The organism is Parahoeflea alexandrii (genome assembly GCF_027214025.1).
GTDB lineage: Bacteria > Pseudomonadota > Alphaproteobacteria > Rhizobiales > Rhizobiaceae > Hoeflea > Hoeflea alexandrii_A.
In genome coordinates this window covers 339,504-454,846 of record NZ_JAPWHB010000006.1, presented here as the reverse complement: position 1 = coordinate 454,846, position 115,343 = coordinate 339,504, and the positions used below count along the sequence as shown (strand labels likewise).

Below are 115,343 nucleotides of genomic sequence, written 5' to 3'. Positions count from 1 at the left end.
CGATCCCGCCAAAGATCGCGCCAACGATCGGCATGATGATATCATCGACCAGCGATGAAACGATAAGACCAAATGCACCGCCGATGATCACACCGACAGCAAGGTCCATGACATTGCCCTTGGCAATAAACGCCTTGAACTCATTCAACATATCTCTTTTCTCCGTTTGACGCGGCTGTCCCTCTAGTCAGAACCGCAAGGCCCGCGCGCCTTGTCTAATCGGTTTAGAGGTATCTAACACAATGACACGCGCAGAGAAGCTGTCTTTTCCGGTTACCCACGGCAGGATTCATCCCCACCTGCCCGACCAAAGGCTGCCTTGTCTGGCTGTACTTTGGCTTTATGCTGCATTCCGGAGGCGTGGGGAGGAGTGAGACCATGATGCCCGGCTGGCTGGTTTTCGGATCAGCCCTTTTTTATCTCTTGATGCTTTTTGCCATCGCCACCTATGGCGACCGGTCGGCGCGTCAGCGGCGGAAGCGCACAGCCGGGCGCCCGATCATCTATTCGCTCAGCCTCGCCATCTACTGCACGTCCTGGACCTATTTCGGCGGCGTCGGCCTTGCGGCATCGCGCGGGCTGGAATTCACCGCGATCTATATCGGCCCGATCCTGATGTTCACCCTGGGGATGCCGATCCTCAAGCGCATCGTCACCCTGGCCAAAACGGAAAAGCTCACTTCGATCGCCGACTTCATGGCGGCGCGCTACGGCAAGAGCCCGCTGGTGGCGGCACTGGTCGCCCTGATCGCGGTGATCGGCACGATCCCCTACATCGCGCTGCAGCTCAAGGCGGTCTCGTCATCAGTTGCCGTGATGGTGGATGTCGAGCAGCTGAACCGGGTGACGGAAACCTTCTTCCTGTCCGACATCTCGTTCTTCGTCACCCTTGTACTCGCCGCCTTCGCCGCAATTTTCGGCACGCGCCACACCGACGCGACCGAACACCAGGACGGCCTGATCCTGGCAATCGCGATGGAATCGCTGGTCAAGCTGCTGGCGTTCACGCTGATCGGGCTGTCGGTGGTGTTCGTGCTTTTCGACGGCCCCTGGGACCTGCTGCAGGCCGCCACCGCCAATGCCGAGGTGATGAGCGCGCTCACTTACGAAACCCCAATCCTGCGCTGGGCCTTGCTGATCGTGCTGTCGGCGTTCGCCATCATCCTGCTGCCGCGTCAGTTCCACGTGGCGGTGGTGGAGAACCGGACGCCAGGCGAGTTGCGGCTGGCCGGATGGCTGCTGCCGCTTTACCTCATCGCCATCAACATCTTCGTTCTACCGGTGGCCATCGCTGGCGTGCTGCAATTCGGCTCCGGCGGCGGCAGCGACCTTTTCGTGCTGGCGCTGCCGATGGCCAACGACATGCCGATGGTCACCCTTTTTACCTTTATCGGCGGTTTTTCGGCCGCGACCGCGATGGTGATCGTCGCGTCGGTGGCCGTGGCCATCATGGTCTCCAACGACATCATTGTTCCGGTGGTGCTCAGACGGCGCAACCGCCGTGGCCAGAGCGGCGATTTTTCCGGCCTGATCCTGATCATCCGGCGGACGGCGATCATCGGCATCCTGCTCTTGGGCTTTGCCTATTATCGCGCCGCGGACATCAACGCGGGACTGGCTTCCATCGGGCTTTTGTCGTTTGCGGCAATCGCGCAACTGGCGCCGGCCTTTTTCGGCGGCCTGTTCTGGCGGCAGGCCAATGCCCGCGGGGCGATTGCCGGGCTTTCGAGCGGAATTGCCATCTGGGGCTATATCCTGATGGTGCCGAGCCTCGGCGGGCCGGACAACAGCCATGTGGCGGCGGCGATCCTCGACTTCATCATCCCGGGGACAAACGGGTTTTCCGGACCGCACGCGGATCCGCTGTTCAATGCCGTGGTTCTCAGCCTGCTGGTCAACTGCCTGCTCTACGTGGTCGGTTCGCTGTCGCGGCGGCCCAAGTCGATCGAGCGAATCCAGTCGGCCATGTTCATTCCGGAGAGCCAGCGGCTGACGAACTCGGGGCGCAGCTGGAAAACCAAGGTGACGGTGGGCGATCTCAAGCAGACGATCATCCGCTATCTCGGCCAGGAACGGACGGAGCGGTCGTTCCATTCGCACGAGCGCGCCATCGGACGATGGATCAACGACCAGGATCCCGCCGATATGGGGCTGCTCCGGTTTGCCGAGCAATTGCTCGGCAGCGCTATCGGTTCGGCCTCGGCGCGGCTGGTGCTATCGCTGCTGTTCGAGCGCGCCGACGACATTCCCGGCGATACGGCGCGGCTGCTCGACGAAGCATCGGAAGCGCTGCAATACAACCGCGACCTGCTGCAGACGGCACTCGGGCAGATGAACCAGGGCATCACCGTTTTTGACAGTTCCAACCGGCTGACCGTCTGGAACAAGCGCTTCCGGTCGCTGCTGGAACTGCCCGAGCAGGTCGGCCAGGTCGGGTTTCCGCTTGAGAGCATCATCTCCATCCTGGTCGAGCGCGGAGACCTGAAGGCCGGAGAGGAACAGGAGGCGCTGGATCGCTTCCTGGTCATGGACAAGGCGTTCTCGCTGACCATCGGGCCCGAAAAGCGGATCATCGAAATCCGCTCGAACCCAATGCCCGACAGCGGCATCGTGACCACCTATGCCGACATCACCGAGCGGGTGGCCGCCGACATGGCGCTCAAGCAGGCTAACGAGACGCTTGAACAACGGGTCATGAAGCGGACCGCCGAACTGACCCGCGTGAACCGCGAACTGGAAAAGGCGCAGTTGACCGCCGAGGAAGCCAATATCGGCAAGACGCGGTTTCTCGCCGCGGCCGGCCACGACATTTTGCAGCCGCTCAACGCTGCGCGGCTTTATTCCTCGACGCTGGTCGAGCGACTCGGCAATTCGCCCGACCAGAAGCTGGTCCAGAACATCGACTCCTCGCTTGAATCGGTGGAAGCCATTCTCGGAGCGGTGCTCGACATCTCCCGGCTGGACACGGGCGCGATGAAGCCGCAGCTGGCGAGCTTCCCGCTCAACGACCTGCTGCAGCGGGTGGTGACCGACTTTGCGCCGGTGGCGCGCGAAAAGAACCTCCGCTTCACGGTGATGCCGACCAGTGTCCATGTGCGCTCGGATCCCAACCTGTTGCGCCGGCTGATCCAGAATCTCGTTTCCAACGCAATCAAATATACCCGCGAAGGCCGGGTCCTGGTCGGTGTCCGCCGCCGCGGCGACAAGGCGGTCATCCAGGTCATCGATACCGGGATCGGCATACCGACCACGAAATTCCGCACGGTCTTCCGGGAGTTCGCCCGGCTGGAAGAAGGCGCGCGGACAGCCTCCGGGCTGGGGCTCGGCCTGTCCATCGTCGATCGCATCGCCCGGGTTCTCAAGCATTCGGTCGACATTGCCTCGCAGTCGGGCAAGGGCACCGAGTTCCGCGTGGAACTGCCGATCGAGACGAACATCGCGCGGATCAAGGCACAGCCAAAGCGCACCGGCGCCGAAGCGGCCAACACCAACCTGAAAGGGCTACGGGTGCTGTGCATCGACAACGAACCCAAGATCCTGGAGGGCATGACGCTGCTCTTGAGCGGATGGGGCTGCACGGTGCTGGCGTCAGATTCGCTGCGCGAAAGCTTGAAGATCGCCGAAACGGAAGATGCGCCGGACGTGATTTTCGCAGATTTTCATCTCGATGACGGCAGCGGCATCGAAACCATCGTCGCGCTGCGCAAATTGTGGAAGATGGACATCCCCGCCCTGCTGGTCACAGCCGACCGCACGCCCGAAGTGCGCGGCATGGCCGAAGCCGAACGCATCGCGGTTCAGAACAAGCCGATCAAGCCTGCGGCGCTGCGGGCGTTTCTCAACCAGGTAACAGTCACCCGGCGAACCGCCGCGGAATAGAGCGGATCGCCTCAGTCGCCCTGGGTGAGGACCTCTGCGCCGATCTTGGAGAGCTGGATAACTGCCTGGGTGCGGCTGTCGACGCCGAGCTTCTGCAGCACGGCGGATACGTGCGCCTTGATCGTGGCTTCGGAGACGCCGAGCTCATAGGCAATCTGCTTGTTGAGCAGGCCTTCGGCCAGCATACCGAGCACGCGTCCCTGCTGCGGGGTCAAAGTCTGGATGCGGGCGATCAGGCCGGCGATTTCCTGATCGTGTTCCGAGCCGAGGTCGACGTCGGGTGGCGTCCAGATGCCGCCATCGAGCACCGTGCGCACGCCTTCGCGGATTTCATCGATGCTGGCGGATTTCGAGATGAAGCCCGATGCGCCCAGCTCCAGCGCCCGGCGCATGGTGGACACATCGTCGGTGGCCGAGACGACCACGACAGGCAGGCTTGAGAATTCGGCGCGAAAGGCAATCAGGCCGGATAGGCCGGAGACACCCGGCATGGTCAGGTCGAGAAGAATGAGATCGGCTTCGGGATGGTCACCGGCGGTCTTGCGGGCACTTTCAAGATCGCCGGCCTCCAGAATATCAATCGTGGCGCCCATGCCCTCCAGGGCTTGCCGCATGGCACCTCTAAACAATGGATGATCGTCCGCAATAATGAATGTCAATTGCGCCATGCACTCTCCCCCTCCTGATCGCGCTGCCGCGGCAGCCGAGCCCAAACCCGGCTTGCGGAATCCACTTTAGCGGCGCGCCAAGCCTTCGCGCAAGTGCATGGGCCGGATGGCGGCCAAAACCCCACCCGGCTTTCGAAGCGCTTGCGTGTCAGGTCCGGTCGGGTATCGGCTCGGGCGGGATTTTCGGAGTGTCGTCAAACTCCTTCTGCAATTCTTCAACCATGCCGAAGAAGCGGCGCATCATCTTTTCCATTGCACCGATGGCGCGGTCGAGTTCCGCCTCATCAGGAATCTGCGCGTCCGGATTAGGCGGCGCCAGCGCGTCGAGACGGGCCTCCAGGCTTTCCACGCGCGCCGACAACTCGGACAGCGTCTCCTCAAAGGCGCGGCGCTCGTCGGCGGCAAGCCTGCAGACGAGTTGACCGGCTTGTTGCGTGCAGATCGACATCTCGCCGGTTAAAGTATCCAGCCTGACAAAACCGCTTTCGGTCTTCTCCATGGTATAGCGGTTCACCGCCGGTTCCTGCGCCAGCGCCTGCACGGGGATCATAATAGCCACGGCGGACGCGGCAAGAATTGCAAAACGGGTCATGACGGCACACTCCTGTTTCTGTATGTGATGGCACGTAATAAAGACAAAATCGAGAATGGATCCTGGAAACACGTCCACCGCGAGGTGCGGCCAGGACCGGGATCGGGAAAGCGGGACGTTCAGGCATGCATGCGACAATCTACAAGATCACCCCGGAAGCGCTCTGGCGCACGGCCGAAACCGAGGGCCACTTCACCGGCGCGCCCATTGATCTGGCGGACGGGTTCATCCACTTCTCCACGCGCGACCAGGCCATTGAGACCGCACAGAAGCACTTCGGCGGGCAGGAAAACCTGCTGCTGGTGGCGGTCGATGCAAGTGCACTCGGCGAGAAGCTCATCTTCGAACCTTCGCGCGGCGGAGCGCTGTTTCCGCACCTTTATGCCGACATGCCGCTGTCGGCGGTCAAATGGGTCAAACCGCTGCCGCTCGGGTCTGACGGCGCACATGTGTTTCCGGACATGGAGTCGTGATGAGCCTGATTGACGGACTTGCCCGGAGCGCGCTGTTCACGCTCGATCCCGAAACCGCGCACGGACTTTCGGTCACGGCGCTCAAGAGCGGACTGGTGCCCGGCTGCCGCTCCGATCGCGATCCGCGGCTTGCGGTCACGGTCGCCGGACTGAGCTTCCCCAACCCGCTGGGCATGGCGGCGGGCTACGACAAGAACGCCGAGGTTCCCAACGAGCTCATTCGGCTCGGCTTCGGCTTTGCCGAGATCGGTACGTTGACCCCGAAGCCGCAGCAGGGCAATCCGAAGCCGCGGATCTTCCGGCTGATCCGGGACCACGCGGTGATCAACCGGCTGGGATTCAACAACCAGGGGCACGCCGCCGCCCATGCCCGGATTTCCGGCAATCGCAGGGAAGGACTCCTCGGCGTCAACATCGGCGCCAACAAGGACAGCGAAGACCGGGTCGGCGATTATGTCGCCGGGATTTCGCGCTTTGCCGATGTGGCGGACTATTTCACCGTCAATATCTCCTCGCCCAACACCCCGGGCCTGCGCAATCTGCAAACCCGCGAGGCGCTTTCCGATCTCCTGGGACGGGTGCTTGCCGAACGCGACCAGAAGAGCAAACGCATTCCGGTTTTCCTCAAGATCGCGCCGGATCTCACCGAACCGGATCTCGACGATATCGCAGCAGAATGTCTGGCGCACAGGCTTGACGGGGTGATCGTATCGAACACCACGCTTTCGCGCGCCGGGCTATCGGCGGACCCGAAGTCAGGCGAAGCCGGCGGGCTGTCGGGGCGGCCGGTGTTTGCTCGTTCGACCATCGTGCTGGCCAAGATGCGGCAGAAGCTCGGGGCCGACATGCCGCTGATCGGGGTTGGCGGCATCGACAGCGACGAAACGGCCGCAGAAAAGATGCGGGCCGGCGCCGATCTGGTGCAGCTCTACACCGGGTTCATTTATGGCGGCCCCCTGCTCCCGGGCCGGATCGTGCGCGGTCTCTCCCGCCTCTGCGACCGCGAGAACCTGGCACGGATTTCGGATCTGCGCGATACGAAAACCGCACACTACGCCGCCATGGCGATTCCTGAATAGGGTCAGGCCGCGCCGAAAGCCCTGTCGCGGCGGCGCGGCAGCAGCGCCAGCAAGGTGAAGCCGCGCAAACCCAGGAAGACGTTGAGCGAGATCCAGAGCCCGAGATTGCCCCAGGCCTGGGTCAGGACGATCGACAGCCCGATAAACAGGGCGAGAGAAAGCAGCATCATGTTGCGCATGTCGCGCGACCAGGTGGCGCCGATATAGACGCCGTCCATCTCGAAGGCGAGGACGCCGGACACGGCCGTCAGCGCCGCCCAGAACAGATAGGACCCGGCCTCGAACCGCACCGGTTCAAGCGTTGTCATCAGGCCGATAACCGCGTTTCCGAAGATCAGGAAAAATCCGGTCGTGAACCCGGCGAGAACAAATCCCCAGAGAACGGTCAGGCGGACGGCCCTGTCGAAGGCCGGACGATAGCGGGCGCCGATCGCGCGGCCTGAAAGCTGCTCCGCAGCGGTGGCAAAGCCGTCGAGGTAATAGCCCGCCACCATGAAAAAATTCATCAGAATGGCATTGGCGGCAAGGGTGGTTTCGCCAAAGCCTGTGCCAAGCCGGGTAAACCAGGCAAAGGCGGCGATGAGGGCGAAAGAGCGGATCATGATGTCGCCGTTGAGCGCCATCAGGCGCATCACTGACGGCCGGTCGATGATCTGGCTCCAGGATGGCCTGTGGGCGCGGTGGAACCTTTGACGAATGATCAGGAATCCAAGCGCGCAGCCGGTGATCTCGGCGATCACCGTGGCCAGCGCGACCCCCTCGAGGCCATAGTCGAGACCCAGCCCGAACCAGATCGACAGGATGATGTTGGTGCCGTTGATAACCGACTGCAGCAACAGCCCGGTCCCGCCCATGCCGCGGCCGAGCACATAACCAAGGATGGCGTAGTTCGCCAATGCCGCGGGCGCCGACAGCGCCCGGATCAGCAAGTAGGTCGAGGCAGCGGCGGCAACCTCGCCCTCGGCTCCCATGAAAGCCAGGCCCGCGGCCAGCAGCAATGGCGTTGCCGCAATGATCGCCCCGCCGGCCACCACCGAAATCATCAGCGAGCGCCAGAAGACGGCCTGCTCTTCCACCGGATCATCCCGGCCCATGGCCTGGGCGACGAGGCCGGTGGTCGCCGAACGCAGGAAATTGAACGTGGTGAAAACCAGATCGAAGAGGATCGCCGCGATAGCCAACCCGCCCAGAAGCGCCGCATCGCCCAGCCGGCCAACCACGGCGGTATCGACCAGCCCCAGAAGCGGCGTGGTGAGAAACGCCAGCGTCATCGGGATTGCGATTGAGAACACCATGCGGTTGGTGACCTCGAAGGCTCGGCCTTCCGGTGGCAGAACATCGGTTTTGAGCAGCAGATCGGTCAAGCGGTGCGGGTCCGGTGGGGAAAGCTGGCTCATTCCTCTTCGAGTTCGATGGCTCTGTAAAGGGGGATGACCATCAATGCTTTTGATGGATCCGGGGCCGGCCTGCCAGACCACCTTGCAAGGGCGTTCACCTTGCCGGCCGTCGTGGGTGTACGATTTTCGGACACGGTGCATTTATGTTTCTTAACACCCTTGGGTTTATAAACTTCGAAACACCGTATGACTGGAGGCATTCGCGTGGACTTTTCTTATATTTTATCGACAATCAACCCGGTTACGGGTTTTCTACTGGCACTTACTTTTTTTCTGATTTGGAAAAGCCACCCCGAAAGAAAATATATCCTGAACTGGTCTCTGGGATTTGCAGCCGGAAGCATTGGCTATGCGTTTGAGTTCTTTCACTTTTTCATAGCAAATTTCCGCTTTGCCAACGGTGTGAACTTCTTTCTTCCGATCAGCATGCTGTTGACAGCCAGAGGGCTTTGCCTGCGCTACACCGGCGGCTCCCCGGACAGGGCACTGCTGCTCACGGTCACATTTTGCGGCATGGTCGCCTCCTGGATGTCCTTTGGCGACCACAACGCGCTGATCCGGGGATTTGTCGTGAGCGGCGGGGTCGCCGTGGTGGTGGGGATCGCAATGAACGCCATCCTGCGCGCAACACAGCGGGACAAGATCGATCTTTCGATCCTGATCGTGCTGCTGCTGCTGGTGATATTGCTGCCTGTCCGTCCCCTGCTCTCATTCCTGATCGAAGGCGCGCCGCACATCGATGCAATCGAGGTCACCTCGTTCTGGGCCGTTTCGCTGAAAGTGGGCGGTCTGTTTGTCTGGATTGCCTTTGCGCTGCTGTTCCTGTTGCGCATTGCCTCGGATCTGTTGTCCGAACTCAACGCGCAATCGGTCACCGATTCGCTGAGTGGAATCCTGAACCGACGCGGTTTTTTCGACACCGCCGGATCTCTGGTCGGGGATGCAACACCAAACCTTCCGGTGTCGGTGTTTCTGATCGACATCGACCATTTCAAGAAGATCAACGATACCTATGGCCACCAGGTCGGCGATCAGGTGATCCGGAACGTTGCAAAGGCCCTGCACGTCAATGCGCCCGAAACCGCGGTCATCGGCCGGTTGGGCGGCGAGGAATTTGCAATCGTCCTTCCGAATGCCGACCGGCCGGCGGCCACGGCCTTCGCCGAGGCCTTGCGTATGAACCTCGAGCGCCAGCATCATGCAGGCGTCTCGGCCGATCATCCGGTTACCGTCAGCATCGGGGTGGCGCAGGGGACCGGCCATACACTGGACGAATTGCTGCATGACGCCGACATGGCCCTCTACAAGGCCAAGAGCAGCGGCCGGAACAAGGTTGCGGTCAATGGCGGCGAGGCTTTCAGGAACCAGTCGACGCGCCGACCCGGAAGGCTTGTCCGGGCTCTGCCGTAGAGGTGAATATCTGCGGCTATGGACGGCATGGGCGCCGCCGGGCATAAGGGACCGATGCCGTTCCTGCCAATTGTTCACGCCCCGGACTATGACGCCAGTTTTCCACCGGACCACCGGTTTCCGATGGGCAAATACACACGGCTGATGGAACTGATCCGCGAGAGCGAAACGGCATCGCGGGCGGTCTTCCATGCCCCCGCGCCGGCCTCCGCCGAATGGCTGGCGCTTGCGCACGAGCGCAGCTACGTGGACCAGGTGCTGGCGTGCAAGGTCCCGCTGCCGATCGAGCGCGAAATCGGGTTTCCGGTCAATGAACGGGTGAGCCTGCGCGCACGGCTCGCCACTGCCGGCACCGTGATGGCGGCGCGTCTTGCGCTGTCGGAGGGCATCGCCTGCAACACGGCCGGAGGAAGCCATCATGCGCGGCGGGCGCAAGGGGCCGGGTTCTGCACCTTCAACGATGTGGCGGTCGCTTCGCATCTGCTGCTTGCCGACGGCGAGGCGGGCCGGGTGCTGGTGATCGATCTCGATGTCCACCAGGGTGACGGTACGGCAGAAATCTGCGCCGGCGTGGACGCCATCCGAACCGTGTCGATGCACAATGAAAAGAACTATCCGGCGCGCAAGCAGACATCGTCAATCGATGTCGCGCTGCCGGACGGGGTGCGCGACGAGGCCTATCTCGAAACGCTCGATTGGCTGCTGCCGCGCAGCATCGATGGGTTCTCGCCTGATCTGGTCTTCTACAATGCCGGCGTCGACCCGCATGAGCACGACCGGCTCGGGCGATTGTCGTTGTCAGACCAAGGGCTCAAGGACCGCGACCGGCGGGTGTTCTCGTTTTACAGGCAGCGCGGCATTCCGGTGGCGTCGGTTCTGGGCGGCGGCTACAGCCGCGACGTCGATGCCGTCGCAAGGCGGCATCTTCTGACCTTCGAGGCTGCTTCCGAATTCGTCTGAAAGACAGACTTACTTGCGCAGGCTGAACAGCCGCATGATGATGAAGACCGGGATCACCACACCGGCACCGAGCACCAGGTAGCCGCCGAAGCGGCCGAGCGCGGCGAAGCCGGTTTCCCAGAGGTTCACCAGGAAATCGCGCACGATGTAGAGGATATCGACCGGATACCAGTTGAACGCGGCCATGATCACGCCGACAACAAAGGAAGCGACCAGCAGCTTGAGTGCGGTGCGGCCGGGCGTATCGCCCAGAAAGCGTGTCAGACCATTGCTCATGCCGGCAGTTCCCGTGTTTCGCAGACTTTCACATAAGCATGGTAGAGGCCGCGGGCAAGACCGTCATTCGATGCCGTCAATCATCCGCTCAAGCGTTTCCAGCCTGTCGGCCTCGCCCGGCGGCTTGTCCCAGCGCAGCCGGTTGATGCGCGGAAAGCGCATGGCGACGCCGGACTTGTGGCGGGACGAGCGGTTGATGCCCTCGAATGCAACCTCGAAAACCAGCCCCGTGTCGGGGCCAGCGCGCACCGATCGGACCGGACCGAAACGCTCGATGGTGTTGTTGCGGACATATTTGTCGATCTCGAGCAGTTCCTCGTCGGTGAACCCGAAATAGGCCTTGCCGACGGGGACGAGTTCGCCTGGCTCGCGCCAGACCCCGAAGGTGTAGTCGGAGTAGAAGCCCGAGCGCTTGCCGTGGCCGCGCTGCGCATACATCAGCACCGCATCGATCAGATAGGGATCGCGTTTCCACTTGAACCATTCACCCTTCGGCCTACCCGGCAGATAGGGCGCTGCCTTGCGCTTGATCATCACCCCCTCGATCACCGCGAGCGGCGGATCAGCGCGGCGTGCGGCAAGTTCATCCCAGCTGTCGAATGCCAGCATCTCGGAGCAATCGAAGCGTTCGGGGTTCAGTCCGGAGACGAAAGCTTCGAGCCGCAGTCGACGTTCGGCAAACGGCGCCGCGCGCAGATCCTCGGCTCCGTCCTGCAACAGGTCATAGGCGCGGAAGAAGGCCGGGTGATCGCGCAACTGCCTTGCCGTCACGGTCTTGCGGTTGAGCCGCTGCTGCAGGTCGGAGAAGCTGCCGGTCTCGATACCGCCGCCCGCCGGGCGGGCGACCAGCAACTCGCCATCGAGCGCGCCATCAAACGCGATGGCGTCTACAAGATCGGGGAATGCGGCGGAGATATCGTCGCCGGTGCGGGAATAGAGCCGGCTGATACCGCGTTCCGAGGTCGCCTGAACGCGGATGCCGTCCCATTTCCACTCGGCGGCGAAATCCGCCGGATCGAGTTTTTCGAAGTCCCTGGCATCGATGGCATGCGACAGCATCACCGGGCGGAACGGCGCGGCGCCGGCATTCACCGGCTTCGGCCCGGAGCCCTCGAGCCAGGAAAACAGATCGGCATAGGGCGGGGTCAGCCCGTGCCACAGCTCCTCGATCTCGTTGACCTCGACCTTGCCGAAGGCGGCCAAGGCCTGCTTGATCAGCCGGCTCGACAGCCCCATGCGGAAACCGCCGGTGACCAGCTTGAGCAGGGCATAGCGGCCCGGCGGATCGAGCCGGTCGAGCCAGGCCTCGACGAGGCCGGGACCCTCGCGGCGCGAGGAAGCCTGCAAGGTTTCGACCACTTCGGCCAGCCCCGGCGCATCATTGCGGCCCGAGATGGTTCCGGTTTTTTCCGGCCAGGCCAGCGCGATGGTCTCGGCCAGATCACCGACATAATCATAGGAATAACCGAATAGCTCGGCATCCATGCGCGACGAGATCAGTTCGCGCAATTGCGCCGGCTTGACCGCGGGGATGTCGAGATCGCGGGCGATGGCGGCAAGCGCGTAGCCGCGTTCGGGATCGGGGACGGTGCGGAAATAGTCCTGCAGCAGCGAAAGCTTGGCGTTGCGCGAAGGCGTGAACGCCAGCATGTCGAGAAGATCGGCGAAACGGTTCACGGCTCAATCCCCCTCGTCTTCGTAGCCGACCAGATGCAGGGGCCTCGCCGCAATGCCGTGCATGGTGCACCAGCGCACCAGCGCTTCCTCGCGGCCATGGGTGACCCAGACCTCGCCCGGCGATACGGCCTCGATGGTCTCGGCGAGTTCATCCCAATCCGCATGGTCGGAGATCACCAGCGGCAGTTCGACACCGCGCTGGCGGGCGCGGGCCCTGACCTGCATCCAGCCGGAGGCGAAGCTGACCAGAGGATCGGGGAAACGGCGGGCCCACTTGTCGCCGAAAGCCGAGGGTGGTCCAAGGATGATGGCGCCGGCGAAATCGCCCTTGGCGCCGGCATCGACCGTGGCCGGCCGCAGATCCCCCAGAGCTATGCCTTGGCTTTCGTAATAATCGCAGAGTTTCTGCAGGGCGCCGTGGATGTAGAGCGGCCGATGATAGCCGGCGTCGCGGATCAGGCGGATGACGCGTTGCGCCTTGCCCAGTGAATAGACGCCGACCAGATGCGCGCGGTCGGGGTTGCGGCTGACGGATCGCAAAAGGCGCTGGATCTCGTCCGCGGCGCCCGGATGCCGGAATACCGGCAGGGCGAAGGTCGCCTCGGTGATGAAGACATCGCAGGCAACGGGTTCAAACGTGGCGCAGGTGGGATCGGGTCTCGGCTTGTAGTCGCCCGAGGCGACGATGCGCATTCCATCCCTCTCGACAGCGATCTGGGCCGATCCCAGCACATGGCCGGCGGGATGAAATGTCACCGTCACGTCCCTGATGCGGATCGTCTCGCCGAGGCCGGCCGCCTGGGTGGCGCCTGCATGATCGGCGCCATAGCGGATCGCCATGATGTCGAGCGTCTCGGACGTGGCCAGCACATGGCCGTGACCTGCGCGGGCGTGGTCGGCATGGCCATGGGTGATCAGCGCCCGGTCGACGCCGCGCACCGGGTCGATGAAGAAATCGCCGGGCGGGCAATAGAGCCCTTCGCGGCGGGGAATGAGCAGGTCTTCGGGCTTCATCGACATCCCGCATAAGTAGGGCGACTTGAGCCCTTGCGAAAGAGCTTGCGTTTTTCATTGCCTGGCAGCATAGGCTGCGAAACAACTCCTGTTTGGTCCATACATGACATCCCACCAGCTTTCCTCGGGCGATCTGACTGCCGATCGCCGTGCCCACTATGCTCGTCAGTACGCCGAGGGCGGAGACATGAGCGCAGCCGTGGAGTTGCAGGTACAGGCGCTTGAACTGGCGCCGCACTGGGCCGCGGGCTGGCACCAGCTTGCGGGTTACCGCGAGAAGGCCGGGGATCTGACCGGAGCGGCCGACGCCTGGCGCCAGGTGTTGACCCTTTCGCCGACCGATATTTTCGGCGCGAGCCTGAAACTGTCGCTGACCGGCCAGGCGGAGATGCCACCGACACCGCCCACCGAGTATGTCGAAGCGCTGTTCGACGGCTATTCCGACCGCTTCGACACGGCGCTCGTGGAAGACCTCGGCTATCGGGTGCCCGAGCGGCTGGCGGCGATGCTCTGCGACGTCGCTGGCGAGGACAAGCAGTTTGCGCGGGTTATCGACTTGGGATGCGGCACCGGGCTTTTCGGCGAACGGATCCGCCGCATGACCTCCTGGCTGGAAGGCTATGACCTGTCACAGGGCATGCTGGCGAAGGCGGGCGAAAAGGGCGTGTATGACCGGCTCGGCCAGGCCGACATCCTGCACGGGATCACCAACGCCCGGCTGCCGGGTGCGGAACAGGCGGACCTGGTGGTTGCCGCCGATGTGCTGGCCTATTTCGGCGATCTGGACCCGGTGATGGCGGTTGCCTCCGGCCTTGCCACCGGCGGTGGGCTGATCGCGCTGTCGCTCGAAGCCGGACCCGAAGGCTGCGACTGGCTGCTTCAGCCGTCGCTGCGCTATTGCCACGGCGAGGCCTATCTGCGGCGACAACTGGAAAACCACGGTCTTCAGGTAATCAGCCTGTCCCGCGAACCGATCCGCCGGGATGGCGCCGACCTGATATCCGGCCTGCTGGTTGTCGCGCGCAAGCGGCCGGAGGCAATGACGGCAGAGAGGGTTGCCTCGGCTTCGGTGACGGACCCGATCGTTGCGGCCCTAAACTGACTCAGTCGGCGTCAAGGTTTCGCCAGCCAGGCTACAGCCGACGGGGCGAACGCGGCAATCCGCTCCGCCCCGTCGACGCTTCAACTCCTCAGGCTGCGGCGGCAGGCTGGTCGATTGGATGCTGCGTGCGGAAGCCGACAGCCAGCCTGTTCCAGGTGTTGATGGTTCCGATGGCAACGGTGATCCGGACGATCTCCTCGTCGGTAAAGTGCGCCTTGAGCGCCTTGAATTCGGCGTCCGGTATTCCGGTCAGCGATATATTCGTGACCGCGTCCACCCATCCCAGCAACGCGCGTTCCCTGGCGTCATAGACACCCGCTTCGCGCCAGACGCTCATCAGATTGATCCACTGCTCGCTCAGGCCGTCATGACGCGATTCCTTGACGTGCATGTCGACGCAGTAGGCGCAGCCGTTGATCTGCGACGCGCGCAGCTTGATGAGATGGATGTGGCGGCGTTCGAGTCCCGAGGACTGGACGTAGTTCTCCAGCTGCATGACGGCCTGGGCCGCATCGGGGGCGACTTTGTAGAAATCAAGTCGGGTGTGCATCGCAAGTCTCCTTTGATGTCGGCTGGTCTCAGCGAGCCGGTTTGCGTTGATGGTGTTCCAGAAAGGCGCAGCCCCTTGCAATGATGCCGCCATCGTCGGTTTCGACGAGGTCCGCTTTCAGAGCGGCGACCGTTACCCGCGCCAGTTCGGCGCGATAGGCTTTCTCGGCCTTGAGCATGGCCGCGTTGATGCCGCAGGGGGCCTTGAAATAGCGGGCAGGCAACGGATTGGGCCCGCGCTGCCGGATCTCGTTGCAACGGAATGCCGGCGCCGGGCCTTCCACCGCAAGCACGATGTCGAGAAGCGTGATGGCGCCGGGCTGGCGGCCGAGGCGGTATCCGCCCTTCGGGCCTGGCACGGTTGCAAGGATACCTGCCGCCGACAGCGCCTGGAGATGCTTGAGAAGATAGCTGGTGGAGACGCCATGGAATTCGGCCAGGCTCGACGCCGACAACACCGCTCCCGTTTCGAGACCGGCAAGCATGGTCACACTGTGTATCGCCTGCTCTACCCCGTCGCTGAGTTTCATTGCTCACCTCCAATTCGTGGATAGAATTTATCCATGATTCTCCGATGCGTCAATCCCGCTTCTCCTTTCGAGCCGCTTTGCATAGGATCAAGGCGTGAATCACACCGAGCACTCCGACCCCGGGACCCAAGGCTTGCAACTGCCCGAGCCCTTTGCCAGCTGGTTTTCAAGCCGGGGCTGGCAGCCGCGCGCGCATCAACTCGAGCTGCTGCGCGAAACCGCCGCCGGCAGGTCGATGCTGCTGATCGCGCCCACCGGCGCGGGCAAGACGCTGGCCGGGTTTCTTCCGAGCCTGACCGAGCTTGCTGCCCGCGGCAAACCCAAACCGGGCTCCGCCGGCTTCAGATCGCTGCACACACTCTACATTTCGCCGCTCAAGGCGCTGGCCGTGGATATCGAGCGCAACCTGGCGCGCCCGGTCGAGGAAATGGGCCTGCCGGTTCGGATCGAGACCCGGACCGGGGATACGCCGCAATCCAAGCGCGCCCGGCAGCGTACCGATCCACCGGATATCCTGCTGACCACGCCCGAGCAGGTGTCGCTGCTCATTGCCAATGCCCATGCCGAGAGGCTGTTTTCCGGCCTGCGCTATGTGATCTTCGACGAGTTGCACTCGCTGATCGCCTCCAAGCGCGGACATTTGCTCTCGCTGGCTCTCGCCCGGCTGCGAAAACTGGCGCCGGGCCTGCGCACCATCGGCCTGTCGGCGACGGTGGCGGATCCGGAGGAATTACAGCGCTGGCTGGTGCCGCAATCGCGACTGTCGGATGAACTCGCGGGACGGATCACGGTAGCCGGCGGCGCCAGCCCGATCATCACAATTCTCGAGAGCGAGGAGCGGATTCCCTGGTCCGGCCATTCGGCGCGCTACGCCATCCCCGACGTTTATCAGACCATCAAGGACCACCGCACCACGCTGATCTTCGTCAATACCCGCAGCCAGGCGGAACTGCTGTTCCAGGAGTTGTGGCGGATCAATGATGACAGTCTGCCGATCGCCCTGCATCACGGCTCGCTGGATGCGGCGCAGCGGCGGCGGGTGGAGGCGGCGATGGGGCGTAACGAGCTCAGAGCCGTTGTCGCCACCTCGACCCTGGACCTGGGGATCGACTGGGGCGACGTCGACCTGGTGGTGCATGTCGGGGCGCCCAAGGGCGCGAGCAGGCTGGCGCAACGGATCGGGCGGGCCAATCACCGCATGGACGAGCCGAGCCGGGCGATCCTGACGCCGGCCAACCGCTTCGAGGTGCTCGAGTGCCAGGCGGCGATCGACGCCAATTATGTCGGCGCGCAGGACACGCCGCCCGGCGGCGATGGCGGGCTCGACGTTCTGGCCCAGCATGTGCTCGGCATGGCGGCGGCAGGCCCGTTTGACGCGGATGAGCTCTATGCGGAGGTGTCCAGCGCCTCCCCCTATGCGTACCTCGATCGGGAAACCTTCGACAAGGTGATCGAATTCGTCGCCACCGGCGGCTATGCGCTGAAGAGCTACGAACGTTACGCGCGAATCCGCAAGCGCGCGGACGGGTTGTGGCGGATCTCCAATCCGCAGGTGGCGCAGCAATACCGGCTCAATATCGGCACCATCATCGAGGCGCCGATGCTCAACGTGCGGATGACCAGCCGCAAGAACGGCACACTGTCGGGCCGCGGCGGGCCGCCGCTGGGCAAGGTCGAGGAGTATTTCCTGGAGACGCTGGCGCCTGGCGACACCTTCCTGTTCTCGGGCAAGATCCTCAGGTTCGAGGGCATTCGCGAGAACGAATGCCTGGTCTCCAAGGCCTGGGACCAGGACCCGAAGGTGCCTGCCTATGCCGGCGGCAAGTTTCCGCTCTCGACCTATCTTGCCGACAGCGTCCGGGCGATGATCGCCGATCCGTCGACCTGGGGATCGCTGCCCGGCCAGGTCTCGGACTGGCTCAGGATGCAACAGCAGGTCTCGCAGCTTCCGGCGCGCGACAGCCTGCTGATCGAAACGTTTCCGCGGGCGGAACGCTTCTTCATGGTGCTCTATCCCTTCGAGGGACGGATCGCCCACCAGACACTGGGCATGTTGCTGACACGGCGGCTCGAACGGCTTGGCGCCCAGCCGCTCGGCTTTGTCGCCACCGATTATTCGCTAGCCGTCTGGGGCCTCGAGGACATGGGCGCGATGATCTCGGACGGCAGGCTCGGTCTCGCCGATCTGTTCGACGAGGACATGCTGGGCGACGATCTCGATGCCTGGCTGAACGAATCCTGGATGCTCAAGCGAACCTTCCGGGCCTGTGCCGTGATCTCCGGGCTGATCGAGCGGCGGCATCCCGGCAAGGAAAAATCCGGCCGCCAGGTCACGGTCTCCGCCGACCTGATCTATGACGTGCTCAGGAGCCACGAGCCCGACCATATCCTGCTGCGCGCGACCCGCGCCGATGCGGCACAGGGGCTTTTGGACATTCAGCGGCTCGGCGCTATGCTCAAGCGAATCAAGGGCCACATCAGGCACCGGCCGCTCGAGCACATCTCGCCGCTGGCGGTGCCGATCATGCTGGAAATCGGCCGCGAACCGGTTTCCGGCGAGGCCCATGAAAGCATATTGGCCGAGGCGGCGGACGACCTGCTTGCCGAGGCACAGAGCCAGACTTGAACGGAACAGGCATGCACGGCAGGGCAGCGGCGCTCAGAACAGACATTCCGGCCACGGGGCCGATGACGGTCGAGCTCAATGTCAACGGAACAGCCGTGGTTTGCGACCGCTCCGGCGTGCTCTGGCTGCCCGACAGCGCCACGCTCGTGGTCTCCGACCTGCACCTGGAAAAAGGCGCGGCTTTCGCCCGCCGCGGTATGCTGCTGCCCCCCTACGATACCGCCGCGACCCTGGCGCGGCTTGGTGCGGCGATCGCCGGCTATGCGCCGCGGCTGGTGATCAGTCTGGGCGACAGCTTCCATGACCGGAGCGGCTCGGCACATCTGCCGGAGGGTTACCGCGAGCAGTTGCGGGGCCTGCAGCGGGGCCGTGACTGGATCTGGATCGAAGGCAATCACGATCCGGACAGGCCCGAGGGGCTGGAGGGCAGCTTCTGCAGCGAACTGCATGTGGACACGCTTGTGTTCCGGCACGAGCCGAAATCCGGCGCGGCGGACGGGGAAATTGCAGGCCACCTGCATCCGGCGGCCCGCGTGGTCCGGCGTGGCAAGGGCGTGCGCCGTCCGTGTTTTGCCAGCGACGGGAAGCGACTGCTGATGCCGGCTTTCGGTTCGACCACCGGCGGGCTCGAATTGCGGCACCCGGCGATGCGCGGACTGTTCGACCGAAAGCAACTGGTGGCCCACCTGATCGGCAAGGACCGGCTCTATTCCGTCGCCTTCAACCGGATGAACGGCTGAGCCGTGTATTGCGCGCGCCCCGGAACACCATAAGATTGACGAGATGGCAATTCAGGCCATTAGCACCTAGGTAATCAACCGCACACGCCACACCATCGCTTACCGGTCCGGCAGCATTTACAGCCAGAATTCCTTTTCCGGTGGCGCTTGTAAAAAACGAGTAAATACGCTTACTGTATTATTTGGTGACGACGAACCGATCTTCAAACTCAAATTCTTGCAATATAAATTGATGCTCCATGCAGGAGAATCCATGCAAATACTCAACCTTTTCACTGTTTTTTCTTAGATTTTGGCAAATCGAATAGCAAGATTGAAAAAATGATATGCTTGTTCTAGTCGAGCGGTGTGAAGGCTCAGGAAAGATTGTGATCTCTCTTGGTGCTGGCGTCTTTATTCCAGTATCAGAGCGCATCAACATAGAACAGCTTGCCCTGTCGGCTCCAGCGCTTTAGGAAGGTCGCTTGGGGTGAGCACAAATGTGTACTCTTGTGGAGGGGGTTGTCTGCGATATTTTGTACTGCTAGAGCAGCGGCCCGATGAAGCGTATCGTCCACCAAATTTTTTAGTAATGCGGGATCTTTCATGCAGAAACTTGAGCTCTCACCGGACCTGTTCTTCTCTAACCTCCGTACAGTCAATCGCGATCTCTGCAAGGACGCCATGCTTGGCCTAGTTCATCGGTATGATCTGAGTGGCAAGAACGTGCTTTCGCTGGGCGCAGGCGAAGCTTTCGAAGAGTCTTGGTTTTATAATAGCGACTGCACCCTCACCTTGAACGACATCAACCTGTCATTCACTCCGGCGGTCTGCCAAGGGAGCGGATTGACGTTTTATCATGGTGATGCTGGGGCAGCATTGGTTGATATCCCTGACGGGCGATACGATCTGCTCTATGTTTCCAGCTTCCATCCGGATGAAATCAGGCGGGAGACAATCCAGGCTGATTTTGTAGCCCAACAAACCGAAGATCAGGCTGCACACTACGTCACATGGCCAGATGACGAATTACCATACTCCGAAACGTTAAACGATGCTCTGGCCAAAATTCGAGACGGAGGGTTGGTAATCTTTCAGCACTATAGAGGAGGAGTGTGCGTCGACACCAACCCGCATTACATCGACGAAATTGAAAAACAATTCCAAAGCGCCGGTGTCCAACTGCTTGAGGTCTACACATTCCGGCGCTCTACGCCGCACCTTCTGGTGGTTGGCTACAAAGGCGACGCTTCACACGCGTTGGAGTTCAGTAAATCATTGCAGGCCCGCCCCGAAATCAAGACGTTTCACGGCCGCTATGGCGACAAGGAAATATCAACAGACGTCGTGAAGGTCTTTGAACTTGCGAGCGAGCATATCAGACCGCGGAAAGTCTTTCCGCCCCCCCCTACAGCTCATGCAGAGCCACAACCTACTCCTCCAGCCGCGTCGGCAGGCATTGTCGAGCGGCTTCGCAGTCTTTTTCGCAGATAACTTAAAACACGCGCCTCGCACCGTGGCGATTCGGATGCATCGCCTATCCGGTCCATCCGACGGTCAATCCTTGCGGAAGATGACGCTGCCCAGCCATCCGGTCAGGGTGGCAAGAAGCACCGCAATAACACCGTAGGCGAGCGAATAGACATGGGCGAAGTTGTAGATGAACTGCTCCAGGCCGGTCTTGACCACCCGAAGCGGGATCACCTTTTCCATGACGAACTGGTTGTTCTTGTAAAGAACCGCACGGACCTTGTGCTGGCCGACCGGAATATTGGCCGGAAGCCGGACGGTGGCGCGGAACAGCGCCTTTGAGATGAACTGGACGCCGGTCGGATCGCGTTGGTACAGGCCGCTGGCCTGCTTGATGCGCCGCAAAGCCTCGCGAAACTCGGTCAGCCGGGAACCGTCGCCGACGCCGCCGGTGGGTACAAGCCGGATGTTGTCGATGCCGATATCGCGCGAGGCTAGCTCCATCAGATTGGCAATATCGGGCAGCGGCCGGGTGCTCGACATCGAATAGGATGCCGGAATCGGCTCAAAGCGGATCGAATGCCGGTTGATCCAGATCCCCGCGACGCGCTCCTTGCGCCGCACCGTCGAGGTTTTGCGCGGGCCTTCAAGGGCAACAACCACGTCATAGGCAAACGTGGCGAGGAGCAATTCGTCGGCACCGTCAATCGCACCGAAGACGGTGATGTCGGCGCCGGAGAAATCCGAGGTGATGGCGATCTCGTTGGTGGAAATTCCGATGTCGATCCGTTCGGAAAACTTGTCGTTGATCGTCACGGACGGGTCGGCGAGCTGAGCCGCGGCCGGGAGGCTCGCAAATACAGACACAACAAACAGCAGGACCACGCAGCGCATCAGAAGCCGAAACTCCCGCTGACCACGGAGTAGATTTCGTCGGGCGGCAACACCAAGTCGAACCCGAGACGGATGCCAACGCCAAGAACCAGCAACGCAAGGCCGGCGCGCAATTGTTCGCCACGCATCTTCTGGCCGACGCGGACACCATATTGCGCACCGATCACGCCGGCGATCATCAACAGCCATGCCAGGACGATATCGACCGAAAAGTTGGTCGCCGCCTGCACAACCGTCGTGAAGGCAGTGACGAAGATGATCTGGAACAGCGATGTTCCGATCACGACACTGGTCGGGATACGCAGCAGATAGATCATCGCCGGGACCATGATGAAGCCGCCGCCAACCCCCATCACCGAGGTGAGAACGCCAATGGCAAAGCCGAGCATGATGACCGGGATGACACTGAGATAGAGCTTGGAGCGCTTGAAGCGCATCTTGAACGGCAGTCGATGTACCCAGTTGTGCTGGCCGGGCTTGCGCAGCGACACCGGCTTGTTCTTGGCGGCGCGGCGAAGCGAAATGATGCTTTCCCAGAGCATAAGCCCGCCGACCGACCCGAGAAACACGACGTAGAGCAACGAGATGATCAGATCCAGTTGGCCAAGACGGCGCAGCATGGAGAATATCTGTATGCCGACCGTCGCGCCGGCCAAACCGCCGACCAGCAAAACAAGTCCGAGCTTGATATCAAGCGTGCCGCGCCGGAAATGTGCCAGGGCGCCAGAAACCGACGACGCGACAACCTGATTGGCGCCGGTGGCAACGGCGACGGCGGGTGGAATATTGTAGAAGATCAAGAGCGGCGTGATCAGGAAGCCACCGCCGACGCCAAACATGCCGGACAGGAAACCCACTGCCGCGCCCATCCCGAGGATGACGAAGATATTGACCGACAATTCTGCGATCGGCAGGTAAATGGTCACCTTGCGCCCCCGGGCGTCAATGACAGGAAAAAGAGTTGCGCCGGGGATAGTCCGACAGAACGGTTTTGCGCGTTTCGGCGATGCGAGTCAAATAGGTTGACGTCTTCCGGGCACGGTTTTGGCGGTGTGGGCAAGGTTTTCCGCGCCAACAGGGACATGGAGGCTCCACCTGTGCTGCCTGATGCACAACCGGGTGCGGTAAGATCTTGAATCGACGTATATTCGAAGCCGCTCAATTTCCCCGGCCAGGCGGACACGCACACGGTCGGTGCGGCCGCGAGAGCAGACATTTCACGGCAATTTCCGGTTGGCGGGGCGACCGCCCCGCGAACCGGTTCAGCCGTTGCGCGCGAGCAGTTCCCTGACCAGCTTGTCGTCGATTTCACCAGTCGGCTCCATGCCTATGGAAGCCTGGAACTGCTTGATCGCAGCAACTGTCTTCTTGCCCATCACGCCGTCGGGTGCGCCGGCATCAAATCCATTGTTGTTGAGAATGCCCTGGATGTTGCGGATCGCCTTGCTCATGTCGACCGACGCGGTTTCGGTGGATGCCCCCTGCCAGGATGCCGGCACTTCAACCTCGTTGGCATCCGGATCAATCGGCTGTGCCGTCCAGTTGGCGACCGAAGCGCGGGCCGCCTCGACCTGCTCGGGACGAAGCGCGTTGAACACCTCATCGCGCTTGACTGCGGCATCCTTATCGCCGTCATTGGCCGCGATGGCGAACCATTTGTAGGATTTTTCGAGGTCGCGCGGAACGCCGTCGCCGCGGGCATAGAGGATCGCGAGGTTGACCTGGCTGTCACGGACGCCGACTTCGGCGGCGCGGCCGAACCATTCGGCGGCGTTCTCGTAATCCGGCACGGCTCCGGCGGTGGCATAGAGCACTGCGAGATTGTGCATCGCGCTGGCGTTGCCCTGCTCGGCTGCGAGCTGGTACCATTTCTTGGCGGCATCGAGATCGCGCTCGAGGCCACTGCCCTTTTCATAGAAATTGGCAATCCGGTACTGGGACGGTGCGTGGCCGAGATCAGCAGCGCGCTGATACCAGGTCGCCGCCGACTTGAGATCGACCGGGACGCCGCGACCTTCGGTGAAGCGGGCGCCGATTTCGTAGAAAGCCAGCGGATTGCCGGCAGCCGCTGCGGCCTTGAGCGCGCCAGTCGCTGCATCCTGGGGCAGCGCATCCAGCGCGGCGGTCAGCACCTCATCGCTTGCCGGCGCCGCTTCCTCAAGAGGGGCTATTGCCGCCGTGGATTCCAGCGATGTCGCTTCCGGCGCCATTTCCGTCATCTGTGATTGCGGATCCGAGCCGGGTTCGATCACCCTCACCTCGGGCAACCGTGCTTCGACGACCGGTTGCTGATCCTGCGTTTCGGCCATCATGTCCGGACCATCGCCAGACATTGAGGTCTGCTCGACGGTATCGGCTGGCTCGACAATTGCCGGCTCGACAGCCGCGATTTCCTCATTGCCCCCGGAGATGAGGCCGGAAACCAGCGGGAAGGACATGATCGCCAGCAAGACCGCGCCGGCAGCCATCAGGAGCGGGCGGCGGCGCGACTTGAGCACCTCGAGCATTCCGCCACCACCGCTCTTGCGGCTCTTGCCGATGGTTTCCACTTCGGCGGCCGCGGCCATGGCGGCGCGGCGGGCGGAAGCGAGAAACTCGGATTTTTCCGAACCATTGTCAGCCGGGCTACCGCCGCGCTGGCGTTCGGCTGCCTGGGCTTCGCGGACCTTCTGCAGAATGCGGTTGATGTCCGGCGCGCCCGATCCGGGCTCGAGCGGCATATTGGCGGTCTCCGCATCCAGTTCCATCGATGGATCCAGCGGCGGAGAATCGTCTTCGGTAAACTGCGGCTCGGCCTGGGTCTTGGACTGGTCCTTGCCCGGCCTGATACGCGCTGCCAAACCCGAGAGGAAAGACTTTTCGCCGCCGCTGCTGGACTGCGAAAGCCCTTCGTCGTCGTGAGCTTCCGCCCCCTGGCTGTTCGCGTAGGCCGCGGCCAGTGCTGCGGCCTCGGAGGGAGAGCGCGCCGGTTGCGCCTTCGTCTCCACCTGGGGACGGCTCATTCCGGAACCTGTGTCCTCATGGTCTGCCGCCAGATGCATGACATCGTCAAGCGACTGAACCGAAGCCTGCGGCATCACAGCTTCGCCCGTGCCATGCGCACCAGTTGCGGCCTGGTGAAACGCCGGCGAGGGAGCGTCGAGACGTTCCAGGCGCCCGGCGATCTTCAGCATGGTTTCCTGGACGGCTTCGAACGCACGGGTGGTCCGGTCTTCCGTCTTCCGGCTCAGACCCTCCAGCGCCCTGAGATCGTCGGCAAGCGCCGTGATGACTTCCATATTGGCGAGGGATTGCGGCGACGGGGTGCTGCCCATCTGGCCGGAATAGGCCGACAACGCCGCTTCCGCAGCCTGACGGGCGGCTTCGACGACAAATTCGTCGCTGGTTGCCAGGTGTTCCTCGATGGAGGCCAGGCGCTCTTCGAAAGCCTCTGTTCCCGCACCCGCAGGCGCCGAGCTGATCAGGCGGGAAAGATTGGCGATCTGGTCTTCGAGGCCGCGCATCGCCTGGTCGCTCGGACCGGTACCGGCATTGCTCGACATGTCGAGCCGGTCGGCGATATCGGCCAGCCTGGCTTCCAGGTTCTCGATCCCGGGCATCATTGCCGGCACCTGATCCAGATAGGGCCGGTCCAGGCGGGCGGAGATTTCGGCGAGCTGGGCCTCAACGTTTTCGAGCCCGCTCACCGGCTGCATGGCGTTGCCGGCGGCGGAGACTTCCGCCTGCTGCAGCCTGTCCGCGATTTCGGCGAGCCGGGCGTCGAGCGTTTCGAGGCCGGGCAGCGGATCGATGCTGCGCGACACGGTCGCCTCGGCGCGGCCGATCAGCGCTTCCAGACGGCCGATGACAGCTTCCGGCACGGCGCCAACCTGCGGCGCCGGGATGGAAAGGCTTTCGATCTGATGGGCCAGATTGTCCAGCCGGGCGATCAGGGAGTCATCCACGCCGCGTGCGTCGAGGGCCTCGATCCTGCCGGTGATGTCGTTGAGATAGTCGGCCAGCTCGGGCATGCGGTCATCGCGGGCGCCGTGCTCGAGATAGGACTGGAGATTTTCGATCCGTGCATCCAGGCGGGCAATGGCTTCCTCGTCGGCCAGCTGGGCAACGCGCGCCGCAAGATGCTCGATGCGGCTGCCGATCTCGGTTTCGACGGCAGCAGGTTCGAGTTCGTCGATTTTCTGGGCGACGGAGGCCAGACGGGCCTCAAGCCGCTCGAACGGAGCATTGTTGACAGCGGCCGACGTCGGAGCCGGCAGGGCCGCGATGGCCCGGGTGATTTCATCAAGCCGTGCGCCGAGCAGATCGAACTGCTCCGGCAAATCCGGGCTGGCGGACACGGCCTGCCGTGTCATCGTCTCGATTGCCTGCGAAAGCTGGGCGATCTTGTCCTCGATTGCCTGCCCCTGACCGGATGCGGGCATGCCTGCCAGGAATTCGCGGATTTCGTCAACGCGATAGGCCAGGTTGACGAGTTCCTCGCGGAGCGCGGCCATGTCGAGGCCGGAGACCTGCTCCTCCATCGACTGCCAACGGGATTCAAGCGAGCGGACACTCTCTTCCCGGGCCAGCTGATCGACCATTTCGCGCATGGAATCGAGCTCGTGCCGGAGCGCGTCCGCGCCACCGTCCTGAGTGCCGAGCGCGTCGATGGAAGCCGAAATGCCTGCAAGATCCCGGCGCAGTTCCCTGGGCAGCGACTGATCGCGGGCTTCCTTGCGCAGCTCGCCCATCTCGCGGCGGAGCGCCGTCATCTCATTGATGAGCTGCTGGCTCAGATCGGGTCTTGGATCCTGACGCGCGGCGGAAAAAGGATCGGCGGCGGTCTTGCGGGCGGGCTGACGGGTTTGCGCATCGCGGCCTGTGGGCATCGCTGCGGCATGCGACGCTGCAGCAGCCTTGACCGACCCGCCGCGCTGCGCCTCTTCGAGAGCCCGCTGCCGGGCACGAATGTCATCAAGAAGGTCGCCGCCCAGACCGGAAGACTGCGGCTTTGGCGCGGGGACCTGCGGAGCCTTTGCCGGATACCTGCCGGCTGCTGCTGCAGTGTCGCCGCGGCCCATCATTGTTTCAATCCGCGCTTCCAGGCTCTCGATTGTGCGGTTGAGCGAATCCAGCGAGGATCCGCCTGCACCCGGCCTGCTTGAATGAGATCGCGATCCGTTCATTTTTATTTCCGCTTCGCGTTGTTGACCAGGGCCTGACGCCCCACCCCCGTCCGCAGCACATCCATATCGCTCTCCGGGCCGCAGGGAAAAATCCCGACACCGAAAAGCCAGACTTCAAACCGGTAACAACAAGATACAACGAATCCGGGCTTACTGCTCTTCGCGCCCACATTCTGCGAAACGTGGTAAACAACCCGTTAACCAAGGTTACTTTTCTTCTGTCCGGACGTGTGAAACCGCGGCGACTTGACGTGACGTAAGGTATAATGTCACACCGCGATCGAGCTTTCGGAAATAGGAAAAATGGCGGCTTTGGCCAACGATGAATGAGATGAGTGACAGCAGCGCGGACCATGACGAGGCGGTCTACAGAATTGGCGATCTGGCCGAAGAATTCGGCGTCACGTTGAGAACTTTACGGTTTTACGAGGACAAGGGCCTGCTCAAGCCGACACGGGTCGGCGTCACACGGCTTTTCTCAAAACGCGACCGGGCCCGTCTCAAGCTGATCCTTCTGGGCAAGCGGGTCGGGTTTTCGCTGACCGAGGTCAAGCGGATGATCGACCTGTATGATCCGCGCGGAAAGAATGTCACCCAGCTCAAGGTGGCCCTGTCAAAGGGCGAGGCGCAGATGCGGGTGCTCGAGGACCAGCGCGCCACCATCAACACCGCCATCGAAGAGCTTGAACGGACCATAGCGGTGGTCCGCGAGATGCTGGCCGAATCAGAATAGACGCAAGCCCGCCACCAACGCATTCACGATAACCCGCCCAAAAGGCGGGTTTTTTGTTGTCCATCGCGTCCGCCATCCCGGCTTGAGGCGCCACGACGCCCGTTCGAAGGTACTGCGAAGGGTCCATTTTGATTCACCCGGCCTCTTGTTTTTCTGATTTTCCGAGAGGCCGTCATCAAAAAATCACTAGTTTTTAATAGATATTGGGATCAGGATGCATACGCAGACCTGATTTGCTCCATTTTTGACGTTTACGCAAACGTCAAAATTTAGTAAGCAGCGGTACGGGGATCGCCGGGCTATCGTGCCCGAGGCGACGAAACTACAAGGGATGAGGATCCATGCCAGTCTTCAAGGCGCCGGTCGATGACACGCTTTTCATTCTCAATGATGTGCTCGGATACGAGCGCTACATGAATCTGCCTGGATTTGCGGATGCAAGCCCGGACATCGTCGAGGCCATCCTGCAGGAAGGCGCACGTATCTCCGAGGAAGTGCTGTTTCCGCTCAACCAGGTCGGCGACCAGGAAGGCTGCACCCGGCATGACGACGCAACCGTGTCGACGCCGAAGGGTTTCAAGCAGGCCTACAAGCAATATTGTGAAGGCGGCTGGCTCGGCCTTGCCGCGTCTCCCGAGTATGGCGGCCAGGGCCTGCCCTACGCGCTGCACACGGCCGTCTCCGAGTACATGATCTCGGCCAACCTTTCGCTGATGATGTATCCCGGCCTGACCCAGGGCGCGGTTGCCGCGATCCACGAACACGGCTCGGACGAGCAGAAGGCCAAATTCCTTCCCAAGATGATCGAAGGTATCTGGACCGGCACGATGAACCTGACCGAGCCGCATTGCGGCACCGATCTGGGACTGCTGCGCACCAAGGCAGTGCCGCAGGGTGACGGCAGCTACAAGATTTCCGGCCAGAAGATCTTCATCTCCGCCGGCGAACACGACATGTCCGACAACATCATCCACCTGGTTCTGGCCCGCATCGAGGGCGCGCCTGAAGGCGTGAAGGGCATCTCGCTGTTCATCGTGCCGAAGTTCATGGTTGGCGACGACGGCTCGCTGGGCGACCGCAACCCGGTCACCTGCGGCTCGCTTGAAGAGAAGATGGGCATCCACGGCAATGCCACCTGCGTGATGAACTACGACGAAGCCACCGGCTACCTGATCGGCACGGAGAACGCCGGCCTGAAGGCGATGTTCGTGATGATGAACGAGGCCCGCCTCGGCGTCGGACTGCAGGGCCAGGCAATGGGCGAGATCGCCTACCAGAACGCCGTTGCCTATGCGCGCGAGCGTCTGCAGGGCCGGTCGCTGTCGGGGCCGAAGGCGCCGGACAAGAAGGCCGACCCGATCATCGTGCATCCCGATGTGCGCCGGACGCTGATGACCATCCGCGCCTTCAACGAGGCCGGGCGCGCCTTCATGCTGTGGACCGCGCTCAAATCCGATGTCGCCCACAAGTCCGAAGTCGAAGCGGACGTCCAGCAAGCCGACGACCTGCTGACCCTGGTCACCCCGGTGGTCAAGGGCGTGCTCACCGACAAGGGCTTCGATCACGCGGTGATGGCGCAGCAGATGTTCGGCGGCCATGGCTACATCGAAGAATGGGGCATGAGCCAGTATGTCCGCGACGCCCGCATCGCCATGATCTACGAGGGCGCTAACGGCATCCAGGCGCTCGACCTCGTCGGCCGCAAGCTCGGCCAGAACGGTGGCCGCGCGGTGATGGCGTTCTTCAAGGAAGTCGGCGATTTCTGCGAGGAAAACCGCAGCAACGAAGAACTGGCGCTCTACACCAAGAGCCTGAAGAAGGGCCTCAACGACCTGCAGGCCTCGACCATGTGGCTGATGCAGAACGCGATGGCCAAGCCCGACAATGCCGGGGCGGCCTCGACCGACTACATGCACCTCTTCGGGCTGGTGGCGCTGGGTTACATGTGGGCGCTGATGGCCAAGGCGGCAGTCGAAAAGCGCGACAACGGCGCAGACGGCAAGGAAGAATTCCTCGCCTCCAAGCTGCTTGTCGGCAAGTTCTTCATGGAACGCATCATGCCGGAGACCTCGCTGCGCAAGACCCGCATCGAGACCGGCGCCGATACCATGATGGAATTGGCTGCGGAAGCTTTCTAGGCCGGGTCCGCCTGCTTGATTGAAACGGTGGCGGGCGCATAGCCGCCCGCCGGATTTTTCTGGGAGGAAGACATGGCGACATTGCCATCGGAAGTGCTTGGCGTACCCCGTCCGGACTGGATGGAAGACGACGTCGCCATGCTCGCGGACATGGCCAGCCGCTGGCTGGAAGCCGAAGTGGTTCCGCATTACGACCGCTATGAGAAACAGGAAATGGTCGACCGCAGCGCCTGGGAAGGCGCGGGCGCCGCCGGCCTGCTGTGTGCGGCGATCCCGGAAGAATACGGCGGTTCGGGCGGCACCTACGCCCATGAGGCGGCGATCATCGAAGCGCTCGGACGCACCGGCACCGACGGGTTCGGCATCGCGCTGCACAACGCCATCGTCGCCCCCTACATTCTGCATTTCGGCTCCGAGGAGCAGAAGCGGAAATGGCTGCCCAAGATGGCGTCGGGCGAGATGATCGGCGCCATCGCCATGACCGAACCCGGCGCAGGGTCTGACCTTCAGGGCATCAAGACCACGGCCAGGAAAAATGGCAATCACTACGTCATCAACGGCTCGAAGACCTTCATCACCAATGGCCAGCACGCCAACCTGATCATCGTCGTCTCCAAGACCGATCCGACCAAGGGCGCCAAGGGCATCTCGCTGATGGTGGTCGAGACCGACGAGGTCGAAGGCTTCCGCCGCGGCCGCAATCTCGACAAGGTCGGGCTCAAATCCAACGACACGTCGGAGCTGTTCTTCGACGATGTGCGGATCCCGACCGCCAACATGCTCGGCACCGAGGAAGGCCAGGGTTTTGCCCAGCTGATGACGGAACTGCCGCAGGAGCGGCTGCTGATCGCCAACCAGGCGATCTCGATGATCGAGCGGGCGCTGGCGATCACCATCGACTACGTCAAGGAACGCAAGGCCTTCGGCAAGGCCGTGATCGAGTTCCAGAACACCCAGTTCAAGCTGGCGGAGCTGAAATCCGAAGCCACCATGGCGCGCGTGTTCGTCAATCATTGCGTCGGCGAGCACCTGAAGGGCCAGCTCAGCTCGACCACCGCCTCGATGGCCAAGTACCTGACCACCGATCTGCAGTGCAAGGTGGCGGACGAATGCGTACAGCTGCATGGCGGCTACGGCTACATGAACGAATATCCGGTGGCGCGGATGTTCCGCGACGCGCGGGTGCAGCGGATCTATGGCGGCACCAACGAGATCATGAAACTGCTGATCGCAAGGAGCCTGTAAGCCAATGGCCGAATTCACACTTGATTGCTTTTTAGAGAGCGGCAACGCCTACAAGGCGGCGCTGATGCTCGAGCTTGCCGGCGCGGACTGGGCGCCCCGCCGTGTAGCCTTCTTTACCGGCCAGACACGCTCGCCGGAATTCCGGGCGCTCAACGTCATGGGCGAGGTTCCGGTCTTGACGCACCACAAGCCGGACGGCGATGTGGTGCTAAGCCAATCCGGAGCCATCCTCGACTACCTGTCGCGGGAGCTCGACCGCTTCGGGCCGGCAAATGAAGCTGAACGCCGGGAAATCCTGCGCTGGCTGCTGTGGGACAACCACAAGCTGACCAGCTATGTCGCGACCTACCGGTTCATGAGCCTGTTTCAGAAGAAGACCGACGATCCGGTGACGCAGTTCTTTCATGCCCGTGCCGTGGGCGCCTGGAAGGTGCTGGACCAGCATCTTGAGGGGCGCGATTTCATCGTTTCCGGCCATCCGACGATCGCGGACCTGTCGATCTGCGGCTACCTGTTCTGGCCCGACCAGATCGGCATGGACCTCAACGCCTATCCCAACATTGCTGCATGGCTGGACCGCATCGCCGCCCTGCCCGGCTACAAGCGACCCGAAGACCTGATGCCAAGCGGGATGGATCCCGCCACCGCAACCGCCTGACCCGAACACGAAAACCTGGAGATCACCGCAATGGTTGATGTATTTGTCTATGATCACGTCCGCACCCCGCGGGGCCGCGGCAAGAAGGACGGAAGCCTGCACGAAGTGCCTTCGGTGCGGCTCGCCTCGCACATGCTCGAGGCGCTGCGCGACCGCAACGGCCTGGACACCGCGAAGGTCGACGACATCATCATGGGCTGCGTCGACGCCATCGGCGAAGCCGGCGGCGATATCGCCCGGGCGGCGACCTTCGAAGCCGGCTACGCCACCGAGGCGCCCGGCATCCAGATCAACCGCTTCTGCGCATCCGGCCTCGACGCCATCAATCTCGCCTCCGGCAAGATCGCCTATGGCGCCGACGACATCGTCATCGCAGGCGGTGTGGAATCGATGTCGCGCATCGGCATCGGCGCCCAGGGCGGCGCCTGGTTCATGGATCCGTCGGTCAACATCCCGGCCTATTTCATGCCACAGGGCATTTCGGCCGACCTGATCGCCACCAAATACGGCTTCTCCCGCGACGACGTCGACGCCTATGCGGTAGAGAGCCAGAAGCGCGCGGCGAATGCCTGGGAGAAGGGCTATTTCAAGAAGTCCGTGGTTCCGGTCAAGGACATCAACGGCCTGACCATTCTCGATCGTGACGAGCACATGCGTCCGGGCACCGACATGCAGACGCTTGCAAGCCTCAACGCTTCCTTCGGCATGATGGCGGAGATGGGCGGTTTCGGCTCGGTCGCCATCCAGGCGCACCCGGAAATCGAGAGCATCAACCACATTCACCATGCCGGCAACTCGTCGGGCATCGTCGATGGCGCCGGGCTGGTGCTGCTCGGATCCAAAAAGGGCGGCAAGACCATGGGTCTCGAGCCGCGCGCACGGATCAAGGCCTTCGCCAATATCGGTTCCGATCCGGCGCTGATGCTGACCGGACCGGTTGATGTCACCGAGAAACTGCTCAAGCGCGCCAAGATGAAGATTTCGGACATTGATCTGTTCGAACTCAACGAGGCCTTCGCTTCTGTTGTCCTGCGCTTCCAGCAGGCCTTCGACATTCCGTCCGACAAGATCAACGTCAATGGCGGCGCGATTGCCATGGGTCATCCGCTCGGCGCCACCGGCGCAATGATCCTCGGCACCGTGCTTGACGAACTCGAGCGCCGTGATCTCAACACCGCCCTTGTCACGCTGTGCATCGGCGCGGGCATGGGCACCGCGACGATCATCGAACGCGTCTGATACCCGGAGAACAATCATGAGCAATGAAATTTACACAGTAGACGTCGACAGCGACGGCATCGCGCTCGTCACCTGGGACATGACCGACCGGTCGATGAACGTGTTCACGCAAGCAGCGCTCGAGCAACTCGATGCGCTGGTCGATCGCTTCGTCGCCGATGACGCGGTCAAGGGCGTGGTGTTCACCTCCGGCAAGTCGACCTTCTCGGGCGGCGCCGACCTGACGATGATGAAGACCCTGCTCGCCGGCATGGCGGAAGAAAAGCGCAACAACCCCGAAAAAGCCCAGCAGATGCTGTTCGATCAGGTCGGCCGCATGAGCCAGCTGTACCGCAAGATCGAAACCTGCGGCAAACCGTGGGTTTCGGCGATCAACGGCGTGTGCATGGGCGGCGCGTTTGAACTGTCGCTTGCCTGCCATGGGCGTGTCGCCGCGGACTCGCCGTCGGTCAAGATGGCGCTGCCGGAAGTCAAGGTCGGCATCTTCCCGGGCGCCGGCGGCACCCAGCGGGTTCCGCGCCTGACCAACGCCCAGGACGCGCTGCAGATGATGACCACCGGTCAGTCGCTGACGCCGGCAAAGGCCAAGGCGATGGGCCTGATTCATGAGGTTGTCGAACCCAAGAAACTGGTTTCTGCCGCCAAGGCGATGATCAAGAACGGCCTGTCGCCGGTTGCCCCGTGGGACGTCAAGGGCTTCAAGCTGCCCGGCGGCCAGGTCTGGTCGGCGCAGGGCGCACAGCTGTGGCCCGCGGCTTCTGCGATCCTGCGGCGCGAGACCCAGGACAACTACCCAGCCGCCAAGGCGATCCTGCAATGCGTGTTCGAAGGCCTGCAGGTTCCCATCGACACCGGCCTCAAGATCGAGCAGCGCTATTTCAGCCATATCCTGCAGACCCCTGAAGCCCAGTCGATGATCCGTTCGCTGTTCGTCTCGCTGCAGGAGATCAACAAGGGCGCGCGCCGTCCGGAAGGCATCAAGCCGACCAAGTTCCGCAAGATCGGCGTCGTCGGCGCCGGTTTCATGGGCGCGGGCATTGCCTATGTGACGGCCAAGGCCGGCATTCCGGTGGTGCTGATCGATCGCGACATGGAGGCTGCCGCCAAGGGCAAGTCCTACTCGGAAGACCTGGTCAAGAAGGGCGTCCAGAAGGGCAAGACAACCAAGGAAGAGGGCGAGAAGCTGCTATCGCTGATCAGCCTGTCGACCGATCACGCCGACCTGTCGGATGCGGATCTGGTCATCGAAGCCGTGTTCGAGGACCGTGATGTCAAGAAAGCGGTGACGGAATCGATCGAAGCACAGATCCGGCCGACCACGGTCTACGCGTCCAATACCTCGACGCTGCCGATCACCGGGCTTGCCAGGAACTCGAAGCGGCCGAAAAACTTCATCGGCATCCACTTCTTCTCGCCGGTCGACAAGATGATGCTGGTCGAGATCATTCTCGGCCGCAAGACCTCGGACAAGGCACTGGCCGTGGCGCTCGACTATGTCGCCGCGATCAAGAAGACGCCGATCGTGGTCAACGACACACGCGGCTTCTTCGTCAACCGCTGCGTGCTGCGCTACATGAACGAGAGCTACAACATGCTGGCCGAAGGCGTGCCGCCGGCGATGATCGAGAATGCGGCGAAAATGGCCGGCATGCCGGTCGGTCCGCTGTCGCTCAACGACGAGGTGGCCATCGACCTTTCGCTGAAAATCGTTCGCGCCACAATTGCCGACCTTGGGGAAAAGGCTGTCGATCCGCGTCATCTGGCGCTGGTCGAGCGGATGGTCGAAAAGGAAGGCCGGCTTGGCCGCAAGAACGGCAAGGGTTTCTACGACTACCCGGCAAAGCCCGCCAAGAAGCACCTCTGGCCCGAACTGAAGACGCTCTATCCGCAGCAGGACCCGGCCAAGGTCGATGTCAGGGAACTGCAGAACCGCTACCTGGCGGCAATCGCACTCGAAGCTGCACGCACGGTGGAAGAGGGCATTGTCACCGATCCGCGCGAGGCCGACATCGGCACCATCCTGGGCTTCGGGTTCGCGCCCTACACCGGCGGTGCGCTGAGTTACATCGACACCATGGGCGCGCAAGCCTTTGTCGACATGTGCAAGGTGCTGGCCCGCAAGTACGGCAAGCAGTTCCGCGCGCCGAAGCTGCTGGTGGAGATGGCCGAGAAGGGCGAAACCTTCTACGGCCGGTTCAATCCCTACCGTGAGGACAAGGCAGCCGCCTGAGACTTCCGCGTTTGCAGAGACATTCAAACGGGCCTTCGGGCCCGTTTTTTTGTTGTCAGGGCTTCGTGGCGACCAGCGTGTAGCACAGCGGCAGCTGCGCCTCGTTGCCGACATAGATGTCGTAAGCGGTCTCCCGGTTGGAATGGGGATACTCCCTGAGTTCCCCGATCCGCAATCCGGCCTTGACGCATCCGGTGACGATGTCGCCCATGGTGTGGAAATGCCACCAGGACGGCGGCGCTTTTGCGGTCTCCGAGCCGTCATAGACAATCTCGTCCTCGGTGATGAACGGTTCGGTCCGGAAATAGGAATATGTCAGCGAATGGGTGTCCTCGCCATGGGGCTCGAACATGTCGAGCACCGGGTGGGTTTCGTAAATGACCAGCCGTCCGCCGGGCGCCAGGAGCCAGGAGACAACCGCCAGGAAACGCGTCAGGTCCGGCATCCAGTTGAGCACGCCGATGGTGATCAGCGCCAGGTCGAACCGGCCTTCGAGTTCGCCGGGCAGCGCATAGGCATTGGCACAGACGAAGCGGGCCTTGCCGCCATGCGGCGAGACAGCGCGCAATTCCTCCGCCTGGGCGAGAAAGGCGTCGGACTGGTCGATACCGGTGGCCTGCACAGCACCCAGAGCCAGCATCGACAAGGTTTCCCGACCATTGTTGCAGCCGATCTGCACGGCGCGTGCACCGCTGACGCCATTTCCGGCGAGTACGCCAGTCACCGTAGGATCGAAAGTCGAGAACGCCGGATCGGCGAAGCCCGAGAGTTGCCGCCGCCACTCTTCGCTTTGCCGGTGACGATGCGCCGATGCATTCCAGGCAAGCCTGTTGGCCTGCGTTACCGTGTCTGTGTCCCGTGTCACCGGAAGAATTCCTTATCAAGCACCGGCTTCGAGACCAGTTATCAGGCCTTGCCCGGGCGGATGCAGCGCACGAGCAGGTTCGCCCCCTCTGATAGCTAGAAAATTAACTTCAGGAAAGCATGATGGAAGGCCAGGTTGCCAGGAGCGCGTTGCCGGAGCCCAGTGCTTTCGGCACCGCGGGCGGAAAAGGGAGGTCCACACGATGCCGGTCATCGACTACTATTTCTACTGCGCGTCGCCGTTCACCTATCTCGGTCACAACCTGATCTGCGAAGTCGCGGAAAAACACAAGGCCACGCTCAATTACAAGCCGGTCAACCTGTCGGCCTTGTGGGCTGTCTCCGGCGCGGTTCCTCCCGGCCAGCGGCCACCGGTTCGGCAAAGGCTGCGACTGATCGAGCTGCAGCGCCTTGCCGCCTGGCGCGGCCTGCCGATCAAGACCACGCCGCTGCATTGGCCGGTGGACGCCTCGCTTGCCGACAGGATCATCATTGCATTGGTGGAGACCGGCCACGATCCGCGCTATTTCATGGGCAAGGTGCTCTCCGGGGTCTGGGCCAATGACGACAACATTGCCGACGAAGGGGTGCTAACCTCCTACCTGTCACAGGTCGGGCTCGATGCGCGACCGGCAATCCTTGATGCCAAGAGCGACGAAATCGCCGCCATTCGCGAGCGCAATTCGCAGGATGCCATTGCAGCCGACGCCGTGGGGGTGCCCACCTATGTGCTCAATGGCGAGCCTTTCTGGGGGCAGGACCGGATCGAACTGCTGGATCAGGCGCTGACCACCGGCCGAAGCCCGATCCGGCCGCATTGAACAAGGTGGCAAGGCTGTTCGCACACAGCGAAAGAGTGAGGATATTTTTCCTAGTTGGCTTTACTTGACCGCAGCTGATCATGTAGAAAAGCCCTATTCGGGCCTTTGTTAATCAGCCCGGCCTATGTTCTGAACAGCGGGAACCTGGACCATGCTCTCGCATGAACGCATCTGGTCAGCGCTCGATGCGCTTGCCGAACGCCACGGTTTGACGGCCTCGGGACTTGCCCGGCGCGCCGGTCTGGATCCGACGGCTTTCAACAAATCGAAGCGATGCGGCACTGACGGCCGCGACCGCTGGCCCTCGACAGAATCTCTAGCCAAGGTGCTGGATGCCACCGGATCCTCGCTCGAGGAGTTCCTGAGCCTGGTGCGCGGCAGCCCGACACCGGGTGAAAGCAGCTTTCCCGAAGGCGCCTTTCCGCCGCAGGCAGGTTCGATTCCGCTACTTGGTTTCGCGCAGGCCGGCTCCGGCGGATTTTTTGATGATGGCGGCTTCCCCGCCGGGCAGGGCTGGGATGTGGTGGATTTCCCCGCCCAGCCGTCCGACAGGCCGGGGGTCTATGCGCTGGAGGTGCAAGGCGACAGCATGCTGCCGCTTTACCGGGATGGCGACATCCTGATCGTCGAACCCGGAGCCCAGATCCGCCGCGGGGACCGTGTGGTGGTCCGGTCCCGCGAAGGCGAAGTGATGGCCAAGGTGCTCAACCGGCAAACGCCGAAATCGGTCGAGCTGATTTCGCTCAACCCCGATCATCCGAACCGCAGTTTCGATGTCAGCGAAATCGACTGGATCGCCCGCATCATCTGGGCGAGCCAATAGGATGAGCCCGTTCATGGCGGCGGTGAGCCGCCAGGCGGCCCGTCCGGAGTTTTACGGCCCGACGGCTTGTGCGATGCCGCCAGCTTTCTTATCTATCGTGAAAATTCAGGAGAGAAACTGCCCATGACCGAACGTGTTACCACACATGATGCCTTGATCTATCTGATGGTCACCATGTCCGCCGTCGACAAGGCCATGAACGACGCTGAACTGGCGCGCATCGGTCGCTTGGTCACTTTCCTGCCGGTGTTCGACGGATTTGATCCGGAGCGGCTGATCGGCGTCACCCGCGCCGCGGCCGAACTGCTGAAGGGGCCGGAAGGGCTCGACATCATGCTCGAGGTGGTCCGTGACGCCGTCCCGCCGAAGCTCTACGATACGGCTTACGCCCTGGCGGTGGAGGTGGCGTCGGCCGACTACAACATCCAGCAGGAGGAAATCCGGCTCCTGCAGATGGTGCGCGACCGCTTGGGACTCGACAAGCTCACCTGTGCGGCGATCGAACGCGGGGCGATTGCCCGGTTCAGAAGCGCCTGATCCTTTCACCGCCATCCATTCTGTCGTGTGGTGCTGAAGGCCCGCGCCGACGTGTCGCAGGCTTTCACCGGATCGTGTTTCGCCAGCGGCCACCGGCTGTGGCATGAGAAAGCCCGACCACGAAACGGAGGCGCACAATGACGCTGTTCGGCCTGTCCGAGCCGGTGATCCGGCTTCTGGCATTTTCCACGATATTCATCGCGCTCGCAGCCATCGAACTGCTGGCGCCGCGGCTCGAGCGCGACGAGATGCGCGGGGCGCTGAAATCCCGGCGCTGGATGACCAATCTGGCAATGGTGGTGTTGTCATCCGTGGCACTGAGGATCGTTTTTCCACTGGCTGCGGTGGGCACCGCGTTGTGGGCGCAGGCGAACGGGTATGGGTTGTTCCCGCTGCTCGAGCTGCCGCTCTGGGTGGCCGGCATCCTCGCTTTCATCGTTCTGGATTTCGCGGTCTGGCTCGAGCACGTGGTCAGCCACAAATGGCAATGGCTGTGGCGCATTCACCGCATGCACCATGCCGATACCGGCTTCGATCTGACGACCGCGCTGAGGTTTCATCCGCTTGAAATCGTTCTGTCGATGTTCTGGAAGGCGGCCGTCATCATCGCGCTCGGTGCTCCGCCGGTGGCGGTTCTGGTCTTCGAGATCGTGCTCAACGGCGCCGCGATGTTCAACCACGCCAACATCAAGCTGCCCAAGGCCGCGGACGCCGTGCTGCGATTGCTCATCGTGACGCCTGACATGCACCGGATCCACCATTCCACCGATCCGCGCGAAACGGATTCGAACTACGGGTTCAACCTGGCGATCTGGGACAGGCTGTTTTCCACCTACACCGAAACCCCAAGGCGCGGCGACACCGGCATCGAGATCGGCCTGTCGGAGTGGCGCGACAGCCGCACCGCCGGTCTTGGCTGGGCACTGGTCCTGCCTTTCCGGTTCCCGCCGAAGGCGAAACCCCGGGCGACGCTGGATCAGTAAAGCCCGTTGGGGAACCAGCGCAAGTAGAGTTCGGTGAAGCGGCCATTGCGATTGAGCGCCGAGAGCGCATGGTCGAAGGCCTGCCGAAGCGGCGCGTCGCGCGGGCGCACCGCGATGGCCAGTCCTTCGCCAAGATGGACTTGCGAGAAATACGGGCCGCCAAAAAACCGGCAGCAGGCTTCCGCCGACTGGCTGGAAAGCCAGAACGACAATTGCAGCCCGTCACCGAACACGGCATCGACAGTACCGGCCTTGAGCGCCTCGAACATCCAGTCCTGCCTGGAGAAGGTGACGGGCCTGGTGCCGGAAAACCAATCGCGCATCATGGCTTCATGCGCTGTTCCGCCAAGGACGCCGACACGCAGCCCATCCAGTGCGCTGGCGCTGTCGCCCTCAGGGCCGGCGTCCTTTCTGACGGCAAAGCGTGCCGGCAGGGCCAGATAGGGGCGGGTGAAGCGGTACTTGTTGCGGCTTTCAGCGGTGATCGCTAGACCCGATATCAGCGCTTCGGCTTGCCCCTTGACCAACGCGCCCTCAAGCTCGCCCCATGGAAGCGCCTGGATCTGGCACCGCGGCAGCAGATCGAGTTCTTCGCAGATCGCCCGTGCAAGATCGATGTGAAACCCGGCAAGGTGACCGGTCTGATCAAGAAAGCTGAAAGGCGGGAAATCCACGGTGGTGACGAAGCGGATGCGGTTGTAGGCCATTAGGTCGGGAACCGGAATGCGTTCGCGCGGGTCCGTGTAATTTGGCACGAGAATATCATCGGCGCTCGCGACAGGCAGAGCGACAGTAAAAAAAACCACCAAGGCACACGTTATGCGCGATATACCCCGGAATATTAGGGGTGCATTCATGCGCGTTTCCACTACCATAGATTTAGTATCCTGCTGCAACCGCCCTGTGTGTATCAGAGTCATGGCTCCAAGCGAAAGCTCAGATCATCCACTTCCCGGCAGAACCGACCGGCAATTGGCCGATATCGATGGTGCGGGCAAGGGACAAACTCCGGGGATTCCGATCCGGGTGCATCCCAGAATACGGGAAGAAAGCTCCGAGGCGGGGTTCTTTCTCGGATGCGGGATAGGCAAGCCCCATATCAGAGCCGCGACACAGGCCGCCCGGGCCAATGCCACGACGATCGAGAAGGAGCTGATGGCGGAAGGCCTGATCGATCCCGAACTCTACTATCGCTGGCTGGCCCGCGAACTCGGCCTCGCCTATATCGCGGAGATTGATCCGGGCGAGGTGATCCGGCTACCATCCATGGATGTGCTGCTGCACCGTGACGGACCGCTCAGGCTTTCCCGTGCAGGCGGACAAATCACCGTCATCGTTCCCGAGGCGCGGCAGCTGGACGACTACCGGAGGCGGCTCAGCGACATGCCCGGGTTGCGTGACAGTCTCGCGGTGGCCTCCCCCGCCACTATCCGGAAGGCGGTCTGGCAGGCCGACGCCGCTGACCGGGTGCGCAGGATCACCTTTGAGCTCGACCAGGACTGGCGCGATGCGAGCGCGCGGCGGGTGATGACCGGTCCGCAGGGATTCCTGCTGGGGATGGTGGTGTACCTCTCCGCAACGGGCTTCATGCTGTGGCCCTTCGCAGCCTTCACGGTGCTGCATGTGGTTCTGACACTGTTCTTCTCCGGCGGCATCCTGCTGCGGCTGAGCGCTCTGGTGGCGTCCGGCTTCAAGCAGATGCACCCGCCCCCGGCGGACCAGAGCGGCGACACCGGGCTGCCGGTCTACACGGTACTGATCGCCCTGCACGACGAGGCCGCCATGGTGCCGGCGATTGTCTCGCGGATATCGGCGCTCAGCTGGCCCAAGAGCCTGCTCGACATCAAGTATGTCTGCGAGACCGACGACGAGGCGACCATTTCGGCCTTGCAGGCACAGAGTCTCGGACCTGAAAGCGAGATCGTCCGCACACCGGATTTCGGTCCGCAGACCAAGCCCAAGGCCCTGCAATATGCGCTTCAGGGCGCGCGCGGCTCGCTGGTTGCGGTCTATGATGCCGAGGACAAGCCGGCACCGGGACAACTGCGCGAAGCCTGGGCCGCCTTTCGCGACGGCGACGCCCGGCTTGGCTGCGTACAGGCACCGCTTGCAATCGCAAACCTGAGGACAAGTTGGATCTCGGGACTGTTCGCACTCGAATACAGCGGCCTGTTCCGTGTTCTCATTCCCTTTCTGGCGCGCAACCGCTTGCCGATCCCGCTCGGGGGCACGTCAAATCACTTCCGGCGGTCGGCGCTCGAGGCGGCGGGGGGATGGGATCCGCATAATGTGACCGAAGATGCGGATCTCGGCCTCAGGCTCTATGCCCACGGGTATCTCACAGGCACGCTGAAATGCGCCACGGTGGAGACGGCACCGGCCACACTTGACGTATGGACCCGGCAAAGAACCCGGTGGCTCAAGGGATGGGCCCAGACCTGGCTTGTGGCGATGCGCCGGCCCCTGCATACGGTTAAGGCGCTTGGACCGGGCGGATTTTCGGTCTTTCAGCTACTGATCGCGGGCATGCTGGTATCAGCCTTGGCGCATCCGCTGATGTTCATCTTCATCGCGGTGACCCTGACCTGGCTTGCCAGCAGTTCGGCAGCATCGGTCTCCGCTCTGCACAGCGCGCTGATGTGGATCGACCTGGCCAATATCGGCGGCAGCTACCTGACGTTCATCGCCATGGGATGGCGCGGGTTCACCGGTCATGAAAGGACCAGGCTGAAAACCTGGTGGGTCCTGCTGACGCCGGCCTACTGGCTGATGATGTCGTTTGCCGGGTGGCGGGCGTTGGGACAGCTGGTTTCCAACACGCATCTGTGGGAGAAAACTCCGCACCCGGCCGCTCCGGAATGGGTTCGGTTCGCCGAAGCAACAGGGGTCGTGGCCAATGCGAATTGCGTGGAGCGGGTGAAGGGAATCGAACCCTCGTCTTAAGCTTGGGAAGCTTCTGCTCTACCATTGAGCTACACCCGCTGATGCCCAACGATCCTTGGCGCTGTTCAGCGACGGTGTCAAGCCGCCCGGAGCCAGGAGTTGGCTTGACGGGGGGGCGGTGCGGCCTCATATCAATGGTCGTCATCCCAACCCACATGCGTTTCATGGACCAGCTGAAAAACCTCCTGTCTTCGCGGCGCTTCGAAAGCGTCATCACCGCCCTGATCGTCATCAATGCGATCACGCTCGGGCTCGAAACCGTTCCGGAAGCCGTGCAGCGTTTCGGCGGGCTGCTGATGCTGCTCGACCGGATTATTCTCGGCGTCTTCGTGCTGGAAGTGGCAGCGCGGCTTGTCGCCTGGCGGCTTGATTTCTTTCGCGATCCCTGGCGGATCTTCGATCTCGTGGTCGTCGGGGTGGCGCTTGTGCCGGCCACCGGCAGCCTGTCAGTGCTCAGGGCGCTTCGCATTCTCCGGGTGCTCAGGATCATCGGCATGGTGCCGTCGCTCAAGCGGGTTGTCGGCGGGCTGGTCAGCGCGCTTCCCGGCATGGGCTCGATCATGCTGCTCCTGACCCTGGTGTTCTACGTCTTCTCGGTGATGGCGACGAAGCTCTATGGCGAGACCTTTCCCGACTGGTTCGGCTCGATTCCGGCTTCGGCCTACTCGCTGTTCCAGGTGATGACGCTTGAAAGCTGGTCGATGGGCATCGTCCGTCCGGTGATGGAAGTCCACCCGATGGCCTGGGCGTTCTTCATTCCCTTCATCGCCTGCACAACCTTCACCGTGCTCAACCTGTTCATCGGCATCATCGTGTCGGCCATGCAGGAGGAACACGAAGCCGAAGCCACAGCGAACCGCGAGGCGATGGCATCAGACCAGAGCGCCATGCTGGAGGAACTCAAGGCAATCCGCCGGGACCTGGCCGAATTGCGCGCGGCACAGGCCGGCACTTCCCGGCCGTCATGACCGGGACGGCGGGCTTGCCGGAGGCCCGCTCTCAGGCGCGGAAATGCTTGGACAGTTTCAGGCCCTGGGCTTGGTAGTTCGATCCCATGCCCGTGCCGTAGAGCGCCGCTGGACGTTCCAGCATCCGCTCATAGATCAGACGGCCGACGATCTGGCCGTGCTCGAGAATGAACGGGACCTCGTGGCTGCGTACCTCGAGTACGGCACGGCTTCCGGCACCGCCGGCTTCGGTGTGGCCGAAACCGGGATCGAAGAAGCCGGCGTAGTGCACGCGGAACTCGCCCACCAGCGGATCGAACGGCGTCATCTCGGCGGCATAAAGCGGCGGCACGTGCACGGATTCGCGGCTGACGAGAATGTAGAACTCATCGGGGTCGAGGATCAGGTCGGCGGAGCCGCGATTGTACAGCGGCTCCCAGAAATCAAACACGTCCTGGGCGGCGCGCTTGTCGACGTCGACCACGGCGGTGTGGTGCTTGCCGCGATAGCCGATGAGCGCATCGTCCCCCTGCCCCATCAGATCGATCGACAGCGCGATGCCGCCGCCCGAGACATTCGGCGTTTCGGAGGCAACCAGCGTTTCGGTGCGGTGGAGGTCGGACAGTTCGTCCTCGCCGAGCACGGCATGGCCCTGGCGGAAGCGGATCTGCGACAGCCGCGATCCGGTGCGCGCGACGATCGGGAAGGTCCGCGGACTGACTTCGAGCCATAGCGGACCGCTGTAGCCGGCGGCGATCTTGTCGAACTCCTGGCCATGATCGGTCATCACCCGGGTGAAGATATCGAGCCGGCCGGTCGAGCTCTTGGGATTGGCCGAGGCGGAAATCTCCGGGGGAAGCTCCAGGCTTTCAAGCAGCGGGACGATGTAGACGCAGCCGGTCTCGAGCACCGCGCCCGCCGAAAGATCGATCTCGTGCATGCTGAGACGCGCGAGCTTGTCTTCGACACGAGCGGACGGTCCTGGCAGGAAGCTGGCGCGCACGCGGTAGGCCCTCGCGCCGAGCCTGAGGTCAAGGCTGGCTGGCTGGATCTGGTCCGCATCAAGAACGCGGCCGGAGGCAAGCTTTCCAGCCTCGAAGAGCGCCTGAATAGCGCGATCGGAGAGAATGCCTTCTGCCAAGTTCCACCTGCTCCAGATTGTCCGGCTTCTTGATGGCAAGGCAAAGCGATTGACGCAAGCGCAGGAACCCACTAAAAGCGACGTTATCCCGTGGTGATTTGGCCGACCGGCTTGCAGCCACGTTAAACAAGTCGCTAAAAAGGTCGGGTTGCAAAACCGGCTCGCGACTTCGCAAGCTGGTTTTTTTGTGTGTTGGACAAAGATCATGACAAGCAACCGACAATTCCGCCCTGCCACCCAACTCGTGCATGGCGGCACCAGCCGCTCAGGGTTCGGCGAAACATCCGAAGCAATCTTTCTGACGCAGGGCTTTGTCTATGACAGCGCCGAGGCGGCGGAGGCTCGTTTCAAGGGCGAAGACCCCGGTTTCGTCTACTCGCGCTACGCCAACCCGACCAACGACATGTTTGAAAAACGCATGTGCCTGATGGAGGGTGCAGAAGACGCCCGGGCAACGGCGTCGGGAATGGCGGCGATCTCGGCGGCGCTGCTGTGCCAGTTGAAGGCCGGGGACCATGTCGTTTCAGCACGCGCGCTGTTCGGCTCCTGCCGTTGGGTGGTGGAAACGCTGCTGCCCAGATACGGCATCGAATCCACGCTGGTCGACGGTCGTAAGCTCGCCAATTTCGAGGCGGCAATCCGGCCCAACACCAAGGTGTTCTTTCTCGAAAGCCCGACCAATCCGACGCTGGAAGTGGTGGACATCGCCGGCGTTGCGAAGCTCGCCAACCAGATCGGCGCGAAGCTGGTGGTCGACAATGTGTTTGCAACGCCGCTGATGCAGAAACCGCTCGAACTCGGCGCGCATGTGGTGGCCTACTCGGCGACCAAGCATATCGACGGCCAGGGCCGCTGCCTGGGCGGCGTGGTCCTGTCGGACAAGGACTGGATCGACGAACATCTGCACGACTACTTCCGCCACACCGGTCCGTCGCTGTCACCGTTCAACGCCTGGGCCTTGCTCAAGGGGCTCGAAACCCTGCCGCTGAGGGTGCGGCAGCAGACCGAAAACGCCGCACGGCTGGCCGACTTCCTGGCCGAGCATCCGGCTATCGCGCGGGTGATCTATCCCGGCCGTGCCGACCATCCGCAGGCCGATATCTGTGCGCGTCAGATGAAGGGCGGATCGACGCTCGTGGCACTCGAGCTCAAGGGCGGCAAACAGGCTGCGTTCGCGATGCAAAACAGGCTCGAAGTGGTCAAGCTGTCCAACAATCTCGGCGACGCCAAGAGCCTGATCACGCACCCGGCGACAACGACGCACAAGAACCTCTCGGAGGAAGCGCGCGCCGAGTTGGGCATCGGTCCTGGGATGCTGAGGCTGTCGGCGGGAATCGAGGATGTCGATGACCTGATCGAGGACTTCGATCGCGCTCTCTCAGGCCTCTGAGGACTCGTTGGGGAACTCGGCGCGCGCCTGCACGATCCGCGAGAGCGCCGTGTAGAGGCAGATTGCGGCAAACACCCAGGCGACCGGCGCGAACCATGCCGGCCAAAGGCAGAAGACGCCAAACACTATGTAGGTCTCGCTGGCTTCGGCGAGACCTGTGGTAAAGTAGATCGACTTGACGCCGCGGGCCTCAGTCCTGAGCCCGCGTTTTTCAGCGACGATGGCATAGGCAAGAAAACTCGCGCCATTGACGTAGAACGAGAAAATCAGCGCTGCCCCGGCCAGTGCGTTTGCAGCGGGATCGAGGGCAATAAAAGCCAGCGGAACGGCGCCGTAGAAGACGAAATCCAGCGTGATGTCGAGATAGCCGCCAAAATCGGTGCTCCGCGAGGCCCGCGCCACCGACCCGTCCAGCCCGTCACAGATCCGGCTGACGATGATCACCACGAGTGCGGCGATCATGTATCCCAGCGCGACCAGGCCTGCGGCAGCAAGTCCGACCAGGCAGGCAAAGACCGTCACGTGATCGGCTTTCACACCGCGCGCAGCCAGCCAAACTCCAACCTGGTCGAGACCCGGCTGAATCATCTTGCGTGCGGTTCCGTCGATCATGGTGCAGTCTCCCTGTACAGCCCAAGTGATAGCTTGGCCGTTCCCAACCGTCACGCCCCGCCGCTTCCGGCCTTCATCACAATCAAGTCAACACAAACCGCCATTCCGGGCGGTCGAGAAGCGCCGTAATGCTTGACGCAAGGACTTCACTGTAGAAAGAGTGTGGCAAGGAGTGGCTGATGTATCGTGCGCTTACACGCGAGATCGAAGTGACGGTGGAACCCTATTATCTCGAGGACCAATCGGACCCCGAGGACGGCCGCTATGTCTGGGGCTACCGGATCGTCATCGTCAATCACTCCGACCAGATTGTGCAGCTGCAAAGCCGTCACTGGAAGATCACCGACGAGAACGGCCTGATCGACGAAGTCCGCGGTCCGGGCGTCGTCGGCGAGCAGCCCGTGCTCGGTCCCGGCGACACCTACGAATACTCTTCGGGCTGTCCGCTGGACACGCCGTCGGGCGTGATGGTCGGCACCTACCAGATGCAATCAGCCGCCGGAGAGCTGTTCGATGTCGAGATCCCGGCCTTTTCGCTGGACCTGCCGGGCATGGCAAGAACACTGAATTGACCGCCTTTTCCGAATTCCGTCCGGTCATGCTGGTGACCGGCTTGCTGGTGGCAACGCTTGGCTTCGCCATGCTGTTGCCGGCGCTGGTCGATCTGGCGGCGGAAAATGACGACTGGATGATCTTTGCCAGTGCCGGCACGATGACGATGCTGGTCGGGCTGGGGTTGTTTGCCGCCAACAGAGGCATCCCGAAGGGATTGTCGACGCGGCAGGCGATGCTGATGACCGTGGTATCATGGATTGCGCTGGTGGCATTCGGCGCACTGCCGTTTCACTGGTCGGGGATCGTGCCGAGCTACACCGACGCCTTCTTTGAATCGATGTCCGGCCTGACCACCACCGGTGCCACGGTGATCACCGGGCTGGACACCGCGCCACCGGGACTGTTGTTCTGGCGCGGGTTGCTGCAATGGCTCGGCGGCCTTGGCATCATCGTCATGGCGATCGCGGTGCTGCCGATGCTGCAGATCGGCGGGATGCAGCTTTTCAAGGCCGAAGCTTTCGATACGGCCGAAAAAATCCTGCCGCGCGCCACGCAGATCTCGACCTCGATCACGCTGGTGTTCATCGCCATGACCGGGATCTGCGCCGTGGCCTACATGGCCGCCGGCATGACGGCGGATGACGCGGTGATCCATGCGATGACGACGGTTGCTACCGGAGGGTTTTCGACCAAGGATGCTTCCATTGGATATTTCAACAATCCCGGTGTCGAATGGATCGCGGTTGTCTTCATGTTTCTGGGGTCAATCCCCTTCCTGCTCTATGTGCAGATGTTGCAGGGACGTTTCCGGCCGATCCTTGCCGATGACCAGGTCAAGGCATTCGTGAGCTTTCTCGCCGTGGCTATTCTCGCCGGCTGGATGATGGCGCATTTCAGCGAGAACCATATCGGGCTCGAAGGCTTGCGGCATTCAGCCTTCAACGTGGTGTCCATCGTCACCGGCACCGGATATGCCTCGACCGACTACGGCCTGTGGGGACCGCACGCGGTGGCGTTCTTCTTCATCATCATGTTCGTCGGCGGTTGCGCCGGCTCTACTTCGTGCGGCATCAAGATCTTCCGCTTTCAGGTGCTGATAGAGGCTGTCAGGCAGCATGTCTCACAGGTGATGTATCCGAACGGCGTGTTTCGCGCCCACTTCAACGGCAAGCCGATCCAGGATCGCGTCATCGCCTCGGTGATGAGCTTCTTCTTCCTGTTCATGGCCTCGTTCGTTGTGCTGGCGATCCTGCTCAGGCTTTCCGGGCTTGATACTGTTACAGCCCTTTCGGGCGCAGGCACGGCGCTGTCGAATGTCGGTCCGGGCCTGGGCGATATCATCGGCCCATCGGGCAATTTCCAGTCGCTGAGCGACATCCAGAAATGGCTGCTGGCGGCCGGAATGCTGCTCGGGCGGCTGGAGCTGTTTACCGTTCTGGTGCTGTTCCTGCCGCGGTTCTGGCGGTCTTAATGCCAGCGTTCTTTCAAGGGCCTACAGCACCGCGCATCCGATTGGATGCGCGGTGCTGTAGGCCGCTTCACGCGCGCTGCGCGACCGGACGTCTGCCGTAGATGTAGGAGAAGGCGCGGGCAACATCATCGCCGATACCGACCAGCGCCGGCACCAGGAACAGAACCAGCAGCGTGGTCATCGCCAGACCAAACACGATGGTGATCGCCATCGGCAGCAGGAACTGGGCCTGCAAGCTGGTTTCGTAGAGCAATGGCAGCAGCCCGCCAATGGTGGTCAGCGAGGTCAGCAGCACGGCGCGCAGGCGATCGCGGCTGGCGCCGACCGCAGCCTCGGCAAGGCTGTCGCCTTCGGCGCGCCGCTCCTCCAGCCTGGCGACAAGGATGATGGAATCATTGACCAGGATGCCCGCCAGGCCAAGCAGGCCGATGAAGGACAGGATCGTGAGCTGGTAACCGAGCACCCAGTGACCGAAGATCGCGCCGACGACGCCGAACGGAATGATCAGAAGCACGGCGATCGGCCGCCAGTAGCTGGCGAACACCCAGGCGAGAATGATGTAGATGACGCTGAGCGCCACGGCGACGCCAAGCTGCAGGTCGGCGAACGCGTTTTCCTGTTCCTCGGAACGCCCGCCGAAGGAATAGCTCACGCCATGGCGGGCCGCGATCAGATCGAGACCGCCGCTGGTCGTCAGCTGTTCGACCACGGCGCCGGTGGTTGTCACCGCAGTATCGATGTCGCCGGTCACCGAGATCGTGCTCTTGCCGTCGCGGCGCTGGATGGCGGAGAAGCCCTGGCGTTCGGTCATGTCGACGACTTCCGACAAGGGGACGAAGGTGCCGCCGGGACTTCTCAGTTCGAAATCGCGCAGCGCCTGCGATCCGGGTGAGGCCGGTTTCTGGACCAGCCGCACGGTGACCTCGTCATCGCCACGGGGGAAACGGAAGGGTATGGATCCGTCGAAGGCATTGCGGATCTGCCGGCCCACATCCTCGATGGAAAAGCCGAGTGCCGCGCCATGCGGCGTCAGCTGCATGACCAGTTCGGGCTTGCCCCAGGGCAGATTGTCGTCCAGTCCGGTAATGCCGCTGACGCCGGACAGCAGCGCCACCACGTCGGCAGCCGCGGTCTTCAGCGCCGCTACCCGTTCTCCCTGCAGCCGGACCTCGATATCCCTGCCCGGGGGACCCCCGCGGGACTGGGCAACAGTGAAGCGAGTCACACCGGCAATGTCAGGCACGGCCTTGCGCCAGGCATTGACGATGTCGGGTGTGCGGACATCCCGTACCTCGGATGTGGTCAGCTGCACCCTGATGCGGGCCGTGGCGCTGCCGCTGCGGCTGGATGCGCCGAACGTGGTGAAAACCGCCTTGATCGAGGATGGTCCGCTGCCCGACAGGGCCCTGTCCGCGCGACGCAAGGCTTCCTCGTGGGCGGCGATTGCCTCAAGCGCCGTCTGTTCAGGCAGGCCGGCATTGAAAATGATGGTGCCCGAGATGTTCTCGGCTTCCGGCGAGGGGAAGAAAACGAACTCGACGCGCCCGGAGCGGGCCAGGCCGATGGCCAGCACCATGACCATGGCGACGGCGATGGACAGCGTCACATAGCGCCAGGTCCAGGCCAGTTGCACCAGGTGGGAAAAAGGACCGTCCCGGAACAGATCGAAACCGCGGTCGAATGCACGGCGGAACCGGCTCTCGCCCAGGTCCTCGATACGATCACCGGCGCGGCTTTTGCGCCGGCGCAGGACCAGCAAGCCCCATTCCATCAGCGTCGCCAGCGCCAGCGACACCCCGACCACGATGGCCATCCGGCCGGACTGCGGCAGGTCGGCAAAGCCGCGGGCGGCCGCGCGCAAGCTGCTATCGCCGGCGCCAAGCGCCAGATCAATGGCCAGACGTCCGGACAGGCCGGTCAGGAACACCATGAAGATCAACGCCACCAGGAACTGGCGCCACCAGGACCAGCCGGGCGCCTTGCGGCCGGAGAGCGAGTTGGCGAGGTGACCGGGCAGGATGAGGAAACATTCGAGCAGGCTTGCCACCAGAACCGCGATCACCACCATCGGCAGGACCGCCATCATCTGGCCGATGGTGTCGCCGATGAGCAGGATCGGCGCGAAGGCGGCAAGCGTCGTCGACATTGCCGCCATGACCGGCGTGAACATCATGCTGACGCCGTTCTCCGCCGCGGTCTGAGGGTCGTCTCCCATCTGCAGCCGGGTGGCGGTGTGTTCGCCGACCACAATGGCGTCGTCGACGATGATGCCGAGCATCATGATCAGCGAGAACAGCGACATCATGTTGATGGTCTGGCCGGAGATGTACATGAAACCGACGGTGGCGAGCATCGCTACCGGGATCCCAGCCGCCACCCAGAAGGCTATGCGGGCATTGAGGAACAGGAACAGGATGGCGACCACGACCACGAGCCCGCCGAGACCGTTCTTGACCAGGAGCCAGATGCGCGCCGAAAGCGCATCGGAGGCAACTTCATAGGTGGCGATCTGAACGCCGGGCGGAAGCCTGGGCGTGATCTCGTCGAGATAGGCGGACAGGATGGCGGCGGTCTTGAGCGTGTCGGCAGTCGGGGCGCGGCGCACATCGAGTTCGATGGCCGGCGATCCTCGTGCAAGACCGCGGGTGTCATCCGCATCGAACCCGTCGGTGATGCTGGCGATATCGCCAAGCAGCACCTTCTCGCCACTGGGGAAGGATCTCACTTCCACACCGGCCAGTTCCCGGGCGCCCTGGGCATCGGCCAGGGTGCGCAGCTGGCGGTCGACCGCACCCTCGACAGTGCCCGAAGGGAGATCACGGCTGTTGGCAGCAATCGCCGAAGAGACGTCGGAGATCTTCATGCCGAGGCGGCGAAGCTCGATCTCCGGAACCTCGACGCGGATCTCGGCGCTGCGCAGACCGGTGAAGTCGATCTTGTCGATACCGCGATCGATAAGATCGTCGCGGATACGCTTGGCCCAAGCGCGCTTGACCACCTCGTCGGCGCTGCCGAAGACGGCGAGCTTGGCGACGGTGTCGAAAAACACCGCCCTGGAGATTTTCGGCTCCTCTGCGTCCTCGGGCAGGTTGCCGACCGCCTTGACCGCGGTTTCGACATCGGTCATGGCCTGCGTCATGTCGGTGCCGTCCGCAAACTCAAGCCGCACGGTTGCGGAGCCTTCCGCCGCCGTCGATGTCATCCGGTCGACGCCGGAGATGTAGCGGACTTCAGGTTCGATCAGCGCCAGCACATTGGTTTCGACATCCTCGGCGCTGGCTCCCGACCAGGCCACGCCGATGGTGATGGTCGGGCGATCGATCGTGGGGAAGAACTGCGTGTTGATCCGGGCGATGGAGAAAGCGCCGAACAGGATCATCAGCACCATCAGCAGATTGGCCGCATTGGGGTGACGGATGAAGGTGCTGACCAGCCCGCGGCCTTCGAATGCCCCCCGTCCCTGCGCGTCGCTGCCGCTCATTCCCCGACATCCGGTGCTGTGGTGGCCTCCGACTGCGCGTCCACAGGCGGGGTTTCCCCTGACGGCTCACGCACACTCACACCTTCGGTGGCTTCGGTCAGCCGGGTGACGAGCACGATGTCGCCATCCTTCATATCGCCATCAAGAATGGCATCCTCGCCATCCCAGGCGATCAGGCGCACGTCACGGCGTTCGAGCTTGCCGTCAACCACCAGGAAGACGTGATCGGAATTGCGCACCGCAGTCTCGGGCAGACGGAAAGTCTGCGGCCAGATCCGGTCCGGCACAATGAGCGAAACGAAAGCGCCCGGCCGCAGCTGCACCGGATTGTCCGCTTCGCCGATGCGGGCGAAGACCTCGACGCCGCCGCGTTCCGCGGTAACGCGCGCACCGATGCGGTCGATCACGGCAGGCCAGGAATATTGCGTTCCGCCCACGCTCCAGTTCAGCTCCACCTCGCGGCCGACAAGCGGGTCGGCATCGGTCGCCATGCGGCCGTATTGTGCATTGGTCAGGGTGAACTTCACATCGAGGGCACTGTCGTCATAGATCGACGCCACCACTTCGTTGGCGTTCACCGAACGGCCGGTCTCGACGGTTTCGTCGGAAATGATGCCGTCAAAAGGGGCAATCAACGCGGTGTCTTCGAGCTTGCGCTGGGCTTCGCGGACCTTCCATTCAAGCCGCTCGGCATTGGCCTCCTGCTGACTGCGCTGCGCTTCGGCAATCAGGATGTTGTTGCGCCGCTGGCTCGAAGCCTGCTCCCGCTGCGACAGAACCAAGCGCCGCGCATCGACTTCCTTGTCCGTCAGCGCACCTGAGCCCGCAAGCGACAGCGCCCGCTCCAGATCGGCCCGGCCCAGCTCGAGCTGCGCGTCGGCAGCCTCGAGCTGTTCGCGTTCGGAGGCCAGCCGCGCATCGATCTCGGCAATGGCTGCACGGGTGGAGGCCAAATTGGCGCGGGCCTCGACCAGCGCGCCTTCGTAGGCAAAGGGGTCGACGCGCAACAGCACCGTGCCTTTGGCGACACGACGACCGGCAACCATGTCGGGATGGATCTCGACAACATCGCCACTCACCGCCGCGCGCAGGTCGACATTGCGGCCGGTGTCGACCTGGCCATAAAGCCGGATGTCGGGACGGCTGTCGGCGCGCTTGGCGGGCGTTGTCTCGACGGTGTAGACCAGCGGTGTAAACGGCCTTGGGGTTCGTTGCTTGCGGGAGTCCGCCAGGCGCTCCATCGCCACCCAGGCGCCGCCGAGGACCAGCGCCATCAGCGCAATCTGCACCAACGGGCGCAAAAAGCCGCGGCGCGCCGGCGCAGCTTCTGCACGCGCTGTTTCCGCCGGCAGGTCCAGCCGATTGTCTGCCTTGTCGAGCATCGCGTCACTCCGTTGCCGATCAACAGGTAACGTAATGGCGGTACATGGCAAATTAAAGTTTCGTCATGTTGCCGCGCGGCGGCTCTCAGCGCCGGATTTCGGCCGGATCAAAGCGATAGGACGTCGAGCAGAATTCGCACTGGACGGTGATCGCGCCGTCTTCGATGCTGTGCTCGAGCTCTTCTTCCGAAAAACCGGCCAGCACTTCGCCCAGCCGTTCGCGCGAGCAGCTGCACTTGTCGAACACCGGCACCGGCGGATAGATTTTCGCTCCGCGCTCATGAAACAGCCGGTAGAGAAGGCGTTCGGCGCCGACTTCGGGATCGGTCAGTTCGCCTGGATCCACCGTGGTGACCAGCGCCTTGGCTTCCGCCCAGCTGTCATCCTCGTTGTGCACCATCGCCTCGACGCCTTCCGGAAGATCGCCGCCCGGAAGATCGGGGCTGCGCATGCGGTCCGGCGCCTGCGGCAGGAACTGAACCACGATGCCGCCGGCCCGCCAGCTGTGGCGCGGCTTGCCTTCGTCGTCGCGGTCGATGAGTTCGGCAACCGCAAGGCGGACGACAGTCGGGATCTGTTCGGACTGGCGGAAATAGGTTTCGGCCATGGCTTCCAGGGACTCGCCCTTCATCTCGACGATGCCCTGATAGCGCTGCATGTAGGCGCCCTGATCGATGGTAAAGGCCAGCACGCCGTTGCCAAGCAATTCGGCGGGCTTGGTTGCGCCCGATGCCTCGGCCGCGGCCAGACGTTCCTCGTCAAAGCGGGCATAGGCGCGCAGGTTGCCGGGCGTGGAGAAATCCGCAACCAGCAGATCCACCGGCCCGTCCCCCTTGGTCTGGACGATCAGCTTGCCCTCGAACTTGAGCGAGGTGCCGAGCAGCACCGTCAGGGCGATGGCTTCGGCGAGCAGCCGCGCCACCGGTTCCGGGTAGGCGTGCCGTGAAAGGATTGCGTCGATCATCGGGCCTAGCTGCACGGCCCGGCCACGCACGTCGAGGCCATCCACCTCGAAAGGCAGAACGCGGTCGTCTCCGGCGAGGACAGGTTCGCCGTGGGTCTGGATGTCGGTTTCCATCATCTATTCCGATTGCTCATCACGCCAGATCCCGGCCTCGATCGATCGGGCCGGGTCCGGATTCACATTTCAAACGGCCCATATAGGTACTGACAGCGGCAATCGCCAGAGGCGTTACAAGACGCCCATGCACCAGCGCATCACAGCCTTCTGCGCGTGCAAGCGGTTTTCCGCCTCGTCAAACACCACCGATTGCGGGCCGTCCATCACGCCGTCGGTGACTTCCTCACCGCGGTGCGCCGGCAGGCAGTGCATGAAGAGAGCATCCGGATTGGCCTTCTGCATCAGCTTCTCATTGACCTGATAGGGCACGAAAATGTTGTGGCCACGGGCCTTGTGTTCCTGGTTCATCGACACCCAGGTGTCGGTGATCACGCAGTCGGCGCCCTTCACCGCACGGTCCGGGTCGGCGCTGATGTCGATTTCCGCACCCCGCTTGCGGGCCCACTCGACGAACCTGGCGTCCGGCTCCGAGCCTTCCGGCGTTGCAATCTGCATGCGGTAGCCGAACTGGGCCGCGCCTTCGATGAGCGAGTGAAGCACGTTGTTGCCATCACCGGTCCAGGCCAGCGTCCTGCCGTTGATCGGGCCGCGATGTTCCTCGAATGTCAGGATATCGGCCATGATCTGGCAGGGATGCGTGTCATCGGTGAGCGCGTTGATGACCGGCACCGTGGCGTGCTCGGCCAGTTCCAGCATGCGTGAATGATCCAGGGTCCGGATCATGATCATGTCGACATAACGCGACAGGACCTTTGCCGTGTCGGCAATGGTCTCGGCGCGGCCGAGCTGCATCTCGGTTCCCGACAGGAACAGGGTTTCGCCGCCAAGCTGGCGCATGCCGACATCGAAGGACACGCGGGTGCGGGTCGAAGGCTTCTCGAAAATCATCGCCAGCATCTTGCCGGCCAGAGGACGGTCTGTTGCGGTCACCGTCTTGGCGGATCGCGCGCCGTCAATCATGGCGCGCAAATCGGCTGCGCTGACGGCGGAAAGATCCAGGAAATGGCGTTCACCGGCGGATTTTGTCTGTGTCATGGAATCCAGTCCGTTTCAGTTGGCTGCACCGTTGCGGGACAGCATTTCGAGCGCGGCCTCTATTCTTGAGAGTGCGTCACGGGCTTCTTCGGCGGTCACGATCAGCGGCGGCAGCAGGCGCACGACATTGTCGCCTGCAGGCACACCGAGGATATGTTCGTTGCGCATGGCCAGCACCAGGTCGGTATTGGATTTTGCGCATTTGATGCCAAGCATGAGGCCGGAGCCGCGGACATCGGAAACCAGGTCGGGATAGCGATCCTTGAGCGAGGCCAGGCCCTGCCGCAGCACCAGGGCCACGTCATTGACGTGAGGCAGAAACCCCGGTTCCAGGATGACATCCAGCACCGCGTTGCCGACCGCCATGGCGAGCGGGTTGCCGCCATAGGTGGTGCCATGGGTGCCGGCCGTCATGCCGTCGGCCGCACTGGCCGTGGCAAGGCAGGCGCCGAACGGAAAGCCGCCGCCGATGCCCTTGGCCACCGCCATGATGTCCGGCTCGATGCCTGCCCACTCATGCGCAAACAGCTTGCCGGTCCGGCCCACACCGGACTGGACCTCGTCGAGGATCATCAGGATGCCCTCCGCGTCGCACAGTTCGCGCAGCGCACGCAGACTTTCATTCGACAGCGGGCGAATGCCGCCCTCGCCCTGCACGGGCTCGATCAGAATGGCGGCCGTCTCTTCGGTGATCGTCGCCTTGACGGCTTCGACGTCACCAAACGGCACCTGGTCGAAACCCTCGACCTTGGGGCCGAAGCCTTCGAGATATTTGGGCTGGCCGCCAGCGGCGATCGTCGCCAGGGTGCGTCCATGAAAGGCGCCTTCGAAGGTTATGATGCGGTAGCGTTCGGGCTGGCCGTTGACGAAAAAATGACGCCGCGCGGTCTTGATGGCGCATTCCAGCGCCTCGGCGCCGGAATTGGTGAAAAACACCTTGTCGGCGAAGGTCACCTCGGTGAGGCGCCTGGCCAGGCGCGACTGATCCGGGATCTCGTGCACGTTGGAGAGGTGCCACAGGCGGTCGGCCTGGGCCTTGAGCGCCTCGACCAGATGCGGATGGGTGTGGCCGAGCGAATTAACCGCGATGCCGGCTGCAAAATCCAGATAACGCTCGCCCTGAGGGGTTTCCAGCCAGACGCCATGCCCGCGTTCGAAAACGATCGGCACGCGGTTATATGTATCATAAAGCGGCTTGGCGTCGGCCATGGCGCTTCTCTCCCCTTTAGAGAACGGACAACAGGGCATCCCCCTTCGCCTCGCGAGCGCCGCAGCGTCCCGAGCGGCAGGGCATGCCGGAAAACCAAAATGCCGCCCTTTCCGGGGCGGCGAGGGCACTATTTACATTTAGGCCATGCCTGTCAATGAGACAGGATGCCCGCGCGGTTCGGGCGCATTTACATCACATCCCCGAGCCGTTTTCGGTCCGGCCGGCGTTTGGCGACCGCTAAAGGGTAAGAACTCGTATTCGCCGCCTAAGTTGGGGAAAACCGCAAAAAGGAATCAGCATGATTCGGCTGACTCTTGTCACGGAGTCTGCCGACCACTAAGTTGAGGCCATGAAGTAGAGGTTCGCGGCGGACACTATTCACCTCATTGTAACCGAGCGTTCAAGTTCCGGTCATCCGGGGCGACGGTGAGGGATTCTGCCATCCCGAAATACGGGATACAGGGAGAGCATTGCATGAACTGGACTGATGAACGGGTCGAAAGACTCAAGAAACTCTGGGCGGACGGGCTCAGCGCTAGCCAGATCGCGGCACAATTGGGCGGCGTCAGCCGCAATGCGGTGATCGGCAAGGTGCACCGGCTCAACCTGCCCGGACGCGCCAAGAGCGGCGGACAGGCATCGGTGCGCACCAAGCGCGCAACGGCGGCACCCCGTGCGCCGAATTATGCCGGCCGCACCGCTGCACAGGCAACCCGCACCATGAGCCGTTCAAGCGGCGGAGCGCAGCTGAAGGAAGATCTCGACGTTGTCGCCTCGGAAGAGATCGACACACGTCCGATGGAAGACGTAGTGGTGCCGATTTCACGCCGGCTTTCGCTGGTGGAACTTTCGGAGCGGACCTGCAAATGGCCGGTCGGCGATCCGCTGCAGGAAGGCTTTCACTTCTGCGGCAATGATTCAGGCGATGCATCGCCCTATTGCGGTTATCACGCCAAGCTGGCCTTCCAGCCGTCAAGCGAACGCAAGCGGGCCCGCTGAACCGCTTTCCCTGGACCAAGCGAATTGCAAAAGCCCGGATCAACAATCCGGGCTTTTTTACATTCTCCAGCGGATTTGACATAAGGTCAGACGAGGTGACGGCGGAGCTATTCTTCGCCGCTCCGGCAAGCCTCCAGCCAAACGTCGCTCAGACCCTCAGGCTTGCAACGGCCGGCGGCAAGATTTGCGATGCGCCGCACCCGCTCTTCCAGAAGATCATCAGGCGCCTCAAGCTTCAGCCTGCCTGGCGCTATGAGGACCGCAACGAGTTGATTGACTTGCCGGTCGTTCAACTCTGACGGCGGCTTTCCGAAAAAGGCGTCACTGGCTTTGAAGAAGCCGGTGATCCATTCCCCGTTGAGTTTCCCCATCGGCACCGTATCCAGAAACAGCGCCAGTTGTTCCTGCTTGGTCAATTCCTGATCGAGACCGATCGCGTAGCCGGTCTGGCGGATCTTGCCAATTCCCGGCTTGAACTCATCGAAGGCCAATCGCTTGGCAAGTGACTGGGGTATTGTCGTCAGACCGGCTCCGGGAGTGCTCAGATCAAAGCCCGCATGGGAATAGAACCCCGGATCCTGAACCTGGACGAGAACGGCCAGATGATCGGGGCCAAGATCGCCACCACCGCGACCGTCTGCGATCAGCTCCTGCGCGCGTTTCGCCAGCTCATCGCCTTGCTGTCGTGCATCATACCAGCCCTTGCTGCCGTAGAGCGCCAGCCCTGCCAGAACGACCGCAAAGGCTGCGAGTGCGATTTTCAAAAAACGGCGCACGGCGCAACTCCCTCAAAATACCCAGTTCTGGTTCAGCACCAATTGCGCATCCGGCCGGATACACCATGCCGAACAATGCGCGTAGGAAGGTATTTCAATCGGGAATACGGCGACAGTGTGGACCGGAGCCCTCAGCCTTCGATGGAGTATCCGGCGCCGCGGACCGTGCGGATGGTGTCTCGCATGCCGGACAGGTTGACCGCCTTGCGCAGCCGGCCGACATGCACGTCGACCGTGCGCTCGTCGACATAGACATCGTGGCCCCAGACGCCATCGAGCAGCTGGGCGCGGGAATAGACCCGGCCGGGCGAGCTCATCAGATATTCGAGCAACCTGAATTCGGTCGGCCCGAGCTTGATGTCGCGGCCACGACGACGGACCCGGTGGGTTTCGCGATCCAGTTCGATATCGCCGACCTTGAGCTGGCTGGAGATCACCTCCGGCCGGGCGCGGCGCAGCATGGCGCGCACGCGGGCCAGCAGTTCGGGCGTGGAAAACGGCTTGACGACGTAATCGTCCGCACCTGTCGCCAGGCCGCGGACCCGTTCGCTTTCCTCGCCGCGGGCGGTCAGCATGATGATCGGCAGCCGCTCGGTCTCGGGCCGGGCGCGCAGGCGACGGCACAGTTCGATGCCGGATATTCCGGGCAGCATCCAGTCGAGAATCAAGAGATCCGGCACACGTTCCTGCAGACGGATCTCGGCCTCGTCGCCGCGCAGCACGGTGTCTACCTCGTAGCCTTCAGCTTCCAGATTGTAGCGAAGCAGCACCGAGAGCGCCTCTTCGTCCTCAACCACAGTTATACGCGGACTCATCGCCATGGTTCATTCACTCCGTAACGCTGTCAGGCCGAGCCCGGTGCGGGGGCGACCATGGTGGCGGTGTCGTCATCCTTCGGGCGCTCGGTCGTGAATTGCTCGCCGGTGGCGACGTAATAGACCGTCTCGGCAATGTTGGTGGCGTGGTCGCCGATCCGCTCGATGTTCTTTGCGCAGAACAGAAGATGCGTGCAGGCGGTGATGTTGCGGGGGTCTTCCATCATGTAGGTGAGCAATTCGCGGAACAGCGAGGTGTAGATCGCATCGATCTCCTCGTCGCGCTCGCGGATCGAATTGGCGAGATCGGGCGAGCGGGTGGCGAAGGCGTCCAGCACTTCCTTAAGCTGCGTCAGAGCCAGTTCGGCCAGATGCTCGAGCCCGCGAACCAGCTTGCGCGGCTGCGCCATGGTGTGAACCGCGATCACACGTTTGGCAATGTTCTTGCCAAGATCGCCGACGCGCTCCAAATCGGAGGCGATGCGGATCGAGCCGATGATCTCGCGCAGGTCCGAAGCCATCGGCTGGCGCTTGGCAATCACCAGAACAGCCTTCTCGTAAATCTCGCGTTCGCCATTGTCGAGCAACAGGTCTTCCGAGATGACGCGCTGGGCGGAGGCGGTGTCGGCATTGACCAAGGCGGCGACGGCGTCGGCAACCATGCGCTCGGCGATGCCGCCCATTTCGGACAAGCGGCGCGTCAGGAAACGGAGTTCGTCATCATAGGAGGTAACTGTGTGGGCTTCGGGCATGGCTTGATCCTTCAATGCTGTAATCGTGATGCGAACGGCGGTCGCATTAGCCGAAGCGGCCGGTGATGTAGTCCTGGGTCAGCTTGGTGTCCGGGTTGGTGAACATCTTGTCGGTATCGCCTTCCTCGACCAGCTTGCCCAGATGGAACATCGCCGTGCGTTGCGAGACGCGGGCGGCCTGCTGCATCGAATGGGTGACGATCACGATGGTGTAGTTGACGCGGAGCTCATCGATCAGTTCCTCCACCTTGGCGGTAGCGATCGGGTCGAGCGCCGAACAGGGCTCGTCCATGAGGATGACCTCGGGGCTGACCGCGATGGCGCGGGCGATGCAAAGACGCTGCTGCTGGCCGCCCGACAGGCCGGTGCCCGGCTCCTGCAGGCGGTCCTTGACCTCGTTGAACAGGCCGGCCTTGATCAGGCTGCGTTCGACAACTTCATCCATTTCGGCGCGGGTCGACACTTGGCCATGAATACGCGGGCCGTAGACAACATTCTCATAGATCGATTTCGGGAACGGATTGGGCTTCTGGAAGACCATGCCGACGCGGGCGCGCAGTTCCACCACGTCGATCTTGGGGTCATAGATGTTCTCGCCGTCGAGCGTGATCTCGCCGCTGACCCGGCAGATGTCGATCGTGTCGTTCATGCGGTTGAGACAACGCAGGAATGTCGACTTGCCGCAGCCGGACGGTCCGATCAGCGCCGTGACGCTGTTCTTGCGGACGTCAAGATTGACATCAAAGAGGGCCTGTTTTTCGCCATAGAAGACGCTGACATCGGTGCCGCGCATCTTGATGGCGGATTCCTCGAGCGCAGCATCAACCGCTTTTTCAGTGGCCGCTTCAGACATGATGTTCATCTCCGTATTCCCTTCAACAATTCCAGTATACTCAGGGCTTGGTTGTTTCAAAGGCAGCGACCGCGTCCTACCAGCGGCGCTCGAAGCGGCGGCGCAGCAGGATGGCGATTGCGTTCATGACGACCAGGAAAATCAGCAGCACGATGATCGCACCCGATGCCCGCTCGACAAAGGCCGGATCACCACGCTGGGTCCAGTTGTAGACCTGGACCGGCAGGGCCGAGGCCGGATCGAAGAAGCCTTCCGGCGGCGCGCCGGGATATTCGCGGACGAAAGCCACCATGCCGATGAGCAGCAGGGGCGCTGTTTCACCCAGCGCCTGGGCCAGGCCGATGATCGTGCCGGTGAGGATGCCGGGGGCCGCCAGAGGCAGTATGTGATGGAAGATTGCCTGCATCTTGGATGCGCCAATACCCAAAGCGGCATCGTTGATGGATGGCGGCACCGCCTTCAGCGCCGCACGGGTGGCGATGATGATTGTCGGCAAGGTCATCAGCGTCAGCACAAGGCCGCCGACGATGGGCGCGGATTGCGGAAGACCGACGAAGTTGATGAAGATCGCAAGGCCGAGGATACCGAAGACGATGGAGGGAACCGCGGCAAGGTTGGCGATGTTGACCTCGATGAGATCCGTCCAGCGGTTCTGCGGCGCAAATTCCTCGAGATAGATCGAAGCCGCCACACCTATCGGAAGCGCCAACACCAGTACGATCAGCATCATGTAGGCGGAGCCGAGAATGGCAACGCCGAGGCCGGCGGCTTCAGGTCGCGTGTCCGACGCGTCAGGTGCCGTGAAGAACGCCCAGTTGAAGCGGGATTCGAGAATGCCGGCTTGCTTGAACTTGTCTGCCAGCATCAGCTGTTCAGGCGAGATGTTGCGATCCAGCGCCGCGGATTCCATCGTCACCCGGCCCTTGTAGTAGCCATCGATGCGGCCTGACGCGAGCAGGTCGAACGACACGGTGGTGCCAATGACTTGCGGGTTTTCGAGGATGAACCGGCGCAGTTGCGCAGGCGCTTCCTTGGAAATGAGCTCAACCGCCTTCTTGGCATTCACGCCGTCGACGGAGATCCCGCGCTCCTGCATCGTCTTCTGCAGTGCCGACTGGATCAGCGGCTGGATCGTAAACGTGGTGATCTTCTCGAGATCCGCCGGATTGCGGTTGCCCTGCTTGTCGAGCTTCGCCGCGTCGAGATGAATGTCCATCGTTACGTAGGTCTGGCGGAACGATGACAGTCCGTTCGACAGGATCGATGTCATCAGGCCGATGAGCGCGAGGATGGAGAAGATGACGGCCGCGAGACCCATCATCCTGAAGCGGCGCTCGGCTGCCTGACGCTTGCGGGTGCGCTCTCCGACCTTGAAAAGCGATCTGCCATCCAAACGGCCGGTCGCCGTGGCAATATCAGCTGTAACTTCGGTCATTCGTACTGCTCCCGGTATTTGCGCACGATGTAGAGCGCCAGAATGTTCAGGCAGAGGGTGAAAACAAACAGCGTCAGCCCCAGCGCGAAGGCCACCAGGGTCTCGGGGCTGGCAAACTCGGTATCTCCGGTCAACTGGCTAACGATCTTTACCGTAATCGTGGTCATGGCCTCGAACGGGTTGAGGTCAAGACGCGCGGCGGCGCCGGCCCCCATGACCACAATCATGGTCTCGCCGATGGCCCGGCTGGCGGCCAGCAGGAAGGCGCCGACGATGCCCGGCAGCGCTGCGGGCAGGATGACCTGCTTGATGGTTTCCGACTTGGTAGCGCCCAGACCGTAGGAGCCGTCGCGCATCGCCTGCGGCACGGCGTTGATGATGTCATCGGACAGCGACGAGATGAACGGGATCAGCATGATCCCCATGACCAGACCGGCCGTCATTACCGACGAGGAGGAACTTCCCAGGCCAAGCGGCTGGGCGATCCAGTCACGCAGGAACGGCCCCACGGTGATCAGCGCAAAGAGACCGTAAACAATGGTCGGGATGCCGGCCAGCACCTCGATCGCCGGCTTGGCAAAACTGCGCAACTTGCTGCCGGCATATTCGGCGAGATAGATCGCGATCATCAGGCCGACCGGCACGGCGAGCGCCAGCGCAACAACCGAAACATACAGCGTACCCCAGAGCAAAGGCAGAAAGCCGAGATCGGATCCGCCGCGGAACTGCGGGTTCCAGGTGGCCGACAGGAAGAAGTCCCTTGCCGGGTACATCTTGAAGAAAGAGATCGATTCGAACAGCAGCGACCCGACGATGCCGGCCGTGGTCAGGATGGCAACCAGGGATGATCCCATCAACAGCGCGGTGACGAAGGTCTCGGAGATGTTGCGAGCGCGCAATCTCGGCTGGATGCGCGCCAGGGACCATGCACCCAAGGCAAGCGCGACAAGCAGAACGGCCAGATTGCGGAAGAACGAGGCAGTGAGTTCGATGCTGCGGTATTCCTTGGCCGCCTCTAACACGACCGGCGACACGTCGGAACCAAGCGCGACACCGACTTCGGCGAGCCGGGACCGGACATCGGTCACATCTGCGCGCATGTCCTTAAGACTGGCTTCGGACATATCGCCCCGGTCGACAAGCTGGCTCAGGCCATCGGCGATCCGGCGCACATCGAACATGACCAGGCTCTTGGCCCCGCCTTCGGGAACGGCGCTGTCGGGGATCTTGCCGCTGATCGAGCTTTCGATCAGCGCCGGCTGCAGGAACAGCCAGGCACCCAAAAGGAAAAGCGCGGGAACCGCAACGAACAGGGCTACCGACTGGCCGTGATAGGACGGCAGCGAATGGAGTTTCGCGCCATCCCGCTCAGCTGTCCTGACCGCACGTTGCCGGCCGAAAAAGTAGCCGATAACCGCCAGGCCGAGCACGATGAGTACGATAAGGCTGAGAGTCATGTCACATTCGCCTGTGTGCGCCGCGCCCGGAAGCGCTCTGTCAGCAAGGAGGGCGGCGCTTGTGCGCCGCCCGTTTTCAGGTGAAACGGCTTAGTTGAGCGCAGCCATCGGGGTACGGTTCTTGACCATTTCCTGGGTCTTGGCGAGTTCCGGATCGGAAACGAGACCGTAAGCAGCCAGCGGGCCGTCAGGACCCGCGATTTCGTCGGAGACGAAGAACTCGATGTATTCCTGCAGACCGGGGATCACGTCGAGGTGTGCGTTCTTGACGTAGAAGTAGAGCGGACGCGAGACCGGGTATTCGCCCGAAGCAATGGTTTCGGTCGACGGATTGACGCCCGACATCGTGGCAACCTGCAGCTTGTCGGTGTTGTTTTCGTAGAACGAAAGACCGAACACGCCGATGGCGTTCTTGTTGGCGTCGATGCGCGCCAGGGTCTCGGTGTAGTCGCCGTCGATGTCGACCGACACGCCGTCGGTGCGCAGAGCGGTGCAGCCCTTGGCCTTTTCGTCGCCGGCAGCCTTGAAGGTTTCCTCGGCACCGGTTGCTTCGCAACCAGCTTCAAGAACCTTGACGTCGAAGACTTCGCGGGTGCCGTGCTTGGTGCCCGGGATGAATGCCAGGATGTCCTGCGCAGGCAGGTCAGGGTTCACGTCGGCCCAGGTCTTGGCGGTGTTGTCGACCAGTGCGCCGTCCTTCATTACCTTGGCGGCAAGGGCGTTGTACCAGTCGGCCGGGGTGAAGGCGAAGCTTGCGCCGTTGATGTCGGATGCAAACACGATGCCGTCGTAGCCGATGCGGACTTCCTGGATTTCGGCCACACCGTTGGAAGCGCACAGGTCGATGTCGGACTGCTTGATGCGGGAAGACGAGTTTGCGATGTCGATTGTGTTTTCGCCAACGCCTTCGCAAAGCTTCTTGCGGCCTGCGCCCGAACCGCCGGATTCAACAACCGGTGTGGGGAAGGAGAAGTTTTCACCGAAGGCTTCGGCAACGATGGAGGCGTAAGGCAGAACGGTCGAGGAACCGGCGATCTGGATCTGATCGCGGGCGATAGCGGCGCCAGCGAAGGCCGTGGAGGCCACAAGTGCGGCAGCGGCGAATTTGATTGCGTTCATGAGAATCTCCCGTCGTGGGTCAGAGTGGCGTGGCCCTTTTGCAGAGCCGCTTGTCAGCCATCTAAGGCTGGCCCTTTCTAGGCCTTTCGAGATTCCGTTTTATGACAGTTGCATCACTGTTTTATGACAGTCTATCCAACTGTTTTTAATTGTATAATTCTTCAGACTTCGCATTGCTACCAGACTCGGTGCGGCCGAATTTGACAGTGAAAGCCGATCCTTCGCCCGGTGTGGAGCGAACAACCAGCCGCGCCCGGTGCCGCGCAAGAATGTGTTTGACGATCGCCAGGCCGAGACCGGTTCCCTTTTTGGCTCTGCTGGTCTCGACATCCACGCGATAGAACCGTTCGGTCAGGCGGGGGACATGTTCCTTGGCAATGCCGGGACCGAAATCCTTCACCGTGACATGCGCGCCTTCGGCCTCGGTGTCGGCGACCGTGACCTCGACGCGCTTGCCGGTCTGGCCATATTTGCAGGCATTCTCGATGAGGTTGGAGAAGACCTGGATCAGTTCGTCGACATCGCCGGTGACGACAAGCGGTTCTGCGGGCAGTGTCAGCGCGATCTCGACACCGAGATCCTTCGCCATCGGTTTCAAGGTATCGACGACATGAGTAACGGTGCGCCCGAGATCGACCTCACCCTCAGGCGCGACATGGGCCCGCATCTCCAGCCGGGAGAGGGACAGAAGATCGTCGATCAGACGGGCCATTCGCTGTGCCTGTTCGAGCATGATGCCGAAAAACCGGGTGCGTGCGGCTTCATCGTTGCGCGCCGGCCCCTGCATGGTCTCGATGAAGCCCATGAGCGAGGCGAGCGGGGTCCGGAGCTCGTGGCTGGCATTGGCGACGAAGTCGGTCCGCATCCGGTCCATGCGCCGGGCTTCGGTCAGATCGCGGAATGTCAGCACGAACAGCCGCTTGCCGGGCTCAGCGGCCGTGGCGACCGGGGCCACGCGAACCTCGTGCCAGCGTTCGGACGGCACCCGTTCGGAGTACTCCACGCTTTCGGGGATTCCGCGGGCCACAACCCGCGCCACCAGGTCGAGAATGACCGGTGACCTTATTCGCGCGGAGAGCGCCGCACGCTCGGGATAGGCGCCGACCAGCGACCGCGCCGCGGCGTTCTGGCGGACAATCTGCGTTTCCCAGTCAAAAACGAGCGTCGGCATGTCCAATGCTTCGATGATCGCGAAATCCGGGAGGGCCGAATTGGCCGCCTTCTTTTCCGCCCGCTTCCGGGCAGCCCTCCTGCCCGTCGGCCAGAAGAGCAGCGCCGCGGCGAAGACCGCGTAGCCGATGGCTGCCTGCCAGGGCGCGACGCCCGCGGGAACCGAGGCAAGTGCCGCCACGGCGCCCAGGGCAAGCGGAAGGATCTGGGTTCTCAACCGTGATACCAGGCCGGGCCGGGTGTCCTCGCCTTCCTGCAGATCCTGTGTGTTTTCGACCATCGTCTCCCCCGCCCGGACTTGCTCACGTCCCCACTGCTCTACTTGTTTAACCGCACAACTTGAAATCACAATGACGATGTGGCCTTTCAATTGAGAAGCCGCCCCGCCCGACATGCAATCACATGAAAAGGATGCCCGGAATGTCCAGCTACAGAACCGAAACCGACAGCTTTGGTCCGATCGAAGTGGCGGCGGACAGATACTGGGGGGCGCAGGCACAGCGCTCGCTCGGCAATTTCAGGATCGGCTGGGAAAAGCAGCCGCTTTCGATCGTGCGGGCGCTCGGGATCGTCAAGCGCGCCGCAGCGGAAACCAACATGGAGCTGGGCCGGCTCGATCCCGAGATCGGCGCCGCCATCGTGGCCGCGGCGCAGGAAGTCATCGACGGCAAGCTCGATGCGCATTTTCCGCTGGTGGTCTGGCAGACCGGTTCGGGCACCCAGTCCAATATGAATGCCAACGAGGTGATTTCCAACCGCGCCATCGAGATGATGGGCGGCGAGATGGGCTCGAAGAAACCGGTTCATCCGAACGATCACGTCAACATGAGCCAGTCTTCCAACGACACCTATCCGACAGCCATGCACATCGCCTGTGCCGAGCAGGTCGTTCATCAGCTGCTGCCGGCGCTGAAACACCTGCACGCGGCACTCGACGAGAAAGCGAAAGCCTTTGCCGGGATCATCAAGATCGGCCGCACCCATACGCAAGACGCAACACCGCTGATGCTCGGCCAGGAGTTCAGCGGATACGCCGCGCAGGTGGCTTCATCGATCAAGCGGATAGAGATGACGCTGCCCGGCCTTTGTGAACTGGCGCAAGGCGGCACGGCGGTCGGCACCGGCCTGAACGCTCCGGTAGGCTTCGCGGAGAAGGTTGCCGAGCGTGTCGCTGCCATCACCGGGCTGCCGTTCGTCACCGCTCCCAACAAGTTCGAGGCGCTGGCCGCCCATGACGCGATGGTGTTCTCTCACGGCGCCATCAATGCCGCGGCGGCGGCGCTGTTCAAGATAGCCAACGACATCCGCTTCCTCGGCTCGGGTCCGCGTTCGGGCCTGGGCGAACTGGCACTGCCCGAGAACGAACCCGGCTCCTCGATCATGCCGGGCAAGGTCAACCCGACGCAATGCGAGGCGATGACCCAGGTCTGCGTCCAGGTGTTCGGCAACAATGCGGCATTGAGCTTCGCCGGCAGCCAGGGGCATTTCGAGCTCAACGTCTACAACCCGGTGATGGCCTACAATTTCCTTCAGTCGGTGCAACTGCTGGCCGACGCCTCGGTCTCGTTTACCGACAATTGCGTGACTGGAATCGAGGCGCGCGAGGACAACATCAAGGCGGCGCTCGAGCGCTCGCTGATGCTGGTGACCGCGCTTGCACCCACTATCGGTTATGACAACGCGGCGGCGATCGCCAAGAAGGCGCACGCAAACGGCACCACACTGCGCAAGGAAGCTCTTAAGAGCGGCCTCGTGACAGCCGCCGATTACGACCGTATTGTCCGTCCCGAAGACATGACCCATCCCGGTTGAAACATCCGCGATGATGGGTTGTTTTGCAGATGAAGACCGTTTCCAGGGGAACACGTGATGAGCACCGATAAAACCAGCCGGGCAGTCGAGATCAAGGTCAACGGCAAGCTGAGGACCTTCGACATTGACGATCCGAAGCTGCCGGACTGGGTGGATGACAATGCCTTCACATCGGACAACTATCCCTACAAGAAGAAGCTCGACCGCGACGAATACGAGGACACGCTCGAAGCGCTGCAGATCGAACTGGTCAAGGTCCAGACCTGGCTCGGCGAGACCGGCAACCGGGTTATCGCGGTGTTTGAAGGCCGCGATGCGGCCGGCAAGGGCGGCTCCATCGGTGCGACCCGGGCCTACATGAACCCGCGCTCGGCCCGGATCGTGGCCTTGCCCAAGCCAACCGAAACCGAACGCGGGCAATGGTACTATCAGCGCTATGTCGATCACTTCCCGACTTCGGGCGAATTCGTGATGTTCGACCGCTCCTGGTACAACCGCGCCGGCGTCGAGCCGGTGATGGGTTTTTGCACGCCCGAGCAGCATGCGCATTTTCTCGAGGAAACCCCGCACTTCGAACGCATGCCGGTGAAGGCGGGCATTCACCTGTTCAAGTTCTGGCTCAATATCGGCCGCGAGATGCAGCTCAAGCGCTTCCACGACCGCCGTCACAGCAAGCTCAAGGCCTGGAAACTGTCGCCTATGGACATCGCGAGCCTGAACAAGTGGGATGACTACACCGAGATGCGCAACCTGATGCTCAGGGAAACGCATACCGATCATGCCCCGTGGACCGTGGTGCGGGCCAATGACAAACGCCGGGCGCGGATCAATGTCATCCGGACCATCCTGACGGAACTGCCCTATGCCGGAAAGGACGAAGGTGCGATCGGGGCGATCGACGAGGCCATTACCGGCAGGGGCGCCGACGCGATCGGCGGCTGAACCCGGCTGCCATCGGCAACGGAAATCGGCAAACCGCAGATATCGATCGGCAGCGACAAAATAATGCGTCAAGTTTTGACGTTTACGTCAAGGGAAGGCATTGCAACCGACATCGTGGCATTCTAAATCTTTTAAATACCGGAGTGAGGGAAGAGGGGCAGCAGCCAGTCCGCGGCATGCGCCCACAGCCGGATAAAAAGGGAGTGAGACATCATGAATACGACTGCTGCCAAAGACCGCATCTGGCTGGCATCCTACCCGCCAAACACCGCCGCCGATATCGGCTCGCTGCAATATTCATCCGTCGCGGCGTTGATCGAGGATTCGTTCAAGCGTTTTGCCGGCCGCCCTGCCTATACCTGCATGGGCAAGACCATCACCTATTCCGAGATGGAAAGCTTGTCCTCGGCCATCGGCGCATGGCTGCAGTCGCTCGGCCTTCAGAAGGGCGACCGGGTTGCGGTGATGATGCCGAACATCCTGCAGATGCCGGTGGCGATGGCGGCGGTGCTGCGCGCCGGCTACACGGTGGTCAATGTCAATCCTCTCTACACTCCGCGCGAACTCGAACACCAACTCAAGGATTCGGGCGCCAAGGCGATCATCATCCTCGAGAACTTCGCCGTCACGCTGCAGCAGGTCATTTCCAGAACCGACGTCAAGCATGTCTGCGTGGCGACCATGGGCGACCTGCTGGGACTGAAGGGGCACCTGGTCAACTTCGTTGTCCGCAAGGTCAAGAAACTGGTTCCGGCCTGGTCGCTGCCGGGGCATGTCAGTTTCAAGGCAGCGCTTTCCGCCGGCCAGAGCAAGACTCTCAAAGCTGTTGCTAGCACTCCTGAAGATGTGGCGTTCCTGCAATATACCGGCGGCACGACCGGCGTGTCGAAAGGCGCGACGCTGACGAATTCGAACGTGCTTTCCAACGTGGCGCAGAACGATCTGTGGCTTCCCGCAGCCTTCATCAAGAAGCAGAAGCCCGAAGTTCTGCTCTATGTCTGCGCATTGCCGCTCTATCACATCTTCGCGCTCACGGTGAACGCGCTGATGGGGATGTCGCAAGGCGCACACAATTTGCTGATCCCCAACCCGCGCGATATCCCCGGCTTCGTCAAGGAGCTGGGCAAGTACGAGTTTCACGTCTTCCCGGGGCTCAACACCCTGTTCAACGCACTGCTCAACAACGAGGATTTCCAGAAGCTGAATTTCAAGCCGCTGCTGTTGTCGCTCGGCGGCGGCATGGCGGTGCAGCGGCCGGTGGCGGAGCGCTGGAAGCAACTGACCGGCTGCGTGATTTCGGAAGGCTACGGATTGTCGGAAACCTCTCCGGTAGCCACCGCCAACCGGTTTGACGCCGACGATTTCTCCGGCACCATCGGCCTGCCGCTGCCCTCGACATACATCGATATCCGCAACGAAGACGGCAAGGCGATGCCGCTCGGCGAGGTCGGCGAAATCTGCATCAAGGGTCCGCAGGTGATGGCGGGTTACTGGAACCGGCCCGACGAGACCGCCAAGGTGATGACCGACGACGGCTATTTCCGCTCCGGCGACATGGGCTTCATGGACGAGAGCGGCTACACCAAGATCGTCGACCGCAAGAAGGACATGATCCTGGTTTCGGGCTTCAACGTCTACCCGAACGAGGTCGAGGAGGTTGCTGTTTCGCATCCGGGCGTGGCCGAAGCAGCAGCGGTTGCAGTGCCGGACGAGCATTCGGGCGAGGCGGTGAAGCTGTTCGTCGTGCGCAAGGACCCGAACCTGACCGAGGCCGACGTCAAGGCGCATTGCGCCACCGGGCTGACCAACTACAAGCGGCCCAAGATCGTTGTCTTCAAGGATGAACTGCCGAAGACCAATGTCGGCAAGATCCTGCGCCGCGAGCTGCGCGACGCCTGATCAAAGATCCTGTCTGAATTGAGAGAGGCCCGCGGGAAACTTGATTTCCCGCGGGCCTCGCCGCATAGGTGGGTATCCCAAACACGGAGGCCCATGCTTTGTCGAAGACCATCCATCAGGCTTTGTCCGACCTCAAGTCCCACCTGGAAAGCGAAGCGCCCCGCGATCTGCGGGCTGCCTTTGCCGCGGATTCCGGGCGTGCCCCCCGCTACACCGTCGGGCTTGACGATCTGAGGATGGATTTTTCCAAATGCGCGGTGAATGACGAGACGCTGGCGCTGCTTTCCGCACTGGCGAAGGCCGCGGGCGTGGAAGCGCAGCGGGACCGGATGTTTGCCGGCGAGGCAATCAACACGACCGAGGGCCGCGCCGTGCTGCACACTGCCTTGCGGGCAGCACCAAACGCCGACATTCGTGTCGGCGGCGAAAACGTGGTGCCGCAGGTGCACGCGGTGCTTGACGCCATGGGCGCGTTCTCGGACGGGATACGCAGCGGTTCGATCCGTGGCGCAACCGGCAAGCCGTTCACCGATGTCGTCAATATCGGCATTGGCGGATCGGATCTCGGCCCGGTGATGGCCACGCTTGCCCTTTCGCCCTATCATGACGGACCGCGGCTGCACTTCGTCTCCAATGTCGATGGCGCACATATCGCCGACACGCTTTCGGGGCTTGATCCGGAAACCACGCTGATCATCGTTGCCTCGAAGACCTTCACCACCATCGAGACCATGACTAACGCGGCCACGGCGCGCGAATTCATCGTTTCGAAGCTCGGCGAAAGTGCCGTCGGCCAGCATTTCGCGGCGCTTTCGACCGCGCTCGACAAGGTGGCCAAGTTCGGTCTCGACGAGAGCCGCGTCTTCGGTTTCTGGGACTGGGTCGGCGGCCGCTACTCGCTGTGGTCGGCCATCGGACTGCCGCTGATGATCGCTATCGGCAAGCATGATTTCGCCGCGTTTCTTGCCGGCGCGCGGGCCATGGACGAGCATTTCAAGTCCGCTCCCCTAGGCGAGAACCTGCCGATGCTGCTGGGGCTTCTGGGCATCTGGCACCGTCTGGTCTGCGGCTATCCGAGCCGGGCGATCATTCCCTATGACCAGCGGCTTTCAAGGTTTCCGGCCTATCTGCAGCAGCTCGACATGGAATCGAACGGCAAGTCGGTCGGTCTTGACGGCAAACCGGTGGACACGGCGTCCGGGCCGATCGTCTGGGGCGAGCCGGGGACCAATGGCCAGCATGCGTTCTTCCAGCTGCTGCACCAAGGCACCGACGTGAGCCCGGTCGAATTCATGATCGCCGCCAACGGCCACGAGCCGCATCTCAAGCACCAGCACCAGTTGCTGATCGCCAATTGCCTGGCCCAGTCGGAGGCGCTGATGCGCGGCCGCACTACGGAAGAAGCGCGCGCGCAACTGATTGCCGGCGGCGCTTCGGAGAGCGAGGCCGACCGGTTGGCGCCGCACAAGACGTTTCCGGGCAACCGGCCGTCGATCACCTTTGTCTATGACAAGTTGACGCCATTCGCGCTCGGGCGGCTGATCGCGCTTTACGAGCACCGGGTGTTTGTCGAAGCCCAGATCTTCGGCATCAATGCGTTTGACCAGTGGGGCGTGGAACTCGGCAAGGAACTCGCCACCGCACTGTTGCCGGTGGTCAAGGGTGAGAGCCAGGGCGAAGGCCATGACAGCTCGACCCTGCTGCTGGCACAGACTATCCGCGAGATGCGCGGCTGATCAGAAACCGATTTCGCCGGCCCAGGGTGGATTGGCGCCCGGACGCGAGACGGTGACGGCCGCCGCCCTGGCGCCGAGGCCGAGCGCGTTGCCGATGGCGTCTGCGGACAGGGCCTTCATAGCCTGCTTGGTCAGAACATTGTCGCGCTTGAGCGAGGCGAGAATGCCGGCGTTGAAGGTGTCGCCGGCGCCCACTGTGTCGGCAACCGTGACCGCCACGCCGTCGACCTCGACCGTGTGCTCGCGGCTAAAGCCGATGGCGCCCCTGGCGCCACGGGTGAAGACGACGAGGCTGGGTCCCTGCCCGAGCCAGGTCCTGGCGGCGGTTTCCATGTCCGGCATGCCAAACCATTCGAGGTCTTCGTCCGACATCTTGACGATGTCGCTCATGGCGATCATGCGATCGATGCGAGCGCGGTGCCTTGCGGCATCGGTGATGAAACCGGGCCGGATGTTGGGATCGAGCGAAATGACGCGCGATCCATGCTCGCGCCGCATCAGGCTTTCATAGGTGGCGCCGCAGGGATCCGGGATCAGGCTGATGGCGCCGAAATGCAGGGCTTCCACCTCATCGCCGAGCGCAGGCAGATGCGCCTCGGTGATCATCCGGCCGGCTGTGTTCTCGTCGAAGAACGCGTAGCTCGCCTGGCCGTTGACCAGCCGCACAAAGGCCAGCGTTGTGTGCAGGTCCAGCGTGGCGCAATAGCCGTGGTCGACGCCGCTCTTGTCGAGCGCCTGGCGCAGGATGTCGCCGAACATGTCGCTTGAAAGACCGGTGAAAAAGCCGGTCTTCAATCCCAGCCGTCCGAGCGCCAGCGCCGTGTTGAACACCGATCCGCCGGCATAGGGCGAGAACGCGTCTTCGCCTTGCGTCGTCGTCCGGGGCAGCATGTCGATCAGCGCTTCGCCGCAACAGATGATCATCTCGTGTCCTCCACATGCCGCCCAGGCGGACAGGGTTTGCCGGGGTTAAGCCGGAAGTTCGGAAACGCCGCCATGCTGGGCCGACCATTTGAGCGGTGCGTCAAGAAAAGCTTCCACCGACTTCAACGTCGCCGGATCGAAGGACTGCTGCCGGGTCGCCGCGGCCAGCACATCGCGCCAGGTGGCGAGGTAATGCAGCTCGACATTGCCGTTGGCGAAGCGCTTACCGGCCTCTTCGAAAATGCCGTAATAGAACAGCGCTATGCCGTGATCGACGGTGCAGCCCGCCGCGCGGATGGCGTCGATGAAAGTGAACATCGATCCGCCGGCGGTGGTCAGGTCCTCGATCACCAGCACCCGCGAGCCTTCCGGCAGTTCACCCTCGATCTGGGCGTTGCGACCGTGGCCCTTGGGCTTCTTGCGCACGTAGATCATCGGCAGGCCGAGCCGTTCGGCGAGGAAGGCGGCAAAGGGAATGCCCGCCGTCTCGCCGCCGGCCACACAATCGAACTGCTCGAAACCGGCTTCCGACATGATCGTTGCCGCGGCAAAATCCATCACGGCGGAGCGGATGCGCGGATAGGAGATCAGCTTGCGGCAATCGATATAGACCGGGCTCATCATTCCGGAAGCCAACTTGTAGGGCTCGGTGGCGTTGAAATGCACAGCCTTGATTTCCAGCAGCTGGCTGGCGACAAGTTCGGCGATCTTCGCCTTGTCGGGAAACGTGTTGGAAAACATCGGCGTTGCCTCCAGGGTCGGGCCCGAACATTCGCTCCGGCAAGGGTTTCGGCGATCCGAATACCAGTTCGGACCAGCGGATTAAAGAGCGCTCAGGCAACTTCCCAGTGGATGGGCACCAGCGGGTCGAACACCGTCACCGACCCGTCGCCGGTCTCGATCTTGCCGGGCCAGGACACCGGCTCGTCGCGCCGCACCAGCGTCACGGTCTCGCTGTTGACCGGCAGTCCGTACCAGGCCGGTCCGTTGAGGCTGGCAAAGCCGGCCAGCTTGTCGAGCGCATTGTCCTCCTCGAAGACATGGGCGAGGCAGGACAGCGTGTTGATCGAGGTGAAGATGCCGGCGCAGCCGCAGGCGCATTCCTTCAACGGATCGACATGCGGGGCGGAATCGGTTCCGAGAAAGAAGCGCTTGTCGCCGGAGGTCGCGGCCTTGCGCAGCGCCAGCCGGTGGCTCTCGCGCTTGGCGACCGGCAGGCAGTAGTAATGCGGCTTGATGCCGCCGGCGAGAATGGCGTTGCGGTTGATCATCAGGTGATGGGTGGTGATGCTGCCGGCCAGGTTGGCGTCCGAGCCCATGACGTAGTCTACGCCATTGGAGGTCGTGATGTGCTCGAGCGTGATCCTGAGCTCGGGCAGTTTGCGGCGCAGCGGATCAAGCACGGTTTCAATGAACACGGCCTCGCGGTCAAATATGTCGACCGCCGGATCGGTGACTTCGCCGTGAATGCACAGCGGCATGCCGATCTCGGCCATTTTCTCGAGTACCGGCATGACCTTGGCAAGATCGCGGACGCCGGAATGGGAGTTGGTGGTGGCACCTGCGGGATAGAGTTTCACCGCGGTCACCAGCCCCGAGGCATGGGCGCTGGCCACGTCCGCGGCATCGGTGCCTTCCGTCAGATAGAGCGTCATCAGCGGGGTGAAATCGAGTCCCTCCGGCAATGCTGCCATGATGCGGTCGCGGTAGGCTTTCGCGTCAGCACTGGTCACCACCGGCGGCACCAGGTTGGGCATGATGATGGCGCGGGCGAAATGCCTGGCGCTGTAGGGCAGAACGCCTTCGAGCATGGCGCCGTCGCGCAGGTGCAGGTGCCAGTCATCAGGCTTCGGAATGGTAATCTCGACCACGCTGGGGTTCTCCCTGGATTAGGTTGCCCTATCTGCCCGGCTACTGGGGTTGACCTTTTCGGCCTCGAGCGGCAACTGATAGGCAAGCCTTTAGCAGGCAACAGGTAAACAGGGAAAGACTAGATGGATCTGGGATTGACAGGAAAACGCGCGCTCGTGCTGGCGTCATCGCGCGGACTAGGGCTTGGCATCGCGGAAGCGATCGCCGCAGAGGGCGCCGATGTGCTGATCACCGGGCGCGATGGCGCGCGGCTCGAAGCGGCCGTCGCGGCGATCAATGCGCGCGGGGCGGGCACGGCGCGGTTCGTGGTCTCCGATCTGTCGGACAAGACCACGCCGGCGCTGCTCGAAGAAGCCGTCAAACGCGAGTTCGGCGGCCTCGATATCCTGGTCAACAACACCGGCGGCCCGCCGCCCGGCCTGATGAGCGAGGCCGATCTGTCGGTCGTCCACCGCCAGTTCGAGATCATGGTGCTGAGCGTGATGGACATCACCGCACGGCTGCTTCCCGGCATGCGGGCGCAGGGCTGGGGCCGGGTGCTGACGGTGGCCTCATCCGGGGTGATCCAGCCGATCCCCAATCTCGGCCTGTCGAATGCGCTGAGGGCAACGCTGGTCGGCTGGTCGAAATCGATGGCCAACGAGACCGCCGGCGACGGCATCACCTTCAACATGCTGCTCCCGGGCCGGATCGACACGGACAGGCTGAAGGAGCTCGACGCCGCGAATGCCAAGCGCGCGGGCAAGGACGTGGCCGAGGTGGCAAAAGCCGCGCAGGCACAGATCCCGGTCGGACGCTACGGCGCGGTCGAGGAATTTGCCGCGACTGCTGCGTTCCTGGTCAGCGCGCGGGCGAGCTACATCAACGGATCAATGATCCGCTGCGACGGCGGTGCGATCAAGTCCGTCTGACGCTCAATGCGAGCCGGGTCTTCGCGACCCGGCTCGGCTTCACAACGCCCGCCTGAGGCTTTCCTCGATATAGGTCTTGCGCAAGCCAAGCGTCACCGGACCGGGCTTGCCGCCCGAGAGTTCGACGCCGTCGATCGAGATCACAGGCCCGACGAAGACGGAAGCCGAGGTGATGAAGGCTTCCGCGGCGTTCTTCGCTTCCTCGATGGTGAATGTGCGCTCTTCGATCCTGGTGCCGTTGGCTTCCGAATAGGAAATCAGGGCCGCGCGGGTGATGCCGGGCAGGATCGAATGCGACAGCGGCCGGGTGACGATGGCGCCGTCTTTGGTGACAATGAAGGCGTTGTTCGAGGTGCCTTCGGTGACGACGCCGTCGCGCACCATCCAGGCATCATCGGCGCCGCGCGCCTTGGCTTCCATCTTGCCGAGCGAGGGATAGAGCAGCTGTACCGTCTTGATGTCGCAGCGACCCCAGCGCAGATCCGGGATCGAGACGATCTTCATGCCGTTTCTGGCCACAGCCGTGTCGATCAGCGGGCGGCTCTGGGTGAACAGCACCAGCGTCGGCGTCAGCTTTTCGGTGTCGAACATGAAATCCCGGTCGATGGCGCCGCGGGTCATCTGCAGGTAGACCACGCCCTCATCGACCTTGTTGCGGCTGACCAGTTCGCGGTGGATCGCCAGAAGCTCGTCGTCGCTGACGGTAAAGCGCATGCCGAGTTCGCCCGCCGATCGGTGCAGCCGCGCCATGTGGGCCGGGAAATCGATCAGCTTGCCGCCAAGCACGGAGGCAACCTCATAGATGCCGTCGCCGAACAGGAAACCGCGGTCAAATACCGAGACCCTGGCCTCGTTTTCCGGCACATAGCTTCCGTTGACATAGACTGTGCGCATGGCGGTCTCCTTGTTCGCGACTGTTTTTTCTCATGCCAGAGAATCAGCCGGGCCGCCAAGGTGTTTTTGCTCCGCGTCGATCGCCGTGGCGAAACAGCCCGGTTCAGGCGCGGGGGCTCATGCCCTTCGCGAACAGCCGTATGGACGATGTCATCGGCAGGCGCGATGGCTGTCAGGCGTTCGGCTCGCCCGGCGTATCGATCGAAGACTTGACCTTCTTGTCGTTGATCTCGATCTCGATCGTCTCGCCTAGCTTCTGATCAGCAGTTTCGGGATCGCGGTCACGAACTGTCCACCCCAATCGCTGATAAAGGTAAGCTGGGTCCTGATTTCTGTCTCGATATTCCATGGCAGAATTACCACCCTGTGTGGTTGGTCGGAGATAAGCCGTTCCTCGCCGACGATCGGAATATGCGACCCGGGCATGTAGCGCCCCTGCTTGGCCGGGTTCCGATCGACAACGAAGGCGATGTCGCCGGCGTCCGCGCCGGCGAAATTGAGAAGCGTGTTGCCCTTGGCCGCAGCGCCATAGGCAGCCACTTTCAGGCCCGTGGAGCGAGCCTCATCGAGGAAGGCGCGGAATTCGTCGCGAGCCGCTTCGGCACTTGCCTGGAAGCCGGCATAGAACGCCTGGCTGTCCATTCCGGCACGCCGCTCGGTCTCAAGCATGGCGTCCACCGTTGCAGTCACCGGATGGGCGCGATGATCGCTGCGGCAGGCGAAGACCCTTAGGCTGCCGCCATGATGCGGCGTGGTTTCGACATCGAACACGGTCAAACCGTTGGCGCTGAAGATCCGGGCGACGGCAAGCAGCGAAAGGTAGGAGTAGTGCTCGTGGTAGGCGGTGTCGAACTGGTTGCCGCGAACCATCTCGTAGAGATGCGGGAATTCGAAGGTGGCAACGCCCGAAGGCTTGAGCAGCGTTGCGAAGCCGGCCACGAAATCATTGATGTCGGGAACATGGGCCAGCACGTTGTTGGCGGCTATGAGGTCCGCCTGCCGGCCTTCCGATGCCAGCCTTGAGGCGAGTTCCCGGCCGAAGAAATCCTCAACGATTTCGATACCTCGGGTACGGGCGGCTTCGGCGGTGCTGTGTGTGGGTTCGATGCCGTAGCAGGGAATGCCGGCTTCACGGACATATTGCAGCAGGTAGCCGTCATTGGCGGCAATCTCGACGACCAGGCTATCAGGGCCGAGGCCGAACCGGTCGCGCATCGTACCAACATAGGCCTTCGCATGATCGAGCCATGTCCGTGAGAAGGACGAGAAATAGGCATAATCGCCGGAGAAGAATTCCTCCCGGTCGGCAAAATCCTCGGTCTGGGTCAGCCAGCATTCGGTGCAGGTGCGGATGACCAGCGGATAGTGCTTTTCCGGCAGGCCCAGATCGGCTTCGTCGAGATAGGAGTTGGACGGCGGCGCCTCGCCAAGATCCAGGAACGGAATGAAATCGCCGCCGCCGCAATGTCTGCAGCGCATCATGAGATGGGCTCCGCTGCATCGATCAGGGGATGAGCGGCATCGCGGGCGGACAGTCCGGAGATCGGCAGCGGCCAATCGATACCGAGCGCCGGGTCATCGTGACGCAAGCCAGCTTCGTGTTCCGGATTGTAGGCAACGGAATGGATGTAGATGAGTTCGGCGTCATCGGTGAGCGCTTGGAACCCGTGGGCGAAGCCTTCCGGGACATAGATCGCCGTGCCCGCCTCCGCAGACAGCTCGACGCCGACATGCGCAAAGCGGGAGGGGCTTTCATCGCGAACATCGACGGCGACATCGTGAACGGCGCCACGGATGCAGACGACCAGCTTGGCTTCGGCATGGGGCGGGCGCTGATAATGCATGCCGCGCAAGGTGCCGGCCTTTTCCGTGCGGCTGTGGTTGATCTGGGCAACGGGACCCGGCCAGCCGATCGCGGCAAGCGCCTCGGCGCAGAAGATGCGGGCGAAGGCACCACGCTCGTCGGTAAACGGTTTGCGCCGCACCAGCACCGGACCATCCTTCCGGTCCGGCATCAGTGGCGTCAGTCCGAAGGGCGAAGTACTCACCGGACGCATGCCATCGACGACCGCCTGACGGCATCGAGATAGGCGCAGCAATCGGCCTCGCACAGTTCGCGCGCCCGGCGGCCGGACAGAAAATCGCGATACCACTTTGCGGTCAGTGCAACGGTTTGATCGAGCCCCCAAAGACCGGATATGCCGAGATCGGTTTCGGCCAGGGTGGGATCGAGCGCCAGGGCATGTGCCTCCGCCGGGCCTTCCGGCGTGTCGGCGAAATCCGTCCGCACATCGCCGAACGTGTCGGCTGCGAGCGACAGCACCTTGCGAACGGTCGCGCTGTCACTGCGCGGCCCGAAATTGTAGGCCGGCGCCATGTCCGCGCCGGAGGCCAGTTTCTCGGCCAGAACAAGATATCCGCGCAGCGGCTCGAGCACGTGCTGCCAGGGCCGCGTGGCTTCCGGACGCCGGACCTTGAGCGTCTCGCCCGACGACCAGGCCCTGACCGCGTCGGGCACCAGCCGGTCTTCGGCCCAGTCACCACCGCCGATCACGTTGCCGGCACGCGCCGTTGCGATGCCGCATCCCTCGGTCGCGAAGCGGCTGCGCCATCCGTCGACCACCATTTCGCAAGCCGCCTTGCTGGCGGAATAGGGATCGTGACCGCCGAGCGGATCGGTCTCGACGAAGGCCCGGCCATCATCGGAATTCCGGTAGACCTTGTCGGTGGTGGTGACGACAATGGCGAGAGCGGTGTTCACCTGCGCCAGGGCCTGCAACAGATTGTTGGTTCCGTGCACGTTGGTGGCGAAGGTGCCATGCGGGTCGCTGTATCCGCGGCGCACCAGCGACTGGGCGGCGAGATGGAAGACGATCTCCGGCCGCGCCCGCGCGACGAGGCTTGCAACCTCGTCGCAATTGCGGATATCGACGGTTTCGCTCGCCAACCGCTCCGGCGCATGCAAGTGTGAAAACAGCGCTTCAGACTGCTCCGGCGCCAGCGAACAGCCGGTGACCCTTGCCCCCATGGCCTCGAGCCAGAACAGCATCCACGCGCCCTTGAACCCGGTGTGGCCGGTCAGCAGCACCCTGCGTCCGCGCCAGAAATCGCGATTGGGCAGGCCCTTGATCACCAGCTTTTCCAAGGGGCGTTCCCTTCCGTCCAGAGCGCCTCAAGCATGGTCTTGTCCCGCAACGTATCCATCGGCCGCCAGAAACCACGGTGAAAGAACGCGCGCAGTTCGCCTGCCTCGGCGAGCTCGGTCAGCGGCTCGCCCTCGAAACTGGTCTGATCGTTCTCGATCCGGTCAAGCACCGGGTTGGACAGAACGAAGAAACCGCCATTGATGAAGCCGCCCTCACCTTCCGGCTTTTCGATGAACCCCTGGACCTTGTCACCATCGAGCTTGAGCGCGCCGAAGCGTGCAGGCGGGCGCACGGCGGTAACGGTAGCAAGCCGGCCATGGGACTTGTGAAAGCCGATGGTCGCCGAGATGTCGACATCCGACAGCCCGTCGCCATAGGTGAAGCAGAAGCTGTCTTCGCCTTCGAGATAGGGCGCCACGCGTTTCAGACGGCCGCCGGTCATGGTGTTCTCGCCGGTATCGACGAGGGTGACCCGCCAATCCTCCGCACTCTGGCGATGGAAATGAACCGTGTTGTCGGACATGTCGAACGACAGGTCCGACATGTGCAGCGCGTAGTTGGCGAAATATTCCTTGATCACATAGCCGCGAAAACCGCAGCATATGATGAAGTCACGCAGACCGTGCGTGTGGTAGAGCTTCATGATGTGCCAGAGGATCGGCCGACCGCCGATTTCGACCATGGGTTTGGGCCGCAGGTGGGTTTCTTCCGAGAGCCGCGAACCCAGGCCACCGGCCAGAATCACAACCTTCATGGCGCATCCCCCGGGTTCGTCCGGCGACAGCCGAAGGTATCCGCCGACCCTGTTGGCAGGCAGATGTTTTCAGGCCTCGTTGTTGCCCCATGTTTCATGGCGCCCGATATTCCCCTGACAATCAGCCTCCGAAAGCTAGAGGCACAAGCTTTCCCGAGGCTGTTGCAAGACCTGACGGAAGGAGCGGGTCAAGCTGACGACAAGCATTGTTCCCGGGACAGGGCTTGCCTATAAGTGAACGGTGATGCTTGCGCGCTGCGCATGCGACAGCCCAACCGCCACGACCGGCGCAGCACGAGGACGACATGCTCGAAGAAGGCAAGCTTTACGTCGGCACCAGCCGCAATCCCGACGACAGCATCAACAAGGGCGAATATCTCGATCTAAAATATGCCAACCGGCACGGCCTGATCACCGGCGCCACCGGTACCGGCAAGACCGTGACGCTGCAGATCCTGGCCGAGAGTTTTTCCAATGCCGGCGTTCCGGTGTTCTGCGCCGATGTCAAAGGCGATCTTTCGGGCATCGCGGCGATGGGCGAGTACAAGGACTTCCTTGAAAAGCGTGCCAAGACGATCGGTCTCGATCCCTATGAGTTTCAGGAGTTCCCGGTCATCTTCTGGGACCTGTTCGGCGAGAAGGGGCACCGTGTCCGCACCACGATCTCGGAGATGGGGCCGCTGCTGCTGGCGCGGCTGATGGACATGTCCGACGCCCAGGAAGGCGTGCTCAACATCGCCTTCAAGCTCGCCGACGAGAACGGCTTGCCGCTGCTTGATCTCAAGGACCTGCGCGCGCTGCTCAACTACATGGCGGGCGAGACCGAAAGCCTTTCGGCCATGTATGGCAACATCACCAAGCAGTCGCTGGCGACGATCCAGCGCGGACTGCTGGTGCTCGAGCAGCAGGGCGCGGAAAACTTCTTCGGCGAGCCTGCCCTGAAAATCGCCGACATCATGCGCACCACCAATGACGGCCGCGGTGCGATTTCGGTGCTGGCGGCCGACAAGCTGATGATGAATCCGCGGCTCTACGGCACGTTCCTGCTGTGGCTCCTGTCGGAGCTGTTCGAGGAGCTTCCGGAGGTCGGCGACCCCGACCGGCCGCGGCTGGTGTTCTTCTTCGACGAGGCGCACCTGCTGTTTGACGAAGCGCCTAAGATCCTGATCGACCGGGTCGAGCAGGTGGTGCGGCTGATCCGTTCAAAGGGGGTGGGTGTGTATTTCGTCACCCAGAACCCGCTCGATGTGCCCGAGACCGTGCTATCCCAACTCGGCAACCGGATCCAGCATGCGCTCCGGGCCTATACGCCGCGCGAGCAGAAGGCGGTGAAGGTGGCCGCGGAGACCTTCCGGCCGAACCCCGCCTTCGACTGCTTCGAGGCAATCACGCAGCTGGGCGTCGGCGAGGCGCTGGTCTCGACGCTGGGGCCCAAGGGCGTGCCTTCCATGGTCGAGCGGACGCTCATCCGCCCACCCGCCTCGCGGCTTGGCCCGATCACCGAGCCGGAACGGCAGAAGGTGATGGCGGTCAGCCCGGTCGCCGGTCAGTACGACAAGGATCTTGACCGCGACAGCGCCTTCGAGATGCTGGCGCGGCGCGCCGAGGAAGCCGCGAAAGCGGAAGAGGAAGAGCGCCGCCGGGAGGAGGAAAAGGAACAGGAACGGCCGGAAAGCCGGCGCTGGACCCTGCCCGGTTATGGCGACGACGATGACGAGGACGATCGCGGCCGCAGCAGATCCTCGCGGCGCAAGAGTTCGAGCCGTTCGCGCCCGGGCTATCAGCGCCAGACGGTGACCGAAACCGTGATCAAGTCGGTTGCGCGATCGGCTGCGACATCGCTCGGCCGCGCACTGGTGCGGGGTATTCTGGGGTCACTGAAAAAGGGATTCTGATCCGGATGGAACTGGTTCCGCCGCCCCCTGCCCTCAGCGGCATCGGACAGGATAGGTGATACGGAAGGCGCCGGGCTCGATGGGTGCTGTGGGATCGAAGCAGGTAACCTGCCCCACTCCGCCCGCCCAAACTGTGTTCGGGTCGATTGCCCGGAAGACCTGAGGCCTGACCTCGCGGCGCACCTCGAGATGCAGATGCGGAAGCCCGCCGGCCAGCGCACCGGTGTTACCGAGCGTGGCGATCTGCTGGCCACGCTCCACCTTGGCGCCCTGCGACACGCCGCGGCTGTTGAGGTGCTTGTAGACGGTCATCATCCGCAAACCGTCCGCATTCGGCCCGTGGTCGATGGTGATCCGATTGCCGTAGGCGGGCTCGAAATAGGAATCGATCACCTGGCCTCCGGCTGCCGCGAGCACGGGCGTGCCGATCTTGTCGATGATGTCGATTCCGAGATGTCCGGACCCGTCGGGATCACGGTAGAACTGCTGCGAGATCGACGGCGCCTGCTGCGGCATGACCACCGGGATCTTCGCATTGTGGTCGGGCCGGTATGACGTCGCCCAGCCGTAATCCTGCTGCACGCATCCTGCCGGGACGAGAAGGCCCGACACAGCTGCGACCGCCACGAGCCAACGGACACCCTGTCGCATTGCTTTTCCCCGGTCAGCGATCAGGGACCATGTTTCCCGCCGCGAAATCAATCATCGCTTCCGATAGCACAAAGCGGCCACAGCGCTCAACTGCCGGTGCCTACGCTCCAGCAACGCCTTTCCCGAGATCCTGGCGGCAGGGCAGCATACCTCAAGCATGGAGGCCTATCCGAACCGGATTCGGCCCGAAGGCGGGCGGCGCTCAGACGACCAGAATGGGAGTCCGGGTCGGGACACGGTCATAGAGGTCGCAGATATCCTGGTTGATCAACCTCACGCAGCCCGACGACACGGCCTTGCCGATGGACCGGTATTCCGGACTGCCATGCAGGCGGTAAAGCGTGTCCTCACCGTTCTGGAAGATGTAGAGCGCACGGGCGCCGAGCGGATTGTCGAGGCCGGGCGGCATGCCGCCGTTTGCTGCCGAATAACGCTCGAGTTCCGGCTGGCGGGCGATCATGTCCTGGGGCGGGGTCCATTTCGGCCATTTCTGCTTCCACTGCACGATGGCGCGGCCCGACCAGGCAAATCCCTCGCGGCCGATACCGACGCCATAGCGCATGGCCCTGCCGTTTTCCCGGACCAGATAGAGGAAGCGCTGGGAGGTATCGACGACAAGGGTTCCGGGCCGCTCGCCTGTCGGATCGGCCACCTCCTGGCGAAGAAACGCCGGATCGATTTCCTGATATGGAATGGCCGGCAACGGGAAGGGTTCGTCGAGCTTCGGGCCGTACATGCTGTCGTAATAGGATGAAACAGCACTCAGTCCGGAGCCTCGGTTGGTGGGCTCACGAAAGACTGGCTGGGTGTCGGTCATGAATTGCTGGGTGGTCTGCGGTCCGGCGCAGCCGGCAAGCGTGGCAGTTGCGGCAGAGCCAAGCGCCAGGAACCGGCGCCGGGAGAGAGGACGCGCCACGCTATCGTTTCCGGCAACACCGGACAGGTTCAGGTCTTTTTGATTTGGTCCGGTCATGTCGCGGAAAGTCCTCAAGTCTCAAGAGATCGAAATCGTCGCCGATATCCGTCCGGAGTGCTCCCCGGCCCGACTCAACGCGCTGGGGCATATTTGAGTTCCGATTGTGACTTTCCCACGCCTGGCTTGTGGCGAACTTGCCACAGCAATCGCGTTTCGTGATAACATCTACATGATAGGCCGATGAATGGCAGTGCGACCGGCCGCGGCCCTATTCGACACCGTTGAGGTCGGGCAGGATCAGCGAAGGCGACAGGTCGCGATACTCATCGGGCATCTTGGCCCGGTTGATCCACACCGTGCGAAAACCGAACTTGGTGGCGCCGGCGACATCCCAGCGGTTGGACGACTGGAACGACACCGCACCAGGATAGAGACGGTAGGCGGTTGTGACCATGTCATAGACTGCCGGGTCGGTCTTGAAGGTCTTGAGTTCGTCGACGGAGAAGACATCGTCGATGACGGTGTCGAGCGCGGCATTGGTGACAGCCGAATCCAGCATCTTCACGGAGCCGTTCGACAGGATCGCAACGCGGGCGCCGGTGGCTTTCAGCGCCTTCAGCACGGCGGGAACTTCCGGATAACAATCGAGCTTGAAATAGGCGTCGAGCAATTGCGGCCTGAGGCTCTTGTCGGCGCTGGGGACACGTTCGAAGGCATGATCGAGCGCTTCCTCGGTCAGCGCCCAGAAATCGCGCCATTGACCCATGAGCGCCCGCGTCCAGGAGTATTCGAGTTGCTTGGCCCGCCAGATCTCCGACAGCAGTTGCCCGTCCGGTCCGACCGCGTCCGCATGGCGACGCACCGCGGAATGGACGTCAAACAGGGTTCCATAGGCATCAAAGACGTATGCGGCATAGGCCATTTCGATATTCCTCGTGCAATCCGCTTACGATGCCCGTGTTGCAGTGCAACAGTCAAGCGCCAACCCTGTTCCGGTTCGCCGAACATCCGCCGGGTCCAAAAGTTTCCCCGCGGGGCCACAATGCGCAAGGATCGTGCGATTGACCGGACGCTGTCTGTTTGTCGCGAGGTGATGACTTGACGACGGGGGCGGCGGCGGTCGAATGTCCGTTCACAGAGATCGTATCGGCAGGAGGACATCATGGCCGTCAATACCCAAGCCCGCACCAAGACCTGGACCTATGTCGATGGCGAGTGGCTTGAAGGCAACCCGCCGTTGATCGGCCCGGTCAGCCACGCCATGTGGCTGGGCTCGACGGTGTTTGACGGCGCGCGCTGGTTTGACGGCGTGGCACCGGATCTCGATCTGCATTGCGCGCGGGTCAACCGCTCGGCCGATGCGCTGGGGATGCGCGCCACCATGGAAGCCGAAACGATCGAAGGGCTGGCGCGCGAAGGACTGAAGAAGTTCGACGGCAAGACCGCCGTCTATATCAAGCCGATGTACTGGGCAGAGCACGGCGGCTACATGTCGGTGCCGGCCGATCCGGACTCGACACGCTTCTGCCTGTGCCTGTTCGAAAGCCCGATGATCGCCTCGTCCGGCTTTTCGGTCACCGTCTCGCCGTTCCGGCGCCCGACCTATGAAACCGCGCCGACCAATGCCAAGGCGGGATGCCTCTATCCCAACAACGGACGGGCCGTAATGGAAGCCAAGTCGCGCGGCTTCGACAACGCGCTGGTGCTCGACATGCTCGGCAATGTCGCCGAAACCGGCACCTCCAACATCTTCATGGTCAAGGACGGCGTGGTGTTCACGCCGGCGCCGAACGGAACCTTCCTGACCGGCATCACCCGGTCGCGGACGATCAAGCTTTTGCGCGAGGCGGGCACCGAAGTGGTGGAGAAATCCCTCACTGTTTCTGATTTCATGGATGCCGACGAGATCTTCTCGACCGGCAACCACTCCAAGGTGGTTCCCGTGATCAAGATCGAGGACCGGGAACTGCAGGCAGGGCCGACGGGCCGCAAAGCCCGCGAACTCTACATGGATTGGGCCCACGTCTGAGAAGACGCGACAGGAATGGCTGAATGAGCGAAAGACGCAAACATTCCACCGGCTCGCCGTTCGAGAAGGCGGCAGCCTATTCCCGCGCGGTGCGTCAGGGCCCGTTCGTCCACGTGTCGGGCACCACCGGCTATGATTACAGCGCGATGGAAATGCCGGCGGATGTCGCCGACCAGGCGCGCAACTGCTTCACCACGATTGCCGCCTCGCTGGCGGCACTCGATGCCAGCCTGAGCGACGTGGTGCGGGTGAGATACTATGTCACCAAGCCCGAACATTTCGATGCAGTGGCGCCGGTCTTGGCCGAACACCTGGGCGGCATCGATCCGGCGGCAACGATGATCGTCTGCCAGCTGATCCGTCCGGAAATGCTGATCGAGATCGAGGTGACAGCCCAGGTCGAGTAGGGCCAGACCGGGTCAGACCCGGATTTCTCCGCCCATCTCATCCTCGATATGGATGCGGATGATCTCGTCGAACGAGGACTCCGCCCGGAAGCCGAGCGCCAGCGCCCTCTCGGGCGCAAAGCTGCGCGGCCAGGCCGATACGATGCGCATGATCTCGGGTGCGGGTTCGCGGCGGATGAGTGCGACCGCCTTGTCGCCTGCAATCTGCCGCAGCGCCTCGATCTGCTCGGCCACGGTGGCCGATACTCCGGGCATGTTGAGCGCCCGGCGATGCCCGACGGGACCCGTGTCCATGGTCGCGGCATGGGTGAGGAAGCCGACTGCGGCGCGCGGACTGGCGTGCCAGTGCCTCACCGTATCAGGGACAGGCAGTATCGCGGGCTTGCCGGCCAGCGGCTCACGCAGGATGCCGGAGAAGAACCCGGATGCCGCGGCATTCGGCAGACCGGGGCGGATGCAGATCGTCGGCAGGCGGATGGCCATGCCGTCGAAAAAGCCGCGGCGGGTGTAATCCTGCAGCAGCAGTTCGCCGATCGCCTTCTGCGTGCCGTAGCTGGTCAGCGGCGCGGTCAGGAAGGTGTCGTCGATCTCGTCGGGCAACGGCGCGCCAAAGGCCGCCACCGAGGAGGCAAACACCAGACGCGGGCAATAGCCGTCCGTCCGGGAGAGATGCCGGATGGCGTCGAACAGATAGCGGGTGCCGTCGAGGTTGATCCGGTAACCCTTGTCGAAGTCCTGTTCGGCCTCGCCCGAGACGATGGCAGCCAGGTGAACAATCAGATCGGGCCGTCCGGCGACCAGTTGCGGCGCCGCGCGGGGACCGGAAATATCGAGCGCCAGGCTTGCGACCTCGCCTGGAAACCCGGCTGGAGTCTGGGGCTCGACCACGTCGGCCAGCGTCAGCTTGCCCACATTACGCCCGCCCAGCCCACCCGAACGCACGATCGCATCTGTGAACTTGCGGCCGATCATCCCCGCCGCGCCGATAATCAAGACATGCATGCTACCACTCTCCCGCACCTTGTCGCGCTCGGGACGGTAAGGCCTGACGCGCGGAAGCGCAAATGGGCAAACCGCGCGTTTTCCGCCTGACGGTCGATTTGCTATGGCAATTCCGATTGTCCGGCGGACGGGGTCATTGTCGCCGCCGCCATGTTGGCCTAAACCCGTGTCACCATCATTCAGTCTTCGGCGCGTGGGTCACATGCGTGGAGCAATGGAGAGTCCCGCGCATGCCCCAAACCTACCGGCCACTGCAGGCGGCACTGTGGATGTGCGGATCGATCACGTCGTTCTCCGCGATGGCGGTTGCGGGCCGGTATGTCTCGCAGGTTCACTCGACCTTCGAGATCATGGCATTCCGGTCGCTGGTCGGCCTTTTCATCGTCCTCGGGCTCGGCGCCGCCAGCCGCAGGCTTGGCGAGATCCAGGGCGCACGGCTGAAGCAACATTTCTTTCGCAACCTGTTTCACTTCACCGGGCAAAACCTCTGGTTCTTCGCTCTTGCGGCGATACCGCTTGCGCAGGTGTTCGCGCTGGAGTTCACGACGCCCGTCTGGGTCATCCTGTTGAGCTTCGCGTTTCTCGGCGAGCGGCTGACCGGATCCAAGATCGTTGCGGCGTGCCTTGGCTTTGTCGGCATTCTGGTTGTCGCAAGACCGGATTTTGGCTCACTGGATCCCGGATTGATCACGGCGGCGATGTCGGCGGTCTTCTTCGCCGCAACCATCATCATGACCAAGGCGCTGACCCGTCACGAAAGCATCGTCTCGATCCTGTTCTGGTTGACCGGAATTCAACTTTGCTTCGGGTTTGTCGCGCTCGTGTTACAGACCTCGATCGCCTGGCCGACACTCGCAACGCTGCCATGGCTGCTGGTGATCGGCGCTGCCGGATTGCTGGCGCATCATTGCCTGACCATCTCGCTGTCACTTGCGCCGGCGAGTTTCGTCATGCCGATAGATTTTGCCCGGCTGCCGCTGATCGTCCTCATCGGCGCGCTCTTGTTCGGCGAAAAGGCCGATGCCTTCATCCTGCTCGGCGGCGGCATCATCATCCTTGCCAACTGGATCAATATCCGCGGCGGCAAACGCGTGGCGGCAGCAGCGGCGAATTGATGCCAGACCGTCTGCCGTAATGAGATCGATATGGATAAAAAAGAGGAAGTGGTGCCGCTTACGTGACTCGAACACGTGACCCCGTCATTACGAATTGTTTTTCGTAACGATATCAGATGGTTAGATGTGATGTCAGCAGGTTGGATGTGCTTGCACAAGCCGTTGGCCTCGCTTCGCTTTCCCAGAGTGAAAGGTAGCACATCGTGTCACCACGTTGCCACCACTTTGACCCCGCGAACCTACTAGCCAAATGCTAATCCCGATTTGCCCTACTAATCGCCAATCTGGCCTGTTCTGCCGGACCTCACCCTATCAACGGGTTCGAGCATTTTGGGCGGGGGTGGGAGCCTGTGGATGTCGGGATGTCACGAGCTTTTTGCTTCTTGAGGCTCAGAATCGGTGGTCTGTAAGATGATCGTATGAGACGTGATAACTGCCTCATGCCCATAGTACGTCTTCATCTTTCCGTCTTCGAAAAAATGTTGCTGCAAACCACCAAAGCACTCAATGGGCAAGGGGTGTAAAGCATTGGGATTATGAAAAACTTGTAGCTCGTCAGCCCAACCTTCCGAGTAGCCTTCTGAGCCTACCTCTGCAACAAATCTCTTACCCACAACGGCGTTTGGATCTGGGTCGAAACGAACGCCTACTCGTAGATATTTGTGTTTCTGGGGGGCGTATCCTGCAAGTACCCCTAGCCTATCAAATTTAGCGATCGTCCCCGCATTCGAGAACAACACCGCTGATACATTTTCAGCGCCCGGGAGGTTGAAAAAGCCAGATTCTATTGTCTTTGAGCCATAGGAGTGAATTTCGTTCGGTTGCTCTTCTACGACGAGCTTCCCATCGACCTTCGACCATTTCGCTGTGAACCCGTAGAGGTATGGCCAGATCGCGGATTGCGTATATGTCATCGAGCCCAGTTCGTTCTCGCTTGCGTGCTTATGGAAATCTGCAAGAGCAATGACAAACGGTAACCCAGCGGCATCATCCTCTTCCCAGTACGCCCTTCCCGCAGCAGATTTCCTGTGCAGTTTGTTCGTTAAAGATCCTCCGTACTTGATCGGCATATAATCCGCCAGAAAGGCATCCAGTTCTTCCGGAGTTTTGGGATCGGGGTGCTTTGCAAGAACGCCATTTTTGGAGGGCGCAACGGTGGTGGCTTCGACGGTAAATGCAAGACCAGGCGCGCGGCAACGGAAGTCCGGTGCAGTGAGATGCTCAACATCGTATCCACCTTCTCGAAAGGAAGCCCATAGGTAGAGCTCCCATAAACGCTGATCGAATTGATGCCGCTGAAACTCCTGCACGAAATGCGGGTCTGTAGCGGTTAGCCATGGGCCAATCTCGCGCAAGACGGCCCGCGCTGGTGCTCGTCCTGACTGTTCCAGAAGCTCTAGAAAGTATGGATGAAGTTGCGATCTATGCGTTCCAGGAAGCACCTCAAGCAGGTCGATGGGTGCATTTGTCTCATCGCCCTGAATGCCGAGCTCTTTCAGATCAGCATGCCTACTCACGTGGGAAATCTTCAGGCGCAACCCTGCTTCCGCAAGCCGCCGCGATTTCACGCTGACGTCAAGGTGAACACCGCGAAAACGTCCAAGTCGATCACGGACCATCAGCGACCAGCCGAAATCGTTGTCAACCTTGTCCCGGAAAACAACACCGATAACGTTCTCATCCAAGTCCGACCAGTAGGAGAGTTCGTCAGCTACAAGCGAGGTCGGCGACAGCCGGGTGCCGATCGCGAAGAGATCAAACCGCTCCTTTGATAGCCGCTTAGACATTCACACCTGCCAATTGCAGGAACGTTCTTCTGAGAAGACCGATATGCAGCGAGAATGCTGGTCCAACGCGGTGTCTACTCGAAGATTATCGAAGCCATTTTTGCTTATTTTGAGCGGCGGGCTGACGAAGCCTTTGCCACGCAGTTCACCACGTAGCACGGACTTTCCAACCCTTGGCAACTCCCCTGAAAGCGCTCCAACATCTGGTACCACATCACGCTCCGTCATAGCTGCGGTCCATCAATGGCTTGGCTTTGTCCAGTGTGGCGACATCAGTGATGATGATTTCAAGATCGCCAGTGCCGAAATGGCCGATGTTGCGCACGTCACGGGTAAAGCCGGGTTCAAGTTCAATGCTGTCGGGATCGACTTTGACGAAAACTTTAAGATGCCTGATCTGCGGTTTGACCTCGACGCAGGCGAAGTTCTTCAGACGGCGAAAGGCGACGTAGTTGTCGAGGGTCTTCAGCTCGACATCATCGCCCAGCGCCAGCAGGTACGCCTTCGTCGCCTCGTAGAGATCGACAAGTTCTTGGTCAGCGTCCGCGAGGTATTGCGTAACAGTTTTCTGGCGAGATCGGGGCCGGGCTGAAGCAGGCTCGCCTTGGGCGTCGCCACTGACAGGAATTTCGCGCGCGGGCCGTTCCGATGCCGAGGTCAGCAGTTCGAAAAGCAAGAGTTCGTCGCCAAAGCGGCGGTAGCGAACCAGCGCGATATTCCGGTTCATCTGGTTGACCGCATGAGCGTCGTATTTGGTGAAATCGCCGGCGATGCAGATCAGCCGGGGCGTTGTCCAATCGACTGCTTTGGCCTCTTCGGCGCCGAAGCGCTCTAGAACCAGCCATTCGAAATCGCGGCGGTGATCCATCAGCCAGTCGAGGTAGAACAGGCCTTGGTTGATGACGTTCTCGTTGCTGGCCCGCTTGTACTCAATGATGACTGGCGAACCGTTCTCGTCGATGCCGAGCGAGTCCATGCGCCCGCCATTGCTCGTGGAGAACTCGGATGCGAGAAACCGCACGCCGAGAAACGCGTCCATATTACGTTCGATGAGGGTTTGGAGCGATTTTTCGAGCGCAACCGCGCTGCCGCGAAGTTCGGTGACTGCGCTCGTCTCTGTCCTGAACAGTTTAATATCGCTCATCAATCAAATCCCCCGGAATGAATACAACACTACACCATCATACTCTCAAGGCGATTCTTGCGCCGCTCCCAATTGGGAAGCTTCTGCTCCAACAACTCAAAGAAGGCAGGACCGTGATGCGGTTCCTGAACGTGGCAAAGCTCGTGAATTATGACGTAATCGATGCAGTCGACAGGCGCTTCAATCAACCGGGTATTGAGCAACATGTGCGTTCCGTCTTGAGACATGCTGCCCCAACGCTTGGTCAGCTTGCGCACGGTCAATCTCGGCGCATCGTCGATTTCCGGAAAAGCTCTCGACAGCGATGCTAAACGCTCCAAGAGAATTTGCCGTGCTTGACGTTGAAACCAAGCCTTCAGGAGCTCTTCAGTTTTCTCGGCAGATCGTATGCTGGGATATCTGATTGCGATCCTGTCCCCCTCTATGGCGACGTCTGAGCGCAAGGACTGCTCCACAAGCAACCTGAATTGCCGCCCCAGATAGCGATGGGTCTCGCCTGGAACATATTGGCGCGGCGGGGTGATCGGACGAAACTGCTCAAACTCTCGTTTGGTTCGCAGAACCCAGCGACCGCGCCGCCGAAGCCGCTGCTCTATGGCTTCCAGGTCGGATGACATGGGGGCAACTGCAAGGATACGTCCATCCGGAAACACTGTGATGCTCAGTGTTTTCCGAGTGGAGCGTTTCAGCGCGTAGGGCACAATCTGCCCCCCGAGTTCGATCCTGTGTGCTGTGAACTCCCCGGACATCTAGAACTTCAACTGCCGGCGACCGATGCCAAGGGCACTGTCGATCATTGTGTCCATCGCGTCGGTTTGGAGACCGTAAAGTCCATGCGCGTTCTTGATTTCGTCGTAGAGGAAATCGTCCATCGCGTTGCGAATTTCATTTAGAGTGTCCGGGTCATCCTGCCAGCCGATCTTGCGATGCCGACGCATGATCTCGTCGAACGCAACTGCGGTTTTCTCGGCAAAGTCTGACGCTTCGTTCGGCGGCACGACACTGGCGAAACCGTCGATGAGATTGCGGTAGATGGAGCTTCCCGACTCGTTGCCCTTCAGGCGGGCTGGAACATCATCTGCGGCGTTGCGGTTGACCACGCCGTTGCGGATATCCTGCACGCGCTGGAAATAGTCCTGCTCGCTGAGACGACCGGCGCGAAACTCCTCGATCGTGTCCTTGATCATCTTGGAGAAGCGCTCATAGAAGACCCGGTCGTCGTCCATTTTCTCGGTGATGGTCTTGGCTGTCGCGCTCGCAATGGCGTCGGCCTTGGCGGCAAGGCTCCCGGTTTCTTCAAGCACGACCTGCCGAAAACCGGCATCGTCGAAAATATTGACCGCTGCGACGATGGGAACGACGCCATCTGTCGTGATGTGCTTGTCCAGAAGCGCTTTTATTTTGGCGTCGAGTTCCTTCGAGTTGGCGTCGTCGAGCCGATCGGCATAGCGCCGGGCAACGGCACGCCGCAGATTCTCGAACCGCTTGAGGTCGGCCTTGTAGCCATCAATGACGCGCTGATCGGTGGTCTGCGTAAAGGTCTCGGACGAAAAGGCCAGTTGCAGCGCTTTCGCGTACTCCCGAAGGCGATCATAGAAATCCTGCCGCCGAAGATCGTCTGCAAGCGAGGACTCGAACGCTTCCTGATCGTGCTGATTGCGGATCGCTTTGAAGAGATCAAGGAGCGCCGCGTGTTTGTCAGGCAGCGTATCGGTTTCCTTGCGGATCGCGTGCAGCGCGTCCGCGACATCGGCCTCGTCATAGCCTTCGAACGCGGAATACTGCGTTAGCGCCGCATCAAGCTCACCAAGAATTCCGGCATAGTCGATGATGTGGCCGAATTCCTTCTTCTCCCCGGTGTCATCTTCATAGAGCCGGTTCACACGGGCGATGGCCTGCAACAGACCGTGCTCTTTGAGTTTCTTGGTTAGGTAGAGAACCCGGTTGCGCGGCGCATCGAAGCCAGTGAGAAGCTTGTCGACAACGATGAGGATATCCGGGTCGCCATCGCCCTTGAAGCGTTCGATGACAAGTTCTTCATAGCGCTCGACAGAGCCGTGATTGGCTTTGACCTGTTTGACGAATTTATCGACTTCGTCGCTTGGCTCTTCGTTGACCTGCTCGTGATTGTCCCTGTCATCTCCGGGTGAAATCACCGCTTCGCTGGTGACGTCGCCAAAGGTGTCGAGCAGCTTCTTGAGGATCACCGCCGCGCGGCGGCTCTGCGCCACCAGCTGACCCTTGTAAGGGGTCGCCTTCCAGTTCCGTGAGAAGTCCTCGGACACATCGGCAGCAATTTCGACAAGATAGGGCTCAGCGCTCAAGACTTCCCGGCCGCGCGAGAACTTCCGTTTGAGTTCGGCAATCTGGTCAGCCGACAGCCCCTTGGTGTGGCGCTCGAACCAACGATCAAGCGCCTTTTCATCGACATCGGTTTCCACCAGCCGCCCTTCATAGAGCAGCGGCACGACAGCCCCGTCCTCGACAGCTTCGTCGATTTTGTAGGCATGAATCAGCCCGCCGAAGCGGTCGAAGGTCGAGCGCTCTTTCTTCAGCAATGGCGTGCCGGTAAAGCCGATATAGCAGGCGTTCGGAAACACCTTGCGCATCTGCTTGTGCAGGCTCTCGTCATCCTTGATGGTCTGGCTGCGATGGCTTTCGTCGACGAGCAGGAACACGTCGCGGCTTTGGTCGATGGTTTCGCGGGCGCGCAGGCCGGATTTGAATTTGTGAATGAGGGTGGTGACGATCCCCGCCTTTTCCTCGACAAGATCGAGCAGGTGCCGCCCCGTGGTGGCTTGTCGAACATCCAAGCCGGTCGCCTTGAAGGTATCGCGGATTTGACGGTCGAGATCGCGCCGGTCGGTCACCAGCACAATGCGCGGATTGTCGACCAGATTGGCAATCTCCTTGGCCAGCATCACCATCGTCAGCGACTTGCCGGAACCCTGTGTGTGCCAGATCACGCCACCCTTGCGGCGCTCATGGTCGTCATATTTCGACAGGCGCAAAAGGGCAGCCTTCACCCCGAAATATTGCTGATAACGGGCGATCTTCTTTATGCCGCTATCGAACAGGGTGTAGGAGCGGATCAGATCGATGACGCGATCCTTTGAAAAAAGCGCAACGAGCGTGTTGTCGAGCGGCGTCGGCAGACGACCGTCGGCACCGTCCATCAGACCTTCATGGCGGCGGCGATGTGGCGAGAAGTCGGCAAAGATGGCGCTGGCTTCCGCAGGGTCGAGCGGCGTATTCACCAGTTCGCCAATACGGCGCTCGCTGATTTCCTTCTCACGCCATTTCGCCCAAAACTGCTTCGGCGTTCCAGGTGTCGCATAGCGGGGATCGGATGGGTTGGCGGCGAGCAGGATTTGCGCCGAGGCGAAGAGGCGCGGGATTTCGTCTGCACCCTGATTGCGAATGCTCTGGCTGATTCCCTGCTCGCTGCCTTCAGCCGATTTCTTCAGTTCGATCACGGCAACCGGAATACCGTTGATGAAAAGCACGATGTCGGGGCGGCGCGTATCGGCCGAGCGGGAGCGCTCAACCGGAAACTCCGCCGTCATGTGGAACAGATTGTTTTCCGGGCGCTGCCAGTCGATATAGGCGAGCTGGCGGCTCTTGGTTTCCCCTTCGATGGTAATGGGGATGCCGGTGCCAAGCTGAAGGAGATTGGTCACCGTCTCATTGGTGGCTTGTGCGCCCTTGCTGGTGTCACTCAGCGCGGCTTGCAGCTTGCCAATGGCTTCCTGCGTGGCGGCGTCGGTCACGGCCCAGGTCTTGCCGCGCTGCTCGATCCGGTTGATCGCTTGCAGCCGTTCGGCCAGCACATCTTCGAGCAGGGTTGAAGCCATCCGGCCGCGCCGTTCCGCCTCGCACTCGGCGCGAGTCTTGTAGCGCCAGCCAAGATTGGCGAGCAGGTGCAGCGTCTGCACCTGCACGCCACCGGCTTCGGAGATCGGGAATTGCGGGCTTTGACTCATCCCGTGGCCTCCGCATGTGGCACCTCTCCTCCGACAGCTTCGTCAATCTCCTGTCCGCCGGGCAGAAGCCGGCCGATGCTCGCCGGCACCGGCCAATCGCCGCTTAGAAGCTTTTGCATGAGCGCGCGTTTCTGCCTCTCCAACAAAGAGAGTCGCCTGCGTTCCGACCGCACGGAATCAAAACTTTGATCTAAAGCTTGCCCAATCAAACCAGCATGCTCTTCACCAACGTCGGGTATCTCTAGCTCAGCGATTTCGGAAATGCGCAAAGACGGGAAGCCGTCTCCCTGCAGAAGACTGGATGGTGGATTTTCGCTAAGCCAATGGAATACGTACTGTTGATAAGCTTGATTGCGCGCGACCACAGCGCCCAGATGGCTGACGATGTACGCGGCCTCGGGTAATTGGACGACGCGGTCAAGCTTTGCCGACATTCCGCTTTTGGCAAATAGCACGGTGCCCGCTGGAAAGAGCCTCATTCGGGCATTTCGAACAAACTCTTCTGCCAAATATTCCGGATCGTCCGGCTTTTCGCCTGCGAACGAAGCCAAGTCGTTCACACGCACAAATCGAGGTCCAGAATCGGAGAAAGCAGACTTTGCTTGAGGGGCTGAAACGCCTGTCGCACAATCCGCCAGATCGCAGAGCGGAACAACATCGTCTGCAATGTCGGCGAAGACTGCCCGGCGAATTTTATTCGCTCGGTTTAGCTTCGTATCAACCAGCTTTTTCGCAGTCACGATGGCATTGTCCCATTCGTCGAGAATGGCGGCGATGCCGCGCTGAATAGGAAGCGGCGGGGGTGCTGCGGGAATTTCTGCGAAATCATCATAATAGAGTCGCAGGCGATCTTCAGTCAGGCCGTGCGAGTACGCCCAAAACAGGTAGACCATTCGAGCCGATTTGAACCAATGGGCAGCATAGCGAGTGTCGATTTTGTCGGTTGGACGCAGCACCACATAGGCAGGGCTTACCAAACCGTCTGTGGCTGCGCGACCGCTGGCACCCTGCCACATCCGCATCATGTTGTAGGCGATGTCGCCCTCGCGCGCGAGCAAGTGTTCATGATGCTCTAGTGAGGTATCTGTCTTACGGTCCAGATCGTCTCTGAATACCAATCCGTCGCGGAGGGTTACCGAGAGCGTTGGCAAACCTTCTCGACCGGGCTCCGTCCGTTGGGAGAAATAATCACCCAACCTAGGCTTTTGCGCACTGAGCTTAGACATCCAGCCCGAGCTCCCGCAAATAGCCATCCATTCGCGTACGACTCTCGGCCAGTTGCTGCTCAAGATCGACAATTTCGCGCTGAACGGCGGCGATGTCGATTTCTTCTCCTGCCTCGAAGGTGTCGATATAGCGCGGAATATTGAGGTTGAAGCCGTTCTCAGCGATTTCGGCACGTGGCACCGGGCGGGCATAGCGCTCGACCGGTTGGCGGTTCCGGTAGGCGTTGACGATGCCGTCCAGATGCTTGCTGAGCAATTGGTTCTGCTTCTTGCTCGGCTCGTAATCGTGGGATGCATCAATGAACATCACATCTTCCACATCCTCCCGCGCACCGCCCTTTTCGCGGGCACGGTCGAAGATGACGATGCATACCGGAATGCCGGTTGAAGAGAACAATTGTGCGGGCAGGCCGACAACGGCATCGATAAGATTTTCCTCTATCATCGATTGCCTTATGCGCCCCTCGGCCCCACCCCGGAACAAAACCCCGTGCGGCGCGATGACCCCGACGCGGCCTGATCTTGGGCGCGCGCTTTCCACCATATGGGAGATGAAGGCGAAGTCGGCCCGGGAGACCGGCGGGATGCCGCGGAAATAGCGGTTATAGGGATCGATGCGTGGATCGATCTTGCCGCTTGTGTCCTCGTCGTCCTGATCCTTGCCCTTCTTCTTTTCCTCACCGCTCCACTTCTTCAGCGAAAAGGGCGGATTGGCGACGACGATATCGAAGCGTTTCAGCGCATCACCTTCGAGATGTTTCGGGCTGTTGAGCGTATCGCCCCATTCGATCTCGGCGCTGTCTAGCCCGTGCAGAAACATGTTCATGCGCGCGAGCCCCCGCGTGCCGCTGTTCACCTCCTGGCCGAAAAGCTGGAAATTGCGCTTGTCCTGCTCTGTCGTCGCATTGGCCGCGACCTGTTCGGATGCGCGCACTAGCAGCGAGCCGGAGCCACAGGCTGGATCGTAAATCCGATTGCCCGGCTGCGGATTGACAAGGCGCACCAGAAGCTCGGAAATCTTGCGGGGCGTGAAAAACTCCCCGGCCTTCTTGCCCGCATCGGAGGCGAACTGGGAAATGAGATAGATGTAAGTTTCGCCGATCACGTCCTCATTGACGCGCGACGGACTCATGTTGAGCGCCGGCTTGTTGAAATCCTCAAGCAGGTTTTTCAGCCGCCGGTTGCGGTCCTTGGTTTCGCCGAGATTGTATTCGGAATTGAAATCGATGTTGCGGAACACGCCTTCGAGCTTCTGCTTGTTGGCGTCCTCGAATTTCTCTAGAGCGATATTGATGATCTCGCCGATATTGTCGGCATTGCGCTGGCGATGGAGGTCATAAAATGACGTGCCTTCCGGCAGGAAGAATTTCTCGCGTTCCATACGGCGGCGGATGCGCTCGTCATCGTCACCAAAGCGCTTCTTGTACTCGTTGAAATGATCCTGCCAGACGTCAGAAACGTATTTCAGGAACAGCATGGTCAGGATGTAGTCTTTATATTGCGCGGCATCGACGACACCCCGGAAAGTGTCGCAGGCGGCCCATGCGGCTGAATTGATATCGTTCTGGCTGATCTTGTCGGTCATTCTAATTTTCCCATGAGATGGAGGGGCTGGCGAACCCGCCCCTCCTGATGTGGCGGGCCTAGCCCTTGACGCTGCGCGGGTCGTTGCCGTGGCTGTCCGACTGAGCGATCTTGCCATCCTTGTTGTGGATCTTGAGTTCGCTCTGAGCATTGCGGCTGATCTCGCGGGCGCGATCAACAGCCTGCTGCTTGGTGTCGAAATGACCAGACGCGCGGCTCGCGCCGCCACGCTTCACATTCCAGCCGCCGTCCGGGTCCGGCACGACATGCGTGGTTCCGCCCTTGCCGGGCGACTTCTTATTGCTCATAGTAGTGTTTCCTTCTTTCAAGGGAGGATTAGCCAGATGTCCTCGAGCAAGGTTTGTCTGGCGGTGAATTGCCCATGCTGGATTGCCGTCCGGCATGGGCACACCCTCAGCCATGCGGCGGAGGATTTCATCAGTGAGGCGATCCAGAGCCTCACCAAGTTTCTTCGTTAGCTGAAACTGCTTCCGTCGCTCGCTATCGAGCGCGACCATCAGCTCTTGCACATGAATGGGCGGCACCGGGATTTCCAGTTCTCCGAGCGCCCCCAGCCCCAAGCGCGGGATCGTCGCCGTGCTGCGCATCATTGCGAGCGCGTTTTGGGTGGTCGGCAGATTCAGGAAAAGCGCAAGATAGGCGGGCAGCAGATTGTCGCCCTTCAAACGGACGATTGCGAGGTCGAGCACGGCAAACAGCGGCGCATCGACATGCTCGATAAATGCCGACCAATTTGTTGCCCCCCTCGTATCAACAAGCACATCGCCCGCCTGCAATCGGGCATCCTCAAAACTGCGAGCGGGCGGAGCCCCCGTCGCCAAATCCTCAGCGTCCAGACACCCGCCGCGAAGGTGACGCCCCTGCACAAAGGGAACGCCCTCGGCATCAGCCTTGAAGGCCGTTCCGTTGCGAATGTCAGCGAGTTCGTTCAAGGGTGCGTTTGTCATTTCATAGTTATAGTAATCGATACTATCGGAAAACTCAAGAGGCGCTTTGCGTGGCGCTTGGGCTAAACTGAAACTGCCGACCCTCATGTTCGTCCGCTCACGCGTGCGCAGGCGTTGGATGGCGTTTCCTGCTCTAGGACCACGCTTCCAAATATGTCATAAGTCTCTGATATCACTAGTAATTTCACATTATTGATGCTAGGTGGAATTGAGGCCAAAAGGAGGTCTCAATGCCAAATCTACGATTGACGCGTCGGGCTATCGACGCCATTCCTTTCCCCGACAACGGTCAGGTCTTTTATCGCGACACCTTGCTATCCGGCTTCGGTCTGCGAGTCGGCAAGCAATCCAAAGTGTATTTTGCCGAGGGTCAGGTGCAGCGGCAAACATGCCGCGTCACCATTGGCCGGGCCGATGTGTTCGCACCTGAGATTGCCCGCAAGAAAGCACTCGGCTTGCTCGGCGAAATGGCCGAGGGGCGTAATCCCAACGCCGAAAAGAAACAGCAGGTGGAGACCAAGGTCACGCTGGCCGATGCATTCGACAGCTTCTTCGCGGCGCGTCCGCACCTGTCGCCCCATACGGTGCTGAACTATACGCGCACTGCGAAGCTCTATCTCAAGGCATGGCGGAAGAAGCCGATCAATTCCATCACCCGCCAAATGGTGCTCAAGCGCCATCAGGAGCTTTCCACCGAGGTGGGCAAGACTACCGCCAACAACGTCATGCGGCATTTGCGGTCAGTCTACAATTTCGCCGCAGCGACCCATGACGAGTTTCCGCCCAACCCGGTGCAAATATTGACGCAGGCACGAGCTTGGCACCGGGAGCAGCGGCGGCAGACCGTGGTGACAGCGCAAGACCTGCCGATGTGGTGGAAGGCGGTCATGGCCGAGCCGGATTATGCCCGCGACTTTCTTCTCATGGCGCTGTTCACAGGCATGCGCCGGGGCGAGCTGATGGCGCTGCGCTGGGAGAACGTGGACCTTGCCGCGCGGACTCTGCACCTGCCCAAAACCAAAAATGGCGATCCGTTAAATCTTCCCCTGTCGTCCTTTCTAGTGGACCTGCTGAATGAGCGCAGCAGGCAGGCGGGCGAGTCGCCCTTCGTGTTTCCCGGTCCCGGCAAGCAAGGACACCTAATGGAGACCAAGAAATTCCTGCTCCGCGTCAGCGCCGGTTCGGGCGTCAGTTTCACGCTGCACGATCTACGGCGGACATTCATCACCATCGCCGAGAGCCTCGACGTTCCCTATTACGCGCTCAAGCGGCTGCTGAACCACCGTGCCAATGGCGACGTCACGGGTGGCTATATCGTCGTGAATGCCGAGCGCTTGCGCGGGCCGGTGGAGCAGGTCGCGGCACGGATATTGGAGTTGGCAGATGTCAGGCAGTGACTCCACTTATCACGCCATGTTCGGCGATGGATCAAGCGTGCTGGAACACGTCCTTCTGGCGATCATTGAGGCGCACTCCACACCTGAAACAAGCGGCTCTCAGCAGCGACGGTTGGAAACGGCATTAGCTGCGCTCCTGGGATCAGCCTCACCGGCTCAACGGAACATAGAAGCGGCACATGCTTTCATGGCCCGACAACGCCGACACGCTGTCTGCGAGGCGGAAATGCTAGCCTTGTCCGGCCGTGGCGGTACCCCACCCAACATACCAACTATTGCCGAGCTAGCAGAGAATGCCGCTCGGAAAGTCCTGCAATGCAGGGATACGGACCTTCCAGCCGCTGTTGATGAACTTTGTAATTCGTTCCGGGGATTCAAAGCGCGAACCGCGATTGAACCTGACCCCGTTTGCGAGGCGCTAAAAGCGCAAGCCGTCGAGCGCATCTGCGATGAACTCGCAGAATGGGATATTGCAACATCGCGCTGCGGTCGTCGCCAGTCCACCGCCGTCTGATATGACGGCGTTGGATTGTATTTCACTCCCGTACCTCTTGCTTGAAACGCCACGTCATCTATGGCAAATTTCCAACTGGTGTAGTGACGCACATCAGCCGGATATGTCCGGCATGGCGGACAACCCCAGGGTCAGGCAAGGTGCCTGAGATCTGACGGACGATGTCCAAGCGGGAAAGAATTCCCGGCCACGGTCGATAATCGAGAAGTGAGGCTTAAAGGCCCTTCGCGTGAAGCGCGAACCGGTCAGCAAACTCGTTGCCATGAGGCTTCGGGTCCTCTCGACACGTGGAATGGACACATGAATCGCACAACCATCACAGATGGTGGCGCGGGCCGTTCGCGGCTGCTGACCACCAAACAGCTTCCCGAAGTCACCGGACTTTCAAAGAGCTTTTTCGACAAGGGCCGGATTTACGGATACGGCCCACAATTCATCCGCATCGCGTCCGGCAATCGAGCCGGGAAAATCCTCTACCGACTCGAAGATGTCGAACGCTGGCTGGCCTCACAGGAGCAAAATCCGAGGGGTGCGGGCGATGAGTGAGGTGCTTAAGCCCAATACGGACGAGGCATGGGCATTCTCGCAGTTCATCGCCCCCAATGGGCCATATTATCTGGAGCGCATGAACAGCGAGGGGCCGCCAAGCCCGGTCGCCAAGACGTATCCGGCGAGTGACCCCGCATCGTTCAAGAAATTCATCGAGGCGAACAACGGGCCGGAACTGAGGCGGAACCTCTACTTCCTGCCCAACGCTAAGTTTCTTTCCGGCAAGCGCCGGAAGGACAACCTCTCGCATGCGCAGTTCCTGCACGCCGATCTTGACTGCAAGGACTATCCCGGAGCGCTGGATGAACAGCAGAGCCGAATTATCGGGCTGCTGCTTGAACCGAAAGAGCGGCCCAAGGGCGTACCTGAACCGACCGCTGTATGGTTCACCGGCGGTGGCTACCAAGCGCTCTGGATGCTTGACCAGCCGGTCGAGGTCGTTGTCGCCGAAGATCTGAACAAGCGGCTTCTGGTTGCCCTGCAAGGCGGTCCCGGCACGCACAACGCTGACCGTCTTTTGCGCCTGCCTGGAACCGTCAATTGGCTGAATGCGCAAAAGCGCGAAGCCGGTCGCGAACCCGCACTCTCATTCTGGATGACCAAGCCATGACATATGCAACTTTGAAAACCTACAGCATCGAAGACTTTCAACTACCGGCACCAAAGGAGAAGACCACTCTGCCAGCCAAGTCCGGCTCGGCGGCAGTCGAACCGACTGAGATTGCGCCGCTGCCGCTGCCGGATGACCTTGGGGAGATCATCTCGTCCGACCTAAAATGGGTGGAGGTGATCGTCACGGGAGGCGATCCGCCGGGCAAGGTCTATCCCTCGCGATCCGAACGCATGATCGCGTGCGTTTGCTGGATGCTAGGGAACGGGGTGCAGCCGGGGCATGTGCTCTCCATCCTGCTTGACCCGGCCTATGCTATCGGCGCGCATGTGCGCGAAAATCCTAATCCAGTCCGATATGGCCAGCGACAAGTTGTCCGAGCGCTGATGATGATCGACGCCAAGCGGGAAGACTGGCCGGTGCTGAACGATAAGTTCCAGCCTGCGAAGGATCATCCATCGAACATTCGGTATGCGCTGGCGCGGCTCGGCATCGAGGTTCATCGCAACCTGTTCACCTTCATGAACGATGTAGAGGGCTTCCGTCTCGACACACGTGACCTGAACGATGTGGCCGATATCCTGAGCAGCCGTTTTCTGCGTGATCTCGACTTCAGGGCAACCAGCGCGGCGATCAAGAGCGAGATCATCGCCATAGGCCATGAGCAGACCTATCACCCGATTGTGGACTATCTTGACGGACTCGTTTGGGATGGCAATCCGCGCCTTGACAACATGCTGCGCGACTACGCCGGAGCGGATGATACAGAAATCAATCGGGAGTTCGGAGCGAAGTTCCTGATCGCGGGTGTGCGCAGAGTCAAACAGCCGGGCGTGAAATTCGACACCATGCTTGTCTTCGAGGGGAACCAAGGGACCGGCAAATCGAGCTTCGCGGAAACCCTCGCGGTTCGAAGCGACTGGTTTTGTGGTAGCCTGAGCCTAAAGAGCGACGACAAAACCAAGGCCGAATTGCTGGCCGGGGCATGGATTGTCGAGGTGCAGGAGATGGACGGCATCCGCAAGGCGTCGACCCATGAATTGAAGCGATTCCTCTCGACACGGCGTGACAAGTATCGCCGCGCCTATGGCCGCGATGCCCGAACCTACCCGCGACAGTGCGTCATCGTCGGCAGCACCAACGACCAGAAGTATCTCTTCGACCAGACAGGAAACCGGCGCTTCTGGCCGGTTCGCGCTGGGACGGTTCAGCTCGACAAGCTGCGCGAGGATGTCGATCAGCTATGGGCAGAGGCGGTCGTGCGCGAGGCAGCGGGCGAGTCCATCGTCTTGTCTGAACATCTGTGGGAAGCAGCGGCAGAACTGACCGACGTGCGGCTGATCGAGGATGCCTTCGCGGCGGTCCTAGGCGACTGGTTCGCGGATAAGACCGGGCGCGTCTCAATGGATAGCGTGAAGCTCCTTCTCGGCTTCGAGGGTGGTCGCCTGTCGCCTATCGAGGTGCAGCGGATCAAGGCGGAAATGGATCGCTTGGGATGGGAAGAAAAAATCAACCGGCTGTATGATCTGTCGCAGCGGGAAAAGACCCAGCGGCGGGGATTCGCGAGGGGCACAGCTGACGAGCGCAAAACGGAATGGCTGGCGAGGCGCGTCGAGAACGGCGTTGCTACCCTGTTCTGCATCGATGACCCTGCCTTGGAGCAGGACTCGCCGTTTTGACCGGGCGCAATGGATAGGCAGCTGTAACGCGTAACGCCAACACAAGCCCGGCAACCTATTGCGGCCTGCCCTCGGCGGGGGGAGTACACCACTCCCCCTAACCACTTCGGAGCTTTCCGACCTTAAGTTACAGTTACAAGTTACAGCCCCGGCAAGCTCCCGCTGGCGCTACACTTGGGTGCGGGCATGCCAGCGGTGCAGCGATGCCCCTCAGAGCCGCCTCAGACGTCCGACGAGGGCGGTTTGGCCAGCCGGTGGGGGCGCGCGCCCGGCAGGGGCAACACGGCTGCCTCGGGCCGCTCATCTGTGACCGCCTCCGCGCCCTGATGGGCATGAATTCGCCAGATGCCGGTCTCGTCGGCAAACACCGTGTAGGCGAGCGCCCCATCCTCGGGTGGTGCTGCAGACCTGCTCTTGAGCCTGTAGTCGAGACCGAGCCAAAGCGTGCCCAGCGCGAACGCCGGAGGGACGATTAGCCAGAGCATCTTCATCCAGTCGGATAGCGACTGGTATGTGTCAAAGAAATCCTGCCAGAAGTTATAGTTTTCCATCGTGCCGACTTCGTCGCCTGAATCGCTCAAGCAACTATATCCCATTATGGGATAATCCGAAAGTGGGATTAGTGACTGCGCTTCAATCTTGGGCGGAAGCACATGACGAAATCTCTACACTCAGTGTCGTATGCCAGCCTGTTGGATATCCTAGTGGCAGCACGCCATCATAAGGGTCTCACGCAGCAAGTTGTCGCGGACAAACTAAGAAAACCGCAGTCTTATGTTGCAAAGATAGAAGGCGGCGAACGGCGTTTGGACATTTTGGAGTTTGTGGCGTTGGCCAAAGCCATGGACATTGATCCCATGACACTGTTTGCTGACGTCTTACGGGGAATCAAGAAAGAAACTTGATGAAGCGCTCGACGCGTTTCAAGCTTCAGCATGCTCCTAATAATCGCGTTTCCGGAGGAACTATGGGGTCACTTTACTTAAACAATTTGAGCAAGGAATCGCGTTCCGCATTGGAGAAGCAACTGTGGGACCAACAGAGTGGGAAATGCTTTATTTCTGGAAAGGCGATAGTTCTCGATGTCGACGAGCTCGACGTCGACCACATTATCCCGACCCGCGATAATGGTAAGGATGACCCCACTAACTTTGCACTGACGCTGGCAAGCCATAATAGATCGAAGCAAGCCTCAGATTTGCGCGTTGCACGAGTGCTGGCGAGATTTTCCCAGATTAGGGAGACTGCTGACAGCGACGATCGCGGAGCAAACCTTAACGACGTACTGAAAGCCTATGGTGGGGCCTCAGGGTCGCTTCGGGGCAAAATTGATGGTGACCAGATCACCTATGTCACAAATGGCGACGATAAGGTCACGGTGCCCGTTCATACCGATAAGCTCTCGGGCATGCGCTATTTCTTTGCGGCGTTGCCTATCGCGGCAGTTTATCATGACGAGAAGATAAATCCTCGTCCCATTGGGTCCAATATCCGCGGCTTAGTTGAGGAGTTTTTCAAGGGCAGACCTCAGCTTCAAATTGCACTCGCTTGGATAAGCTCGACAGATTTGCCGAGTGCGCATGTGAACATTTTCGATGGGCAGCACAAGGTCGCAGCCCAAATTTTGCTAGGTGCCTCGACGCTCCCCGTTCGCGTATTTGTAGATCCAAACTTCGACGTATTGCTTACGACCAATACAAATGCAGGTACGACGTTGAGGCAGGTTGCCTTTGATAAGTCTGTGCAGCGTCGGCTTGGTTCAGCGATGCTACTTGATCGCATTGCACGATACCGGAAGGACAAGAACCTTGCAGAGGATGATGAAAGCTTCTCGGAAAGATCCATTGTTGACCACTTTAAAGGCGATCAGCGCGCCGTGACGCGATATGTTCTCGACGGTATCCGCAATGCCATAACCTACTCTCCCGACAACAAGTTGCGTGATTACATCGACAACTCTGGCAAAGGGCATGAAAAACCCTATTCATACAGTACGATCGAGAAGACTTTTTATTCCAAGTTCATCGGCTCCAAAATGCTAGAGACGCCATGGAATTATCGTAGTGATATAGGCGAAAATCCGCGAACGATTGAAGTTGGGCAAATCGTTCGTCTCATGAGCCTGATTGCTGACAAAATATACGTTGGAAAATACGACGAAGAAGTTGGAACAGCTAAACTTGAGAATAAGGTGCAAAAAGGCGATGACGTGCCAGAAAAGCATCTACGCGCTTTCCGCATGGCAAAGGAAGAAATTCTCTATTGCTGGATCAGTTACATCGGAAGAATCATAGAGAACCACTTCCTAATGATGGGGAGCGTAGTCGACAACGAGAAGCTGTTTCAATACCCGTTTCCTGAACAACTCTGGGTCAACATCGGCTATTTTGTCGATAATCTCGCTCGCTTACCTATGTGGGTAAATCGCGATGCATCTCTCACAGTGTTTGGGGGCAAACAGACCTATGGTTTTTGGCAGACAATATTTGAGTCGGGAAGCAGCCCAACCGGGCATAAGGTGATGCCCTCAGGCTTGAATATTATGGAGATGATTAAGCCTTAGCCGAACTTGGCTCGTTGAGTGCTGTAAAAGCATATTGCTCTGAGCGCATCACTGCAACTCAAGCTGCTATTATTGGTTTGGCTGGTGCCGCCTACGTGACTCGAACACGTGACCCCCGCATTACGAATGCGATGCTCTACCAACTGAGCTAAGGCGGCTTACCAAACGCAGGGCGAGCCCTACTATAGAAATACTAATTTGCGACCAACTTCGCCAACTTGTTGGCATCGAACATCATTCTCGGGCGGACCCGCTAATTACGAATGACGTGCTCTACCAACTGAGCTAAAGCGGCAGGCCAGTTCATCGCGGGATCGTTCCCGCAAGGATGGAGGGCAAATACCGTGATTGCCCCCCGAATTCAAGCGGTCATCGGCAGCCTGGCGGATTTTTTGGCGCCACGCCTGTCCGGTCCTCGCAGATCAAAGCGCCAGGCGCTGGCGGGTCGCCTTGTATTCGCTCTCGAGCCGGTCGACGAGATCGGCGACCGGGCCGATCTTCTTGACCGCGCCGATGCCCTGGCCCGAGCCCCAGATCTCTTTCCAGGCCTTCGGCCCGGAGGAGGCCTTGTCGAAATCCATCTTGCTGGGATCTGCCACCGGCAGATTTTCCGGATCCAGTCCGGATGCCGAGATCGAAGGCTTGAGATAGTTGCCGGGAATGCCGGTGAAATAATTGGAGTAGACGATGTCCTTGGCTTCCGAGTCGACGATCATCTGCTTGTACGCGTCGACAGCGCGGGCCTCGTCGGTGGCAATGAAGGGCGAGCCGATATAGGCCATGTCGGCACCCATGGCCTGGGCGGCGAGAATGGCTCCGCCGGTCGCAATCGAGCCCGAAAGCAGCAGCGGGCCGTCGAACCACTCGCGGATTTCCTGGATCAGCGCGAAAGGCGAGAGCGGACCGGCGTGGCCGCCGGCGCCGGCGGCGACCGCGATCAGGCCATCGGCGCCCTTGTTGATGGCCGAATGGGCATGGCGGTTGTTGATGATGTCATGCAGCACGATGCCGCCATAGGAATGGATCGCGGCATTAACCTCGGGCACCGCGCCGAGCGAGGAAATCACCACCGGCACCTTGTATTTGACGCACATGGTCAGATCGTGCTCGAGCCGCTTGTTGGAGCGGTGGACGATCTGGTTGACGGCAAACGGGGCGGCCGGGCGGTCCGGGTTCTTCGCGTTGTGGTCAGCGAGACCTTCGGTGATTTCAGCCAGCCATTCGTCAAGCTGGGCTTCGGGGCGGGCGTTGAGCGCGGGAAACGACCCCATGACGCCTGCCTTGCACTGGGCCATGACCAGCGGCGGATGGGAAATGATGAACAGGGGTGCGGCAACGACTGGAAGCCGGAAATTGTTCTGGAGAACGGCGGGAAGGGTCATAGGGCCTCGCAAATCACAGTGACGTTTACGCAAACGTCAATCCCCATAGCAGAGCCGGGGTAAGCTGAAAAGGCTTGACATGCCAAGCCGGTTCCACAGCCGGATGGGTCCTGCTTTCGCAGCAAGCTTGAGTTTTACCGGGTTAGCGGATACGCACAGGTTAACGGCATGGGCCGGCAGGCAGCGCTGGCGGCTGCATCTCGTCTGGTTGCAGCCAGATCGGCCCGAGAATGCCAGAATTGACAGATCCGGCATGGCGATTACCAGACCGGGCGGTACGGAGACAGACCATTGACCGGCATGGAAGCGGCAATTCGCGGGGCTTTGGACAAGGCTGGGATTCCGGGTGCGCAGGCCCGGCGCCGGATCTACGATTCCGCCCGTGCCGCGCTCGACCGCAGCCTCGAGCGCCAGGGCATCATTGATCCGGAGCGGGTGGATGACCACCGGCACAAGCTGGAAATCCTGATCGCCGATATCGAGGCCGAATGGACCCCGCCAAGCACGCCGGAACCGGCACCGGTCGTGGAAACCCCGGCTGTTGCCGAAGCGCCGCCTGTTGCAGCCGCCCGCGATCCCGAACCGGCAGAGCCCGAAACGCCCGCGCCTTCCCGGCCGGTGTATGACGTGCAGGCAGCGCTTGGGCCGGAGCATGACGGACCTTTCCCGCATGCCCCCTCACGGGATGACATCGCGCGCTCCCCGGATAGGCCGCACCAGCCGGCACCGACCGTGGCATCGGTCGCGCATGAGACCCGGGGGCCGGCATCCTCCATAGCCGGCTCAAACCTCGATTTCGCGCCGGACGCCGGCCACAAGGCTGCAACGACATCCGCCCTTTCCGGCCTGACGGCTGATCGCCCGCCGCACATCGAAGCTCCCGCCGCTGCGCCGGCAAAACCGGCCAAGCCTGCGAAGAAGATCAAGTCGCCGAAGCCGCGCAAGGAAAAACGCCGGCGCGGGTTGTTTGCGTCGATGTTTTCGACAGCGGTGATGCTGTCGTTTCTCGGGATCGGAGTCTGGTGGCTGATTGAAAGCGGCGCGCTGAAGAGCGCCGCAGAACGCGACACCAGCGTTCCCAATCCACCGCCTTCGCTCAGCCGTGACGATTTCGCCGGCGGGCCGCAGCAGCTCAATCCCGGTTCGGGGTTTTCCGGGGAGTGGGCCAATGTGTTCACGCCCGGCCGCGACGGCTCCCCCGAGGCCCGCGGCAACGCCAGCGCCGAGGTGATCGAGGAGCCTGAAGGCAACGTGCTCCGGATAATTTCGAGGAGCGGCGGAACGGATGGCGAGGTGCTGGTGCCGCTTGGCGCGGAAGTCATGCAGGCCCTGGCCGGACGCAATTCCGTGCTGGCGCTGACGGTACGCTCGGCGTCTCCGGAGGCAACGCAGATCTATGTCAAATGCGAGTTCTCGGTCTTGGGCGAGTGCGGACGGCGGCGTTTCGACGTGACCTACGACACGACCGATCTCCTGTTCAACCTCGATTACGACCGCGCGCTGGCGCCCAACGAAGGCGGCTTTCTGGTCATCAACAGCGATATCTCCGGCGCCGGCAAGGGCATCGATCTGCTTGCCGTGCGTATCCGTCCGCTGAGCTGATCACGCCGGCAGGCCCGGGTCGCCCGTTGCGTGGCGACACAAAAACGCCCGCTGAGAAGCGGGCGTTCCTGTTGACTGGCTGATAGCTCAGTTTACGTCAGTGACGCGCAGATAGGGACGGATTTCTTCCCAGCCTTGCGGGAAGATGCCCTTGGCGTCCTCATTGCTGACCGAGGTCGGGATGATGACCTTGCCGCCCGGGCGCCAGTCGGCCGGCGTGGCAACCGTTTTCGCGTCTGCGAGCTGCAGGGCGTCGATGACGCGGATGATCTCGTCGAAGTTGCGGCCAACATTCATCGGGTAGGTCATCGTCAGGCGGATCTTCTTGTTGGGATCTATGATGAAGACCGACCGGACCGCGGCCGTGGTGCTCGCGTTGGGGTGGATCATGTCATAGAGCTCGGCCACCTTGTGGTCCTTGTCGGCCACGATCGGGAAGGTCAGGGTCGTCGATTGCGTGTCGTTGACGTCCTTGATCCAGGCCATGTGCTCCTCGACGCCGTCCGTCGAAAGCCCGATCGGCTTGACGTTGCGGGCGGCGAACTGATCGGAGAGCTGCGAGGTGCGGCCCATCTCGGTGGTGCAGACCGGGGTGAAATCAGCCGGATGGCTGAAGAAGAAAGCCCAGGACGAGCCGATCCACTCGTGGAAATCGATCGGGCCGTTTGTGGTATCGGCCTTGAAGTTCGGGGCGGTGTCGCCGATTCGAATGGTCATGAAAATCTCCTTAGTTTGGTTGGGAAGTTGTAATCCGGCTTTGTGAAGGTTTGGCGGCGAGTTCGAGCGCGGCCTGGTGCTGGCTCAGAAAAACCTTGCCGCTAAGGTGATGCAGGAAGTCGCCGCGGCGCAGCCGGTCCATCACAGGTCCCTTGACCTCGCTGAGATGGAAGTTGACGCCCAGCGCGTGCAGGCGCTCGTTGATCGCCTCGAGCGATTCCAGCGCGCTCATGTCGATCTCGTTGACCGCCGGGCACATCAGCACCACATGCTTGAGCTTCGGGCGGGCAGCCACCATGTCGTACAGGCTGTCTTCCAGGTAGCGCGCATTGGCGAAGTACAGGCTTTCGTCGACCCTGAGCGTCAGCACGGTCTCGTCGATCTCCACCTTGTGGCGCTTGACGTTGCGGAAATGCTCGGTGCCCGGAACCCTGCCGACCACGGCCATGTGCGGCCGCGACGACTTGTAGAGGTGGATGAGGATCGACAGCGCCACGCCGGCTGTGACGCCAACCTCGACGCCGAAGAGGAGGGTCAGGGCGATGGTGGCGCTGACGGCGGCGAAATCGGCGCGCGAATAAACCCAGGTCTTTTTCAGGATCGAGAAATCCACCAGCGACAGCACCGCTACAATAATGGTGGCGGCAAGCGTTGCCTGCGGCAGGTTGTAGATCAGCGGGGTCAGCAGCATGGCCGCGAGCAGCAGTCCGACCGCGGTGTAGGCGCCGGCGGCGGGGGTCTCCGCACCAGCGTCGAAATTGACGACCGAGCGGGCAAAGCCGCCGGTGACCGGGTAGCCGCCGGTGAACGCCGCGCCGACATTGGCGGCGCCGAGGCCGATCAGTTCCTGATCGGGGACGATGCGCTGGCGCTTGCGCGCAGCCAGCGTCTGGGCAACCGAGACGGATTCGACAAAGCCGATGATGGAGATCAGCACCGCGGGGCCTATGAGCTGGCCAAGCAGATCAGGCGAGAAGGACGGCATTGTCAGCGGCGGCAGGCCCTGCGGCACGTCGCCAACCACCCGGACGCCCGCGGTTTCATTCAGATTGAAGACCCAGGCAATGAAAGTGGTGACAAACACCGCAGCTACCGGCCCTGCCTTGGCCAGCACGCCTGCGAGCTTGGGCTTCATGCCGGTTGACAGCAACAGCGGCATCAGCCCCTTGCGCACCCAGAACAGGAAGGCGGTGGCGCTGACGCCGATGGCAAGGGTCACCCAGTTGACCTCGCCCAGATGTTCGAACAGGGACCGCAGCAGCTCCGGCAGGTTTGCGCCGCCGGCGGAAATTCCGAGGACATGCCGCAACTGGCTCATGGCGATGAGAATGCCCGAAGCCGTGATGAAGCCGGCGATCACCGGATGCGAGAGGAAATTGGCGAGAAAACCCAGCCGGAAGACCCCGAGCAAGATCAGGAAGGCGCCCGACAGGAAGGCCAGCGTGACGGCGGCGAGCAGCAGTTCGGGAGACCCCGGTTCGGCGATGTTCCCGATCGCGGCGGCAGTCATCAGCGACACCACGGCGACCGGCCCGACGGCCAGCGCCCGGCTGGTGCCGAAGATGGCGTAGAGCACGATCGGCGCGATCGAGGCGTAGATCCCGGTCTCGGCAGGCAGGCCGGCGAGCAGCGCATAGGCCAGCGACTGCGGGATCAGCATGATGGTGACGATCACCGCCGCAACGAGGTCGTTGCCCAGCGCGTCGCGGTCATAGCGGCGTCCCCAGTCGAAGACCGGCATGACGCGGGCAAGGCGATTGAGGAGGGCGGGATCTTTCAGCATGTCGAAGTCCTTGCGGTGTACGCTACGCAATAGTCTCGTATTAGGTCGGCCTCCCAGCGGCCTCGCTGGACCGCCGGACAGGCAATATCAGAATGCGGTTCCGTCAGTTCAGCCGACGACTTCCGGCTTGGCCATCCATTCCTTGCCCCTGAGCATGGCCTTCCAGTAGATCGGCGGCAGAATGCGTTCCTTGAGCAGCCAGGACAGCCGGCTCGGCCTTGTGCCGTCGATCAGGAAACCGGGGAAGCTCGGCAGCAACTTGCCGCCATAGCCGAACTCGGCGAGCACGATCTTGCCGCGCTCCACCGTCAGCGGGCAGGAACCATAGCCGTCGTAGTGGGCAATGCCGCTGGCGCGACCCATGTCGGCGAGAACGTTGTTGGCAACCACCGGGGCCTGCTTGCGGGCCGCGGCGGCGGTCTTGGCGTTGGGGGCATTCATCACGTCGCCCAGCGACCAGATGTTCTCGAAGCTCTTGTGGCGCAGGGTGGTCTGATCGACGTCGACCCAACCGGCCGCATCGGCGAGCGGGCTCACACGAATGAAATCAGGCGCTGTCTGCGGCGGAACCACATGGATCATGTCGAAGGATTTCTCGACAATCTCCTTGTTGCCGCTGGCGTCGGTGACCGAGAACCAGGCCTTTTTCGCCGGGCCGTCGATCCTGACCAGATTGTGCATGAAACTGAGGTGGGCATTGTACCTGGCGATGTACTCCTCAAGCGCCGGCACATAGTCCTTGACGCCGAACAGCACGCCGCCGGCATTGCAGAACTCGATGTCGATGTCCTTGAGGTTGCCGGACTTGTACCAGTGATCGCCCGAGAGATAGAGCGCCTTCTGGGGCGCGCCGGCGCATTTGATCGGCATCGGCGGCTGGGTGAAAATCGCCTTGCCCGACTTCATGCCCTTGACCAGCTTCCACGTATAGGGCGCCAGATCGTAGCGGTAGTTCGACGTCACACCATTGCGACCGAGGGTCTCGGGAAGGCCTTCAATGGCGTCCCAGTCGAGCTTGAGACCGGGAGCGACGATCAGACGGTTGTAACGCACCACCCGGCAGCCATCGAGGATGAGCGCATTGTTGGCAGGCTCAAAGGCGGCAACCGCGGCCTTGATCCAGGCCACGCCGCGCGGGATCAGCGATCCCATGGTGCGGGCGGTGACTTCGGGTTCGAAGATGCCGCCGCCGACCATCGTCCATCCGGGCTGATAGTAGTGCACGTCCTGCGGGTCGATGATGGCGATGTCGAGATCGGAAGCGCGGGCGAGCAGGCTCGACGCCACGGAAATACCGGCCGAACCGCCGCCGATGATGACAATGTCATGGGAGACGTCGGCGACATCGGTCGGCGTCCTGCCGCCATTGGCGATGCGGCGGACGACGCCCGACATGTCGTATCCGGCGGCCTTGGTGGTCGCAAGTATTGTGGGCAAGGGCGTGCCGCGGGCGCCCTCGGCCAGGGCCCAGAGCGTGGTCGACCGGGTTCCGGTGCGACAATAGGCCAGCACCGGACCCGGAAGATCGGACAGCGCCGCATCGAACCTGCCGGCATCCTCGTCGGCCACCCGACCGGGAACCACGGGCATGTAATGGGCCTCGAGACCGGCGGCGCGCGCGGCCTTGTCGATCTCGGCAAAGGTCGGCTGGTCATTGCCCTCGCCGTCGGGCCGGTTGCAGATGATCGAGCGGAAGCCCGCCATCTTCAACTCGACCATGTCGTCCGGGGCGATTTGCGGGCTCACCGAGAGGCCGCGGTTGATCTTCCTGATGTCCATTGCTGTCTCATCCAATCCGTGGTTACGGCCTGTCCGCGCATGTGCGGCGCGGCCCGTCAAAGTGCGTTGACGGGTACCTTCAGCATTGCGCGTCCGTCCTTGTCGGTCGGGATGTCGCCGGCACGCATGTTGACCTGCAGCGACGGGATGATCAGCCTCGGCATCGCCAGTTGGGCATCGCGCTCGGTGCGGAACTTGATGAACTCCTCGCGGCTCTTGCCGCCACCGACATGGATGTTGTGGGCCTTCTCATCGCCGACGGTGGTTTCCCACTGGATATCGCGACCGTTCGGGCCGTAATCGTGGCACATGAACAGGCGCATCTCGTCGGGCAGCGCGAGGACCTTCTGGATCGAGTCATAGAGCGTGCCGGCATCGCCACCGGGGAAATCGGCACGGGCCGATCCGCCATCGGGCATGAACAGCGTGTCGCCGACAAAGGCGGCGTTGCCCATCACATGCACCATGCAGGCCGGCGTGTGGCCGGGCGTATACATGGCAAAGGCCTGCATCGTGCCGATCCGGTAGGTGTCGCCATCCTTGAACAGGGCGTCGAACTGCGAACCGTCGCGCTGGAACTCGGTGCCTTCGTTGAAGATCTTGCCGAAGGTGTCCTGCACGACCATGATCTTGTCGCCGATGCCGATCTTGCCGCCCAGCTTCTCTTGGATATAGGGGGCAGCGGAGAGATGGTCGGCGTGAACATGGGTCTCGATGATCCATTCCAGCGTGAGGCCGTTTTCCCTGATGTACTCGATCATCCTGTCGGCGTGGCCATAGGTGATGCGGCCTGCCGCGTAATCGATGTCCATGACGGAATCGACGACGGCGCACGACTTCGAGGCCGGATCCTTGACGACATAGCTGATGGTGTTGGTGTCGGGATCAAAAAAGGCCTTGACCTCGGGTGTGACCGACATGTCCACCGGATAGTTCGACATTGTATCATCTCCTCTTTTCATAAGGTCTGCTTGCACTCCGCCCGATGCGGCGGCGATCGTTTCGGATTGCCCGGGCCACGCCAGGTGGCCCGGATTTTCGTTCAAAATGCCTTGGCAGGCTTGTGGCGCAGGCCGTCGATCGAACGGGCCAGCACGATGCCGATGATCATGGCGCCGACGAAGGCGATGACGGGCAAGCCGCCGAAACCGAGCGCCGGGATGGCGCCGCCGGGACAGAAGCCGGCAATGCCCCAGCCGATCCCGAAGACGGCCGAGCCCCCGATCAAGCGGGCGTCGATGGTCTTGTTGATCGGCAGATGGAAATCTGCATCGAATACGGGTTTCTTGCGTGCGCCGAAGACCACCAGGTAGCCGATCGCCGTGGTGATCAGGGCTCCGCCCATCACGAAGATCAGGCTTGGATCCCAGCTGCCCGCGACGTCGAAGAAATTGAGAACCTTTGCCGGATTGGCCATGCCGGAAATTGCGATGCCAAGTCCGAAGATCGCGCCGATTAGTGCGGAGACAATGAATTTCTGCATGGCTCAGATCTCCGCGATGTGCCGGACGACATAGACGGTCAGTCCGGTGAAGATCATGAAGGTGATCGTCGCGGCGATCGATCGCGGCGACAGCCGCGCCATGCCGCAGACGCCGTGTCCCGAGGTACAACCGGCGCCGTAATAGACGCCAACACCGACGATCAGACCACCCAGCGCCAGCAAAGGCAGCGACACCGGAACCGCGTAGGGAATTGCTCCGCCGGCCGCCAGAAAGACCACCGGGCCGATCACCGCACCTGCAAGGAAGGCAATCCGCCAGGGCCAGTCGGTCGAAAAGGGCGGGATGATGCCG

98 protein-coding genes, 2 tRNA genes, 1 pseudogene and 1 riboswitch (2 of these 102 cut by a window edge) are annotated in these 115,343 nt (G+C 61.7%); of the genes and pseudogenes, 43 read left to right on the top strand and 58 right to left on the bottom strand.

The window, feature by feature from the left end:
- A protein-coding gene (mscL, locus tag O4H62_RS21300; protein ID WP_269390852.1) for a large conductance mechanosensitive channel protein MscL crosses the window boundary here: on the bottom strand, positions 1-151 show its beginning. It extends 263 nt beyond the left edge of the window; the window shows 151 of its 414 coding nt (coding positions 1-151); it begins with the start codon at positions 149-151; its stop codon lies beyond the left edge, outside the window.
- A gap of 227 nt (positions 152-378) precedes the next feature.
- On the opposite strand from mscL, the gene O4H62_RS21295 reads away from it, so the two are divergent.
- Positions 379-3,879: a hybrid sensor histidine kinase/response regulator gene (locus tag O4H62_RS21295; protein ID WP_269390851.1), complete on the top strand. Its 3,501-nt coding sequence runs from the start codon at positions 379-381 to the stop codon at positions 3,877-3,879.
- Positions 3,880-3,890: 11 nt separating this feature from the next.
- Here O4H62_RS21295 and O4H62_RS21290 read toward each other — a convergent pair whose 3' ends face one another.
- Together O4H62_RS21290 and O4H62_RS21285 are read right to left on the bottom strand one after the other, a co-directional pair.
- Positions 3,891-4,547 carry a response regulator transcription factor gene (locus tag O4H62_RS21290; RefSeq protein ID WP_269390850.1) on the bottom strand — a complete coding sequence of 219 codons (657 nt, stop codon included), beginning with the start codon at positions 4,545-4,547 and terminating at the stop codon, positions 3,891-3,893.
- Positions 4,548-4,695: 148 nt separating this feature from the next.
- A complete protein-coding gene (locus O4H62_RS21285; RefSeq protein WP_269390849.1) occupies positions 4,696-5,139 on the bottom strand; it encodes a hypothetical protein in 444 nt (147 codons plus the stop codon).
- A 125-nt stretch (positions 5,140-5,264) separates the two neighbouring features.
- On the opposite strand from O4H62_RS21285, the gene O4H62_RS21280 reads away from it, so the two are divergent.
- Positions 5,265-5,612, top strand: coding sequence for a DUF952 domain-containing protein (locus O4H62_RS21280; protein ID WP_269390848.1), 348 nt, complete (start codon positions 5,265-5,267; stop codon positions 5,610-5,612).
- Positions 5,612-6,691, top strand: coding sequence for a quinone-dependent dihydroorotate dehydrogenase (locus tag O4H62_RS21275; protein ID WP_269390847.1), 1,080 nt, complete (start codon positions 5,612-5,614; stop codon positions 6,689-6,691). Before O4H62_RS21280 ends, O4H62_RS21275 begins: the two co-directional genes overlap by 1 nt.
- 2 nt (positions 6,692-6,693) lie before the next feature.
- On the opposite strand, the gene O4H62_RS21270 is transcribed toward O4H62_RS21275, so the two are convergent.
- Positions 6,694-8,088, bottom strand: a complete 1,395-nt coding sequence (locus tag O4H62_RS21270) for an MATE family efflux transporter (RefSeq protein WP_430538489.1) — start codon at positions 8,086-8,088, stop codon at positions 6,694-6,696.
- A 402-nt stretch (positions 8,089-8,490) separates the two neighbouring features.
- On the opposite strand from O4H62_RS21270, the gene O4H62_RS21265 reads away from it, so the two are divergent.
- A complete protein-coding gene (locus O4H62_RS21265; RefSeq protein WP_269390846.1) occupies positions 8,491-9,498 on the top strand; it encodes a GGDEF domain-containing protein in 1,008 nt (335 codons plus the stop codon).
- 54 nt (positions 9,499-9,552) lie between these two features.
- On the top strand, positions 9,553-10,458 hold the full coding sequence (locus O4H62_RS21260) for a histone deacetylase family protein (protein ID WP_269390845.1): 906 nt from the start codon (positions 9,553-9,555) through the stop codon (positions 10,456-10,458).
- A 9-nt stretch (positions 10,459-10,467) separates the two neighbouring features.
- Here the strand turns inward: O4H62_RS21260 and O4H62_RS21255 are convergent, their stop codons facing one another.
- From O4H62_RS21255 to O4H62_RS21245, 3 genes are all read right to left on the bottom strand, one after another.
- Positions 10,468-10,734 carry a DUF6460 domain-containing protein gene (locus O4H62_RS21255; RefSeq protein WP_269390844.1) on the bottom strand — a complete coding sequence of 89 codons (267 nt, stop codon included), beginning with the start codon at positions 10,732-10,734 and terminating at the stop codon, positions 10,468-10,470.
- Positions 10,735-10,797: 63 nt separating this feature from the next.
- Positions 10,798-12,411 (bottom strand): cisplatin damage response ATP-dependent DNA ligase, encoded by a 1,614-nt coding sequence (locus O4H62_RS21250; RefSeq protein ID WP_269390843.1) that lies wholly within the window; start codon positions 12,409-12,411, stop codon positions 10,798-10,800.
- 3 nt (positions 12,412-12,414) lie between these two features.
- Entirely contained in the window at positions 12,415-13,425 is a 1,011-nt protein-coding gene (locus tag O4H62_RS21245; protein WP_269390842.1) for a ligase-associated DNA damage response exonuclease, read from the bottom strand.
- 103 nt (positions 13,426-13,528) lie between these two features.
- On the opposite strand from O4H62_RS21245, the gene O4H62_RS21240 reads away from it, so the two are divergent.
- On the top strand, positions 13,529-14,527 hold the full coding sequence (locus O4H62_RS21240; protein WP_269390841.1) for a methyltransferase: 999 nt from the start codon (positions 13,529-13,531) through the stop codon (positions 14,525-14,527).
- Positions 14,528-14,615: 88 nt separating this feature from the next.
- Here the strand turns inward: O4H62_RS21240 and O4H62_RS21235 are convergent, their stop codons facing one another.
- Entirely contained in the window at positions 14,616-15,077 is a 462-nt protein-coding gene (locus O4H62_RS21235; RefSeq protein WP_269390840.1) for a carboxymuconolactone decarboxylase family protein, read from the bottom strand.
- 28 nt (positions 15,078-15,105) lie between these two features.
- The gene (locus tag O4H62_RS21230; RefSeq protein ID WP_269390839.1) at positions 15,106-15,606 is read right to left on the bottom strand and encodes an RrF2 family transcriptional regulator; all 501 of its coding nucleotides are present in this window, start codon (positions 15,604-15,606) and stop codon (positions 15,106-15,108) included.
- A gap of 94 nt (positions 15,607-15,700) precedes the next feature.
- On the opposite strand from O4H62_RS21230, the gene O4H62_RS21225 reads away from it, so the two are divergent.
- From O4H62_RS21225 to O4H62_RS21215, 3 genes are all read left to right on the top strand, one after another.
- Positions 15,701-18,232 carry a ligase-associated DNA damage response DEXH box helicase gene (locus O4H62_RS21225; protein WP_430538488.1) on the top strand — a complete coding sequence of 844 codons (2,532 nt, stop codon included), beginning with the start codon at positions 15,701-15,703 and terminating at the stop codon, positions 18,230-18,232.
- Between the two features lie 11 nt (positions 18,233-18,243).
- The gene (pdeM, locus tag O4H62_RS21220) at positions 18,244-18,972 is read left to right on the top strand and encodes a ligase-associated DNA damage response endonuclease PdeM (RefSeq protein ID WP_269390838.1); all 729 of its coding nucleotides are present in this window, start codon (positions 18,244-18,246) and stop codon (positions 18,970-18,972) included.
- Between the two features lie 585 nt (positions 18,973-19,557).
- Positions 19,558-20,445, top strand: coding sequence for a hypothetical protein (locus tag O4H62_RS21215; protein ID WP_269390837.1), 888 nt, complete (start codon positions 19,558-19,560; stop codon positions 20,443-20,445).
- Positions 20,446-20,508: 63 nt separating this feature from the next.
- Here O4H62_RS21215 and O4H62_RS21210 read toward each other — a convergent pair whose 3' ends face one another.
- The 3 genes from O4H62_RS21210 to O4H62_RS21200 all read right to left on the bottom strand — a co-directional run bounded on the left by O4H62_RS21210 (position 20,509) and on the right by O4H62_RS21200 (position 26,480).
- Positions 20,509-21,315 carry a TIGR02186 family protein gene (locus tag O4H62_RS21210; protein WP_269390836.1) on the bottom strand — a complete coding sequence of 269 codons (807 nt, stop codon included), beginning with the start codon at positions 21,313-21,315 and terminating at the stop codon, positions 20,509-20,511.
- Complete coding sequence (locus O4H62_RS21205) at positions 21,315-22,241, bottom strand: sulfite exporter TauE/SafE family protein (RefSeq protein ID WP_269390835.1); 927 nt, start codon at positions 22,239-22,241, stop codon at positions 21,315-21,317. Before O4H62_RS21205 ends, O4H62_RS21210 begins: the two co-directional genes overlap by 1 nt.
- Positions 22,242-22,577: 336 nt before the next feature.
- Positions 22,578-26,480, bottom strand: a complete 3,903-nt coding sequence (locus O4H62_RS21200) for a peptidoglycan-binding protein (protein WP_269390834.1) — start codon at positions 26,478-26,480, stop codon at positions 22,578-22,580.
- 331 nt (positions 26,481-26,811) lie between these two features.
- Here O4H62_RS21200 and O4H62_RS21195 point away from each other — a divergent pair, with 331 nt between their 5' ends.
- From O4H62_RS21195 to O4H62_RS21170, 6 genes are all read left to right on the top strand, one after another.
- A complete protein-coding gene (locus O4H62_RS21195) occupies positions 26,812-27,213 on the top strand; it encodes a MerR family transcriptional regulator (RefSeq protein ID WP_269390833.1) in 402 nt (133 codons plus the stop codon).
- Positions 27,214-27,554: 341 nt separating this feature from the next.
- Positions 27,555-29,351, top strand: a complete 1,797-nt coding sequence (locus O4H62_RS21190) for an acyl-CoA dehydrogenase C-terminal domain-containing protein (protein ID WP_269390832.1) — start codon at positions 27,555-27,557, stop codon at positions 29,349-29,351.
- Positions 29,352-29,423: 72 nt separating this feature from the next.
- Positions 29,424-30,596 (top strand): acyl-CoA dehydrogenase family protein, encoded by a 1,173-nt coding sequence (locus tag O4H62_RS21185; protein ID WP_269390831.1) that lies wholly within the window; start codon positions 29,424-29,426, stop codon positions 30,594-30,596.
- A 4-nt stretch (positions 30,597-30,600) separates the two neighbouring features.
- On the top strand, positions 30,601-31,254 hold the full coding sequence (locus tag O4H62_RS21180; RefSeq protein WP_269390830.1) for a glutathione S-transferase family protein: 654 nt from the start codon (positions 30,601-30,603) through the stop codon (positions 31,252-31,254).
- 30 nt (positions 31,255-31,284) lie between these two features.
- Positions 31,285-32,493: an acetyl-CoA C-acetyltransferase gene (locus O4H62_RS21175; protein ID WP_269390829.1), complete on the top strand. Its 1,209-nt coding sequence runs from the start codon at positions 31,285-31,287 to the stop codon at positions 32,491-32,493.
- A 16-nt stretch (positions 32,494-32,509) separates the two neighbouring features.
- Positions 32,510-34,723 (top strand): 3-hydroxyacyl-CoA dehydrogenase NAD-binding domain-containing protein, encoded by a 2,214-nt coding sequence (locus O4H62_RS21170; RefSeq protein ID WP_269390828.1) that lies wholly within the window; start codon positions 32,510-32,512, stop codon positions 34,721-34,723.
- 55 nt (positions 34,724-34,778) lie between these two features.
- Here the strand turns inward: O4H62_RS21170 and O4H62_RS21165 are convergent, their stop codons facing one another.
- Positions 34,779-35,588: a class I SAM-dependent methyltransferase gene (locus O4H62_RS21165; RefSeq protein WP_269390827.1), complete on the bottom strand. Its 810-nt coding sequence runs from the start codon at positions 35,586-35,588 to the stop codon at positions 34,779-34,781.
- 202 nt (positions 35,589-35,790) lie between these two features.
- Here O4H62_RS21165 and O4H62_RS21160 point away from each other — a divergent pair, with 202 nt between their 5' ends.
- The 4 genes from O4H62_RS21160 (at position 35,791) to O4H62_RS21145 (ending at position 38,751) form a co-directional block, all read left to right on the top strand.
- A complete protein-coding gene (locus O4H62_RS21160; RefSeq protein ID WP_269390826.1) occupies positions 35,791-36,408 on the top strand; it encodes a 2-hydroxychromene-2-carboxylate isomerase in 618 nt (205 codons plus the stop codon).
- 151 nt (positions 36,409-36,559) lie between these two features.
- Positions 36,560-37,231, top strand: a complete 672-nt coding sequence (locus O4H62_RS21155; protein WP_269390825.1) for a helix-turn-helix transcriptional regulator — start codon at positions 36,560-36,562, stop codon at positions 37,229-37,231.
- A 123-nt stretch (positions 37,232-37,354) separates the two neighbouring features.
- Positions 37,355-37,768, top strand: coding sequence for a tellurite resistance TerB family protein (locus O4H62_RS21150; protein WP_269390824.1), 414 nt, complete (start codon positions 37,355-37,357; stop codon positions 37,766-37,768).
- A 137-nt stretch (positions 37,769-37,905) separates the two neighbouring features.
- The gene (locus O4H62_RS21145) at positions 37,906-38,751 is read left to right on the top strand and encodes a sterol desaturase family protein (protein WP_269390823.1); all 846 of its coding nucleotides are present in this window, start codon (positions 37,906-37,908) and stop codon (positions 38,749-38,751) included.
- Here the strand turns inward: O4H62_RS21145 and O4H62_RS21140 are convergent.
- Positions 38,745-39,506, bottom strand: coding sequence for a transporter substrate-binding domain-containing protein (locus O4H62_RS21140; protein ID WP_269390822.1), 762 nt, complete (start codon positions 39,504-39,506; stop codon positions 38,745-38,747). The two genes, O4H62_RS21145 and O4H62_RS21140, sit on opposite strands and share 7 nt — an antisense overlap.
- A 217-nt stretch (positions 39,507-39,723) precedes the next feature.
- On the opposite strand from O4H62_RS21140, the gene O4H62_RS21135 reads away from it, so the two are divergent.
- Positions 39,724-41,694: a glycosyltransferase family 2 protein gene (locus O4H62_RS21135; RefSeq protein WP_269390821.1), complete on the top strand. Its 1,971-nt coding sequence runs from the start codon at positions 39,724-39,726 to the stop codon at positions 41,692-41,694.
- Here the strand turns inward: O4H62_RS21135 and O4H62_RS21130 are convergent.
- Positions 41,660-41,733, bottom strand: a tRNA-Gly gene (locus O4H62_RS21130). The genes O4H62_RS21135 and O4H62_RS21130 overlap by 35 nt on opposite strands.
- Positions 41,734-41,858: 125 nt before the next feature.
- Between O4H62_RS21130 and O4H62_RS21125 the strand changes: the two genes are divergently transcribed.
- A complete protein-coding gene (locus tag O4H62_RS21125) occupies positions 41,859-42,662 on the top strand; it encodes an ion transporter (RefSeq protein WP_269390925.1) in 804 nt (267 codons plus the stop codon).
- A 31-nt stretch (positions 42,663-42,693) separates the two neighbouring features.
- Here the strand turns inward: O4H62_RS21125 and O4H62_RS21120 are convergent, their stop codons facing one another.
- Positions 42,694-43,782, bottom strand: a complete 1,089-nt coding sequence (locus O4H62_RS21120) for a 2'-deoxycytidine 5'-triphosphate deaminase (protein WP_269390820.1) — start codon at positions 43,780-43,782, stop codon at positions 42,694-42,696.
- An 80-nt stretch (positions 43,783-43,862) separates the two neighbouring features.
- Positions 43,863-43,941, top strand: a riboswitch (SAM riboswitch).
- Between the two features lie 46 nt (positions 43,942-43,987).
- Here O4H62_RS21120 and O4H62_RS21115 point away from each other — a divergent pair.
- Positions 43,988-45,172 carry an O-succinylhomoserine sulfhydrylase gene (locus O4H62_RS21115; protein WP_269390819.1) on the top strand — a complete coding sequence of 395 codons (1,185 nt, stop codon included), beginning with the start codon at positions 43,988-43,990 and terminating at the stop codon, positions 45,170-45,172.
- On the opposite strand, the gene O4H62_RS21110 is transcribed toward O4H62_RS21115, so the two are convergent.
- Positions 45,161-45,784 (bottom strand): CDP-alcohol phosphatidyltransferase family protein, encoded by a 624-nt coding sequence (locus O4H62_RS21110; protein WP_269390818.1) that lies wholly within the window; start codon positions 45,782-45,784, stop codon positions 45,161-45,163. The two genes, O4H62_RS21115 and O4H62_RS21110, sit on opposite strands and share 12 nt — an antisense overlap.
- Before the next feature lie 179 nt (positions 45,785-45,963).
- On the opposite strand from O4H62_RS21110, the gene apaG reads away from it, so the two are divergent.
- Complete coding sequence (apaG, locus tag O4H62_RS21105; protein ID WP_269390817.1) at positions 45,964-46,356, top strand: Co2+/Mg2+ efflux protein ApaG; 393 nt, start codon at positions 45,964-45,966, stop codon at positions 46,354-46,356.
- Positions 46,353-47,810: a TrkH family potassium uptake protein gene (locus tag O4H62_RS21100; RefSeq protein WP_269390816.1), complete on the top strand. Its 1,458-nt coding sequence runs from the start codon at positions 46,353-46,355 to the stop codon at positions 47,808-47,810. The genes apaG and O4H62_RS21100 overlap by 4 nt, the downstream gene beginning before the upstream one ends.
- 67 nt (positions 47,811-47,877) lie before the next feature.
- On the opposite strand, the gene O4H62_RS21095 is transcribed toward O4H62_RS21100, so the two are convergent.
- The 5 genes from O4H62_RS21095 to O4H62_RS21075 all read right to left on the bottom strand — a co-directional run bounded on the left by O4H62_RS21095 (position 47,878) and on the right by O4H62_RS21075 (position 55,998).
- Positions 47,878-51,291 (bottom strand): efflux RND transporter permease subunit, encoded by a 3,414-nt coding sequence (locus O4H62_RS21095; protein ID WP_269390815.1) that lies wholly within the window; start codon positions 51,289-51,291, stop codon positions 47,878-47,880.
- Positions 51,288-52,673, bottom strand: coding sequence for an efflux RND transporter periplasmic adaptor subunit (locus O4H62_RS21090; RefSeq protein ID WP_269390814.1), 1,386 nt, complete (start codon positions 52,671-52,673; stop codon positions 51,288-51,290). The genes O4H62_RS21095 and O4H62_RS21090 overlap by 4 nt, the downstream gene beginning before the upstream one ends.
- Positions 52,674-52,758: 85 nt before the next feature.
- Positions 52,759-53,751 carry an Hsp33 family molecular chaperone gene (locus O4H62_RS21085; protein WP_269390813.1) on the bottom strand — a complete coding sequence of 331 codons (993 nt, stop codon included), beginning with the start codon at positions 53,749-53,751 and terminating at the stop codon, positions 52,759-52,761.
- 114 nt (positions 53,752-53,865) lie between these two features.
- Positions 53,866-54,789 carry an ornithine carbamoyltransferase gene (gene argF, locus O4H62_RS21080; protein ID WP_269390812.1) on the bottom strand — a complete coding sequence of 308 codons (924 nt, stop codon included), beginning with the start codon at positions 54,787-54,789 and terminating at the stop codon, positions 53,866-53,868.
- Positions 54,790-54,804: 15 nt separating this feature from the next.
- Positions 54,805-55,998 carry an aspartate aminotransferase family protein gene (locus tag O4H62_RS21075; RefSeq protein ID WP_269390811.1) on the bottom strand — a complete coding sequence of 398 codons (1,194 nt, stop codon included), beginning with the start codon at positions 55,996-55,998 and terminating at the stop codon, positions 54,805-54,807.
- A gap of 475 nt (positions 55,999-56,473) precedes the next feature.
- On the opposite strand from O4H62_RS21075, the gene O4H62_RS21070 reads away from it, so the two are divergent.
- Entirely contained in the window at positions 56,474-56,998 is a 525-nt protein-coding gene (locus O4H62_RS21070; RefSeq protein WP_269390810.1) for a GcrA family cell cycle regulator, read from the top strand.
- Between the two features lie 107 nt (positions 56,999-57,105).
- On the opposite strand, the gene O4H62_RS21065 is transcribed toward O4H62_RS21070, so the two are convergent.
- From O4H62_RS21065 to phoR, 8 genes are all read right to left on the bottom strand, one after another.
- Positions 57,106-57,774, bottom strand: a complete 669-nt coding sequence (locus tag O4H62_RS21065; RefSeq protein ID WP_269390809.1) for a transglycosylase domain-containing protein — start codon at positions 57,772-57,774, stop codon at positions 57,106-57,108.
- 131 nt (positions 57,775-57,905) lie between these two features.
- The gene (gene phoB, locus O4H62_RS21060; RefSeq protein WP_269390924.1) at positions 57,906-58,589 is read right to left on the bottom strand and encodes a phosphate regulon transcriptional regulator PhoB; all 684 of its coding nucleotides are present in this window, start codon (positions 58,587-58,589) and stop codon (positions 57,906-57,908) included.
- Between the two features lie 29 nt (positions 58,590-58,618).
- Positions 58,619-59,341: a phosphate signaling complex protein PhoU gene (gene phoU / locus O4H62_RS21055; RefSeq protein WP_269390808.1), complete on the bottom strand. Its 723-nt coding sequence runs from the start codon at positions 59,339-59,341 to the stop codon at positions 58,619-58,621.
- A gap of 46 nt (positions 59,342-59,387) precedes the next feature.
- A complete protein-coding gene (pstB, locus tag O4H62_RS21050) occupies positions 59,388-60,203 on the bottom strand; it encodes a phosphate ABC transporter ATP-binding protein PstB (RefSeq protein WP_269390807.1) in 816 nt (271 codons plus the stop codon).
- A gap of 67 nt (positions 60,204-60,270) precedes the next feature.
- Positions 60,271-61,629, bottom strand: a complete 1,359-nt coding sequence (pstA, locus tag O4H62_RS21045; RefSeq protein ID WP_269390806.1) for a phosphate ABC transporter permease PstA — start codon at positions 61,627-61,629, stop codon at positions 60,271-60,273.
- Positions 61,626-63,086 carry a phosphate ABC transporter permease subunit PstC gene (gene pstC / locus O4H62_RS21040; protein ID WP_269390805.1) on the bottom strand — a complete coding sequence of 487 codons (1,461 nt, stop codon included), beginning with the start codon at positions 63,084-63,086 and terminating at the stop codon, positions 61,626-61,628. The genes pstA and pstC overlap by 4 nt, the downstream gene beginning before the upstream one ends.
- Positions 63,087-63,176: 90 nt before the next feature.
- Complete coding sequence (locus tag O4H62_RS21035; protein ID WP_269390804.1) at positions 63,177-64,205, bottom strand: substrate-binding domain-containing protein; 1,029 nt, start codon at positions 64,203-64,205, stop codon at positions 63,177-63,179.
- A 145-nt stretch (positions 64,206-64,350) separates the two neighbouring features.
- On the bottom strand, positions 64,351-65,655 hold the full coding sequence (phoR, locus tag O4H62_RS21030; RefSeq protein WP_269390803.1) for a phosphate regulon sensor histidine kinase PhoR: 1,305 nt from the start codon (positions 65,653-65,655) through the stop codon (positions 64,351-64,353).
- Positions 65,656-65,795: 140 nt separating this feature from the next.
- On the opposite strand from phoR, the gene fumC reads away from it, so the two are divergent.
- The 4 genes from fumC to pgi all read left to right on the top strand — a co-directional run bounded on the left by fumC (position 65,796) and on the right by pgi (position 71,764).
- Positions 65,796-67,187 carry a class II fumarate hydratase gene (gene fumC / locus O4H62_RS21025; protein WP_269390802.1) on the top strand — a complete coding sequence of 464 codons (1,392 nt, stop codon included), beginning with the start codon at positions 65,796-65,798 and terminating at the stop codon, positions 67,185-67,187.
- A 57-nt stretch (positions 67,188-67,244) separates the two neighbouring features.
- Positions 67,245-68,129, top strand: a complete 885-nt coding sequence (gene ppk2 / locus O4H62_RS21020; RefSeq protein ID WP_269390801.1) for a polyphosphate kinase 2 — start codon at positions 67,245-67,247, stop codon at positions 68,127-68,129.
- A gap of 213 nt (positions 68,130-68,342) precedes the next feature.
- Positions 68,343-70,028 carry a long-chain fatty acid--CoA ligase gene (locus tag O4H62_RS21015; protein WP_269390800.1) on the top strand — a complete coding sequence of 562 codons (1,686 nt, stop codon included), beginning with the start codon at positions 68,343-68,345 and terminating at the stop codon, positions 70,026-70,028.
- A gap of 110 nt (positions 70,029-70,138) precedes the next feature.
- Positions 70,139-71,764 (top strand): glucose-6-phosphate isomerase, encoded by a 1,626-nt coding sequence (pgi, locus tag O4H62_RS21010; protein ID WP_269390923.1) that lies wholly within the window; start codon positions 70,139-70,141, stop codon positions 71,762-71,764.
- Here the strand turns inward: pgi and O4H62_RS21005 are convergent, their stop codons facing one another.
- The 3 genes from O4H62_RS21005 to pyrC all read right to left on the bottom strand — a co-directional run bounded on the left by O4H62_RS21005 (position 71,765) and on the right by pyrC (position 74,499).
- On the bottom strand, positions 71,765-72,688 hold the full coding sequence (locus tag O4H62_RS21005) for a carbohydrate kinase family protein (RefSeq protein ID WP_269390799.1): 924 nt from the start codon (positions 72,686-72,688) through the stop codon (positions 71,765-71,767). It lies immediately after the preceding gene.
- A gap of 45 nt (positions 72,689-72,733) precedes the next feature.
- Complete coding sequence (locus tag O4H62_RS21000; RefSeq protein ID WP_269390798.1) at positions 72,734-73,429, bottom strand: orotate phosphoribosyltransferase; 696 nt, start codon at positions 73,427-73,429, stop codon at positions 72,734-72,736.
- Positions 73,430-73,521: 92 nt separating this feature from the next.
- The gene (gene pyrC / locus O4H62_RS20995; RefSeq protein ID WP_430538497.1) at positions 73,522-74,499 is read right to left on the bottom strand and encodes a dihydroorotase; all 978 of its coding nucleotides are present in this window, start codon (positions 74,497-74,499) and stop codon (positions 73,522-73,524) included.
- A 183-nt stretch (positions 74,500-74,682) separates the two neighbouring features.
- Here pyrC and O4H62_RS20990 point away from each other — a divergent pair, with 183 nt between their 5' ends.
- Positions 74,683-75,471 carry an SDR family oxidoreductase gene (locus O4H62_RS20990; protein WP_269390796.1) on the top strand — a complete coding sequence of 263 codons (789 nt, stop codon included), beginning with the start codon at positions 74,683-74,685 and terminating at the stop codon, positions 75,469-75,471.
- Positions 75,472-75,510: 39 nt separating this feature from the next.
- On the opposite strand, the gene O4H62_RS20985 is transcribed toward O4H62_RS20990, so the two are convergent.
- The 5 genes from O4H62_RS20985 to rfbF form a co-directional block, all read right to left on the bottom strand.
- Positions 75,511-76,365, bottom strand: a complete 855-nt coding sequence (locus tag O4H62_RS20985) for a D-amino-acid transaminase (protein WP_269390795.1) — start codon at positions 76,363-76,365, stop codon at positions 75,511-75,513.
- Between the two features lie 249 nt (positions 76,366-76,614).
- Positions 76,615-77,844, bottom strand: a complete 1,230-nt coding sequence (locus O4H62_RS20980; protein WP_269390922.1) for a class I SAM-dependent methyltransferase — start codon at positions 77,842-77,844, stop codon at positions 76,615-76,617.
- Entirely contained in the window at positions 77,844-78,413 is a 570-nt protein-coding gene (locus O4H62_RS20975; RefSeq protein ID WP_331284478.1) for a dTDP-4-dehydrorhamnose 3,5-epimerase family protein, read from the bottom strand. The genes O4H62_RS20980 and O4H62_RS20975 overlap by 1 nt, the downstream gene beginning before the upstream one ends.
- Positions 78,410-79,510, bottom strand: coding sequence for a CDP-glucose 4,6-dehydratase (gene rfbG, locus O4H62_RS20970; RefSeq protein WP_269390794.1), 1,101 nt, complete (start codon positions 79,508-79,510; stop codon positions 78,410-78,412). The genes O4H62_RS20975 and rfbG overlap by 4 nt, the downstream gene beginning before the upstream one ends.
- The gene (rfbF, locus tag O4H62_RS20965; RefSeq protein ID WP_269390793.1) at positions 79,495-80,265 is read right to left on the bottom strand and encodes a glucose-1-phosphate cytidylyltransferase; all 771 of its coding nucleotides are present in this window, start codon (positions 80,263-80,265) and stop codon (positions 79,495-79,497) included. Before rfbF ends, rfbG begins: the two co-directional genes overlap by 16 nt.
- A gap of 305 nt (positions 80,266-80,570) precedes the next feature.
- On the opposite strand from rfbF, the gene O4H62_RS20960 reads away from it, so the two are divergent.
- Positions 80,571-82,160: a helicase HerA-like C-terminal domain-containing protein gene (locus O4H62_RS20960; protein WP_269390792.1), complete on the top strand. Its 1,590-nt coding sequence runs from the start codon at positions 80,571-80,573 to the stop codon at positions 82,158-82,160.
- Between the two features lie 33 nt (positions 82,161-82,193).
- On the opposite strand, the gene O4H62_RS20955 is transcribed toward O4H62_RS20960, so the two are convergent.
- The 3 genes from O4H62_RS20955 to O4H62_RS20945 form a co-directional block, all read right to left on the bottom strand.
- The gene (locus tag O4H62_RS20955; RefSeq protein WP_269390790.1) at positions 82,194-82,811 is read right to left on the bottom strand and encodes a M23 family metallopeptidase; all 618 of its coding nucleotides are present in this window, start codon (positions 82,809-82,811) and stop codon (positions 82,194-82,196) included.
- A gap of 202 nt (positions 82,812-83,013) precedes the next feature.
- The gene (locus O4H62_RS20950; RefSeq protein ID WP_269390789.1) at positions 83,014-83,784 is read right to left on the bottom strand and encodes a L,D-transpeptidase; all 771 of its coding nucleotides are present in this window, start codon (positions 83,782-83,784) and stop codon (positions 83,014-83,016) included.
- A gap of 211 nt (positions 83,785-83,995) precedes the next feature.
- A complete protein-coding gene (locus tag O4H62_RS20945) occupies positions 83,996-84,649 on the bottom strand; it encodes a haloacid dehalogenase type II (RefSeq protein ID WP_269390788.1) in 654 nt (217 codons plus the stop codon).
- Positions 84,650-84,889: 240 nt separating this feature from the next.
- On the opposite strand from O4H62_RS20945, the gene O4H62_RS20940 reads away from it, so the two are divergent.
- Positions 84,890-85,756 (top strand): branched-chain amino acid aminotransferase, encoded by an 867-nt coding sequence (locus tag O4H62_RS20940; RefSeq protein WP_269390786.1) that lies wholly within the window; start codon positions 84,890-84,892, stop codon positions 85,754-85,756.
- 23 nt (positions 85,757-85,779) lie between these two features.
- Complete coding sequence (locus O4H62_RS20935) at positions 85,780-86,163, top strand: RidA family protein (protein WP_269390784.1); 384 nt, start codon at positions 85,780-85,782, stop codon at positions 86,161-86,163.
- Between the two features lie 12 nt (positions 86,164-86,175).
- On the opposite strand, the gene denD is transcribed toward O4H62_RS20935, so the two are convergent.
- On the bottom strand, positions 86,176-87,165 hold the full coding sequence (gene denD, locus O4H62_RS20930; protein WP_269390783.1) for a D-erythronate dehydrogenase: 990 nt from the start codon (positions 87,163-87,165) through the stop codon (positions 86,176-86,178).
- 230 nt (positions 87,166-87,395) lie between these two features.
- Here denD and O4H62_RS20925 point away from each other — a divergent pair, with 230 nt between their 5' ends.
- Positions 87,396-88,280 carry a DMT family transporter gene (locus O4H62_RS20925; protein ID WP_269390780.1) on the top strand — a complete coding sequence of 295 codons (885 nt, stop codon included), beginning with the start codon at positions 87,396-87,398 and terminating at the stop codon, positions 88,278-88,280.
- 365 nt (positions 88,281-88,645) lie between these two features.
- Here O4H62_RS20925 and O4H62_RS20920 read toward each other — a convergent pair whose 3' ends face one another.
- The 7 genes from O4H62_RS20920 to O4H62_RS26540 form a co-directional block, all read right to left on the bottom strand.
- Positions 88,646-90,067, bottom strand: coding sequence for a hypothetical protein (locus tag O4H62_RS20920; protein ID WP_269390778.1), 1,422 nt, complete (start codon positions 90,065-90,067; stop codon positions 88,646-88,648).
- Positions 90,068-90,281: 214 nt separating this feature from the next.
- Positions 90,282-91,211 carry a DUF5655 domain-containing protein gene (locus O4H62_RS20915; protein WP_269390777.1) on the bottom strand — a complete coding sequence of 310 codons (930 nt, stop codon included), beginning with the start codon at positions 91,209-91,211 and terminating at the stop codon, positions 90,282-90,284.
- Between the two features lie 29 nt (positions 91,212-91,240).
- Positions 91,241-91,960: a M48 family metallopeptidase gene (locus O4H62_RS20910; protein WP_269390776.1), complete on the bottom strand. Its 720-nt coding sequence runs from the start codon at positions 91,958-91,960 to the stop codon at positions 91,241-91,243.
- Positions 91,961-95,194 (bottom strand): type I restriction endonuclease subunit R, encoded by a 3,234-nt coding sequence (locus O4H62_RS20905; RefSeq protein ID WP_269390775.1) that lies wholly within the window; start codon positions 95,192-95,194, stop codon positions 91,961-91,963.
- Positions 95,191-96,420: a hypothetical protein gene (locus O4H62_RS20900; protein ID WP_269390774.1), complete on the bottom strand. Its 1,230-nt coding sequence runs from the start codon at positions 96,418-96,420 to the stop codon at positions 95,191-95,193. Before O4H62_RS20900 ends, O4H62_RS20905 begins: the two co-directional genes overlap by 4 nt.
- Positions 96,413-98,005, bottom strand: a complete 1,593-nt coding sequence (locus O4H62_RS20895) for a type I restriction-modification system subunit M (protein ID WP_269390773.1) — start codon at positions 98,003-98,005, stop codon at positions 96,413-96,415. Before O4H62_RS20895 ends, O4H62_RS20900 begins: the two co-directional genes overlap by 8 nt.
- 58 nt (positions 98,006-98,063) lie before the next feature.
- A complete protein-coding gene (locus tag O4H62_RS26540) occupies positions 98,064-98,957 on the bottom strand; it encodes a DUF2188 domain-containing protein (RefSeq protein WP_269390772.1) in 894 nt (297 codons plus the stop codon).
- A 245-nt stretch (positions 98,958-99,202) separates the two neighbouring features.
- Here O4H62_RS26540 and O4H62_RS20885 point away from each other — a divergent pair.
- The 6 genes and pseudogenes from O4H62_RS20885 to O4H62_RS20860 all read left to right on the top strand — a co-directional run.
- Positions 99,203-99,469: pseudogene (locus O4H62_RS20885) on the top strand (integrase arm-type DNA-binding domain-containing protein); the annotation flags it as partial.
- A 12-nt stretch (positions 99,470-99,481) separates the two neighbouring features.
- Complete coding sequence (locus O4H62_RS20880; protein ID WP_269390920.1) at positions 99,482-100,369, top strand: tyrosine-type recombinase/integrase; 888 nt, start codon at positions 99,482-99,484, stop codon at positions 100,367-100,369.
- Positions 100,356-100,883: a hypothetical protein gene (locus O4H62_RS20875; RefSeq protein ID WP_269390771.1), complete on the top strand. Its 528-nt coding sequence runs from the start codon at positions 100,356-100,358 to the stop codon at positions 100,881-100,883. Before O4H62_RS20880 ends, O4H62_RS20875 begins: the two co-directional genes overlap by 14 nt.
- A 300-nt stretch (positions 100,884-101,183) precedes the next feature.
- Entirely contained in the window at positions 101,184-101,429 is a 246-nt protein-coding gene (locus O4H62_RS20870) for a helix-turn-helix transcriptional regulator (RefSeq protein WP_269390770.1), read from the top strand.
- Positions 101,422-102,042 carry a DNA-primase RepB domain-containing protein gene (locus tag O4H62_RS20865; RefSeq protein ID WP_269390769.1) on the top strand — a complete coding sequence of 207 codons (621 nt, stop codon included), beginning with the start codon at positions 101,422-101,424 and terminating at the stop codon, positions 102,040-102,042. The genes O4H62_RS20870 and O4H62_RS20865 overlap by 8 nt, the downstream gene beginning before the upstream one ends.
- Positions 102,039-103,721, top strand: a complete 1,683-nt coding sequence (locus O4H62_RS20860) for a virulence-associated E family protein (protein ID WP_269390768.1) — start codon at positions 102,039-102,041, stop codon at positions 103,719-103,721. The genes O4H62_RS20865 and O4H62_RS20860 overlap by 4 nt, the downstream gene beginning before the upstream one ends.
- 221 nt (positions 103,722-103,942) lie before the next feature.
- Here O4H62_RS20860 and O4H62_RS20855 read toward each other — a convergent pair whose 3' ends face one another.
- Complete coding sequence (locus O4H62_RS20855) at positions 103,943-104,302, bottom strand: hypothetical protein (RefSeq protein WP_269390767.1); 360 nt, start codon at positions 104,300-104,302, stop codon at positions 103,943-103,945.
- A gap of 123 nt (positions 104,303-104,425) precedes the next feature.
- On the opposite strand from O4H62_RS20855, the gene O4H62_RS20850 reads away from it, so the two are divergent.
- Both O4H62_RS20850 and O4H62_RS20845 read left to right on the top strand, forming a co-directional pair.
- Entirely contained in the window at positions 104,426-104,626 is a 201-nt protein-coding gene (locus tag O4H62_RS20850) for a helix-turn-helix domain-containing protein (protein WP_269390766.1), read from the top strand.
- Entirely contained in the window at positions 104,626-106,284 is a 1,659-nt protein-coding gene (locus O4H62_RS20845; RefSeq protein WP_269390764.1) for an HNH endonuclease, read from the top strand. Before O4H62_RS20850 ends, O4H62_RS20845 begins: the two co-directional genes overlap by 1 nt.
- 82 nt (positions 106,285-106,366) lie before the next feature.
- Here the strand turns inward: O4H62_RS20845 and O4H62_RS20840 are convergent.
- Positions 106,367-106,442, bottom strand: a tRNA-Thr gene (locus O4H62_RS20840).
- Positions 106,443-106,706: 264 nt separating this feature from the next.
- The gene (locus O4H62_RS20835) at positions 106,707-107,666 is read right to left on the bottom strand and encodes an NAD(P)H-dependent flavin oxidoreductase (protein WP_269390763.1); all 960 of its coding nucleotides are present in this window, start codon (positions 107,664-107,666) and stop codon (positions 106,707-106,709) included.
- A 291-nt stretch (positions 107,667-107,957) separates the two neighbouring features.
- On the opposite strand from O4H62_RS20835, the gene O4H62_RS20830 reads away from it, so the two are divergent.
- Positions 107,958-109,268: a hypothetical protein gene (locus O4H62_RS20830; RefSeq protein WP_269390761.1), complete on the top strand. Its 1,311-nt coding sequence runs from the start codon at positions 107,958-107,960 to the stop codon at positions 109,266-109,268.
- Positions 109,269-109,355: 87 nt separating this feature from the next.
- On the opposite strand, the gene O4H62_RS20825 is transcribed toward O4H62_RS20830, so the two are convergent.
- The 6 genes from O4H62_RS20825 to O4H62_RS20800 all read right to left on the bottom strand — a co-directional run.
- Positions 109,356-109,985, bottom strand: a complete 630-nt coding sequence (locus O4H62_RS20825; RefSeq protein WP_269390759.1) for a peroxiredoxin — start codon at positions 109,983-109,985, stop codon at positions 109,356-109,358.
- Between the two features lie 10 nt (positions 109,986-109,995).
- Positions 109,996-111,768, bottom strand: a complete 1,773-nt coding sequence (locus O4H62_RS20820) for a SulP family inorganic anion transporter (protein ID WP_269390758.1) — start codon at positions 111,766-111,768, stop codon at positions 109,996-109,998.
- Positions 111,769-111,876: 108 nt separating this feature from the next.
- On the bottom strand, positions 111,877-113,547 hold the full coding sequence (locus O4H62_RS20815; protein WP_269390756.1) for a bifunctional protein tyrosine phosphatase family protein/NAD(P)/FAD-dependent oxidoreductase: 1,671 nt from the start codon (positions 113,545-113,547) through the stop codon (positions 111,877-111,879).
- A gap of 56 nt (positions 113,548-113,603) precedes the next feature.
- Entirely contained in the window at positions 113,604-114,488 is an 885-nt protein-coding gene (locus tag O4H62_RS20810) for an MBL fold metallo-hydrolase (protein ID WP_269390754.1), read from the bottom strand.
- A gap of 101 nt (positions 114,489-114,589) precedes the next feature.
- A complete protein-coding gene (locus tag O4H62_RS20805) occupies positions 114,590-115,030 on the bottom strand; it encodes a DUF6691 family protein (RefSeq protein WP_269390753.1) in 441 nt (146 codons plus the stop codon).
- A 3-nt stretch (positions 115,031-115,033) separates the two neighbouring features.
- Positions 115,034-115,343 carry the 3' portion of a YeeE/YedE family protein gene (locus O4H62_RS20800; RefSeq protein ID WP_269390752.1) on the bottom strand. The gene runs 116 nt beyond the window's last position, so only the last 310 of its 426 coding nucleotides appear in the window; the start codon falls outside the window, past its right edge; it ends in the stop codon at positions 115,034-115,036.

Bases quoted from the DNA above. Each gene is read 5' to 3' on its own strand.
- O4H62_RS21150 (WP_269390824.1), top strand. From the start codon at position 37,355: ATGACCGAACGTGTTACCACACATGATGCCTTGATCTATCTGATGGTC.
- O4H62_RS21195 (WP_269390833.1), top strand. From the start codon at position 26,812: ATGAGTGACAGCAGCGCGGACCATGACGAGGCGGTCTACAGAATTGGC.
- pstC (WP_269390805.1), bottom strand. From the start codon at position 63,086: ATGACTCTCAGCCTTATCGTACTCATCGTGCTCGGCCTGGCGGTTATC.
- O4H62_RS21255 (WP_269390844.1), bottom strand. From the start codon at position 10,734: ATGAGCAATGGTCTGACACGCTTTCTGGGCGATACGCCCGGCCGCACC.
- O4H62_RS20900 (WP_269390774.1), bottom strand. From the start codon at position 96,420: ATGTCTAAGCTCAGTGCGCAAAAGCCTAGGTTGGGTGATTATTTCTCC.
- O4H62_RS21085 (WP_269390813.1), bottom strand. From the start codon at position 53,751: ATGGAAACCGACATCCAGACCCACGGCGAACCTGTCCTCGCCGGAGAC.
- ppk2 (WP_269390801.1), top strand. From the start codon at position 67,245: ATGAGCACCGATAAAACCAGCCGGGCAGTCGAGATCAAGGTCAACGGC.
- pstB (WP_269390807.1), bottom strand. From the start codon at position 60,203: ATGAACATCATGTCTGAAGCGGCCACTGAAAAAGCGGTTGATGCTGCG.
- O4H62_RS20955 (WP_269390790.1), bottom strand. From the start codon at position 82,811: ATGCGACAGGGTGTCCGTTGGCTCGTGGCGGTCGCAGCTGTGTCGGGC.
- O4H62_RS20860 (WP_269390768.1), top strand. From the start codon at position 102,039: ATGACATATGCAACTTTGAAAACCTACAGCATCGAAGACTTTCAACTA.
- pyrC (WP_430538497.1), bottom strand. From the start codon at position 74,499: ATGCTCGAAGGCGTTCTGCCCTACAGCGCCAGGCATTTCGCCCGCGCC.
- O4H62_RS21235 (WP_269390840.1), bottom strand. From the start codon at position 15,077: ATGCACACCCGACTTGATTTCTACAAAGTCGCCCCCGATGCGGCCCAG.
- O4H62_RS20825 (WP_269390759.1), bottom strand. From the start codon at position 109,985: ATGACCATTCGAATCGGCGACACCGCCCCGAACTTCAAGGCCGATACC.
- O4H62_RS20845 (WP_269390764.1), top strand. From the start codon at position 104,626: ATGAAGCGCTCGACGCGTTTCAAGCTTCAGCATGCTCCTAATAATCGC.
- rfbF (WP_269390793.1), bottom strand. From the start codon at position 80,265: ATGAAGGTTGTGATTCTGGCCGGTGGCCTGGGTTCGCGGCTCTCGGAA.
- O4H62_RS21280 (WP_269390848.1), top strand. From the start codon at position 5,265: ATGCATGCGACAATCTACAAGATCACCCCGGAAGCGCTCTGGCGCACG.
- O4H62_RS20805 (WP_269390753.1), bottom strand. From the start codon at position 115,030: ATGCAGAAATTCATTGTCTCCGCACTAATCGGCGCGATCTTCGGACTT.
- O4H62_RS20915 (WP_269390777.1), bottom strand. From the start codon at position 91,211: ATGAGCGATATTAAACTGTTCAGGACAGAGACGAGCGCAGTCACCGAA.
- phoR (WP_269390803.1), bottom strand. From the start codon at position 65,655: ATGGTCGAAAACACACAGGATCTGCAGGAAGGCGAGGACACCCGGCCC.
- O4H62_RS21210 (WP_269390836.1), bottom strand. From the start codon at position 21,315: ATGCGCTGCGTGGTCCTGCTGTTTGTTGTGTCTGTATTTGCGAGCCTC.
- fumC (WP_269390802.1), top strand. From the start codon at position 65,796: ATGTCCAGCTACAGAACCGAAACCGACAGCTTTGGTCCGATCGAAGTG.
- O4H62_RS21005 (WP_269390799.1), bottom strand. From the start codon at position 72,688: ATGATCATCTGTTGCGGCGAAGCGCTGATCGACATGCTGCCCCGGACG.
- O4H62_RS21170 (WP_269390828.1), top strand. From the start codon at position 32,510: ATGAGCAATGAAATTTACACAGTAGACGTCGACAGCGACGGCATCGCG.
- O4H62_RS21115 (WP_269390819.1), top strand. From the start codon at position 43,988: ATGACAAGCAACCGACAATTCCGCCCTGCCACCCAACTCGTGCATGGC.
- O4H62_RS21290 (WP_269390850.1), bottom strand. From the start codon at position 4,547: ATGGCGCAATTGACATTCATTATTGCGGACGATCATCCATTGTTTAGA.
- O4H62_RS20925 (WP_269390780.1), top strand. From the start codon at position 87,396: ATGCCCCAAACCTACCGGCCACTGCAGGCGGCACTGTGGATGTGCGGA.
- O4H62_RS20960 (WP_269390792.1), top strand. From the start codon at position 80,571: ATGCTCGAAGAAGGCAAGCTTTACGTCGGCACCAGCCGCAATCCCGAC.
- pstA (WP_269390806.1), bottom strand. From the start codon at position 61,629: ATGACCGAAGTTACAGCTGATATTGCCACGGCGACCGGCCGTTTGGAT.
- O4H62_RS20950 (WP_269390789.1), bottom strand. From the start codon at position 83,784: ATGACCGGACCAAATCAAAAAGACCTGAACCTGTCCGGTGTTGCCGGA.
- O4H62_RS21175 (WP_269390829.1), top strand. From the start codon at position 31,285: ATGGTTGATGTATTTGTCTATGATCACGTCCGCACCCCGCGGGGCCGC.
- apaG (WP_269390817.1), top strand. From the start codon at position 45,964: ATGTATCGTGCGCTTACACGCGAGATCGAAGTGACGGTGGAACCCTAT.
- denD (WP_269390783.1), bottom strand. From the start codon at position 87,165: ATGCATGTCTTGATTATCGGCGCGGCGGGGATGATCGGCCGCAAGTTC.
- O4H62_RS21200 (WP_269390834.1), bottom strand. From the start codon at position 26,480: ATGAACGGATCGCGATCTCATTCAAGCAGGCCGGGTGCAGGCGGATCC.
- O4H62_RS21160 (WP_269390826.1), top strand. From the start codon at position 35,791: ATGCCGGTCATCGACTACTATTTCTACTGCGCGTCGCCGTTCACCTAT.
- O4H62_RS20945 (WP_269390788.1), bottom strand. From the start codon at position 84,649: ATGGCCTATGCCGCATACGTCTTTGATGCCTATGGAACCCTGTTTGAC.
- O4H62_RS21110 (WP_269390818.1), bottom strand. From the start codon at position 45,784: ATGATCGACGGAACCGCACGCAAGATGATTCAGCCGGGTCTCGACCAG.
- phoU (WP_269390808.1), bottom strand. From the start codon at position 59,341: ATGCCCGAAGCCCACACAGTTACCTCCTATGATGACGAACTCCGTTTC.
- O4H62_RS20990 (WP_269390796.1), top strand. From the start codon at position 74,683: ATGGATCTGGGATTGACAGGAAAACGCGCGCTCGTGCTGGCGTCATCG.
- O4H62_RS21090 (WP_269390814.1), bottom strand. From the start codon at position 52,673: ATGCTCGACAAGGCAGACAATCGGCTGGACCTGCCGGCGGAAACAGCG.
- O4H62_RS20935 (WP_269390784.1), top strand. From the start codon at position 85,780: ATGAGCGAAAGACGCAAACATTCCACCGGCTCGCCGTTCGAGAAGGCG.
- pdeM (WP_269390838.1), top strand. From the start codon at position 18,244: ATGCACGGCAGGGCAGCGGCGCTCAGAACAGACATTCCGGCCACGGGG.
- O4H62_RS20820 (WP_269390758.1), bottom strand. From the start codon at position 111,768: ATGCTGAAAGATCCCGCCCTCCTCAATCGCCTTGCCCGCGTCATGCCG.
- O4H62_RS21285 (WP_269390849.1), bottom strand. From the start codon at position 5,139: ATGACCCGTTTTGCAATTCTTGCCGCGTCCGCCGTGGCTATTATGATC.
- O4H62_RS20895 (WP_269390773.1), bottom strand. From the start codon at position 98,005: ATGACCGACAAGATCAGCCAGAACGATATCAATTCAGCCGCATGGGCC.
- O4H62_RS21125 (WP_269390925.1), top strand. From the start codon at position 41,859: ATGGACCAGCTGAAAAACCTCCTGTCTTCGCGGCGCTTCGAAAGCGTC.
- O4H62_RS21035 (WP_269390804.1), bottom strand. From the start codon at position 64,205: ATGAACGCAATCAAATTCGCCGCTGCCGCACTTGTGGCCTCCACGGCC.
- O4H62_RS21070 (WP_269390810.1), top strand. From the start codon at position 56,474: ATGAACTGGACTGATGAACGGGTCGAAAGACTCAAGAAACTCTGGGCG.
- O4H62_RS21240 (WP_269390841.1), top strand. From the start codon at position 13,529: ATGACATCCCACCAGCTTTCCTCGGGCGATCTGACTGCCGATCGCCGT.
- O4H62_RS20905 (WP_269390775.1), bottom strand. From the start codon at position 95,194: ATGAGTCAAAGCCCGCAATTCCCGATCTCCGAAGCCGGTGGCGTGCAG.
- O4H62_RS21275 (WP_269390847.1), top strand. From the start codon at position 5,612: ATGAGCCTGATTGACGGACTTGCCCGGAGCGCGCTGTTCACGCTCGAT.
- O4H62_RS20940 (WP_269390786.1), top strand. From the start codon at position 84,890: ATGGCCGTCAATACCCAAGCCCGCACCAAGACCTGGACCTATGTCGAT.
- O4H62_RS21190 (WP_269390832.1), top strand. From the start codon at position 27,555: ATGCCAGTCTTCAAGGCGCCGGTCGATGACACGCTTTTCATTCTCAAT.
- O4H62_RS21075 (WP_269390811.1), bottom strand. From the start codon at position 55,998: ATGGCCGACGCCAAGCCGCTTTATGATACATATAACCGCGTGCCGATC.
- O4H62_RS21015 (WP_269390800.1), top strand. From the start codon at position 68,343: ATGAATACGACTGCTGCCAAAGACCGCATCTGGCTGGCATCCTACCCG.
- O4H62_RS20815 (WP_269390756.1), bottom strand. From the start codon at position 113,547: ATGGACATCAGGAAGATCAACCGCGGCCTCTCGGTGAGCCCGCAAATC.
- O4H62_RS21270 (WP_430538489.1), bottom strand. From the start codon at position 8,088: ATGAGCCAGCTTTCCCCACCGGACCCGCACCGCTTGACCGATCTGCTG.
- O4H62_RS20870 (WP_269390770.1), top strand. From the start codon at position 101,184: ATGAATCGCACAACCATCACAGATGGTGGCGCGGGCCGTTCGCGGCTG.
- O4H62_RS20980 (WP_269390922.1), bottom strand. From the start codon at position 77,844: ATGCGCTGCAGACATTGCGGCGGCGGCGATTTCATTCCGTTCCTGGAT.
- O4H62_RS20910 (WP_269390776.1), bottom strand. From the start codon at position 91,960: ATGTCCGGGGAGTTCACAGCACACAGGATCGAACTCGGGGGGCAGATT.
- O4H62_RS20810 (WP_269390754.1), bottom strand. From the start codon at position 114,488: ATGTCGAACTATCCGGTGGACATGTCGGTCACACCCGAGGTCAAGGCC.
- phoB (WP_269390924.1), bottom strand. From the start codon at position 58,589: ATGAGTCCGCGTATAACTGTGGTTGAGGACGAAGAGGCGCTCTCGGTG.
- O4H62_RS21000 (WP_269390798.1), bottom strand. From the start codon at position 73,429: ATGTTTTCCAACACGTTTCCCGACAAGGCGAAGATCGCCGAACTTGTC.
- O4H62_RS21215 (WP_269390837.1), top strand. From the start codon at position 19,558: ATGCAGAAACTTGAGCTCTCACCGGACCTGTTCTTCTCTAACCTCCGT.
- O4H62_RS20835 (WP_269390763.1), bottom strand. From the start codon at position 107,666: ATGACCCTTCCCGCCGTTCTCCAGAACAATTTCCGGCTTCCAGTCGTT.
- O4H62_RS21145 (WP_269390823.1), top strand. From the start codon at position 37,906: ATGACGCTGTTCGGCCTGTCCGAGCCGGTGATCCGGCTTCTGGCATTT.
- argF (WP_269390812.1), bottom strand. From the start codon at position 54,789: ATGACACAGACAAAATCCGCCGGTGAACGCCATTTCCTGGATCTTTCC.
- O4H62_RS21260 (WP_269390845.1), top strand. From the start codon at position 9,553: ATGCCGTTCCTGCCAATTGTTCACGCCCCGGACTATGACGCCAGTTTT.
- O4H62_RS20985 (WP_269390795.1), bottom strand. From the start codon at position 76,365: ATGCGCACAGTCTATGTCAACGGAAGCTATGTGCCGGAAAACGAGGCC.
- O4H62_RS21095 (WP_269390815.1), bottom strand. From the start codon at position 51,291: ATGAGCGGCAGCGACGCGCAGGGACGGGGGGCATTCGAAGGCCGCGGG.
- O4H62_RS21245 (WP_269390842.1), bottom strand. From the start codon at position 13,425: ATGAAGCCCGAAGACCTGCTCATTCCCCGCCGCGAAGGGCTCTATTGC.
- O4H62_RS20920 (WP_269390778.1), bottom strand. From the start codon at position 90,067: ATGTCTAAGCGGCTATCAAAGGAGCGGTTTGATCTCTTCGCGATCGGC.
- O4H62_RS21155 (WP_269390825.1), top strand. From the start codon at position 36,560: ATGCTCTCGCATGAACGCATCTGGTCAGCGCTCGATGCGCTTGCCGAA.
- O4H62_RS21295 (WP_269390851.1), top strand. From the start codon at position 379: ATGATGCCCGGCTGGCTGGTTTTCGGATCAGCCCTTTTTTATCTCTTG.
- O4H62_RS20865 (WP_269390769.1), top strand. From the start codon at position 101,422: ATGAGTGAGGTGCTTAAGCCCAATACGGACGAGGCATGGGCATTCTCG.
- O4H62_RS21180 (WP_269390830.1), top strand. From the start codon at position 30,601: ATGGCCGAATTCACACTTGATTGCTTTTTAGAGAGCGGCAACGCCTAC.
- O4H62_RS21230 (WP_269390839.1), bottom strand. From the start codon at position 15,606: ATGAAACTCAGCGACGGGGTAGAGCAGGCGATACACAGTGTGACCATG.
- O4H62_RS20875 (WP_269390771.1), top strand. From the start codon at position 100,356: ATGTCAGGCAGTGACTCCACTTATCACGCCATGTTCGGCGATGGATCA.
- O4H62_RS21185 (WP_269390831.1), top strand. From the start codon at position 29,424: ATGGCGACATTGCCATCGGAAGTGCTTGGCGTACCCCGTCCGGACTGG.